80 protein-coding genes and 1 pseudogene are annotated in these 91,721 nt (G+C 40.8%); 44 read left to right on the top strand and 37 right to left on the bottom strand.

The window, feature by feature from the left end; genetic code table 11:
• Positions 1–510: 510 nt before the first annotated feature.
• From H5154_RS10385 to H5154_RS10405, 5 genes are all read left to right on the top strand, one after another.
• The gene (locus H5154_RS10385; protein ID WP_182718223.1) at positions 511–1,812 is read left to right on the top strand and encodes a PD-(D/E)XK nuclease family protein; all 1,302 of its coding nucleotides are present in this window, start codon (positions 511–513) and stop codon (positions 1,810–1,812) included.
• A gap of 553 nt (positions 1,813–2,365) precedes the next feature.
• Positions 2,366–2,686: a helix-turn-helix domain-containing protein gene (locus tag H5154_RS10390; protein WP_145242858.1), complete on the top strand. Its 321-nt coding sequence runs from the start codon at positions 2,366–2,368 to the stop codon at positions 2,684–2,686.
• Complete coding sequence (locus tag H5154_RS10395) at positions 2,670–2,957, top strand: HipA N-terminal domain-containing protein (RefSeq protein ID WP_259398490.1); 288 nt, start codon at positions 2,670–2,672, stop codon at positions 2,955–2,957. The genes H5154_RS10390 and H5154_RS10395 overlap by 17 nt, the downstream gene beginning before the upstream one ends.
• Before the next feature lie 226 nt (positions 2,958–3,183).
• Positions 3,184–3,648 carry a HipA domain-containing protein gene (locus H5154_RS10400; protein WP_259398491.1) on the top strand — a complete coding sequence of 155 codons (465 nt, stop codon included), beginning with the start codon at positions 3,184–3,186 and terminating at the stop codon, positions 3,646–3,648.
• 65 nt (positions 3,649–3,713) lie between these two features.
• Entirely contained in the window at positions 3,714–4,424 is a 711-nt protein-coding gene (locus H5154_RS10405) for a hypothetical protein (RefSeq protein ID WP_182718224.1), read from the top strand.
• Positions 4,425–4,504: 80 nt separating this feature from the next.
• Here H5154_RS10405 and H5154_RS10410 read toward each other — a convergent pair whose 3' ends face one another.
• The 4 genes from H5154_RS10410 to H5154_RS10425 all read right to left on the bottom strand — a co-directional run bounded on the left by H5154_RS10410 (position 4,505) and on the right by H5154_RS10425 (position 7,124).
• On the bottom strand, positions 4,505–5,338 hold the full coding sequence (locus H5154_RS10410; RefSeq protein ID WP_259398492.1) for an ABC transporter substrate-binding protein: 834 nt from the start codon (positions 5,336–5,338) through the stop codon (positions 4,505–4,507).
• Positions 5,339–5,710: 372 nt separating this feature from the next.
• Positions 5,711–6,082: a response regulator gene (locus H5154_RS10415; protein WP_145239878.1), complete on the bottom strand. Its 372-nt coding sequence runs from the start codon at positions 6,080–6,082 to the stop codon at positions 5,711–5,713.
• A gap of 53 nt (positions 6,083–6,135) precedes the next feature.
• Positions 6,136–6,678 (bottom strand): DUF6942 family protein, encoded by a 543-nt coding sequence (locus tag H5154_RS10420; RefSeq protein WP_182718226.1) that lies wholly within the window; start codon positions 6,676–6,678, stop codon positions 6,136–6,138.
• Complete coding sequence (locus H5154_RS10425) at positions 6,675–7,124, bottom strand: YaiI/YqxD family protein (RefSeq protein WP_145239874.1); 450 nt, start codon at positions 7,122–7,124, stop codon at positions 6,675–6,677. Before H5154_RS10425 ends, H5154_RS10420 begins: the two co-directional genes overlap by 4 nt.
• 123 nt (positions 7,125–7,247) lie before the next feature.
• On the opposite strand from H5154_RS10425, the gene H5154_RS10430 reads away from it, so the two are divergent.
• Positions 7,248–7,784 (top strand): lipocalin family protein, encoded by a 537-nt coding sequence (locus H5154_RS10430; protein WP_182718227.1) that lies wholly within the window; start codon positions 7,248–7,250, stop codon positions 7,782–7,784.
• Between the two features lie 300 nt (positions 7,785–8,084).
• On the opposite strand, the gene H5154_RS10435 is transcribed toward H5154_RS10430, so the two are convergent.
• Genes H5154_RS10435 through H5154_RS10445 form a run of 3 tightly spaced genes read right to left on the bottom strand, consistent with a single transcriptional unit; the run spans position 8,085 to position 10,368 of the window.
• Positions 8,085–8,420, bottom strand: coding sequence for a DUF3325 domain-containing protein (locus H5154_RS10435; RefSeq protein ID WP_149981968.1), 336 nt, complete (start codon positions 8,418–8,420; stop codon positions 8,085–8,087).
• Positions 8,420–10,027 (bottom strand): PepSY domain-containing protein, encoded by a 1,608-nt coding sequence (locus H5154_RS10440; RefSeq protein WP_182718228.1) that lies wholly within the window; start codon positions 10,025–10,027, stop codon positions 8,420–8,422. The genes H5154_RS10435 and H5154_RS10440 overlap by 1 nt, the downstream gene beginning before the upstream one ends.
• Positions 10,024–10,368: a hypothetical protein gene (locus tag H5154_RS10445; protein ID WP_182718229.1), complete on the bottom strand. Its 345-nt coding sequence runs from the start codon at positions 10,366–10,368 to the stop codon at positions 10,024–10,026. The genes H5154_RS10440 and H5154_RS10445 overlap by 4 nt, the downstream gene beginning before the upstream one ends.
• A gap of 259 nt (positions 10,369–10,627) precedes the next feature.
• Between H5154_RS10445 and H5154_RS10450 the strand changes: the two genes are divergently transcribed.
• From H5154_RS10450 to H5154_RS10465, 4 genes are read left to right on the top strand one after another with little or no spacing between them, the layout of a single operon-like run.
• A complete protein-coding gene (locus H5154_RS10450) occupies positions 10,628–10,990 on the top strand; it encodes a VOC family protein (RefSeq protein WP_182718230.1) in 363 nt (120 codons plus the stop codon).
• Between the two features lie 46 nt (positions 10,991–11,036).
• Positions 11,037–11,411 (top strand): VOC family protein, encoded by a 375-nt coding sequence (locus tag H5154_RS10455; protein WP_182718231.1) that lies wholly within the window; start codon positions 11,037–11,039, stop codon positions 11,409–11,411.
• The gene (locus tag H5154_RS10460) at positions 11,401–11,991 is read left to right on the top strand and encodes a uracil-DNA glycosylase family protein (RefSeq protein WP_182718232.1); all 591 of its coding nucleotides are present in this window, start codon (positions 11,401–11,403) and stop codon (positions 11,989–11,991) included. Before H5154_RS10455 ends, H5154_RS10460 begins: the two co-directional genes overlap by 11 nt.
• A 4-nt stretch (positions 11,992–11,995) precedes the next feature.
• Positions 11,996–12,751: a phytanoyl-CoA dioxygenase family protein gene (locus H5154_RS10465; protein ID WP_145239853.1), complete on the top strand. Its 756-nt coding sequence runs from the start codon at positions 11,996–11,998 to the stop codon at positions 12,749–12,751.
• 71 nt (positions 12,752–12,822) lie between these two features.
• On the opposite strand, the gene H5154_RS10470 is transcribed toward H5154_RS10465, so the two are convergent.
• Positions 12,823–16,884 (bottom strand): DEAD/DEAH box helicase, encoded by a 4,062-nt coding sequence (locus H5154_RS10470; protein WP_182718233.1) that lies wholly within the window; start codon positions 16,882–16,884, stop codon positions 12,823–12,825.
• Between the two features lie 104 nt (positions 16,885–16,988).
• Positions 16,989–17,549, bottom strand: a complete 561-nt coding sequence (locus H5154_RS10475; RefSeq protein WP_182718234.1) for a short-chain dehydrogenase — start codon at positions 17,547–17,549, stop codon at positions 16,989–16,991.
• 131 nt (positions 17,550–17,680) lie between these two features.
• Here H5154_RS10475 and arfB point away from each other — a divergent pair, with 131 nt between their 5' ends.
• On the top strand, positions 17,681–18,094 hold the full coding sequence (gene arfB, locus H5154_RS10480) for an alternative ribosome rescue aminoacyl-tRNA hydrolase ArfB (protein WP_145239847.1): 414 nt from the start codon (positions 17,681–17,683) through the stop codon (positions 18,092–18,094).
• Between the two features lies 1 nt (position 18,095).
• Here the strand turns inward: arfB and hemH are convergent, their stop codons facing one another.
• Together hemH and H5154_RS10490 are read right to left on the bottom strand one after the other, a co-directional pair.
• On the bottom strand, positions 18,096–19,115 hold the full coding sequence (gene hemH / locus H5154_RS10485) for a ferrochelatase (protein ID WP_145239845.1): 1,020 nt from the start codon (positions 19,113–19,115) through the stop codon (positions 18,096–18,098).
• A gap of 96 nt (positions 19,116–19,211) precedes the next feature.
• Positions 19,212–20,498: an HD domain-containing phosphohydrolase gene (locus H5154_RS10490; protein WP_182718281.1), complete on the bottom strand. Its 1,287-nt coding sequence runs from the start codon at positions 20,496–20,498 to the stop codon at positions 19,212–19,214.
• 162 nt (positions 20,499–20,660) lie between these two features.
• On the opposite strand from H5154_RS10490, the gene H5154_RS10495 reads away from it, so the two are divergent.
• The 8 genes from H5154_RS10495 to H5154_RS10530 all read left to right on the top strand — a co-directional run bounded on the left by H5154_RS10495 (position 20,661) and on the right by H5154_RS10530 (position 34,381).
• A complete protein-coding gene (locus H5154_RS10495) occupies positions 20,661–21,620 on the top strand; it encodes a sensor histidine kinase (protein ID WP_182718235.1) in 960 nt (319 codons plus the stop codon).
• Between the two features lie 109 nt (positions 21,621–21,729).
• On the top strand, positions 21,730–22,380 hold the full coding sequence (locus tag H5154_RS10500) for a hypothetical protein (RefSeq protein WP_182718236.1): 651 nt from the start codon (positions 21,730–21,732) through the stop codon (positions 22,378–22,380).
• 286 nt (positions 22,381–22,666) lie between these two features.
• Positions 22,667–25,204: a TonB-dependent siderophore receptor gene (locus tag H5154_RS10505; RefSeq protein WP_149981959.1), complete on the top strand. Its 2,538-nt coding sequence runs from the start codon at positions 22,667–22,669 to the stop codon at positions 25,202–25,204.
• Positions 25,205–25,313: 109 nt separating this feature from the next.
• Complete coding sequence (arfA, locus tag H5154_RS10510; protein ID WP_182718237.1) at positions 25,314–25,514, top strand: alternative ribosome rescue factor ArfA; 201 nt, start codon at positions 25,314–25,316, stop codon at positions 25,512–25,514.
• Positions 25,515–25,972: 458 nt separating this feature from the next.
• The gene (locus H5154_RS10515; RefSeq protein WP_182718238.1) at positions 25,973–29,143 is read left to right on the top strand and encodes a glycosyl hydrolase family 18 protein; all 3,171 of its coding nucleotides are present in this window, start codon (positions 25,973–25,975) and stop codon (positions 29,141–29,143) included.
• Between the two features lie 58 nt (positions 29,144–29,201).
• Positions 29,202–30,797: a lytic polysaccharide monooxygenase gene (locus H5154_RS10520; RefSeq protein WP_182718239.1), complete on the top strand. Its 1,596-nt coding sequence runs from the start codon at positions 29,202–29,204 to the stop codon at positions 30,795–30,797.
• A 67-nt stretch (positions 30,798–30,864) separates the two neighbouring features.
• Positions 30,865–33,495 (top strand): glycosyl hydrolase family 18 protein, encoded by a 2,631-nt coding sequence (locus tag H5154_RS10525; RefSeq protein ID WP_182718240.1) that lies wholly within the window; start codon positions 30,865–30,867, stop codon positions 33,493–33,495.
• Positions 33,496–33,670: 175 nt separating this feature from the next.
• Complete coding sequence (locus H5154_RS10530) at positions 33,671–34,381, top strand: ABC transporter substrate-binding protein (protein WP_182718241.1); 711 nt, start codon at positions 33,671–33,673, stop codon at positions 34,379–34,381.
• A gap of 23 nt (positions 34,382–34,404) precedes the next feature.
• On the opposite strand, the gene H5154_RS10535 is transcribed toward H5154_RS10530, so the two are convergent.
• Entirely contained in the window at positions 34,405–35,355 is a 951-nt protein-coding gene (locus tag H5154_RS10535) for a helix-turn-helix domain-containing protein (protein WP_182718242.1), read from the bottom strand.
• A 242-nt stretch (positions 35,356–35,597) separates the two neighbouring features.
• On the opposite strand from H5154_RS10535, the gene H5154_RS10540 reads away from it, so the two are divergent.
• The 3 genes from H5154_RS10540 to eat are packed head-to-tail and all read left to right on the top strand — an operon-like array spanning position 35,598 to position 39,319.
• Positions 35,598–37,004 (top strand): ethanolamine ammonia-lyase subunit EutB, encoded by a 1,407-nt coding sequence (locus H5154_RS10540; RefSeq protein ID WP_182718243.1) that lies wholly within the window; start codon positions 35,598–35,600, stop codon positions 37,002–37,004.
• Positions 37,001–37,870 (top strand): ethanolamine ammonia-lyase subunit EutC, encoded by an 870-nt coding sequence (eutC, locus tag H5154_RS10545; protein ID WP_182718244.1) that lies wholly within the window; start codon positions 37,001–37,003, stop codon positions 37,868–37,870. The genes H5154_RS10540 and eutC overlap by 4 nt, the downstream gene beginning before the upstream one ends.
• Positions 37,871–37,921: 51 nt before the next feature.
• The gene (gene eat / locus H5154_RS10550) at positions 37,922–39,319 is read left to right on the top strand and encodes an ethanolamine permease (protein ID WP_218939782.1); all 1,398 of its coding nucleotides are present in this window, start codon (positions 37,922–37,924) and stop codon (positions 39,317–39,319) included.
• Between the two features lie 52 nt (positions 39,320–39,371).
• Here eat and H5154_RS10555 read toward each other — a convergent pair whose 3' ends face one another.
• Positions 39,372–40,877 (bottom strand): DUF2235 domain-containing protein, encoded by a 1,506-nt coding sequence (locus H5154_RS10555; protein WP_182718245.1) that lies wholly within the window; start codon positions 40,875–40,877, stop codon positions 39,372–39,374.
• 299 nt (positions 40,878–41,176) lie between these two features.
• Between H5154_RS10555 and H5154_RS24170 the strand changes: the two genes are divergently transcribed.
• From H5154_RS24170 to H5154_RS10570, 3 genes are all read left to right on the top strand, one after another.
• Positions 41,177–41,602 carry a transporter substrate-binding domain-containing protein gene (locus H5154_RS24170; RefSeq protein WP_182718246.1) on the top strand — a complete coding sequence of 142 codons (426 nt, stop codon included), beginning with the start codon at positions 41,177–41,179 and terminating at the stop codon, positions 41,600–41,602.
• A 27-nt stretch (positions 41,603–41,629) separates the two neighbouring features.
• Positions 41,630–41,926: a transporter substrate-binding domain-containing protein gene (locus H5154_RS24175; RefSeq protein WP_182718247.1), complete on the top strand. Its 297-nt coding sequence runs from the start codon at positions 41,630–41,632 to the stop codon at positions 41,924–41,926.
• Between the two features lie 167 nt (positions 41,927–42,093).
• Complete coding sequence (locus H5154_RS10570; RefSeq protein ID WP_182718248.1) at positions 42,094–43,068, top strand: transposase; 975 nt, start codon at positions 42,094–42,096, stop codon at positions 43,066–43,068.
• A 404-nt stretch (positions 43,069–43,472) separates the two neighbouring features.
• Here the strand turns inward: H5154_RS10570 and H5154_RS10575 are convergent, their stop codons facing one another.
• Positions 43,473–44,777, bottom strand: a complete 1,305-nt coding sequence (locus H5154_RS10575) for an NAD(P)/FAD-dependent oxidoreductase (RefSeq protein WP_182718249.1) — start codon at positions 44,775–44,777, stop codon at positions 43,473–43,475.
• Positions 44,778–45,044: 267 nt separating this feature from the next.
• Between H5154_RS10575 and H5154_RS10580 the strand changes: the two genes are divergently transcribed.
• The 3 genes from H5154_RS10580 (at position 45,045) to H5154_RS10590 (ending at position 47,837) form a co-directional block, all read left to right on the top strand.
• A complete protein-coding gene (locus H5154_RS10580; RefSeq protein WP_182718250.1) occupies positions 45,045–46,994 on the top strand; it encodes an ATP-dependent DNA helicase RecQ in 1,950 nt (649 codons plus the stop codon).
• Between the two features lie 47 nt (positions 46,995–47,041).
• The gene (locus tag H5154_RS10585) at positions 47,042–47,368 is read left to right on the top strand and encodes a YkgJ family cysteine cluster protein (RefSeq protein ID WP_182718251.1); all 327 of its coding nucleotides are present in this window, start codon (positions 47,042–47,044) and stop codon (positions 47,366–47,368) included.
• An 88-nt stretch (positions 47,369–47,456) separates the two neighbouring features.
• Positions 47,457–47,837 (top strand): VanZ family protein, encoded by a 381-nt coding sequence (locus tag H5154_RS10590; RefSeq protein WP_089369064.1) that lies wholly within the window; start codon positions 47,457–47,459, stop codon positions 47,835–47,837.
• Between the two features lie 553 nt (positions 47,838–48,390).
• Here H5154_RS10590 and H5154_RS10595 read toward each other — a convergent pair.
• The 3 genes from H5154_RS10595 to H5154_RS10605 are packed head-to-tail and all read right to left on the bottom strand — an operon-like array spanning position 48,391 to position 51,878.
• Complete coding sequence (locus H5154_RS10595; RefSeq protein WP_182718252.1) at positions 48,391–49,755, bottom strand: TrkH family potassium uptake protein; 1,365 nt, start codon at positions 49,753–49,755, stop codon at positions 48,391–48,393.
• Between the two features lie 2 nt (positions 49,756–49,757).
• Entirely contained in the window at positions 49,758–50,411 is a 654-nt protein-coding gene (locus H5154_RS10600) for a TrkA family potassium uptake protein (RefSeq protein WP_182718253.1), read from the bottom strand.
• A gap of 12 nt (positions 50,412–50,423) precedes the next feature.
• On the bottom strand, positions 50,424–51,878 hold the full coding sequence (locus H5154_RS10605; protein WP_182718254.1) for a TrkH family potassium uptake protein: 1,455 nt from the start codon (positions 51,876–51,878) through the stop codon (positions 50,424–50,426).
• 205 nt (positions 51,879–52,083) lie between these two features.
• On the opposite strand from H5154_RS10605, the gene H5154_RS10610 reads away from it, so the two are divergent.
• Both H5154_RS10610 and H5154_RS10615 read left to right on the top strand, forming a co-directional pair.
• Positions 52,084–53,409 (top strand): DUF4118 domain-containing protein, encoded by a 1,326-nt coding sequence (locus tag H5154_RS10610; RefSeq protein WP_182718255.1) that lies wholly within the window; start codon positions 52,084–52,086, stop codon positions 53,407–53,409.
• A complete protein-coding gene (locus tag H5154_RS10615) occupies positions 53,402–54,070 on the top strand; it encodes a response regulator (protein ID WP_149981938.1) in 669 nt (222 codons plus the stop codon). The genes H5154_RS10610 and H5154_RS10615 overlap by 8 nt, the downstream gene beginning before the upstream one ends.
• Positions 54,071–54,086: 16 nt before the next feature.
• On the opposite strand, the gene H5154_RS10620 is transcribed toward H5154_RS10615, so the two are convergent.
• The 4 genes from H5154_RS10620 to H5154_RS10635 all read right to left on the bottom strand — a co-directional run bounded on the left by H5154_RS10620 (position 54,087) and on the right by H5154_RS10635 (position 59,264).
• A complete protein-coding gene (locus tag H5154_RS10620) occupies positions 54,087–55,709 on the bottom strand; it encodes a methyl-accepting chemotaxis protein (RefSeq protein WP_182718256.1) in 1,623 nt (540 codons plus the stop codon).
• Between the two features lie 271 nt (positions 55,710–55,980).
• Positions 55,981–56,598: a glutathione S-transferase family protein gene (locus H5154_RS10625; RefSeq protein ID WP_182718257.1), complete on the bottom strand. Its 618-nt coding sequence runs from the start codon at positions 56,596–56,598 to the stop codon at positions 55,981–55,983.
• A 41-nt stretch (positions 56,599–56,639) separates the two neighbouring features.
• Positions 56,640–57,671, bottom strand: a complete 1,032-nt coding sequence (locus H5154_RS10630; protein ID WP_182718258.1) for an NADP-dependent oxidoreductase — start codon at positions 57,669–57,671, stop codon at positions 56,640–56,642.
• Between the two features lie 465 nt (positions 57,672–58,136).
• Complete coding sequence (locus H5154_RS10635; protein WP_182718259.1) at positions 58,137–59,264, bottom strand: zinc-binding dehydrogenase; 1,128 nt, start codon at positions 59,262–59,264, stop codon at positions 58,137–58,139.
• Positions 59,265–59,514: 250 nt separating this feature from the next.
• On the opposite strand from H5154_RS10635, the gene H5154_RS10640 reads away from it, so the two are divergent.
• The 3 genes from H5154_RS10640 (at position 59,515) to H5154_RS10650 (ending at position 61,855) form a co-directional block, all read left to right on the top strand.
• Positions 59,515–60,423 carry a LysR family transcriptional regulator gene (locus tag H5154_RS10640; protein ID WP_182718260.1) on the top strand — a complete coding sequence of 303 codons (909 nt, stop codon included), beginning with the start codon at positions 59,515–59,517 and terminating at the stop codon, positions 60,421–60,423.
• A gap of 147 nt (positions 60,424–60,570) precedes the next feature.
• Positions 60,571–60,996 carry a hypothetical protein gene (locus H5154_RS10645; protein ID WP_149981933.1) on the top strand — a complete coding sequence of 142 codons (426 nt, stop codon included), beginning with the start codon at positions 60,571–60,573 and terminating at the stop codon, positions 60,994–60,996.
• A 13-nt stretch (positions 60,997–61,009) separates the two neighbouring features.
• Complete coding sequence (locus H5154_RS10650) at positions 61,010–61,855, top strand: SMP-30/gluconolactonase/LRE family protein (RefSeq protein ID WP_182718261.1); 846 nt, start codon at positions 61,010–61,012, stop codon at positions 61,853–61,855.
• Positions 61,856–62,210: 355 nt separating this feature from the next.
• Here the strand turns inward: H5154_RS10650 and H5154_RS10655 are convergent, their stop codons facing one another.
• Entirely contained in the window at positions 62,211–64,955 is a 2,745-nt protein-coding gene (locus H5154_RS10655; protein WP_182718262.1) for a TonB-dependent receptor domain-containing protein, read from the bottom strand.
• A 201-nt stretch (positions 64,956–65,156) separates the two neighbouring features.
• On the opposite strand from H5154_RS10655, the gene H5154_RS10660 reads away from it, so the two are divergent.
• A complete protein-coding gene (locus H5154_RS10660; protein ID WP_182718263.1) occupies positions 65,157–66,362 on the top strand; it encodes an anhydro-N-acetylmuramic acid kinase in 1,206 nt (401 codons plus the stop codon).
• Here the strand turns inward: H5154_RS10660 and H5154_RS10665 are convergent.
• Positions 66,359–66,853, bottom strand: coding sequence for a hypothetical protein (locus H5154_RS10665; protein WP_182718264.1), 495 nt, complete (start codon positions 66,851–66,853; stop codon positions 66,359–66,361). The two genes, H5154_RS10660 and H5154_RS10665, sit on opposite strands and share 4 nt — an antisense overlap.
• Before the next feature lie 302 nt (positions 66,854–67,155).
• Between H5154_RS10665 and H5154_RS10670 the strand changes: the two genes are divergently transcribed.
• From H5154_RS10670 to H5154_RS10685, 4 genes and pseudogenes are all read left to right on the top strand, one after another.
• Positions 67,156–67,632 (top strand): thioredoxin family protein, encoded by a 477-nt coding sequence (locus H5154_RS10670; protein ID WP_182718265.1) that lies wholly within the window; start codon positions 67,156–67,158, stop codon positions 67,630–67,632.
• Between the two features lie 4 nt (positions 67,633–67,636).
• Positions 67,637–68,101: a mechanosensitive ion channel family protein gene (locus tag H5154_RS10675; RefSeq protein ID WP_182718266.1), complete on the top strand. Its 465-nt coding sequence runs from the start codon at positions 67,637–67,639 to the stop codon at positions 68,099–68,101.
• Between the two features lie 71 nt (positions 68,102–68,172).
• Entirely contained in the window at positions 68,173–68,766 is a 594-nt protein-coding gene (locus H5154_RS10680; protein WP_182718267.1) for a DUF4202 domain-containing protein, read from the top strand.
• Positions 68,767–68,807: 41 nt separating this feature from the next.
• Positions 68,808–69,212 (top strand): annotated as a pseudogene (locus H5154_RS10685) (zf-TFIIB domain-containing protein); the annotation flags it as partial.
• A gap of 279 nt (positions 69,213–69,491) precedes the next feature.
• Here H5154_RS10685 and H5154_RS10690 read toward each other — a convergent pair.
• From H5154_RS10690 to ndk, 11 genes are all read right to left on the bottom strand, one after another.
• Positions 69,492–69,728 carry a hypothetical protein gene (locus H5154_RS10690; protein ID WP_182718269.1) on the bottom strand — a complete coding sequence of 79 codons (237 nt, stop codon included), beginning with the start codon at positions 69,726–69,728 and terminating at the stop codon, positions 69,492–69,494.
• Positions 69,729–69,834: 106 nt separating this feature from the next.
• Positions 69,835–70,215 (bottom strand): VOC family protein, encoded by a 381-nt coding sequence (locus tag H5154_RS10695; protein ID WP_182718270.1) that lies wholly within the window; start codon positions 70,213–70,215, stop codon positions 69,835–69,837.
• 164 nt (positions 70,216–70,379) lie between these two features.
• Positions 70,380–71,846: a ribosome biogenesis GTPase Der gene (gene der / locus H5154_RS10700; protein ID WP_145239710.1), complete on the bottom strand. Its 1,467-nt coding sequence runs from the start codon at positions 71,844–71,846 to the stop codon at positions 70,380–70,382.
• A 92-nt stretch (positions 71,847–71,938) separates the two neighbouring features.
• On the bottom strand, positions 71,939–73,117 hold the full coding sequence (gene bamB, locus H5154_RS10705) for an outer membrane protein assembly factor BamB (protein ID WP_149981919.1): 1,179 nt from the start codon (positions 73,115–73,117) through the stop codon (positions 71,939–71,941).
• Positions 73,118–73,126: 9 nt separating this feature from the next.
• Complete coding sequence (locus H5154_RS10710) at positions 73,127–73,747, bottom strand: tetratricopeptide repeat protein (protein ID WP_149981918.1); 621 nt, start codon at positions 73,745–73,747, stop codon at positions 73,127–73,129.
• Positions 73,748–73,763: 16 nt separating this feature from the next.
• Positions 73,764–75,044, bottom strand: coding sequence for a histidine--tRNA ligase (gene hisS / locus H5154_RS10715; protein WP_182718271.1), 1,281 nt, complete (start codon positions 75,042–75,044; stop codon positions 73,764–73,766).
• 136 nt (positions 75,045–75,180) lie between these two features.
• Positions 75,181–76,299, bottom strand: a complete 1,119-nt coding sequence (gene ispG, locus H5154_RS10720) for a flavodoxin-dependent (E)-4-hydroxy-3-methylbut-2-enyl-diphosphate synthase (RefSeq protein ID WP_145239699.1) — start codon at positions 76,297–76,299, stop codon at positions 75,181–75,183.
• A gap of 5 nt (positions 76,300–76,304) precedes the next feature.
• Positions 76,305–77,177, bottom strand: a complete 873-nt coding sequence (locus H5154_RS10725; protein WP_182718272.1) for a RodZ domain-containing protein — start codon at positions 77,175–77,177, stop codon at positions 76,305–76,307.
• Positions 77,174–79,135, bottom strand: coding sequence for a type IV pilus biogenesis/stability protein PilW (pilW, locus tag H5154_RS10730; RefSeq protein ID WP_182718273.1), 1,962 nt, complete (start codon positions 79,133–79,135; stop codon positions 77,174–77,176). The genes H5154_RS10725 and pilW overlap by 4 nt, the downstream gene beginning before the upstream one ends.
• A gap of 112 nt (positions 79,136–79,247) precedes the next feature.
• Positions 79,248–80,381 carry a bifunctional tRNA (adenosine(37)-C2)-methyltransferase TrmG/ribosomal RNA large subunit methyltransferase RlmN gene (locus H5154_RS10735; RefSeq protein ID WP_145239689.1) on the bottom strand — a complete coding sequence of 378 codons (1,134 nt, stop codon included), beginning with the start codon at positions 80,379–80,381 and terminating at the stop codon, positions 79,248–79,250.
• Between the two features lie 171 nt (positions 80,382–80,552).
• Positions 80,553–80,984: a nucleoside-diphosphate kinase gene (gene ndk / locus H5154_RS10740; protein WP_008111339.1), complete on the bottom strand. Its 432-nt coding sequence runs from the start codon at positions 80,982–80,984 to the stop codon at positions 80,553–80,555.
• 579 nt (positions 80,985–81,563) lie between these two features.
• Between ndk and H5154_RS10745 the strand changes: the two genes are divergently transcribed.
• Together H5154_RS10745 and yegQ are read left to right on the top strand one after the other, a co-directional pair.
• A complete protein-coding gene (locus H5154_RS10745) occupies positions 81,564–82,880 on the top strand; it encodes a PAS domain-containing methyl-accepting chemotaxis protein (protein WP_182718274.1) in 1,317 nt (438 codons plus the stop codon).
• 127 nt (positions 82,881–83,007) lie between these two features.
• Entirely contained in the window at positions 83,008–84,390 is a 1,383-nt protein-coding gene (gene yegQ, locus H5154_RS10750; RefSeq protein WP_182718275.1) for a tRNA 5-hydroxyuridine modification protein YegQ, read from the top strand.
• A gap of 128 nt (positions 84,391–84,518) precedes the next feature.
• On the opposite strand, the gene H5154_RS10755 is transcribed toward yegQ, so the two are convergent.
• From H5154_RS10755 to H5154_RS10765, 3 genes are all read right to left on the bottom strand, one after another.
• On the bottom strand, positions 84,519–85,298 hold the full coding sequence (locus tag H5154_RS10755; protein WP_182718276.1) for a hypothetical protein: 780 nt from the start codon (positions 85,296–85,298) through the stop codon (positions 84,519–84,521).
• Between the two features lie 657 nt (positions 85,299–85,955).
• Entirely contained in the window at positions 85,956–87,248 is a 1,293-nt protein-coding gene (locus H5154_RS10760) for a type II toxin-antitoxin system HipA family toxin (protein ID WP_182718277.1), read from the bottom strand.
• A complete protein-coding gene (locus tag H5154_RS10765) occupies positions 87,238–87,528 on the bottom strand; it encodes a helix-turn-helix transcriptional regulator (RefSeq protein ID WP_149981911.1) in 291 nt (96 codons plus the stop codon). Before H5154_RS10765 ends, H5154_RS10760 begins: the two co-directional genes overlap by 11 nt.
• Positions 87,529–87,758: 230 nt before the next feature.
• On the opposite strand from H5154_RS10765, the gene H5154_RS10770 reads away from it, so the two are divergent.
• The 4 genes from H5154_RS10770 to H5154_RS10785 all read left to right on the top strand — a co-directional run.
• Complete coding sequence (locus H5154_RS10770) at positions 87,759–88,004, top strand: YfhL family 4Fe-4S dicluster ferredoxin (RefSeq protein ID WP_182718278.1); 246 nt, start codon at positions 87,759–87,761, stop codon at positions 88,002–88,004.
• A gap of 202 nt (positions 88,005–88,206) precedes the next feature.
• Positions 88,207–89,922, top strand: coding sequence for a class I SAM-dependent DNA methyltransferase (locus H5154_RS10775; protein ID WP_182718279.1), 1,716 nt, complete (start codon positions 88,207–88,209; stop codon positions 89,920–89,922).
• The gene (locus H5154_RS10780) at positions 89,915–90,508 is read left to right on the top strand and encodes a DUF1016 N-terminal domain-containing protein (RefSeq protein ID WP_259398493.1); all 594 of its coding nucleotides are present in this window, start codon (positions 89,915–89,917) and stop codon (positions 90,506–90,508) included. Before H5154_RS10775 ends, H5154_RS10780 begins: the two co-directional genes overlap by 8 nt.
• On the top strand, positions 90,498–91,721 hold a 1,224-nt coding region (locus H5154_RS10785), incomplete at its 3' end, for an ATP-binding protein (RefSeq protein ID WP_182718280.1). The genes H5154_RS10780 and H5154_RS10785, both read left to right, overlap by 11 nt.

The following is a 91,721-nucleotide window of genomic DNA, read 5'->3' on the forward strand; positions in this document are numbered from 1 at the left end:
TAGGCGTGAAGGTGCAGCACCTGTATTTGCGGGGCTGAGACACATCGCATTTAATCAGCTAAAAGCAGAAACAAGCTTTAATAAAGGCATGCCCGCAAAACAGAAAAAAGCTATGCGCAGTACAGGTTACCTTGGAAAGGTATTGAAATCATAGGCTTTTTTCATACTCTTGCCCTGGGGTTTAGCTAAAGATAATGTTGATCGTGTTATTTAGTTTGTAATTAATGTGTTGCAAATAAAAGCGTGTAGTACTTTCAGTGCTGTTAATAACTAGTGTTAACGCTAAGGTTCTGGTTTATATATAAAAATATGAATTTACCTTGACTGGCCTCCCATAATGATTAAGTATGTGGTACTTAAGGATGGTTTTTATTAAGTCATATATAAGAAGCAGTTACAGGGAAGGCTTCGCTTACTCGTTACTATAAATTCTTCTGGACTGTCGCTGTTATATTGCACTTTAAAAAATAACGTCGCTTGATAATTTATAAGTAAAATAAGAGGTGAGAAGTGAGTGTAAATTTATTGGAAAAAACATTTAAACTATTATTGGATAAGGATTTTAAAGCTCTGTCTAGTCGAAGTGAAGAAACTTCAGTACTTGAGTTGATAAAGCTTGATGAAAATAAGAAGTCTGATATTTTGGCATGGCTTTTAGATCCCAATGGAGGCCATCAACAAGGCGATTACTTTTTAAAAGCACTACTTCACTATGTCTTTAATGTTGCTGATGATGAGCAGTTAGGAAATTTTTTAAGTACATTTGAGCTACTTTCTCATTCAACCTCTCAAGCTAAAGTTATTCGCGAATTCCCTATTAATGATGGCGCTGGACGGATTGACTTGCTTGTTTTAGATCCAAGTCAAAAGTTAGTTATTGTTATTGAGAGAAAAGACGGTAGTAAATTACAAAACCAACAATTAAAAAAATACGCTAGTTGGATAGAAACTAATTATGCTGATTGGAATAAAGTATATGTGTTATCGGATAGTCACTTTAAAAACCATGGTGACGAGTATGATAATCGATTTGTGAAAGTAGATGATACTTGGCTGTCAGATGCATTACTTGATTTATTTGGACGTAATTTATTAACCCAAAAACAAGAGCATCAATTAAGAGATGTTCATGACTTCATTTTTGGTGAGTGGGATGAGAAAAGAACTCTCTACTTTAAAAACTATAATAAGTTACTAAATACGGTATCAGCTAACCACTTCGAAACACTTCGCCTCCTAGAAAATCAGGAACTTACCTATAATAAAAAATCATACTCCCTCATTGAGCTAACTCCTCTAGAATATTTTGGGTATGTATTACCAAACGCGCATGCTTATGACGATTGGCAGCTAAAGCTTGCTGAGTTAATACAGCATAATCATAAGGTATTTAATGAGTTGCATGGCTTAAATGAGTTTAATCTCTTTAATGAAGCTGTAAGGAAACTATTCCCTAAACTGGGTGCTGATATTGATGATAGCAAGATGATATTAATGCTAACTAAGCATACTCCTAAGGAGGGGGATTATTGGCCTTATTACCTTGAAATCGAACGTGAGATAAATGAAGAAAATCAAGATATCTATACAGTATCGATTAATGCTAGCCGCTATTCGCCAGAAGAGTTTCATCATTTTGCTGAAAAGGTTGCTGATGCATATAAAATGAAAAGACAATCTAATTGGCGTTTTAAGCACGAAATTTTGCTGGAAAATATCGAAACTTTAGATTTAGACGCGGGAGATGATTCACTCTATCATGTGATTAAAGATTTTTATGATGTTGTAAAAGACTTTAAACTCAAAGCTTGAGGGGATTCTTAGTTTAAATGTAAGTTGTTAAAAAGCAGGTATCAAGTTTAGCCTGCTTTTTTACGGATTTTTGAAACTTGGTTAGGTTAGCCCTGAAGAGGTATCCCCCTAAAAGCTGCGTTTTCGCGTTAGCAAGCTTAACGCCTACGGTGCTAAAAGGAGCTAGGATTTGCTCGTAGCTCGTAGCTCGTAGCTCGAAGCCCGTCGCTCGAAGCACTTTTTATCTTCTCTATGTGGCGCCGCGCCTCGGTGAGCTCGGTGGTAAAATTGGTTTTAAAACAATCACAGGCAAGGTAAAGGCGCTAGGTTCTAGGGAAGTGACTAGGAGCTAGGATGTAACCGTAGCCCGTTTTTCAACTTACCAGTTTTACGCTATAAACTAGTCAATTAAAATTTACTTATGGGTTTTAATTTAATTACAAGTATTCATAAGTTAAATGCATTTTACTTATGGTCTTGTTGATTAATTATTTAGTCTAAAAGTAAAGTATCGTTGACTTTTTCTTAAGGTATTCTAGAATTGGTTGTATAAGTAAACTATAGTTGACCATAAATGAGCGATTCCTCCGTCAAAAAAACACTCGGAAGAGTTGTTAAGCGTACTGAAATGCCTGAGCTTTCTAAGCCATTTTCACCCATGCAGCTGGCTAAAGCCATTACTGCAAAGCGAACTGGTATGAAGCTGACATTAGTGGATGTATCACAAGCGCTTGCTATTTCTAAGCCTACGCTAATAAAAATAGAAAAAGGTGATGTAACTGTGCAACTGCATAATGTACTAAAAGTTATGGAGTATTTAGGGTTGTCGTTCAGCCTTGTCAGTGATGATATAGCTCATAGCAATGATGAGGTGAGCGATGAACAGTGGTACTAACACCAATCGTTTAGATGTGTTTATCGGTCAATCGCAAAAGGTGGCTGAGATAACGCTGGCAATAGGCTCTGAAAATGAGATTTCATTTACTTATGAGGCTAAATGGATCAACGAGGGTTTTGCAGTTTCACCACATTTGCCACTCAATGGCGATTTTGACTCTCGTGCAGTACGTAATTATTTGCAAAATTTATTACCTGAGGGGAAAGGCCTTGAAGAGATCATCAGTAGCACGACCATTTCTAAGAATACATACTCAAACTACCTCTAGATACGAGTTTCAGTTGGAATTAAAAGCGATTTAGGCAAGGCATTGATTGCAAGTAATAGTGGTTCTATTGTTAAAATCAATAACGCAGTATAAATTGCTTTTAAACCAACCCGCTGGGCGTTTCACAGGCACTTACTCTCAGCGTTGTTACTTCTTAAAAGGGACTGCCATTCTTGCAAAGTAACGCCTTGATATTAAGCTCCTGTGAAACGCTGAATTCTGCATCTTGAGGTGGTTTGAGTATACCCTTGGCTTAATTAAAGTGATTGGCGAGGAGACATCAGGTGCTTTATCGTTTAGAGCAAGTAATTGTGCAGTAAAGCAAACCTCCTTTCGTGAAGTAACGAATTACCAATTGAGTCAAAAGCTGAACCGTTTTAAGCAAGCGGGCGAGCCTATTACATTATGGGACGGGCGAACGAGGCTCTCTGTCGCTGGGGTTCAAGATAAGCTTAATTTACTCGAAATCGACGGCAGGCTGGGGTTTGGTGAAGGCGAATTATGTTCTAATAAAATATTTAAGTTTGAAACGGGCGCTGCGCCTTTCATTGCCGTAAATGAGTTATTTACTATGTTGCTGGCAAGAGGCGCAGGACTTGATGTGCCTGACGTTGAATTGCGTAGCTATGATGAAATGCGGGCCTTTGTTATCGATCGTTTTGATAGGCGAATGGTTGTCGGAAACTTCTAATTGAAAGTCTTGCTGCTAGCGTAAAAAATGCTACGCTATCCCTAATTTAACGACAGTGATTTATTATGATTAAAAGGATTTTATTGGCTATCTGCGTGATTTCAACCAATAGCACATTGGCCGCAGAGCAGTATTCGCAATCACGGTGTGATGCTATTAAAGCCGAGCGAGAAAAAGTTCAGGATAGAATGAGGGCAGGATATAAGGCAGCTGAAGGTGAGCGTTTACGCAGGCGCTCAACTGAGTTGTTTGAAATATTAGGTCGTCACTGCATAAGCCCAACTAATTGGAGGAGCCACAGTTCAGGTTCACGAACTTATACTCGCTCATCTGCGAATGATTTATTAACTAAAAAAGTTCATGACTCAACGGTCTATAGTAAAACATACGACAGTGATAGCAAGCGACTCGCGTGGAGTAGCTTTTACCAATATCCTGAGCGCTGCCGTGCTAAAGAAATGCAACAAACTGACTTTGTTTGGTGCAGTGAAAATCGAGCTGAGCAGCGTGCAAAATTTGAAGCCCAGTGGCAAGCACCAAGCAAAGCAAGCGTGAATGTTAAACAGCCAACGGTTGTTTTATCTCAACAAAACGCTACTGCAATAGCCACAATTACACATTCGATGACGCTAACCCCAGTGTCAAAAGCTGATACCCGTTTGAATACAGTTGCTTTGAAAAATGAAGGCTATAACTACAAAGTTTGGCAATTAGTGGCTGTTGGTTGCCTTGCCTTTATGGGAGTTTTTGGCGCTTACCGCTGGTTTAAAGATTAAGTGCAAACAAGTCGCTCTAAGTAAACGCCGGGTTAGGTTAGGCTTATTGTCACGTAAAGTATGAACTACGGGTTAACTCGTTACTGTAGTTTGGCTTGGGGCTGATAATCACCTTGCTCTAAACCTTTAAAGTAAGATTGGTAACGGCCGTTGTGCTTAAACTGTGATAAGTACTGATTAAAGGTGTTGAGCAGTTTTTCACTTTCGCTGTTATTTTTTGGAAATAGTAAGAAGCTTTTATTAATTAACAGGGGTTTGGGGTGGTGGCTAATAACATTAACAAGATCGGGCAGTTGGTGTTTGAGGGTAAAGTAGCCAACACTTTGCTCTTCAGCAAAGGCGTCGATACGCCCTAGTGCTAAACGGCGAAAGTTTTGCTCGGTATTACCTACCCGCGACATTTCAAAAGAGCCTTCGGCAAGGGCTTTATCAAACTCTGGGCCATAACTATAGCCAAGCCCACCACCGAGTAATAGGCCTTTTAAATCTGCAATATTTTGCCAATCAAAATGGCGCTGCTTTTGATAAAAAAACACAAATCGTTCACTGAGTACCGGTTCGCTATATAAGTAAGCAGTTGCTCTTTCGTCACTGAACATCCATACCGCAGTAGCGGCATATTTGTTATTTTCGGTATCGTGATATGCACGTGACCAAGGTAAAAATGTAAAGTTAACGGTAATGCCTGCTTCCGCAAATATATCGCGAATTAAATGCGCTACTACACCTTGGTAGGGCAGCGATTCACTGAGAAAAGGCGGCCATTCACCTGCGCTAAGTTGAATTGTCGTTGAGTCAATACTTTGCGCTGTTGGTACTGCTTTACTGGCGTTACTTACACACAACAGTAGTAACAGACTGGCGTTGCATATGTTGCGTAATCGTTTAGCTGTTCGCATTGTGTAATTTAGCATTTATGATCATGGTAAAAAAATCTGCATTGGTTATAAATTCCTCATTTATGATACTACAGTAGCGATCACGCAAAAGCGAATTAGTTAATAAACTTGTGTGCGGCTTATATGAGTTGTCTGATGAGTGAAACCTATCTGGTTGTGGTGTGAGGCGACGTTTAATTGAGTCCCATATCAAATTAGGGCAGTTAGAAGTTTACCCTAATTTTGAATATAACTGCCACTATAAATATTATTTAGTGGGCCCTAAGGAGCATTTTAATTGGCCAAAGGTAATCGCTTTTCAAGCTTGGTTATTATCTAGATTTCAGCAAGATGATGACGCACTTAAACAATGTTTAAAGTAACATTGCGTTGAGATTGACTAACTTTCTAACTTTCTAACTTCATAACTTTCTTTAACTGGCTATCTAACACATTTAAATTAAAAGGTTTTACAATAAAGCCTGACACTTTCGCGGCGATAATTTCTTTGATTGCTGTGGAGCTGTCTTCGCAGGTGATCATTAACACCGGGATTTCGGCTAACTCTTGGTCATCACGAATACGATTGAGTAAAGTTTTGCCATCCATTTTTGGCATATGCAAGTCGGTGATAACTAAATCATAGCCTTGGTTTTGTAATAAACTTAATGCTTGTATTCCATCAGTCGCTTCAACAATATCGTGATAATTTAGTTTTCTTAACATATTTATTAATACATGGCGCATCAAAGGCATATCGTCAACGACGAGGATTTTCATAAAGTTAAATTGTCCATAATATGCAAATTACCTTAAGGTTAGTTAACAAAGTCTTACTCTGCCACAAAACACTGGGCAACTAGCTGACTAAGTCGCGCTATTTTTATATTGCTAAGTTGGCGGTAATCAAAGTATGGACACACAATCAACTTGTTTACTTTATCGATAGCAAATTCTTCATCTAACCACTGTAATTGACACTTTAGGTGCCCTTGCTGAAGCAATGCTTTAGCATAGGTGCGTCCGGCAATAATATGCAAGGTATTATTGTTGTTTAAAACCGGAGGGCTAAAAAGTAAGGCTGTTTGACTATTAGGCTGTAGCAGTTGTTCATCACGATAGTGTTGCCAAGTCGGGGCGAGTTTGGCGAAGTGGTAATGCTCGCTAGGCAGTGCAAATAACACTTTAGCATATACATTAAATACTTTACGCCAGCCATTACCACAGGCTTGGTTGATGCTGGCAATTTGTCCATCCACACATGACGTCACTGTACTTAGGTTGGTGTACTGTGGCATCGGTGGTACATTCGCTATATACACAGCGACTGTAAAAGCTGGGTCACCAAAGCCTATATTACTTGCAGCCTTACTCATTTATTTTTAGCTAGAATGCGGTCTAGATTATTAGCAAAGTTTTGACGATCACTTTGGCTAAGCGGTGGCGGTCCGCCGTTCATTTCAACGCCACTTGAACGCATAGTATCCATAAAATCGCGCACATTTAGTAACGAGCGAATATTTTCACTGGTATACAGTTCGCCGCGAGGATTTAGCGCTTGGCCGCCATTATCGATTACTTCGGATGCTAGCGGAATATCACCGGTGATCACTAGATCATTGGCTGCAATACGTTTGACGATTTCGTCATCAGCCACATCAAACCCTGATGAGACCTGCAACCGGCTAATGTATTTTGAAGGCGGAATACGCATTGCATGATTAGCGACTAAAATTGTTTCAGTTTGCGTACGCTCTGCGGCACGAAACAAAATTTCTTTGATCACCACTGGACAGGCGTCAGCATCAACCCATATCTTCATTGTTAACTTCTAATAGTTAGTAAAAAAATGATCCTAACCTAAGGCTTTTAGAACAACTAGTATTAAGTGAACTTTTTATGCTTTACTGCGTTGGTGGCCTAATTAACTATCAAGGAATCAACGATGAAAAATCAATTATTTATCACTCTTACTCTGTTCGTCAGTAGTTTACTGCTTGGCTGTACTGGCATGCCCGATAAGGTTGCACCAGTGAGTCCTTTTTCCATCGAACAGTACCAAGGTAAGTGGTATGAAATAGCCCGATTAGATCACTCTTTTGAGCGTGGTTTAGATAATATAACAGCGGATTATACAATTAACGATGATGGCTCTGTAACTGTGCTAAACCGTGGTTTTAATAGCGAGGAAAACAAATGGAGTGAGGCTCAAGGTACTGCGAAATTTGTTGATAGCAATAATGTTGGTCATTTAAAAGTATCGTTTTTTGGTCCTTTTTACAGCTCTTATATTGTATTTAAGTTAGACCAACAAAATTACCAATATGCGTACGTATCTGGCTACAATAACGATTATTTGTGGCTATTATCGCGTACCCCCACTGTGAGTGAGCAACGCTTAGCTGACTTTAAAGTGCTTGCGCAGCAAAAAGGCTTTGATACTGACAACCTGATTATGGTTAAACAGAACAGTACACCATGACTGTAAATCCCCTTTACAGTGATAGAGAATAGCTATGTAGGGCGGCTTGTGTAACTTTGACTTTGCTACGACTACACAGTAATAGGTTTTATTTTTTTATATTAAAAAGTAATTACTAGGTAATAAATATGACACATTAGAGGGATATCATATTCCGCATAGATTGATTGGCAATAGCTTCAATCAAGCTATTTGTAACATGAGTATCCCCCTACTATTTATAACCAAATCATTTGGATATAGGCAAACTAAGTTAGTTTGCCTTTTTTTTTGCTCAGATCATATTTTTACTAACTAAGCTTAAAAAACTGTTAAAAACAGCCCACTGAGCATTACAACGGTGATATTTAAAGCACTCATTATTTTTACCCAAGATGCTTTGAAGCTATAAAAAATCATTAATATTAAGACACTTAGCGCCATATAACCACAAAATAGTAAAGCGCCGTAGCCGTTATGTTGTACAACACTCAGTACTAAGCTTAGTAAAATACTGATCCAAGCAGCGATCAAAAACTGTTTACTGAGTTTGTCGCTAGGGCGGGTTTTAAATACATCACGGTAATGATTAAATTTAGCCAAAGCAAAACAATTAAATGCCAGTAAACATAGGCTCAATTGCAGTAATTCATGCATTATGATTGCTCCTGTAACTTGGTTTTTGCTGAACGGCGCGCCCGTTGTTGCGGTGTTTTAGCCGGAGTGTGAGTTGGTATTTTTTTGGCCTGAATTACAAATAAGGCTGCAAATACTAAGCACATTAAATCAAAACTAAACAACGCCCATTGGCCGTTTAGCAAGTAGCTTATTAGATTGCCATTGGTGGTAAGAGCATTAATAACAGGCACGCTGATACAGGCGATACCGTTGATCCACGCGAGTAAAATCCACTGCGGCCTTGCGCGTTTAAATAGCGCAAACAAAGCAACAGCTAGCCAAGTCACAAAAAATGCAAGTATTTCTTTATCTGCGCGCTCAGGGGTTGTCATAGGCAGTAACCGGTTGGCAATAAAAAATGCGCAGGTTGCAAGTGGTAAGCCCATTAATGTGGCAAGGTTTAACCCTTCTACCAACTTTAAGCCAATTGTAGCGGGTTGGTCTTTTTTCATGCGTTCGCGAATACGCTTAGCCCACATAATACAGCCAGTTGCTATCATTACACAGCCAGCTACGCCGCATAAAAAGTATAACCAGCGTAATAATGGGTTAGCTAAACGGCCTGTGTGTAGGGCTGTTAGCGAGTCATAGAACACTTCAGTATTGGTTAATTGGGCAGCAGTTTTAGCTATTAAGCTGCCATCTACACCGTTAAATAATAAGGTGGGTGTTTGGTCGCGAACTAGGCTACCGGTGTCTGCACGGACTGTAATTGTGGCTGAGGCTTTATTTGGATCACGAATTGAAATTTGTGTTAAGTCAGCATCAGGCCAGTTAGTATAAACTTGATCTAAAATAGTATCGATGGCTATTAATGGAGCGCTATCTGGGCTAGTTTTGGTGCGCACATTAGTGGGTGACACATCGTTAAATAAACCACGAATACCATCTTCGTATGCGGTCATTGCTGGATAGGGGAATAACATAAATATTAGCGTGATTAGGCCTGTATAGGTGATCATAATATGAAAAGGTAACGCCAATACTGACGATAGATTATGACCATCTAACCAACTGCGGCTGCCTTTGTTGGCACGAAAGCTAAACATATCTTTAAAAATACGTTTGTGGATCACCACCCCAGATATCAGCGCTACCAACATAAATAAGCTCGCAAAGCAGACAATCCATCGGGCTGTGCGTACATCAATATAATGTAGGTCAAAATGCAGTCGGTAAAAAAAGTTACCACCTCTGGTGTCTCTTGTTTGTGCTATTTCGTCGCCTGTTTGTGGGTTGATATTGTGCTCTTGCCAACCACCAAAACGCTTCCCTTCAGGACGAGGCTTTTCATAAGCATAGTTAAGCTGCGGTTTTCGCTCTGTGGGCAAGTAAATTCCCCAACGCGTAGACTCCGGGCCTGCATTTTGTAGGTAATTAATACCACTGATGATTTGGCTACGCTGTTGCGCTACACGCTGTTCAGGCGCTTGTACATTGTGCAGTGCTGGTTGATTCCATAGCGTTATTTCGTCCCGAAAAAAACTCACCGTACCGGCAAAAAATATTAAATAGAGTAACCAGCATACTAATAATCCAACCCAAGTATGCATCCAGGTCATGGAGCGGAAAAAACTCTCTTTCATAGCCAATCCTTTAGTAATGATAAGATCAGAGCACACCCTGAAGTAGTTAGTAAAATAGTGATCCATATTTTAGATAGTGACTTAACTGCAAACACCCAAATAAACACGCAGCTGTACACTAAAATAGTCAGGCTGATACTAAGCAGTACAGCATCTGATTTTTTCAGCGGTAAAATAATACTCAGTAACGCGGTAAACACGGCAGTAAAGGTATAACCACCAACAATGGCGGCAAAAAAGCGTGAGATAACAGCAAAACGGTAAGCATGGGCTTGATAAGCTTGGCTTAATTTAGATCTTATAGAGAGTGTTTGGCTGTTTTTGACAGATTGAGCGTGCATGATGATCCCTCAAAGTCCCAAATGGGGGCGAATAAAGAGGGTATTATATATTCTAGATACAGAAAAGATAGTGATTCGTATTTTCTTTGTTGTTTGTTCGGGTGATAGCGCAATAATACTCAGTATATTTACTTAGTAAAATGATGATCTGCTTTTATCATTTGCTGTTTTAATTGAAAAGTTCGCAAATTTTTCAACTGCTTGTATGCTTAGTGATTGGAAGGCTATAAGCCGTTACATTAATTTTTTAGGGAGTACTATGTCAGCACACAAAAAACTTAATTATGTTGAATTTGCCGCAGCAGATTTAATCGCCACTAAGGCATTTTTTAGTGCGGTTTTTGATTGGCAGTTTATTGATTATGGCCCTGAATATACGTCATTTAGTGCTGATACTGCTGGGCTTGATGGCGGTTTTTATCAAGCACCACTTAGCTCATTAACGCAACATGGTGCAGCTTTGTTAGTATTTTATAGCGAGGATATTGCGCAAACACAGGCTAAAGTAGAGCAATATGGCGGGAGTATTATAAAACCAATTTTTGATTTTCCAGGGGGCTGCCGATTCCATTTTACCGAGCCCAGTGGCAATGAATTTGCAGTGTGGTCAGAACATAATTGAACGCAAAAATAGATCATAATTTTACTAACTCAAGGAAATGAATTGAATGACAGATTTGAGTTGCGAAGAAATTAAAGCATTTGTACCAGCAAAAGATTTTGCGCTTAGTTGTGCGTTTTATCAGCATATGGGCTTTCAAATCGCGTGGGAAACCCCAGATATGGCGTACTTTTACCACGGAGACTGTAGTTTTTTACTGCAAAATTTTTATAATCCAGAGCACGCTAAAAATTTTATGATGCACTTATTAGTTGCAGATGTGACAGCATGGCATGATAAATTAACAAGTGCAGGGTTGGCGCAAAAATATAATATAAAAATTACTGAGCCAAGCTTGCAAGCGTGGCAAATGATTGATTTTGTTATTTATGATCCAAGTGGTGTGCTGTGGCGAATAGGGCAAAGCAGTGATGATGGCTAGCACCTTGTTAAAGCAAGTTAGTCAATGCGTGATCTGTGAGCCTGAGCTGGCGCTTGGGGCACGTCCGGTGCTGCAATTTAATCCCAGTGCGCGTATTTTAATTGCAGGGCAAGCGCCGGGGCTTAAAGTACACCAAAGTGGCATTCCATTTGATGATGCCAGTGGTAAGCGGCTGCGCGAGTGGTTAGGGCTTAAGCCATGCGATTTTTATGATGCAACTAAGGTTGCTATTTTGCCGATGGGCTTTTGTTACCCAGGTAAAGGTAAGTCAGGCGATTTAGCGCCGCGTAAAGAATGCGCACCTGCATGGCGTTCCCAGTTTTTAGCGGCACTGCCCAATATTAAGTTAACCATAGTGCTGGGTAAATATGCCCAAGCGTACCATTTACCACACACAAAACATTTACCCCTCACTGAGTTAGTAAAATCATGGCGTGAGTATTGGCCAGATGTTTTGCCATTGCCACACCCGAGTCCGCGTAATAATATTTGGCTAACTAAAAACCCTTGGTTTGAGCGTGATGTGGTGCCACAGTTGGCGCAAACTATTCAAGCAATTTTGCAATGTGAGGATGATTAGTTTGATGATCAATACCCAATTTGAGCAGCATGGCTTTTTTCATGTAAAAGGTTTTTACACTGAACGTGAACTTGTGCATGAGCGCGAAGTGATCAATTGTTTTCATCAGCAATGGATCGCAGATAATCAACAGTTTTATCAAACCAAGGCGGTTAATAGTGCCTATTTAACTGCAAATACCTATTTAGATGAGGCCCAGCGCTTAGTATTATTTAAGTTTATTGCCAGCCATAAGTTAATGGCTCAAGTTGATTCGATACTTGAATCAGCGGCCTTTATGAATACCCAGTTGTTTTTTAACCCAGTTAATCCTGAGCAAGAAAATTATTGGCATCGTGATATGCAGTACCATTTAAGCTTGGCGGAGCAGCAAGCTGCGCTATCGGGTCCTGAAGTGATACATTGTCGGGTTGCGCTTGAGGATGAGCCAGGTATTGAGTTAGTACCAGGTACCCATCGACGTTGGGATACCCCTGATGAGCTGGCAACTCGGTTGGCGATTGATCACAACAACACCAGCGATGATTTAGCCACCGGCCATGTGATAGAAATGCAAGCAGGGGATTTATTAATTTTCTCGGCAAATATGATCCACCGTGGTTTATATGGTAAAGACCGCTTAGCGCTGGATATTCTTTTTGGTGAGCCACAGCCCCACGTACTGCATTTTGTTCAGGATATCTGTTTGCCTACTCCAGCGATGCTTTCGACATTAGAAGATGCCAGTGCTTTTGCGGTTACTTTGGCACACCAAGAATAACCGCGCTACATAGACCTGCCTAAAAACCACATGGGCTGCTGTAATAATCTCGAAAGATAAACAGGTCTGAGCTACATTTCGCTGTTACTTAACAGCGCCAGTAGTTGATCTTTAGACATTTGCCCAGCATCACCACTGCCGGCGAGTACTTTATCTGCGAGTGCTTGTTTATGTTCGTGCAATTGCAGGATTTTTTCTTCAATGGTATTTTGTGCTATCAGTCGGTACACAGTAACGGGGCGTGTTTGCCCTAGGCGATGCGCGCGATCTGATGCTTGTTGTTCAACCGCAGGATTCCACCACGGATCGAGATGCAGTACATAATCAGCCGCCGTTAAATTAAGCCCCGTGCCGCCTGCTTTTAAGCTGATCAAAAACAGTGGTGCATGACCTGCTTGAAATTTATCAACTTGTTGTTTGCGTTTGTTAGTACTCATGCTGCCGTCAAGATAACAATAATCGATGCCGCGTTTTTGTAAGCGCTTTTCAACCAGTTTTAACACATCGACAAATTGGCTGAAGATCAGCGCTTGGTGGTTGTTTTCTAGTAATTCTTCAATAATCGCTTCTGCAGTGTCGAGTTTACTAGATGGCAACTTACTATTTTCTAATAACAACTGCGGGGCAATACAAGCGCGGCGTAATTTAGTTAATGACGCCAAGATAGTAATGTATTGGCTATCTTCCTGATTTGCTTGTTCAAGTGCATTTAAACGGGTTGCTTCGTACAGTGCTTGCTCTTTTTCACTTAATGCGAAGGTTAAGTTTATTTCGGTTTTTTCTGGTAACTCGGTCAATACCGTTTGTTTGGTTCGACGCAGGATAAATGGAGCAATGAGGGTTTTCAGGGTATCGGCTTGTTGTTGGTTTTTATCGGCGTTACCAAAGCGCTTTTTAAATACTGGCAGGGTATGTAAAAAGCCTGGCATTAAAAAGTTAAACAAGCTCCACAGTTCACCTAAATGGTTTTCGATTGGTGTGCCTGATAGGGCAATTTTAAATTGACCATTGAGTGCAAATGCGGCTTTAGCTCTTAAACTCAAGGGGTTTTTAATTGCCTGTGCTTCGTCAAAGACAATATTAGCAAAAGAAAATTGCGCCAGTTGTTCACCAATTAGTGGCAGTAAACCATAACTGACGATCACTAAATCGTGTTTACCAGCCGTTGCCAGAATATCAGCGCATGCAGTGGCGTTTTCAATGATTTTTACATGCAAAGCCGGCGCGAATCGCTCGGTTTCAACTTGCCAGTTATGACACACAGATTTTGGCGCAACCACTACACTGGCACCTAAACTACTGCGCATTTGTAACACGGTTAAGGTTTGTAAGGTTTTACCCAGCCCCATGTCATCGGCTAAACAAGCATTGAGTCCCCAGTTGGCCAGTTGCATTAGCCATTTAACCCCGACTACTTGATAGTCTCGTAAAATATGGACTAAATGTGCAGGTAAGGTAGGGTCGATAGTTTGCTCAAATTTAGCTAAACGCGTTTTCCAGCTGTCACCAAATGTGACATCACCTAAGTCGGCAATGCTTTGGTGTAAAGGCAATGCACGCGCGTTGGCAATCCGTAGTTCATCACTTGGGTTGTGCTTATCAATATTTTGCATCCCTTCTAAGCGATTTAATAAGTTAGTTAAACGCTGATCCAATAATAATGAATTGCCTTCCGAAAACTCTAAAATGCTGCCACGGCGCGGGGCTTTAAGCAGGGTTTGTAATTCGTATATTTGGCCGCTAGGGAGTGAGATTTTACCACTGACGCTTAACCAATCGTTATCATCATTTAAGTTAAGAGAAAGGTGCTGGCTTTTGGCAACTCTCATGCCTTGGCTCGTTTCGTCCCAACTTAATACCAGAGACTGTGCTTTTTGCGCAGCTTCAAGTAACTCAATTGCTTGGCTAATATCTTCAGGTAAATAAAACTGCTGTTGAATTTGATTATGTTGCGGTGATTGCCGATCAGCAAATAATCCGGCCATATTTTTCAGTAAATTTCTAAACGCTTTTTGCTCTGCTTTTAAATCACGTTTAATAACAATGCTGTCGGTTTGATCATCATCAGTATGTGCGAGTGTCAAAGCACCAATGCCGGGCTCAACCCAAGGGCCATCTACGCCATTTGGCATGGCATAAAAGTTAATGTTGATACCTAATTGGGTAAGAGCGATCACTGCGGCAAATTCACACAAGCCTTGGCGTACGTTGTTGATATGAGCAAACTCGGTACGCTGGCTGCTAATATGATGCTCGTTAGCCAGTACTTGTAATGCGGCATTTAGTTGTGGCAGTTTTTCTTCGGTTAAATTATTGGGTTGTTGCTCAAATAATTGCAGTAATTTGAGCTGTTTGTCATCAATGGCGAATACTTGGTAACAATTAGCGTGACTGTGGATAAGTAAAAAGTCACAGTCCGGATCGCTGATACTCGGTTGCATTACCAGGCGATAGCAATCATTGCTGTCTTGTGCGATTTCAATGACAAACTCGCCTTTGATCAGCGTAAGTGGCTGTCCATTGTGATCTTCAAGCCCTTTAAACCCTATTAGTGCTTGTAATACCGCGGCCGTTGCGTGTATTTCGTGATAACCAAATCCGGCATGGTTATTTAGCACTTGTACTAAGTTATGATCGGCGCTGGTTAATGCATCTTGATACTGGTTATAAGCAAGTTCTTGGGCGTTTACTTTACGACCTTTGGTCCATTCGCCTTTGGCATTGAGTTGCTGTACTTTGGCTTGTATGAGCGGTAAATCTAGATGGGTTAAATCCAGTTGCCATACAATTCGTTGCTGCGCAGTGGGCGTATCAATTTGGCTAATATCATTAAGCCAACGCTGCCATTGTGGGACGCGGGTAAAGTGCTGTAATAAACCAGTATTGGGTAATGGTGTGTCATCGCTAAGCCAATTAACTAAGTGCTGGCATTGCTCAGCTAACCAGTGTTGATGCGCACTAATTGCGCTATTGAGCTGTTCTAACAGTTCAGTATCACCCCTTAGATGATTTACCTGTTCGTCTGTGGCGTTTTTAATAATTGCCAGTAATAAGCAAAATAATGGCGCTAATGCATTCGGGTTACCAAGTAGATGACTTAAGCTGTTGCTTAAACGATGGTTTTGATAGTTAGCTAAATCCTCTTCCAGCAAATAATCAATCGCTTGGCTTGGGTGGCTTAATTCCCCAAGATTTTTTTGATACCATTTTCGACAGGTATTTAGTTGTTTAATATCTGCAGCGGTTGCACTGATAAATAGGCATACAGTGTAAAGTAATCCGGTGATCTCGGTCGGATAGATGCCTTTGCCAAAGTTTTTTCTAAACGCTGTTAAAGCGCTTTTATACTGTATCAAAGCAATATCAATAAACTCACCCTTGATGGCATTGGTATTTGCTTCATAAAAAGTGGCTAAAACACGGTCTCTTTTATCATCTAACAATTCAGCAAAATTATCTTCTTGTAATAATATGGCTAAATTCTCATTCAGATAAATGCGTTTTCTCAGCTCTGTTGTTGGGAGCGCTTTGGCAATCAGAGTCGGCCATGCACGCTCACTGGTGAGGTTGAAAAATTGACCGCGGATAAAGTTATCCAAGCAAAGCTGTTGCCATTGCTCAGGAAGGCATTGCCACAGTTGCTCGCTGTATGGTGATTGCGCGAGCAAATTAACAAAAGCGCTATCAAGCTCAAGTGATAAATCACTAGGGAGCGGTTTTTTTCCGCTTTTTGCGCGGTCAAGATCATTAAATAGCAGGTGCAGAAAGTGCACGGCTTGATCGTGGTAATAATAGCTTTTTGTAGCTTCGGTTAAAAAAGCATGCAATAAAACTGGCTGATGTTTTATAGCATTAATAGCTACATAAGCAACTGCGCTAACTGATATACGAAAGTTTGGTCCGTAGGGGAGCTTCCAAATTAAATCTTTAGATTCGAGTTGTTTAGTGTATTTAGCGACTTCAGCTTGAGAAAACGAATAGCCATTTTTAATGTGACTATAAAGACGTTTAGTGAGCTGCTGGACAGAGTTCTCATAGCCATGCGATGAGCCACTTATTATCAGTGCAAGTAATACACACAGTTGTTTTTGGTCGTTATCAGTTGTGGCGGGCGAAAAAGTACTTAATGGCATAAAATCAATAATTAAAGTCGCTAATGATTGCAGCCAGTATAAGTTTCAGCTGGGGGAGTTACAACTATAAAAAAGCGACCCTAAGGTCGCTTTTTTATAAAAACCTATTGCACTCTGGCAAATAGTTTTTGTAGTTGCGGCATATATTCTTTAATTAGTTTTAAATTACTTTCGCTAACAACCGGCGCATCTGTATTAGCAGCATTAGCTGAGTTACCAAGTGTGCCCATCATTGAACTAGCGCTGTTATGCTTCGAGCCGCCCATACTTTGCAAACCGCCCATTAACTGATTTACTTTATCTTTGTTTTCTGGCGATAAATTACCTTTGATGTTTTCAAGGTAAGCCATCGAGACTTCAGAACCCACAGTAATTAGTTGTTCAGGCGTGAAACCATATTTATTGGTAAGGGCTGCAAACTCTTTGTATAAATCATTATCTTTGATTGTACCAAGGGCGCCTAATGCCATTGCCGTCGAGCCCCCTTCAGAGCCACCTAACATACTACCCAAATCCATGCTTTTTAATGAATCTTGATTTTGTGACCAATCAACAACCGCGGGTAATGCTTTCATATAACCTTGTAAATCTTTTTCTGTGATATCTGCCGCAAGGCTTGAAAAACTCATTGCTAACAAACTAAGAGATAAAATTATTTTTTTCATGTCGAGCACCTTTATTCAATTGTTAGTTGCATTAAAGACTATTAATTAGATAACCGCTATAAATTAAAGAGGGTTTTAGTCTGTTAACATCAGATGATATACTACATTTTTGCCTGATGTAGCTGAACCACATGTTAATTATTTCAAATACCGTAACAATCGATGAATGGGAAGTAGAGCTGTCAGCTATTCGTTCACAAGGAGCGGGTGGTCAAAATGTTAATAAAGTGGCCAGTGCGATCCACCTTCGCTTTGATATTAATCGCTCAAAGTTACCAGAGTTTTATAAAGAGCGGTTGTTGGCGTTCAATGATAGTCGAATCACTAAAGAAGGTGTGATTGTTCTCAAAGCACAAAGTCATCGAACTCAAGAGCTAAACAGGGAAGATGCGTTAAAGCGACTAAAACAGCTTATTTTATCAGCCACTAAGGTTGAACGTGCTCGTCGTGCTACTAAGCCAACACGTAATTCACAGCGCAGACGCATGGATAAGAAAACCAAACATGGTAATACCAAAGCGCTGCGCGGCAGTGTTAAAGTTTAATTTATAAGTTTGGTTTAAGCACCTCAAATAACGCGTTAATATGATCGTCTCTATCATTAAGCGCAGCTATATAACGGTATTTTTCACCGCCAGCTTGTTCAAAAATCTCTCGGTTTTCACCTTCTAATTCTTCAAGTGTCTCAAGGCAATCAGCGCTAAATGCAGGGCTGATAATAGCCACGTCTTTAATCCCTTCGCTTGGTAAGCTCTCAAGGGTTGCATCTGTGTAAGGTTTTAACCACTCAGCTTTACCAAAACGGCTTTGGAAAGTGGTGATCACTTTGTCTTTGTCTAGGCCTAGCTTTTCTACCACTAAACGGGTGGTTTGTTGGCACAGGCAGTGATAGGGATCGCCATTATCTAAAAACTGTTTAGGCATACCGTGGTACGAAAACACCATTTTTTGTGGCATACCGTGTTTTTCTAAATCTTCGCTAATGCTGTTAGCGAGTGACTCTAGGTAGGTTGGGTTTTTGTGATACCCATTTATAAAGTGAAGCTCTGGCACCCAGCGCCATTTTTTTAATACATTCGCCACGGCATCAAATGTTGAGCCTGTGGTTGGGCTTGAATATTGTGGGTAAAGTGGCAACACAATAATGCGGGTTAAGCCTTTATCTCTGAGCTCTTCAAGGCCCGCTTCGATTGATGGATTACCGTAGCGCATCGCCATAACCACTTCGGTATTGGTATAGCCATGCTGTTTTAATAAGGCATTTAATTTAAGGCTTTGCTGGCGTGTAATATGGGTCAGTGGCGAGCCATTTTCAGTCCAGATACTTTTATATAGTTTAGCTGAGCGTTTTGGGCGAATACGCAAAATGATGCCATGCAGGATGATCATCCACACAATACGCGGTATTTCTACGATACGAGGATCTGACAAAAACTCACGTAAGTAAATACGCAATGCACTTGCTGTTGGGGCATCGGGGCTGCCTAAGTTGGTCAGTAAAATCCCTGTTTTTTGATTAAAACGCTGATCATGAGGGTTATCGGTAACGGCTGAAAATCGCGACACGCAATGCTCCTAAAGCAAAATAGACGGTTATGGAATATATGCTATTAATATTAATAGCTTATTGTAACGAATGAAAGGGTAAATAGGATCACTGATTTACAATGATTTGATCATGATCCTAAATGGAGTCGGTTTTTTAGCTTCTAGTTGCTGTAACTTTTCAATGGATTTAGCACTAAATATATGCCCCTTTGGCAGCAACATAATCCCCGTGTGACTATGCAGTGCATGGCTAAGTACCATATTGATGGCTAGCTCTTTGGCCGTTATTATTTTCATCGAGCCTACTTTTGCTTGCTGCTTAATGCATTTAACTCGGCAAGCCTCCAAAGCTTGCACTAATTTAGGATGGTAAAAGTTACCGCTGTACATTTTTACTGTTTCGAGTGCATGTTGGTGCTTTTCTTCATCTTTTAAATTACTTTGTTCAAATGCATCCCAATAGTCACGAGAAAGCGCGAGTATCATTGCACTAAGAGGAATATCATTACCTTTTAATCCTTTAGGTAGGCCATTTCCGTTATAGCGTTCGTACTGGTGATAAATGGCGTCAGATACTTCATGCAGATGAGTCGCAGGCATTAACATCAATTGTGCTGTACTTGGATGCGTATAATAACTTTTGCGTTGCTGTTCATTAAGCGCATGCACGGGTTTTTCATAAAGTGCGGGATCCATTGCTAACAGCCCTATCTGAGCTAAGTAACCAGCCATTGCCGCCATTTCTATATTTTTGGGTGGTAGCTGCAACTGTTTTGCTATTTGCGTACAGGTATTGGCAATGTTCTGCGCTTTGGTGCCATCTAAATATGGATTGGCATTAATGAAGTTATAGAGCAACTCAACTGTTGAACTATGTTCGTGTTTTTCATGGGCGTTGGCAATTTCGAGTTTTTTAAGTACTTGTTTTATTTGTTTGGTTCTTTTTTCAACGCGCTGTTCAAGAGAGCTATTAAGTTCTTTGAGGACTTCATTATGGCGATTAATTTGTTGTTGGAGTTTCAGGTTTTGTTTTTTAAGTTGATATTTTTCAATACTGTCGGTGATGGAACGTAGTAATAAGTCATTTTGCCATGGTTTTTGGATATAGCCATGGATCTTGCCTTGATTAACAGCTGCTAAGGTGATTTCGATATCTGCATAACCAGTAAGTAAAATACGCTGAGTATCAGGTGCTAATTTTTGCGCTTGTTGAAAAAGTTCAGCGCCATTCATTTTTGGCATCCGCATATCGCTAATAATTACATCAAATTCATACTGTTTGATTAATTTTAGTGCATCTATAGGTGAATCACTGGTAAGTACCGTAAGTTGCTGCGTTTTGAACAGCCGCGATAAAGAACGTAGCACAATCTCATCATCGTCAACGCATAATACTTGCATGGTTGGTAGGTCTGCTGATTGACTCACGATTTTACCTATGGATAAACAATATTATTAACCATAGCCTGTCTGCTATAGTTTTTCTAATTAAACCGTGTCATTGGCATCAATTGTGCTAATTTTAATGACAAGATAATCGTTTTTAATTGCTGGTTAATTAAGATGGATGCGATAGATGAAGACTACAAGCAAGCTTATTTTCGTGAACGTACCGCGCGTATAAAGGCTGAGCAGCTGATTGAAGATAAAAGTCGCGTTTTATATGCACTAAATGAAGAGTTAATAAAAAAAGTAGCTGATCTTGAGTATCAACAGCAGTTATTTATTCAAGCAGAAAAAATGGCCACTTTAGGTACCTTATGTGCTGGGGTTGCCCATGAAATTAATAATCCCTTAGCTTATGCAATGAGCAATGTAGAAAGTTTGCAACAGAGCATGCATGGCTTTTGTGAGTTACTTGATTTAAACCAGCAATATTTAGCTAAGAGGATTAGTGAAACAAATTTTCAACAACAGTTAGCATCACTTAGTGAGCAGCAATCATTTGCTGAACTGCAGCAAGATATTCATCAACTAGTGGCTGATAGTGCTGAAGGCTTAAGGCGCATTAATCAAATCGTGGGCAATTTGCTTAATTTTGCGCGACCAACAACTAACAAGAAACAATTGGCTGATATGACAGATGCTGTGAAAAATGCGCTTAAATTGCTTAAAAATCAATTAAAAGGTTGTCAGTTAACCACATCAATAACGACATTGCCGCTGAGTTATTGTGATTTGGCAACCATCAATCAAATAATGGTTAACATACTTATTAATGCTTCACATAGTTGCGAAGCATTAATTGATAGACAAGCACATATTCACGTGCAAGTTGATAGCGACGACCAGCAAATAATTATTAGTGTTAATGACAATGGTTGTGGCATGAGTGAGCAAGTGCTTGCAAAAGTTTTTGATCCATTTTTTACTACTAAACCAGTTGGCAGGGGGACCGGTATGGGCATGCCATTAGTGTACACTATGGTTAATGATCATCAGGGAAAAATTGAAATTGAGAGCACCGTAAATATAGGTACATGTGTGCGATGTATATTTCCAGTGTTGAGTGAGCGACCTTAACTCAGGCAAAACCATTTAACCAGAGTTAGGTTAAGTAATAATTTGCTTTTAAATTAGCCAATTGTTGGTTAGTGTAGGTATGAATTTTATAATAACTTGAGGGTGAATAATGCTTAATGAAAAAAGTGAATTGGTTCTTAGGGATTATCTAAGTCAGCACCCTGAACTAAAAGTGGTGAGTTCTGACAGCGTGATTGGTTTTATCAGTGGGTTATTGGCGTGCTCGGAATTTTATGGCGAGTCAGAAATTGCCAATTATATTGCTGATAAAAATGACCCTATTTATACCCAATTAATGACAAGCTCAGCGGAGCATGACGCAATGATCACGCTGCTGGATAATGTGACCGAAGCTCAGGTAGCGCAGCAGCATATACTGGCAAGTATTTATCCTCATGGTAAAGATGCTAAAGCGCCGAGTGAGCAACTACAACAATGGTGTGTAGGCTATTTAGCTGCTTATATGGTGAATCAAGAAGTATGGCAGCATGACTTTAACTTTTTACTCAGTGCCGATAAACAGGTCGTTGAGAATCAGGCGGATGGACAGTTATTTATTGATAACTTTGAAGCGACGCTTAATTTACTAGCCACTTTTGCGATGTGGCCAGATTCGCTCAAAGAGCATCCAGAACCTGCGGTACTTAGTGAAGGCTTTGCGCTACTGTATACCGGATTAGATGAAAGTCTTACTGGCATTGCATCCATGGCATTGATGCTAGAAGATGAAAAACTGGCTTTGTGGGAAGAAGAAGGCTAGAAAACATAGTTTTAACAACCAGCATGATTTGAATAATCATGCTTTTTTTTGTTTAAAATTCAATCAAAAACATGAAATAGGAGAAAATTTAGCTAACTTTTGCATATATCGACCATTGTCGCAGTTAAATATGTTTCTTTTTATATGTGTATGTTGCTAGGATGTTTGCCAAAGCGCAATTTTGTAAATGACGCTTGATCACACTAATTATAACTTTTATTAATTTACCTGTTTACTACTGCAATTGAGTAAACAGGTGAAGAGTCAACAGGGTCGAACAACACACATGACAACACTTCGTTTAAATACATTGGCTATCGCCGTAGGACTTGCATTTAGCACCTCTTCAGTTATTGCTGAAGAAGCAACAGTTCAAGCAGAAAAAAATATAGAACAAATTTCCGTTTTAGGTTCACGGGTTTCTAACCGCACAGCAACTGAATCTTCGTCACCCATTGATTTAATTGACGCTGATGATTTAAACAAAGGTGGCTTTACCGAGCTTGGCCAAAGCTTACAAGCTACAGCGCCATCGTTTAATTTTTCGCGTACTCAAGTATCAGACGGCTCTGATTTATTCCGCCCAGCAACATTGCGCGGCTTACAGCCAGACCAAACGCTGGTTTTAGTAAACGGTAAGCGCCGTCATAATCAATCTATTTTTGGCCTTAATGGAACAGTTGGTGCAGGTGCTGCGGGTACCGATATGAATGCTATTCCACTGACTGCACTTAAAGGGGTTGAAGTATTACGTGATGGTGCAGCAGCGCAGTATGGCTCTGATGCTATTGCTGGGGTCATTAACTTATCACTGAATAACTCAACAGGTATAACAACTGGTTATGTACAATATAGTGAAACAGCTGAAGGTGATGGCGAGACTATTTCAGCGGGTTTAAATCGCGGTTTTGATTTGGGCACTGAAGGCGGTTTTATTAATTTATCTCTTGAGTATCGTGATGCCGATGGTACTAACCGTGCAGAGCGCGATACCGGTGGTTCGCTTGATGTAGAGCCAGGTACGTTATCTGACAACGTTCGTTGGGGCCAAGGTAATTCGGAAAGTGAATTTACCTCGTTATTTTATAATATGGCATTGCCAATGGGCGACGGTGAGCTTTACTCGTTTGGTGGTTACTCTGAGCGCACTGCACTGGGTAACGGCTTTTACCGTAACTTTAACGAAGCATCTAAAAATGTTACTCAAGTATACAGTGATGGTTTTTTACCGCGCATTTATAACGAAGCACAGGATATTTCTATTGCGCTAGGTTTTAAAGGTGATATTAATCCAGATTGGAATTACGATGTATCGGCAGTTTATGGTGAAAACCAATATGACTTTACATCACGCAATACATTAAACGCTTCTTACGCGGCGGAGTATTTATTTAATAATCCAACGGCAAGTGATGCTGAGATAGCAGCAAATGCAGGCCCAAGTGGTGGTTACTCAGGTGGTTTTAGGTTCGATCAAACAACAGTTAACCTTGACGTAAATGGCATTGTGGACATTGGTCGCGGCGAACCGCTCTATGTAACAATTGGTGCAGAGTATCGTAAAGAAAATTACCAGATAGTGCCTGGTGATGAAGCATCGTACGCATGTGGTTTAGCAAACATGGATACATCGTATCCATCAGTGAACGACCCTGAGCAATTTGCACAATGTGGCTTTCAAGCTTATAACGGTTTGCGTCCAGAAGCTGCAAATCAGAGTGATCGTAACAGCTACGCATTTTACGTAGATGTTGAAACTATGCTTACTGATGCATGGAACGTCAGTGGTGCACTTCGCTATGAAGATTTCTCTGATGCTGGAGATGACTTAATTGGTAAGTTAGCAACGCGTTATGAATTTAACGATGACTTTGCAGTACGTGGTGCGGTATCTACTGGCTTTAGGGCCCCTTCGCTGCAGCAAAGTGGCTATACAGCATTTACTACTAACTTAGGATCCGACGGCACGTTAACGCAATCATTTACTGCAAATACGGGCACTGCTTTCCCAAGTGCACTAGGTGTAGATAGCTTAAAGCTTGAGACATCGACAAACTACAGTGCTGGTTTTGTTTACGATGTAACAAGCGAACTTTCGTTAACGGTTGATTTTTACCGCGTAGAAATTGAAGACCGTATTACACTTGGCAGTTTATTAACGGCTGACGATGTATCGTTTAGCTCTGAGGCTGTTGCTGCTTTACAAGCAACCGGCGCTGTACAAGCTAACTACTTTTCAAACTCAGTTGATTCAACCACTCAAGGCGTTGATATAATTGCATCATATCGTACAGATGTAGAAGGCGGTAACTTTGGTGTTACTTTTGCGGGTAACTTAAACGATACTAAAATTGATGGTGTAAACGCAGCGGACGGCATTCCAGAATCGGTTGCATTTGATGATTTACAACGCAGCTTTTTTACCGACGGACAGCCTAGTGAACGAGCAACACTTACCTTTGACTACGAACGTGATGCATACACTTCAACAATTCGTTTTAATTACTTTGGCGAAACCGATGTAAAATATTTTGGTAACGATCATATACCATTACCGGGTGAGCTTTCGCCAACAGGTTCGTTTAAACCAACAAGTACGGTTGAATCTGCAGTGTTAGTTGATTTAAACGTGAGTTACCAAATTAACGATATGTTTGTGCTTTCGGTTGGTGCCGATAACGTATTTGATGAAACGCCAGATGAACTAGGCGATGACGAAGTACTAAACTTTATCACCAATGGCGCATTTAAATACCCTGTACGTGCATTGCCTTATGGCTTTGATGGCAGAAGTTATTACGCAAAAGTAAGCTTTAGTTTCTAAATTTATAGTTGTTTATTAAGCCCGCAAATAAGCGGGCTTTTTGATTTAAAATACTTGTATTTTTTTATATCAAGCATACAATCGCAAAACTTTTAAAGAGGAAAAATAAATGAGTAAACGTCGTTCTAAAGTGATTAAATCTACAACATCAGTAGATACAGGTCGGGGTGTTATTCGCGATAATGCATTAGCGGCATTAGTGACATCGAAAATTTTTAAACCACAAATTGTAGCTGCTAAAAAAGGCAAAGGCGCTTACAAACGCAACAAAAAACACGCAGGACAAGAGTCCTATTTAATCGCCGCTTAATGACGTTGTGATCAAATAGGGCTTTTATTTAAATGCTATTTTTTACAAAAAATAGCAAGCTCCGACATTTTTTTAAAAACCTCGCTTAGATAATTTTTTTCTAAGCGAGGTTTTTTGGTTATATAGTCTACCACCTTATTGTTTATATCTATTCCCACTCTCATTTACGTTTTCGTAAAACTTGCTAGAGCCCGCGAAGATACTCGCAAATAAAACTTAACCATAAATTAACCTTGTATTCATATTCTGTATGCGAAATTACCCTTTCTTTAAACGGGATGGCTCTAATTTAGTTCTAAATAATGATAAAAAATATATTTTATGGTCTTTTTTTATTAATAAAGTGGCTGTTTTATATACATCATATATCCAAATTAAGTTGACGTATGAGTTAACTGTGGTAGTTTTTAAACTGAGTTGTAAATTTAATGTTATATTTAACCCTGGGCGGAGGAGCTATGAGCTCACAAATGACAATAAAAAATGCTTTTAAGCTAAGTGCGGTATCGCTTAGTTTTGTAGGCTTAAGTACGCATGCAGCAGTTGACTGTAGTGTATTAACACAATGGCAAACGGGTCAAACTCACAGCGGTGGCAGCCAAGTACACGCACAAGATAATGCGTATGAGGCAAAATGGTGGACACAGTCAAATCCAGTTGAAAATGCTGGTGACTGGCAAGATTGGAAACTTTTGGGTTTGTGTGACAGCGCTGTCACAGAAAATCAGGCGCCAAATATTACAGTATTAACCCCCGCAAACAATTCTCAATTTGCTGATAAAGACAGCGTTGTCATGACTGCGCAAGCAACCGATGACGATGGCTCTGTGACAAAAGTTGAGTTTTTTGTTGATGGTGCATTAATCGCAACTGATAGTAGCGCACCGTTTAGTACTAATTGGCCTGCAGTTGTCGGCACACATCAAGTGAGTGCTGTGGCAACCGATGACGATGGCGCGCAATCTACGCAAGTGATCAATACGATCAGTGTTACTGAGATCGTGGAGCCGGTTAATCAAGCACCGGTGGCAACAATTAGTTTCAGCAGTTTACCAACAGAATTAACGGTTGGCTCACAAGTGGTGTTTGCGCTTGCTGGTACTGACAGTGATGGTCAAGTAACGGCACTTAACTTTGCGGTTAATGGTGCTGATGTTCACCAAGCAAGTACGGCATCAAGCAGTTATGCTTGGCAAGCAACAGCGCTTGGTCAGGCAACCTTTACGTTAACGGTAACTGATAACGAAGGCGCAACAGCCCAAGTAACAAAGCTGCTTACTGTTGTTGAAGAAAATACCGGACCAGTGACTGGAACTGATTGTCATCCGCAGGGGTTATATCAAACACCAGGTGTAAATACGCCGTATTGTACTGTGTATGATGCAGATGGTCGTGAGATAATGGGTGTTGATCATCCGCGTCGTGTAATTGGTTACTTTACCAGTTGGCGCAATGGCGCAAATGGCCAACCGAGCTATTTAGTAAATGATATTCCATGGGATAAGATAACTCATATCAACTATGCGTTTGCCCATGTTGATGCCAATAATAAAGTATCGATTGGCGATCCAAATGCTGCAGGTAATCCAGCTACAAATATGGAATGGCCAGGAGTGGTAGGTGCCGAAATGGACCCAAGCTTCTCGTATAAAGGTCACTTTAATCTTTTAAACAAATTCAAAAAACAACACCCACACGTTAAAACATTAGTATCTGTAGGTGGTTGGGCTGAAACGGGTGGTTTCTTTGATGAAACGGGCCGCGTTGAAAGTGGTGGTTTTTATACCATGACGACCAATGCAGATGGTTCAGTTAATCAAGCGGGTATTGATGCCTTTGCAAAAAGCTCAGTCGAGTTCATTGAAAAATATGGTTTTGATGGTGTTGATATTGATTATGAATACCCATCATCAATGAAAGATTCAGGTCATCCTGATGATTTCCCAATTTCAAATGCACGTCGTGCAGGTTTAAATGCATCTTACCAAGTACTAATGAAAAAGCTGCGCGAAGAGCTAGACCGTGCTGGTGAAAAAGCGGGTAAACATTATTTACTAACAATTGCATCGCCTTCTTCAGGTTATTTACTACGTGGTATGGAAACATTCCAAGCGGTTAAATACCTCGATTACGTTAACATCATGTCTTATGACCTTCACGGTGCATGGAACTCGCATGTTGGCCACAATGCGGCCTTGTTTGATACCGGTATTGATTCTGAACTAGCGCAATGGGGGGTTTACTCAACAGCTGAGTTTGAAGGGATTGGTTATTTAAATACTGATTGGGCGGTACGTTATTTTCGTGGTGCAGTATCGGCAGGACGTATCAATATTGGTATTCCTTACTACACCCGAGGTTTTAAAGATGTCAGCGGGGGTACTAATGGGCTGTGGGGGCAATCTGCACTACCTAATCAAGCTGATTGCGCAACAGGTACCGGCGTTGGTGAAAAGAACAAGTGTGGTAATGGCGCATTAGGCATTGATAATCTTTGGCATGATAAGAACGATGCAGGACAAGAAATGCCAGCAGGTTCTAACCCGTTGTGGCATGTTAAAAATCTTGAGAACGGCATTGTTGGTTCGTACTTAGGTGTGTATGGCTTAACACCAGAGACTGATGTTGATGATCAATTAACGGGTACTTATACACGTCACTATGACAGCGTTGCTGTTGCACCTTGGTTATGGAACTCAGAGAAAAAAGTATTCCTATCTATTGAAGATGAGCAGTCTATGGCAGCTAAAGTTGATTACGTAATTAACAATGGCCTTGGCGGTATCATGTTCTGGGAACTTGCTGGTGATTATGATTTTGACTCAGCAAAAGGTGAGTACTTCATGGGTTCTACCTTAACAACTTTGGCTTATGACAAGTTTAACCAAAGTGGTGTGGCGTACGACACTCATCTAGGTAATCCAAACTTTGTTGTACCAACTGAAGCGGTAGATGTAACGTTTGCAGCAAAAGACTTCCCAATTGGTGATGATAACTACCCAATTAGCCCAACATTTGCGTTCACTAATAACTCCAATATTGATCTAAGCGGTGCGAAAATTTCGTTTGATGTACCTGTATCAACATCGGCTATTTTTAAATCTAACTGGAACGCACAAGAAAAATTGGGCATGGCAGTTGAAGTAAATGGCTCAAATGCCGCAGGTAACAACATTGGTGGGTATGAAAATGAATTCCACCGTTTTTCAATCACTCTGAACAATGAATGGGGCGGTCAACCGAAAGACTTCAGTGGTGGCAAAACAGTCAATGCGCAAGTTATGTATTACATGCCAATTACCGGTCCTAGTAACTTTACTATAGAAAAAGATGGCAAAGTTTACGCGTTCAAATTTGAATTCCCACAATTGCCTGATGGGACTACCGGTGGCGGCGACACCACGGATCCTGGTAATGGTGGTGGCGATACATCTGGTATGTGTGAAGGTGTGGCTGTGAGCTCAATCCCTGTATATCCAAACTTCCCTCAAAAAGACTGGGCAGGCAATCCAAGCCATGCCGCAGGCGGTGACTTAATGGTTCATAACAGTGCCGTTTATAAAGCGAAGTGGTGGACAAGTTCTGAACCAGGAGCAACAGCTGACTGGACTAAAAGTTGTAGTCTGTAAGTAAATAATAGGGGCAAGTTTGCTTGTCCCAAAATTTCAGCTTTTCAAGGACAAAACAATGAAAGCTATTAAATTTAAAACTTTATCACTCTCGGCAGTGGCAAGCAGCGTATTACTAACAATTATGCCAGCGCAAGTGAACGCCCATGGTTATATGGATAGCCCAAAAGCGCGGCAAGCTTTTTGCCAAGCCGATGGTGGGTATTGGTGGCCAGAAGATGGCACTAATATTCCAAACCTTGCTTGTCGTGCCGCATTTTTAGAGTCGGGTACTGTGCAATTTGTACAAGATATTGAGTTTTCAGTTAATACACCGGACTACTTAAATCAAGCTGCGGTAGAGGCTAAGGTACCAAATGGGTCGTTATGTGCCGGTGGTGACAACGCAAAGCGTGGTATGGATTTACCTTCGCCGCATTGGCAACGCAGTGATGTGGTGCCTAATGCCAATGGTGAAATTCAAATTCGTTACTTAGCAGCAACGCCGCATAATCCCAGTTTTTGGCAGTTTTATTTAACTAAACCAAGCTTTAATGCAGCAACAGATGTATTGACGTGGGCTGACTTAGAGCTAGTTCAACAACATGAAAATATTGACGTTATCAAAGATACCGATGGAAAGCGTTATTACGAAATGAATGTTGCTATTCCACAAGGGCGCAGCGGCGATGCTATTTTATATAGCCGTTGGCAACGTATTGATGTGGTGGGGGAAGGTTTCTATAACTGTAGCGATATCAATATTGTGACAGACGCAGGGCCGACGGATCCGAGTGTTTGGTCAAGTGTTGGTTACTTTGTTCGTCAAGGACAAAGTGCCATTGCTGGTGACACTGTTTGGGCACGTTTATTTGATGAAAATGGCCAAGAGGTTATCAATCAGCAATTAAAAGTGACCGCTGCGAATCAAGCGAGTTGGCAGCAAGCACTGGCACAACAACTGAACTTAGATTATGCCCATTTAGTACAAATTGGCGTGCAAAATCAAGCCGGTGACGTGGTTTATAACAGTACTGATGTACTGACTAATCAAGTGTATAGCAGTAATGAAAATTACACTTATAGCTTAAGCGTGCAAAGCGCTCCCACTAATACTGCGCCAATTGTACATACGCCAGATGATTTAGTTGTCGATGAAAACACCAGCACAGCCTTACACCTTCATGCTTTTGATGATGAACAAACGCAATTGAGCTACAGCTGGTTAGTGCCAGCACCACTGAGCTTTACCGGTGGTGACGCAAACGTGGTGATTAGTGCGCCAGAGGTATCAACAAGCACAGATTATACCGTGTCAGTGTCGGTTTCGGATGGTCAATTAAGTACTCAAACTAGTTTTAAAGTCACCGTAAATGACAGCGTTATCACTGATCCTGATGTTGTAGCTTGGAGTAGTAGTGCAGTTTATCAAGCCGGTGACAAAGCCAGTTTTCAAGGAGTTGTTTATACCGCGAAATGGTGGAGTCAGGGTCAGCAACCTGATAGCTCTAATGCATGGCAAAGCGATTCACAATCGGATGTGAATAACGATTGGAATGCAAGTAAAGCCTATCAAAGTGGCGCTGAAGTAACCTATCAAGGACAGCGCTATAGCGCTAAGTGGTGGACTCAAGGTGATACACCTGGACAAGCCAATGTATGGACCAAACTTTAATAAGAAGCCTAAGTTTTGTAGTTCAAACTTATTAAATAATTAAATTAATAATGGATAAGAGAGAAATATGAATATTAAACAGTTAACAGCAGCCATTGGCGTTGCTCTATTTGCAAGTACAGCCTTTGCAGCACCGTCTACACCAAGTATTAATTGGGAACCGCAACAATATTCGTTTGTTGAAGTGAACTTAGAAGGTAACGGTTCTTATAAGCAACTTGTTACCCGTGTGGAGCAGGTGAGCATCAATATTCAATGGAGTGCATGGAGCGGTGACGGTGGTGACAGCTACAAAGTTTACTTTGATGATATGTTGGTAAATGAAGGCACACTTTCTGCAGGTTCTAAGAGCGGAACTATTTCTTTCCCTTATGACAAAGCTGGTCGCCATACATTGTATGTAGAACTATGCGAAGTCGGTACTACTTGCGCACGCAGTGCCGGTAAGCCAATCGTAATTGCAGATACCGACGGCGGGCACTTAGCGCCATTGCCGATGGATGTTGATCCTAATAATCGTGATATTGGTACCAAAGCAGGGTTAGTGACCGGTGCGTATTTTGTTGAGTGGGGTATTTACGGTCGTGATTATGATGTAACAAATATTCCAGCACAAAACTTAAGTCACATTTTATATGGCTTCATTCCAATTTGTGGTGAAAATGCATCACTAACTGGCAGTCCTAAACAAGCACTTGAAACAGCCTGTGCTGGCTCTGCTGATTATGAAGTGGTTATCCACGATCCATGGGCTGCTGTACAAAAAGCATTACCAGGTGTGGATGCAGCGGATCCAATCCGTGGTACGTATTCACAGTTAATGGCACTTAAGCAGCGTTACCCGGATCTTAAAATCTTACCATCAGTAGGTGGCTGGACGCTATCTGACCCATTTGGTGGTTTTACTAATAAAGCTAACCGCGACACATTTGTAGCATCAATGGAAGAGTTTTTAAGAACCTGGAAGTTTTACGATGGTGTTGATATTGACTGGGAATTTCCTGGTGGTGACGGCGCTAACCCAGATATTGGCGATCCGATAAATGATGGTCCTGCATATGTTGCGTTAATGCAAGAGCTGCGCGCTATGCTTGATAAGCTTGAAGCTGAAACAGGCCGTACTTATGAGCTTACGTCAGCAATTGGCGCTGGTTACGATAAAATTGAAGACGTTGACTACCAAGCCGCTAGCCAATACATGGATTATATCTTCGCTATGACTTATGACTTTTATGGGGCATGGAGTGGCGTAACTGGCCATCAAACTGCGCTTTATTGTGGTGAGCATATGAGCGTAGGGCAATGTAATGGTACGGGCGTAGATGAAAACGGTGAGCCACGTAAAGGCCCTGCTTATACAACAGATAACGCAGTACAGTTATTATTAGCACAAAATGTAAACTCGAAAAAAATTGTTGTTGGTACTGCTATGTATGGCCGTGGTTGGGAAGGTGTTTATCCAACAGGCACCACTATTGATGGTAACCCTATGACAGCAACAGGCTCCGGTCCATTAAAAGGCTCAACAGCACAAGGCGTGTGGGAAGATGGCGTTATTGATTATAAAGGCATCAAAACTCATATGATTGGTGCTGCAGGTACTGGTGTTAATGGCTTTGAAGTAGGCTACGATGACCAAGCGCAAGCGGCGTATGTGTGGAATCGCGCCACAGGTAAACTAATCACTTATGATAGCCGTGAGTCAGTGATAGCTAAAGGTGCTTATGTTAATCAATATAACTTAGGTGGGTTATTTGCATGGGAAATTGATGCAGATAATGGCGATATTCTCAATGCTATGCACGATGGCTTAGGCGGAGTTGTTACACCACCAAGTAATAAAAAACCAGTGTTATCAGTATCAAGCACTGTAACCGTGAACGCTGGCGAAAGTGTTTCTGTCAGTGCTTCAGCAACAGATGCCGATAATGATCCACTGACGTTTAGTTGGACTGCATCACCTGAGTTAACAGTATCTGGCAGTGCAACAAGCACATTGGCAATTACTGCACCTAACGTAACCCAAAACAGCCAGTTTACCGCAACCGTCAGTGTAACTGATGGCAAAGCAACGGTAAGCCAAAGTGTTTTGGTTAATGTCATCGCGCCAACAACTGGTGACAACACTGCACCGACAGTTGATGCGATTGCTGATATCACTATTGAAGAAGGCGCTTCTGCAGCAGTAACGGTTGTTGCCTCTGATCCGCAAAACGACGCACTGACTTATACATGGTATGTCCCTGCAGGTCTTACATTAGTTGGCAGTGGTGCCAGTGTTAATCTTACGGCCGGCGCAGTAGTAGCTGCAGATACAAACTTAACAGTATCTGTGGCAGTAAGTGACGGCCAAGTTGCTACCACTCAAAGCTTTACTGTAACGGTAACTAACACCGATACAACGCCTCCTACAGGTGATACGTGGGATGCCAGTAAGGTATATGTTGGTGGCGATACTGTTGTTTATAACGGCGTAACATACAAAGCTAAATGGTGGACTCAAGGTAATCGTCCCGACTTAGGTGGCGTTTGGGAAGCAATTACGCAACCAACAGATGATACAGGTGCTCTGATTTGGCAGTCATCAGCAACTTACAATAGCGGTGACCAAGTTTCTTATGGTGGTAACAAATACCAAGCGAAGTGGTGGACTCAAGGAAATGAGCCCGGCGTAGCAGACGTATGGAAATTACTTTAATTAGCCTATTAATCAAGCCTACTTTTAGGTAATAAATTAAAGTGTAATTTACTCACATAAAGCAGCTTTCGGGCTGCTTTTTTTGTATTTCGAGTCAGATGCACCATACTGTACAAAGCGTCTATAATTTTACTAGGCTGTAGTTATTAAATACATTTACTTATTTTTGATATTGTTGAGTCCAATTAGTAGCGGCTGCGAAAAAACTCTGCAAGTAGGGGTGGTGTTACCTTGGCCACCGTTTGTCTTTGATGGTGAGCAGGCTCTTACAGGAATAGATGTAGAGATCAGCCGTTTGGTGTTAACGCATGCTGGATTCTGTAGTCAGTTTGTGTCTTTACCGTCATCAAAGCGCGGTTTGGTCGAGCTTGAAAAAGGCCGCGTGGATATATTAACTGCTGCGAGTTTCAATCAACAACGTGCCCAATATAGTCACTTTTCAACCCCATATAGACGTGAGAAAATGCGGCTGTTCTGGTATGAAGATGCTAAGTACCTAACACACGATTTAGCCAGCCTGTTGGCGCAACAAAAAACCATAGCCGTAAATAATGGTGGTTATTATGGTAAAGAATTTGAGCAGCTAAGCAAAGTCACAAACAATAAAGATTTACTTGTACGAGTACCTTTGCTCAAGCACCGGCTATATATGTTAAAAGCTAAACGCGTCGATTTTATGATCGATGATGAAATATCTGGGTTATACCTCATAAGCCAAGAAAAAATCCCCGGTATTACACTGCATCCTTATGTTATTCATGATAATCCAATCCATTTTATGCTCAGTAAAAAAACGGTCACGATGGACAATGTGCGCTCAATTAATGCAGCGATCATTGATATGCAATCGAATATCAAGCAAATAATTGCCAGCTATACCTATTAATTAACTGGCTATAATTGATACCACTAAAGCTGCGCACGTTTTACTGTGTCTGAAGGGTTTTCACCAAATAGTTGTTTATAGTCTTTAGCAAACTGGCCCGGATGCCAAAAGCCCCAATTGGCGGCAATCATTGAAATGGGTTTATTTTGTTGCGGATCACTGAGTTCACGGCGTATTTGGTTAAGCCTGGTCATGCGTAAAAAACGCAGCGGATTGATGCCTAAAATACTTTCAAAGCTGTATTGTAAAGTCCGTCGACAAACGTAGGTAAACTCACATAATTGGGTGATAGTCACTATGTTGTCTGGGTGATCGTGAATAAATTCTTTCGCTTTATCAACAACGTTTTTACGGTGTTTATAACTTGGGGTTACTTTTTGCTGGGGGAGTTGTGATTGCAGTAAGTGCAGCACTAAATTTAATAAAATATCGTGTTGTAAAGCCGCACTTGCTCCACCGCCATTAGCATAAATGATTTGTTCAATGCATTCACGAGCACGTTGCAGTGTTTGTGGTGATGTTGTAATACGCGGTGATCCATGCTCACAAATGCCCTGAAGCGACAACCCTTGTTGCTGAGCAATTTGATGAAGGGTATCTTGATTGATCACCATGCCATAAATATTAAATTGCGCAGGGGTGATCAGCTCAAAGTTGCAATCACTTGGGCGGCACATTAATTGATTATCAGCGATGGTGAGACCGTTAATTTTACTGTTTAGTGCGTTTACCGGAATGCCAAGCCATAACGCATTTGGCCATACTTTACACTGTTGTCGTAATGCGCACTGGGTATACTCTTTAAACACTTGCAAACCATCATAAGCCACTTCATCAATACAGCCATAAAAGCGGCCATCACTGACTTGATCATATTTTTGTTGCCAGTTTGTTAGGTTTCCCGCCTGCTGGTCCACATCGGTTGTAGCTAAAGTGCACTTACTTGGTGCATTTGTCGGTAAATTATGTTGCATAGTTGCGTATTACACCTCAGGCTAATTATTACAAGTAAACAGTAGTTGTCCGATTTTTAATTTTAACTATATGATTTTTATTGTTTAAGTAACATTTGCCAAAACTTGATAGTTGCTTGGTACGCTATAAGCTACCTTAAAAGAATCGTTGTACTGTTTATTGCTTTATTGTTTTTTATTGTAGTAAAGGCAATAGCTGTGCCTATCCTTTTTAACACACATTTTGTCAGCAAGGTAAGTTTATGAGTAAATCGTATCGATACACGTTAGGAAGTAAAACCTACCAGTTTAACAATCTCGCACAGTTAATGGCTAAAGCGACCCCGCAGCGCTCTGGTGATAGCTTGGCAGGTGTTATTGCCAGTTCTGCCGAAGAGCGAGCCGTGGCACAAATGACGCTGGCAGAAGTCCCTTTAAAAACATTCTTGAACGATGCCTTGATCCCTTATGAAGACGATGAAATTACTCGGCTAATAATAGATGAACATGACACTAACGCATTTGCAGCAATCGCACATTTAACGGTAGGTGATTTTCGTAATTGGCTGCTGAGTGATCACGCAACAAGCCATGTTTTAGCGACAATCAGAGCGGGTATTACCCCCGAAATGGCTGCTGCTGTTAGTAAAATAATGCGTAATCAAGATCTGATCTTAGTTGCCAAAAAGTGCCATGTTACGACTGCATTTAGAAATACCATTGGCTTACCTGGCCACTTATCAACACGCTTACAGCCTAATCATCCAACAGATAATGTAAATGGCATTGCCGCGAGTATTTTAGATGGGCTGCTGTATGGCAGTGGCGATGCCGTAATTGGTATTAACCCCGCCACTGATAATGTTGCACAAGCGATTAAATTAATGCGGTTAATGGATGATGTGATTGAAAAATACCAGATCCCGACTCAAAGCTGTGTTCTCACGCATGTAACTAACACCATTGAATGTATTGAGGCCGGTGCGCCGGTTGACTTAGTGTTTCAGTCTATAGGGGGGACTGAGGCGACTAACTCAAGTTTTGGTTTTAATTTAAATACACTTGCTGAGGCGCAAGATGCAGCACAAAGTTTAAAACGCGGAACAGTAGGCAATAATGTGATGTATTTTGAAACGGGGCAGGGCAGCTCGCTATCAGCAAATGCCCACCATGGGCTTGATCAACAAACGTGTGAAACCCGTGCTTATGCCGTAGCGCGAAAATTCAAACCGTTACTGGTCAATACCGTAGTGGGTTTTATTGGCCCGGAATATCTATTTGATGGCAAAGAAATTACTCGAGCAGGGCTTGAAGACCATTTTTGTGCCAAATTACTGGGTGTGCCTATGGGCTGTGATGTGTGCTACACCAACCATGCTGAGGCAGATCAAAATGATATGGACAACTTACTGACCTTACTCGGTGTAGCGGGGTGTTCGTTTGTAATGGGGATCCCCGGATCTGACGATATTATGCTTAACTATCAAACCACCTCATTTCATGATGCTCTGTATGCAAGGCGGGTATTAGGTTTGCGTCCAGCACCTGAATTCGAACTTTGGCTGGCAAAAATGAACATTATGACAGATACCCAGCAGCATATTTTGTCTGACACGTTACCGTCACAATTTGCGCGTTCTTTGAAAGCTTTAGGTGGTGGACAGCCATGAAAAACTCATCTCCCAAAACGGCACAGCAAATACAGCAACAACATCAAGATAATGGCAAAGTGGTGCATAACCCATGGCGGCAACTACGCAGCTTTACCGATGCACGCATTGGTTTAGGGCGCGCTGGGATCAGTCTTCCGACGGCTGAAATGTTGGCGTTTCAACTCTCCCATGCGCAAGCACGAGATGCGGTTAATTTTCCATTGGATTTAGCTGCGTTAAGTGAACAGCTAGAGGATTTTTGCGCATCACCACTGCATTTACATAGTCAAGCCGTGGATCGCAATCATTATTTACAACGCCCTGATTTAGGTCGAAAACTAGATCAAGCATCGCGCGATCAGCTAAGCAACTATATGAGGAAAGCGGCTATAGCCACTGAGTTACACCATGATATCGCAATCGTTATTGTTGATGGTTTATCGTCTTTAGCAGTACAAAAAAATGCCCATCCTTTTCTTGTTCAGTTACTGACGATACTGCGTGAACAACCAGAGCCATGGCGTTTGGCACCGATCAGCTTAGTTGAGCAAGGTAGAGTGGCGATAGGCGACGACATAGGTGAGCTCCTTAATGCCAAGGTGGTGCTGGTATTAATTGGTGAACGGCCAGGGCTAAGTTCTCCAGATAGTTTAGGGCTGTATTTAACTTGGCAGCCAAAAACAGGGCTGAATGATGCTTGTCGTAATTGTATCTCTAATATTCGTCCTGCTGGGCTGTCATATCAGGATGCAGCACAACGAACTTTATATCTTTTACAAGAAGCGAAACGTTTAAACCTGTCAGGGGTGGGGTTAAAAGATCGCAGTCAAGACGATGTGATAGAGCATCAAACGCAAACAACAAACTTTTTACTATCAGAATAATCAACAACGAAAACATAATGTAATTACAACAATAAATAGCAGGAGAAGATAATGTCAGATAATAAAGAGTACCTTGCAAAAAGACAGTTAAAACGAGGCTCCGCGGGATGGATTTTATTGGCGGGATTAGGAGTGTCGTATGTTATTTCTGGGGATTTTGCGGGTTGGAACTTTGGTATTGCAGAAGCTGGTTGGGGCGGCTTTGCTGTCGCCACAGTATTAATGGCGGTGATGTATTTAACTTTGGTTTTGTCATTAGCAGAAATGTCGGCGGCCATTCCGGCATCGGGTGGTGGCTATAGTTTTGCGCGTCAGGCAATGGGCCCTGCTGGTGGTTATTTGACCGGCTTGGCCGTGTTAATCGAGTATGCATTAGCACCCGCTGCGATTGTTATTTTTATTGGCTCGGCGGTCGAAGCGCTACTGGGTTTTAATGGTCCTTGGGTGTATGCGCTGTTCTATATTGTGTTTATCAGTATTCATTTAGCGGGAGTGGGTGAAGCATTAAAAGTGATGATGGTGATAAGTGGCTTAGCGGTTTTTGCCATTATAGCCACTGCGATCGCATTATTTACACATTTTGATGTGTCGCGATTGTTTGATATTGCCATCACCGATGCTGCTGGAGCCTCCGAGTTTTTGCCCTTTGGTTGGTATGGCGTGTGGGCTGCATTGCCGTTTGCAATGTGGTTATTTTTAGCCGTTGAAGGCGTACCATTAGCGGCAGAAGAAGCCAAAGATCCAGCTAAAGACGTGCCAAAAGGAATTATAGGTGCAATGTTGTTTTTATTGTTTACTGCTTTGTTAGTCGTAGTATTGATCCCTGGTGCCGGTGGTGCCAGCGCAATGGGGTCTAGTGCCGTGCCGTTAGTTGATGCGCTAAACGTAACAGGGAATGCAAGCTTAGCAACACTCGTTAATATATTAGGTTTAGCGGGTTTAGTGGCGTCGTTTTTCTCGATTATCTATGGGTATAGTCGGTTAGTGTTTGCGCTCTCTAGAGCGGGCTACTTTCCAAAAAGTTTGTCGGTTACAACTTCACGAAAAGTGCCGGCACGTGCCTTAATTGTGCCGGGTATTTTTGGCTTCTTAGCATCATTAAGTGGTGAAGGTGATTTAATGCTGGCGATGGCCGTGGTAGGCGCTACGGTTTCGTATGCATTGATGGCATTGAGCCATATTTTACTGCGTATTAAACAGCCTGAACTCGCACGACCTTATAAAACGCCAGGTGGCATGATAACCTCAGCAATTGCGCTGGTCTTATCTTTGGTGGCTTTAACTGGGGTATACGCGTTTGATCCTCGTGCATTCTTGTTTACTGTGGTGCTATTTGTGATCGGAGCGATTTATTACTTTGCATACAGTAGTAAGCACTTAGTCGCACACAGTGCCGATGAAGAGTTTGCTATGTTGGCTGAAGCTGAAGCCGCTTTAAGTGCAAAATAGTGATAGTTTAATGTTACCAATAGGCCGTTAGCACGGCCTATTAATAATGCAATTAACCAAGGCGGGTCACGTTTATTTTTATACGCCCAGCATTAGCGCCATAAAAACGCACCAAATCATTTGCAAAAGGCGTAAATTCTCCTGAGTGAGTCATTTTAAATTCACCCCCATCGGCAATCTCAAAAGCATCATTATCGCTATGGGCAATAGCACCAATTAAGGCAAACCAGTTTGCATGTGGTAAACGACGAAAGGGTTCGAGCAATGCCATGGGGATCTCTTTTACACCCAACTGTAGGTTATCTCGGTGCCAACCTTGTGGCCCACATTTTACGCCATCGTCATACCAAAGTTGTTCTGGGTAAGGGCTAAAGCGATAAGTAGCTCCTTGTTCAAGCATTAGTCCTGTTGCATTGTATTGCTCTGCGGCATAAACCAACACATCTTGGCTTTGGCCAATTTGTAACACTGACATGTTTTGATTTTTTAAAGCTATATGGGCAGACAAACCGTTAAAACTAAACGTAGTTTGATCTGCATACAGCAGTTGATAACTAAGGTTTTTTAAAGACTCGGGACGATAACTGGTTAATTGATTGATACGTGTAGCAACACTGTGGTGGATAATGGGTAACAGCTTACTTTGTTCGTCATCAACCAGCACGGTACATTCACGATCAATCAGTTTAAATAAAGGATTAAACCAAAAATAATTCTGTTGATGGCTTAACGCGAGAGGATCTGGGGTGATGGTCATATCATCTTGGGCGATAAAACTGTTTTGATCCGCAGGAAATAACGATGAATACTCGATTGCTTGACTAGTTAAAAAGGATAAAGCCACAGGCAGTTCAAGTAACCACTCCATTGCAAAGCGTAAGCAAATATCCGCCAGCCCATCTCGATAATAGCCACCACCGATATCGGAATGTGCGCCTGCAAACCATATTTCATGTACATTGTTTTGATGATTTATAAGGGTAGGCTCAAAAGCTCGACGCTTTTCATCCAGTGCCACACAATGCAGAGCCTGATTTATGTTGGTCGCTAAAGTATGGTTTTCAAAAATAACATGCTCAGCGCCTCGGGTGGCCTTGGTGACTTTGGATAAACCAATGGATGCCACAGTATCAAATACGCATAAATAAACGTTATTATCTATGAGCGGCTCTAAGCACTTTGCAAAACGTCGTGCTAACGCAGCGCCGCGACTAAAGCCAGTGAGTAACAATGTATCGCCAGTTTTGTAGTAGCGCTTAAAATCATTTATAGCATGATTTAAAATACTGGCAACATCGTCATCGCGTGGTGCGAAAGATTGATTGAGGAATCGCTTTAAACGACTTCCTTGAGTTCCAATACCTTGGTAATAGAAGCTAAGTTGATTAGTAAAAGGAGTAACGGGCTCGTTATTTAATTGGCCACCCATTAATAAATGAAGTTTGAGAATATTCGAAATGCTTGCATCTTCCTTAAAATGCGCAGAGCTGAACTGCTCAGCATCACGTGGCTCACTACCTGTGCCATCAAAGTTGAAAATCAGCGTTTTCGCGGTCATAGCATCATTCCTTTATGTGGTTTTTTATAACTTACAGGTAAATTATTTAAATTTGAAGACAATCCACTCAAATATGCTATAAGGATTTTTTGTTATTAATTTTAGGCAATACTTTTTTATAGATTGAAAATAATATAGTCAAATGTAGTCTAAGCTTAAACAGTTGAAGCTCTGGTTTAGTAACAAAGTTCAAGTTGCCATTAAGCCTTAGGTTAAATAGTTAAGTTACGCAGATTTGCCTAGAGCAAATGTATTATTGTGTATCTTTAGATAGGCATGATAAAAGGTATCGTGTTGCTATGACTAAATTTTTTATTATTTTGCTGTTATGCATACAAAGTACTGCTGCGCTTTCTAATTCAATAACACAGCCTTTAGTAGGATCTCATAATGAATGGCCTCCCTACATATTTGCTGATGGAACGGGTATGACTACTGAGCTTGTACGTGCTGCATTTTTTAGCCAGAATATTGCATTCGATATTAAAATAGCGCCATTTAGTCGTGCAATGCGAATGTTAGAAAATAATGAAATAGATTTGATCCCTGCATTATGGTGGACAGAAAATCGTGCTAAAACAATTTTGTTCAGCCAGCCCTACTTTACTAATGAACTTAGCATAATTAGTAATACTAAGTCGCAGCTTGATTATCAAGGCCCTCACAGCCTAGAAAGCTTAACAATCAGTACAATCAGAGGTTATGGATATCATGAGTATTTATAGTCTATTGATAGGCTTACAATCGTTCCTTTGCTTAATGTCCATAGTTGTCTTGAGCATGTAAAAAAGCATCGCGCTGATATTGCTCTGGTTGATAAATATGCAGCATGGTTTGAAATGAAAAAAAATGGTTACTCAACAGAGCTAACAATTTGGCAACCAGCTTTAATTAAGCACCCTCTTCATATAGGGATCAGTAAAGAGCATCCCGATGCTGAATATATAATAACCTCCTTCAACAAAGGGCTAGAGCAAATAAAGCGCTCAGGTGAATATGATGAAATATTAGCCCGTTACGAACATCTAGCCTCAGCACAGCCAGAGTAACTAATAAAAAAAATAAAGACACCCACTTTAAAAAAAATAAAAACACCCACCTAATAAATGGCGATTGTAGTAATTCAAACTTAAATGACACCCATAATAATGACTATATTTGCAGTATTACCATGAGGAACTAGTATTTTATAAGGAACGTGATATCTGAGATATTTATGGCTACTGCAAGAAATCGACAAATCAGTTTAACGGACACTCGTTACTATCATTGTATATCACGATGTGTAAGACGTGCCTATTTGTGTGGTGTGGATGAATATACGGGTCAATGTTATGAACACCGCAGAAAATGGGTTGAAGATAAGCTAATGAGTTTGGCATCTCTCTTTTTTATAGATGTGTGCGCTTATGCAGTAATGAGTAATCATACTCATATTGTAGTGTACGTAGATAGTAAAAAGGCGGAAAGAGTAAATGATAGAGCAGTTGCAATTCGCTGGCATAAAGCCTTTAAAGGTTCTGAATTAACACGACGTTTTGCTAAAGGTGAAAAGCTAGCATCTTTTGAGATGAAAATAGTTACAGATAGTATTGCGCAATATCGTTCAAGGTTAATGGATATTAGCTGGTTCATGCGCTCTTTAAATGAATATATAGCGCGAAAAGCAAATAAAGAAGATGACTGTAAGGGGCGATTTTGGGAGGGACGGTTCAAATCCCAAGCGTTACTTGATGAAGCCGCATTATTAGCATGTATGGCGTATGTTGATTTAAACCCAGTTCGCGCAGGTATTGCTGACAAACCAGAAAATTCAGATTTCACGAGTGTCAAAAAGCGTATTATTTCGGTCGCAGCAGGGAAACAGCCCAAATCATTACAACATTTTTCAGGGATGGCAACACAGCATATGGTGAAAGGTTTACCTTTTGAGCTAACTTCCTACCTTTCTCTTGTTGATGCGACAGGGCGCTGTATTCGTCCTGATAAAATAGGTTATATAGCCGCCGATCTAACCCCTTTGCTTGAAAGGTTGCAAATAACCCCCGAAAACTGGTTGAAAGTTACCAGCAAATTTACCACCGTTTTTCACGGTGCTGTTGGAAGACCTGAGTCGTTAAATATGTTTTGTGAACATCAACACTTTAAGCGACGAACGAATCTAACGAATTGCGAAAAATTACTAGCGTGATAACGTAGCCAACCAATAATACATAACTTATTAATTCAGATTTTTTTGACGCCTAAAAATGCAAACGCCTGATATTTATCTGCCATTTGTATAAAAGTCCTTTTTGAAAATAACTACGGTTTTTAATTGTTTCGTTTATTGCCCTAACCTGGATGTTTGCAATTTCATTCTTATTTTGAATGGGTGTCATTGCAATTTTTAGATGGGTGTCTTTTTTATTTACCTTCAATCCATTGCTTTAAAATGTAAGTTTGCATTTTTTTAGATATATATGGATGGGTGTATGGATGGGTGTCAATTTTAATTTTAATGGGTATCATTATAATTTCTAGATGGGTGTCATTTTTTATTTTATTTCTAGGTGTGTAAGTGAAGCGGCGGCTCCACTTACTCTTGTTAGTTGCTTAATGTAATTTCATCTTTGGCCTAACGACCCGGAGCACTTTTTCGCTGATCCATAATGCAAAGGTTTTGGCGCTGCCGTGGATAGCGCGTTGATGCATGCGATAGAGCGAAATATACATAAAGCGGGCTATCTTGCCTTCAATAAAAAAGCTATTACTAGTGAGGTTGCCCATTAAGCTCCCCACGGTACTGTAGCGTGACAAATTGACGAGCGAACCATGATCGCTGTATTCAAAGCCAGTTAACGGCTGTTGGCGCAGTGTCGCAATTAGGTTTTTTTCAACACATTGTGCCATTTGATGGGCTGATTGCGCACGGGGCGGTACTAATTTGCCATCTTTTTGTGTAAACGCGCAACAGTCACCTAATACAAAAATGGTGTCATCGCTATTACTTTGCAAATAGTCGTTCACCATGATTTGGTTATTACGAGTTAGTTCAAAAATCCCGAGATCTTTTATAAAATCGGGGGCTTTTACACCCGCTGCCCATACCATAATGTCGGCATCGATCTGTTCATCATCTTTAGTGATGAATCCTTGATTTGTTGCCTGCTTTACTTGGGTGTTTTCTCGAACGTTAACACCAAGCTTTAGTAGCTCTCTTTTCGCTGAGTTTGCTATACGCTCTGGTAGGGCGGGTAAAATACGCGGGCCTGCTTCGATTAAGTGAATGTGTAAGCGCTTTGCCGACATATTTGTCAAACCATAAAGTTTTAATAAGTCAGAAACATGATACAGCTCAGCTGAGAGTTCAACGCCTGTTGCGCCACCGCCAACAATGGCAATATTTAATGCATGCTGTGGGTCGTCGTCTTGATGTAGCCGAGTAAAGTTATCGAGTAGCGCGTGCTGAAAGCGTTCCGCTTGTTGGTTTGAATCAAGATAAAAACAATGTTCTTTAATACCGGGTGTATTGAAGTCGTTACTGACGCTGCCGATGGCAATCACCAAGTAGTCATAATGAACGGTGCGTTGTGGTAAAATTTGATGGCCAAGTTCGTCATTAAAGGCACTGAGTGTGATGGTTTTATTAGCGTTATCAAGGTTGCAAAAAGTGCCAAGTTGAAAGTTATAATGATGTTTTGCTGCGTGTGCTGAGTAAACTACCCCATCTAAATCGGCATCTATAGAACCCGTTGCCACTTCGTGCAGCAAAGGTTTCCAAATATGGGTGCGATTTTTATCAATTAATAGAATGTCGGCGTGTTTTTTCTTCCCTAGTTTATGCCCTAATTGCGTTGCGAGCTCAAGGCCGCCGGCACCGCCACCGATGATCACGATTTTAGGATGTGTGGTTATCATTTCATTGCCCTCAAAAGAATTATACCTAAATGCTCTTATGATGATGAAACGTATAGAACACTTAGGTATTGAGCTGAACAAAAATGTTCAAAATACCTTTTCAAGCAACGCATTTATAATGCGCCTTTTCTCACGATTTGTCAGTAAAATTTAATAGGAACAAATAGATAAGCCAAGAAAATAAAGCAAAAAAAAGTTATCATGGCAAACATTGCATTTTCAAACTATGATTTCCTTTATTAGGGAATATGAATAAAGGGAAATATTATGAGCGGATCGATACTTTCTTCACTTGAGCAACACTTTGGGTTTAGTCAATTTCGCCAAGGTCAGCAGCAAACCATAGAGCAACTGCTAAATAACCAATCATCATTGGCAATTTTCCCCACTGGATCTGGTAAGTCATTGTGTTATCAGTTAACTGCATTGCATTTACCTAATCTAACGCTGGTTGTTTCGCCATTACTTGCGCTGATGAAAGACCAAATTGGTTTTTTAAATAACAAGGGAATTTATGCCGCAAGCCTTGATTCAAGCCAAACTACAGAGCAAAGCCACACTGTAATGAGCGATGTGCGTGCCGGTAAAGTGAAAATCTTAATGGTGTCGGTAGAACGCTTTAAAAACGAGCGATTTCGTGAATTTATTAATCAAGTGGCTATTTCAATGCTGGTGGTTGACGAAGCTCACTGTATTTCCGAATGGGGCCATAATTTTAGGCCTGATTATTTAAAACTGCCGCGCTATCGTGATGAGCTCAATATTCCCTTGGTATTATTATTAACGGCCACCGCCACTAAAAAAGTAAAGCGTGATATGAGTGAACGTTTTGCAATTACCCCAGAATGCATTGTACAAACTGGGTTTTATCGGGCTAATTTAGACTTATCGATACTCAGCGTGAAAAGCGCTGATAAAGCAAGTACATTGGCTAATATTGTGCGCGAGCAAACGGGCCCAGGGATTGTTTATGTGACCTTACAACATAGTGCAGAGCAAGTCGCTGAAGCGCTTAGCCGCCAGGGCTTACACGCTGTGGCTTATCATGCTGGGCTTGAAGATACCCTGCGTTATGGTATCCAAGATGATTTTATGGCGGGTAAAATTAATGTCGTAGTGGCCACGATTGCGTTTGGTATGGGGGTTGATAAATCAGATATCCGTTTTGTTATTCATTATGATTTACCAAAGTCGATTGAAAACTACAGCCAAGAAATTGGTCGTGCAGGGAGAGACGGACAACTATCGCTGTGTTTTACATTGGCTAATTTAGATGGCTTAAACACGGTTGAAAACTTTGTTTATGGCGATACCCCAGAGCTTAGCGGTATTGAGCATGTGATCAACGATATTCGCCAACACCAAAGCGATCACTCAAAAGAAAGTCAACAGTGGGAAATGCAAGAATACAGCCTTTCAAGTGATAGTAATATTCGCCAATTAGCGCTTAAAACCTTGTTAGTACAATTGGAAATGCAAGGTGCAATAACACCACTTTATGCTTATTACGCCGACTTTAAATATAAGTTTTTGGTTGATAAAGCCGCTTTACTTGGTCACTTTGATGCTGATAGACAAGCATTTTTACAGTTAATATTTAACCATACCCAGTTTAAAAAAATCTGGGGCACACTAAATTTTGACACGCTTACCCAAGCCGCTCAGGTGGATCGCAAACGCGTTGTTGCAGCGCTTGATTATTTAGCAGAGAAGAATTTAATAGCACTTGAAACAAAGCGAATCACCCAAGTCTATCAAGTACATAATGAGGTAATTAATAACCCTGAGCTGGCTAAGCAATTACACAGCTATTTTGTTGATAAAGAGCAAGCTGAAATTAAGCGTATTGCGGCACTTATTCGCTTTTTCGAGCTTAAAACATGTTTGAGCTATAACCTTGCTCGTTATTTTGACGACCATCAAGCGCCACAGCAATGCGGCCATTGCTCAGTATGTAGAGGCCAAGCTGTAACACTTGAATATTCACTCGCTCATAGCTTTGCTAACGATGCTGTAATTTATCAAAAGGTTGATGAGTTACTTAGTCACCTCGCCAGTAAAGGTATACATAATATAGGTATTGAAACCCAATGCCGCTTTTTAGCGGGAATGAGCGTACCGTTATTTGCGCGTAACAAAGTGCGTCAACTCAGTGGTTTTGGTTTGTGTGAGCAGCAGCGTTACAGCGAAATAAAAGCGAAACTACTGGCGCGTTAGTTTTGCTCGTGTATGCTAAGCGGCTAACATTATTTTAGTAAGCCGCTATGCCTCAAACCGTTATCCCCATCGACAATATAATTCCTATTGAAACAGTTACTAACGCCCCTGAGCCGGTTACCTGTGCTAACTGCCAAGCATGTTGTTGTCAGTTAGAAGTGCGTATTGTGACCGACACCGGTGTGCCATTTCATTATATTGAGTATGATAAATGGGGCAGCGAAGTGATGAAACGCGCCGATGATGGTTGGTGCCAAGCACTCGACCGCAATACCTTAATGTGTTCAATCTACGAAAACCGCCCGTTAGTATGCCGCGAATTTGAAATGGCATCGGACGAGTGCATCACCGAGCGTGACCTTGCAGGGATCTGATGGTTGCTTTAGCAGTAGAACACTAAGTGATTGAATCATAATCACTATTCGGCTATGGTTGGTAACTCAACAATAACATTAAACAATCATGCATAAAATAATCACTATTGTGTCAGTTACTTTTCTTAGCTTTATTATATGGGTCATATATCAAGCTAATACGGGGCAACATAGTATTTTCTTTGAGCTTGTTAGAAGTATCCCTTATGGCGATAAAGTAGGGCACTTTTGTTTATTTGGTTTGCTTACTCTAGGTGCTAATTTTGCGTTTAAGCTAAAATCATATTCAGTATTGTCATGCAATTTGTATATTGGTTCGAGCGTCGTGTTTCTATTCGTTTTATTGGAAGAGCTAAGCCAATACTTCATACCTAGCAGAACCTTAGACATCGCTGATCTACTTGCTGATGCTTTAGGTATCCTCACTTTTAGTTTGATAACCAAGCTGATAAATAAAGGTTCGCGATGACGAGTTTTGTTAGCTTACATTAGTTGATTACTGCAAATGAACAGCTTTTTCTCCTGCATAGCAAGCGCTGGTTTGAAGGTTTTTTTGTCGTTAGTTTATTAATGTATCGATAGTTAAATTTTATTCAATTCAATTCAGAACCATTAACCAACCTCATATTCGTTATGCAAGCTCTTAAATCATCATGGTTAATTTTTGGCTGTATTCCATAAATTAACAATGGGTGTCTTTGTTATTTTCCAATCAATTTTTAGTTTACACATTACGAAATTAAGATTGGTGTCTGTGTTATTATCTTTATGCAAGCTCTTAAACCATCATGGTTAATTTTTGGCTGTATTCCATAAATTAACAGTGGATGTCTTTGTTATTTTCCAATCAATTTTTAGTCTACATATTACGAAATTAAGATGGGTGTCTGCGTTATTATCTGTGTTTTTAACCTATGAAAATCGTCTGTTAGTATGTGGCGAATTTTAAATGGCATCAGGTGAGTAAACCACTGAGCGAGCATTAGCTGGGATTTAGTTTGAGATTCTCCCAGCTCTGCTATTTAGCCAATCGATAATTGTGCGCTTGGATACCTTAGTTTCCTACTGCGAGGACTCGCTAAAAAGTAGGCAATGGTTAAGGGACCAATCCTTCCCATAAACATTAAAAACATAATGATAAATTCGCCCAGCGGAGAAAGAGAAGCAGTTAAACCCCGCGACAATCCTACAGTGCCAAGTGCAGACACAGCCTCAAAGGCGACATCTAAAAAAGGCGCATCTTCAACAATCAGTAAAGTAAAAATAGCCAGCCATGTTATACCCGCTGAAACAAGGGTTAAAGCCAGTGCTTTATATACAGATTCTTTGTCGATTTCTCGGCGTAACACAGTAACGCCTTTATCGCGGCGTAAGTAGCTGTAAGTTGCTAAAATCAACACCACAAAAGTCACTACTTTTATACCACTTGCGGTACTGAGTGAGCCTCCACCAATAAACATTAACATCATTGTTAATGCGGTACTGGCATTTCTCAGCTCTTCTATAGCAATGGTATTAAATCCAGCCGTACGCGGTGTTACGGCTTGAAACCAAGCAGCTAGCCATTTACCGACTTCTGACAAGGGTTGCAGTGTTTTTGGATTGTCATATTCAATAACGTAAATCAGTACCAGCGCTACAATATTGATGATAACCGTGCTGATCAGCATTAACTTACTATAGGTGCTAAGGGCTGCCCAACGTTTTGATTTATAAACATCCATGAGTACGGTAAAACCTAGGCCACCGATAATAAACAAACCAGTAACGGTAAGATTGATCACAGGATCGTCAACATACTGCATTAGGCTGTTGGGGCTAAGCGCAAATCCCGCATTATTAAATGCACTAATGGTATAAAACAACGCATGGAAAAAGCTGGTTTGTAAGCCCAGCTCAGGGAGCCAGTACAGCGTTAAAATAACAACACCGAGTGACTCAACAATGATGGCAAAAAGCAACACTGATTTTGCCGTACTCAAAAGTGTTGATGTATCTGTTTGATTAAAAGCTGTTTTAGTTACTGTTTTTTGAATAAAGCCAACTTTGTTACCCAATGCCAGCAAGGTTACCACTGCAAATGTCATCAAACCCAAGCCACCAAGTTGAATTAATAGCGCGATCACCCCTTGGCCAAAAGGGGTAAATGCGGAGCCTGTGTCTACCACAACTAATCCGGTGACGGTTACCGCCGATGTTGCAGTAAAGGCACTTTGTATCCACGAAATAGGTTCATTGGTGGCAAAAGGCAGCTTTAATGCTAAAGCCCCTAGTGCGATTAATATCAAAAAGCTGCAGCATAAAATAAGCGGCGGTGCAGCATTGATTTTTTTATGCCCACTGACTTTGCGCTCAATAGGCGTTTTGAGAGGGTGCCATAAAACCATGGTTATAACAGCCTTGGAGCTAGATAGTTTAATTCGACTCGGCTACCTGATAGCAGTAAGGTGTCGTGGGTATGTAACTCAAAGTCGTCATCAAGCTTGACAAACGTTTGCTTGGCGCGCTTTACCAATAGAGGGTCTACAGTGCCTTTTATTTCTCTGAGTAGATGCCCTAGTTTTGTTTTATGTAGGTGAGCTTTTATACTTACTTCAACAACGTATAAGCCATTGCCTAATGAAATATAGTCGTTCACTATCGGGTAATTAAGCGCTTGTGCAACGCGCACTCCCATTTCTTCTTCTGGGTGAATAATACGCGAGACACCCAACTTTGATATAATCGTATGATGCGCTTTGGTGCTGGCTTTAACCCATATTTGTTTAACCGCTAAATTTTTTAGTGCTAAGGTACACAATATGCTGGACTGCATATCTTCACCGATCGCGACTAAGACCGCTTCACTATTTGCTAAATCGAGCTCCTTTAACGCCGCTTCATCTGTTGAATCGCATACCACTGTCTCTGATAAGTGCTCAACATACTTTTCGGCGAGTTTTGGGTTGCTATCAACGCCAGTCACTGTGTGTCCTAAATGGATCAACTCCAAGCTTGCTGCAATGCCAAAGCGGCCTAAACCGATAACTGTAAAATGTGCCATAGTATTCCTTCGTTATTTTTTCCAAAAGCTATGAGTAAAAAGTGTAAAAACAGTAAAATATTCTAACCGACCCACGATCATAGCGACCGAGAGTATCCAAATACCGGTGTCTGAAACGGGTTGAAAGTTAGCGCCAACTTCACCAAATCCAGGGCCAAGTACATTGACGCATGCAGCTACTGCAGTAAATGCGCTCCAAAAATCCAGACCCGTTGCCATAAGCAACATTGTAAACAGTAAGCTTGAACCAACAGCAAAGGTCATAAATGCCATAATTGCATGGCGTACATCTTCTTTAACGGGCGATCCTTGATACTTCAGTGTAAATATCGCTCTTGGGTGAAGCAGCTGTTTAATATTGTTATTAATCATTTTGCCAACAATAATGTTACGAATTATTTTATTTCCGCCAGCCGTTGAACCTGCACAACCACCAAGATAGCCGGCAATAACCAGTAAAAACCCAGCCTCAGCTGGCCAGTCAGTAAAGCTTGCTGCGCCATAACCGGTGCTGGTAATAAAAGAAATAATATGAAATGTAGAGAAACTAAATGCTTCAAGTACATTTGAGTAGCTGTCTTTAAGCAGTAGCATGGTGGTTAAAAGAACCGATAAAAGCACCACTATATAAATAAAATAACGCGTCTCTTCATCATGATAATAACTAGTAATGGCTCTTTTGTGCGCTACTTTGAAGTGCAAGGCAAAGTTAATCGCTCCTGCAAGCATAAATACATTAGCTATCCACAGCAGTAAGTGGCTGTGGTAATACCACATACTGGCATCATGGGTTGAAAAGCCCCCAGTTGAAACCGTGGTAAAGGCATGTGCAATCGCATCGTAAAAACTCATTCCGCCAGCATAATAGGCTAAAGTACAAAGTACGGTGATTGCTAAATAAACGCCCCATAAATAATGAGCGGTACTGGCAACGCGCGGAGTTAATTTTTCGTCTTTAATGGGGCCTGGTGTTTCTGCTTTTAATAATTTCATGCCACCAATATTCAACATAGGTAAAATAGCCACTACAAAAATTACAATGCCTAAACCGCCCATCCATTGTAAGAATTGTCGATACAATAAAAAGCTAGCAGGCATGTTATCGAGCCCGGATAACACCGTTGCGCCAGTGGTGGTTAAGGCGCTGATTGACTCAAATACCGCGTCGCTAAAGTTAACGCCAGTGACGACTAGAATAGGAATGGCGCCTAACACACCGGCTATAATCCACGTTACTGTGGCGTAAATAAGTGCATCTCTGAATGTTGCGGCGGTTAGATCAGTTTTACGTAAATTGATAAGTAGCACTAAAGCGACAGAGATCATCGTTGCGCCAGGAATAAGAAATGCGCTAATAACTCGGTCTTTAAAAATAAATAATGAAAGCGCTGCAAAGACCAGTTGTACCACTCCCATCCAAATAATAGGAAAGGCGAGTAGTCTTAAGGTGATTTTCCAATTTATCATCAATACGCCTTATCAAATACCTATAGCAGGTAACACGCAATCACTAAAGTTGAGTTGAATATACGGGATCAAATAGTAAAGTCAGCGCTGCACTGCAAAGCTTTATAAAGATTTTATAAATGAGATAAAAAACTTTATAAAAACTTTATAGAGGCAATATTGAAAAGGCAGTAACCTATGTAGTTAATTGTCAGAGGAATCGTTAATGAATCAAGTGCAGGGCAAACCAAGCAAATATAAAGCATTTTTTTTGGCGGTGATAATGCCGATCATTGTAGTTATGGCGATTTATCCGTTACGAGATTGGTTTTCGACCACCGACATTGTGATGTTACAGCTGTTATGGGTCGCCTGGGTTGCAGTTCGCAGTAACCGACGCGTTGCAGCCATTACCACCTTGGTCAGTGTAGCGTGTACCGATTGGTTTTATGTTACCCCGTATTTTACTTTTCATATTGAAAATATTGAGTATCTAGTTACTTTTATCGTGATGCTCATTGTGGGACTGATGATCAGCCAGTTAGCGGGCGAATTAAACACTAAGGTGCGAGATGTACAATTACACGCGAGTAATAGTCGAACACTGTATGAGCTGGCTAAAGGATTAAATAGTTTAGACGCACTGGATGAGCAAAAGCAGTACTTTCAGCAGCTTATTAGCGAGCATTTGGCCATTACTTGCCAATTTCAACAAATGCGTCAGCAAGTGGCAGGTGAATTTATGCTATTAAGTGATAAAGAGCAAAGTATGGGGGGGTTTGCTTTTGCAACGTTACTGTCTGAAGGACAAAGGAGCTTCGTAAATACCGCAATTTCATTGTTGTATCAGGTACATGAGAAAACCTTACTGAGGCAGCAGTCGGCGGCAATTTCAGTTCAAGCTGAACTCGAGCGTGCTAAAAATGCATTATTACGCAGTTTATCTCATGACTTGCGCACGCCACTGGCAACTATTATGGGCGCCTCAAGCATGTTGGCCGATGATGAGATCACACTCAGTGAAGCGATAATAAAAGAGCAGGCCGGTAATATTTATGAGCAAAGTAAAATTCTTAATCAGCATTTTGACAAGGTGATGGAGCTTAGCCGAGTAAATAAAATGGGCGAAAACCTGTGCTGGCAAACAATTAACTTGCAAGCTTTGCTAAGCGAAGCAAAAGCACGTAGGCAGCAGCAATTAGCGCATTTTGTGGTAACAACAAATATTGATGCCAATTCGAGCTGCCAAGGCGATGTGACACTGTTAGAAATAGCACTGGCAAATATGCTCGAAAATGCATGGCGTTATGGTGATGGTGAGGTGGTTGTTGAATTTACCCAAAGCCGTTACGAGTCAGCGGTGAGTTATCAATTACTATTGAGCAATAAATTAATTAGCAAGCCACAGGCAAGTGCTGATGAAGGTGTAGGGCTTGGCAGTGTAATTTGTGATGTGGTTGCTAAGTTTCATCAAGGCACATTTTCACTGACGATAGATAACGATACAGAAATGGCCTTGGCAAAATTAATCTGGATAAAAAATAATGACTAAAATCTTAATACTTGAAGATTCTCCGCCGTTGCAAAGCTTTTTAAAAACCTTACTGCAAGCCAGTGGCTATGAGCTGAGTATTTGTGATAAAGGGCTGGATGGTTTTGCACTTTTAAGTGAGCAAAGTTATGACCTTGTATTATTAGATTTAGGGCTTTTGGATATGGATGGTCAAGACTGGCTAGTGGAGTTTAGGCAATGGAGCCAGTTACCGGTATTAGTGCTTTCAGCTCGTGATGGTGAAGTGGAAAAAGTCACTGCGCTTGATAATGGGGCCAATGATTTCCTTACTAAACCTTTTAGCGCCAATGAACTATTAGCGCGTATTCGGGTGTTACTGCGTACTAATAATCAAGTCAGTTTTGCGTTGCAATGTGGCGACATTTGTATTGACCCAAATAAGCATATTGTGCGTGTTGGTGACAATGAGGTTAAGCTGACTAAAAAGGAATATGCAATCTTACTGTTATTATTTCAAAATAAAGATAAGGTACTGACTCATAATGCAATATTAAGCCATATATGGGGAGAGCAATATATAAATCGTCCTGAATATGTGCGTGTGCATGTAGCGCAGCTAAGGCAAAAATTAGAGGCAAATCCCGCAAGCCCAAAGTATTTACTTACTGAGCCTGCGGTAGGATATAGATTAGTAGATTAAAGTATTAAAGCGCTCTTTAGTTCACTTTGAAATAGCTAATGTACTGCTTCAGTGTTTTTGATAACTCAGCCAATGCGACTGCTTCTTGTGCATTGTTTTTTAAGGATAAACTGGTTTCCTTGGACATGTTAGCGATTTCCTCTACACCAGAACTAATTTCTGACACAGTGGCAACTTGCACTGATGTTGAGTCGACAATTTCAAGCACTTTTTCCAAGGAATCATTAGCTTGTTGTTGTATCTCTTGCAGTAGTTGATTGGCTTCATCCATCAATAATAAACCACTTTCTACTTGTGGTACTGTGGTTTCCATCGCAGTGACAGATGCTTGGGTATTATCTTGGATCTGTAAAATCATTTTCTCAATATCACCGGTCGCATCACCTGTACGTTGGGCGAGTTGCCTAACTTCATCAGCTACAACGGCAAAACCACGTCCAGATTCGCCTGCACGAGCGGCTTCAATAGCTGCATTTAGCGCTAGTAAGTTAGTTTGATCTGAAATACTACGTATCACACTTAATATATCACCAATGTTTTTAACATGATTTTGTAGTATGTTTACTTGTTTGACTGTTGCTTTCACTGTAGTTGATATGCCGCCAATTTCGGTTGCTACTTTTTGCACCGATTGACTACCTTGTTGTGATAATTGTGCGGTAATTTTTGAATTATCTTCAGTTTGTTTTACTGCACTGGCAACTGAGTGAATGCTATGGCTCATATTGGCTAAATTGGTGACGGCAGAGTTAGTTAGCGTAACTTGATTATCTGCGGCATAAAGTGCTTGTTGTGAGCCTGAGGCGACACTTGCTGAATGAGATGAAAGCTCTTGTGAAGAATCAATAATGCTATTGACGATAGCTTTCAATTCTTTTTGCATTACTTGAACTGATGCCATCATACTATTAGGGCTGCAGGAATTTATTTCAGTGGTTAAATCACCTTTAGCGATACGTGCAATTACTTCTGCTGCTTCTTGAGGTTCACCGCCTACTGCATTTTTAATTTTTGAACTAATAATATAGGCAATTACAGCGCCAATAATAACAGCCAGTGCAGTTAATGAAATCATCCATAGCTCAAATGAGCTGGTTATCTCACGTGTTTTATCCGTTAAATTATGATTTGTTTGTTCTTGCAGATTGATGAATTGATTAATGCTGTCCAACCATTCTACAAATGAGGGACGCGCATCGGTTAGTAATAGCATAGTTGCGTGCGTTATATTATTAGCACGTTTAGCGGCGATAATATTTTCCACTAAGGGGAGGGTATGCTCTTCTATCTTATCAATTTTTTTCATTAGGGAGCGCTCGTGATCAGTCATTTGATCAACCAAGCTCGCCATTTTTTCATGCGATATTTGGTAATTGTTATTGAGCTCATTTATTAAGCTAATCGTATCGCTTAAATCACTAGCATTTGTTAATAGCACCACATCCCGTATTGCTATTGCCCTATCATGTACTGCGCCCCTAAAATCAATAGCATAACGCTGCTTAACAGAATTTACATCGTTAATTTCAGTTATATTATTGTCAATTTGACTTACTTGAGATGTGCCAATAATGGTTAATGTGAGCATCATTAATAAGATCACTCCAAAACCAGTGGCGAGGCGCATATTTATGGTCATATGTTTTCCAGTATTATTTGGTGCGATTTTATATTGGCTGATTATAACTCAACGTAATTCGTTAAGTGGAATGACTTACAAAACGAATTTACTTTTCTAATAATCAGTTATGTATCAATAATGTTGAACAATTAATGTGCAGCAGTCAAGTTAATGAGCAACTGCACTTTTGAATTGTAAAGCTTAAAAAAATCTATCTCGATAGACCGAACCGGAATGAGTGCATCGCTTGGCTGTAAAACCACCTTAAACAGCCAAAACGAAAACTAACTTAGTCGTACTTTGCCTCTAACTCGTTAGCGGAATGAAATTTCTCGTGAGTTTGTAATTGCTCATCGTATTTAACGAGATTTTTAAAATGTGCTAGTTGACCTGCATTTTTAACAATTTCAACAATAAACGACATCATAAAATCAGCACCGGTTAGAGAGTCTCCCACTAAGTAACGTTTACCTTCTAAGCGGTCATTAAAGTAACTAATAACTTTGGCGGTTTCTGCATCGGCATAGCCTTCTAAAAATTGCGTTTTAGCGCCATCTTTTTTCACAAACATTTTTAATAATAGCGGTAAAATTGCTGAGCTTTCAGCGAAGTGCAGCCATTGCTGGTAGTCAATATAGTCTTTACTGTCACGGCTTGGCGCAAACTTACCGTTACCGTATTTACTGATCAAATAGTCGGTGATCGCACCTGATTCAGCAATGATTTGGCCATTGTCCTCAATGACTGGTGATTTGCCCAGTGGATGAATCGCTTTAAGCTCATCAGGAGCTAAAAAGGTTTCACTGTTGCGTTGATAAGCCACAATTTCGTAGTCAACGTCTAGCTCTTCGAGTAACCAAATAATACGTTTAGAGCGGGATTTATTTAAATGGTGTAACTTGATCATAGTTATCCTTAAAAGCGCAGCCGTTGCTGCGCAGGGTAAATTTAAAGCGGTTTATTTACTTGTACTACCGTTTTGCCAAAGTTCTTGCCGTCAATCATATCGTTAAACGCTGATACGGTATTTTCAAAACCTGTTACTAAATGTTCACGGTAATGAATTTTTCCTTCGCTAAGCCATTTTTGCATATCAGTGGCGAACTCATCATAACGATGGCCATAATCATCAAAGATAATAAAGCCTTGCATACGAATGCGCTTAGAGAGAATTTGACCCATTAGAGCCCCCATGCGATCAGGTCCTTGTGGTAACTCAGTCGCATTATATTGCGACACTAAACCACATAATGGTACGCGCGCAGCGGTGTTTAATAGTGGTAATACGGCATCGAAGACTTTTCCGCCCACATTTTCATAATAAACATCAATACCTGCATCACATGCGTCAGCTAACTGTTTGGCAAAGTCATCGCTGCGGTGGTCAATACAAGCATCAAAACCAAGCTTTTCGACTGCGTATTGGCATTTTTCATTGCCGCCTGCCACACCGACTACTTTACAACCTTTGAGTTTAGCAATTTGCCCAACAGTTGCACCTACTGGGCCTGTTGCTGCTGCAACCACCACGGTTTCACCTTCTTTCGGTGCACCAATATCAAGTAGCCCCATATAAGCGGTAAAGCCAGGCATACCCATAATACCTAATGCATACGATGGATTACTTGGCTCTTTGCCTAATGGCATTAATCCTTCGCCATTTGAAATCGCATATTCCTGCCAGCCTGTATAGGCTAGTACCCAATCGCCTTTTGCAAACTTGTCGTTATTTGATTGCTCAATTTGACATACGGTTGCGCCAACCATGACATCGCCAATCTCAACAGGGTCTGCATATGATTTTGCATCACTCATGCGGCCACGCATGTATGGGTCTAATGATAAATAAATAGTGCGTAGTAATACTTCACCTTGTTGTAGTTCAGGCATTTGTACGCTTTTAAATTCAAAGTTATCAAGCGTTGGCGCACCATGAGGACGAGACTTTAGAGTAAATTGTTTATTTGAAATAGCTTGCATAATTTTTTCCTTGTCTGATTAAAAGAAGGCTGCATAACGGCTGTAAATCTAAATGCTCAGTCGTTATAGTCTCTGCAGCGAATTAAATGCTTAACTAATGAAATTAGGGCTATGCTTGATAAATTCAACAGCCAGCCTAGATAAGTTTATCGCTATACGGAGAATCACTTTTGTAGCTGTGCAACAGCTACTCTGCTTACTGCTATTTGGCAGAATTTTTGTTTTTTCTTACAACTTTGAGAGCGCATGTTGAGTGGTTAACTTGGGTGTTTAACATTATGATAAACATTATTTAAGCTTTAAATCATTTGAAGGTAGTTATGAGCGCCACACAGTCAGCACATCTAAAACAAAGAGCTGCCTAACTCTTTTTTATTACGAGAATATAAAAAGCAGGCACCGCAATCAGTGTCTGCTCTTACATTTTAAACCCCCACAATTAAGAAGGGGGTTTTTTATGCTTAATTACGCTTGCGGTTTAATTAAGTATTTTTCACCTGTGGCATGTTTCGAGTAAGCCTCAATTGATTGTAATTGTAAGGCCTCTGGCAATGACACATCATGGGTGTAATTACTTGCAAAGGTTGTGGTAATTTCATCTGCAATACGTTTACGCATTGCAATTACTGTATTAGTACCAAGTTTGCCTAACGCATTGAATAGTAAGAACCCATTAACACCCCACGCAAAGCCAAAGTTGCGATTTAGCGTAATTGGGCCGCGGTTTAAGGCACCATAAATATAAACTTGCTTGAAAGTGTCAGAGCCATAAACGCTGTATTCTGTAATGTCACGAGTTGCAGCGACTTCCATACAGTTAAGAATGTCACTCGTTAGTTGGCCACCACCAATTGGATCAAACGCAATCGTTGCACCGGTTTCGATAATTGCGGCTGTTAAATCAGCAAGGAAAGTATCATTACTTGAGTTAACAACATACTTTGCCCCCATATCACGTAGTAACTTTTCTTGCTCTGGCTTACGTACAATATTGATTAAATCAACACCATCGGCAATACAAATTCGATTTAGGATTTGACCAAGATTAGAGGCCGCTGCGGCATGAATAATTGCTTTATGGCCTTCAGCACGCATTGTTTCAACCATTGCTAATGCAGTAAGTGGGTTAACAAAAGCCGACGCACCTTCTTTAGCCGTCGTTCCTTCTTTTAATTCTAAGCAGCTTTGCACATTTGCGCATATAAATTTGCGATACGTACCACCACCAATTACAGCAACAGTTTTACCCATTAATGCTTGTGCAGCTGGCGATGAGCCTGCGGCCAAAACCGTACCTGCGCCTTCATTGCCAACGGGTGTGGCTTTACCAACACGTGTTTTAAGTGATGGCATAAATTGAGCAGGAACATCAGCGGTAATAACTGGGTTTTGCTCAGTACCAGTTTGCTTTGCACTGGACATATCAGCGGCGCTGAATAAAACGCCTAAGTCAGATGGATTTAATGGCGTAGCCTCAATACGAATCACTACTTCATCGGCACCAGGTTGTGGCATATCGATATTTCTTAGGGCAAGCGTTAGTTTATTATCTTCACTGATAGTTGAAGTAAGTTGGATATTTTTATCTGTCATTATGTCCGCTCCTGAAAAATTTGTATGAATTTGTGCAAACGCTAAGTATTACTTAGCATTTACTACCTGAATGTGAGCTTTTATTTTTTGCAAAGCCGACGATGGCTAACAACGCTAGTAAATGAAATAAAAACACATACGTTTAAGCTGAATACATTATTACTTGTTTTAATCTGATTATATATAGGAGAAAATGCCAATAACTTTTGTCTTTAAGACAATAATGCTGCTCATTAGAAGGAGAATTTAGATGGATCAACTACGTGCAATACGATACTTCATTAAAGTTGTCGAAACGGGTAGCTTTACCAAAGCGGCGAGCACGTTTAATGTGCCGCCTTCTTCTTTATCAAGACGAGTGGTTGATTTAGAAAAAAGCTTAGGAGCAACGCTTTTAAAACGCACAACCCGGCTTGTGAAGCTGACAGAAGTGGGGCTAATTTACTATAACGACGTTCAGCAAATAGTAAACCAGTTAGAGCAAAGCCACGAAACTGTGCGCAGTTATCAAACAACACCAATGGGGCGCTTATCAATAAGTTCGATGGTAAGTTTTGGTGATAAAATATTACTACCGTTGTTAGATGAATTTAATGCGTTATACCCCGAAATTATACTCGATGTTAGCTTCAGTGATGAACTATCGACATTGGGCCGTGACGATGTTGATATTGCTATTCGCGGTGGTTATGCACCCAATGAGCGCGTGTTAGCCATAAAATTGATGGACAATGAGTTTATTCCTGTAGCGTCACCAGGTTATTTACAGCAGCACGGTGTGCCTAGTCATGCTATGGCGTTAAAGCATCACAATGGCCTTTATTTTAAAACGCCACTAGGGCCAACCCCTTGGCTATGCAAAGTAGATGAGCAATGGCATGACGTGTCAGGGCCTGCTGTGGTTATTTCGAATAACGGAGCATGGCTTAGTAAAAAAGCCTGTAATGGGGAGGGCATTTTAATGTCAACTCGCTGGGCACTTGCTCCATACCTTGAGTCGGGCGAGTTGCAAGAACTTAAGTTTGAACATCAGCTTGCGGTAACGCAAAACTCTAATATGGCTATTTATTTGTTATATCAAAAACAGCGATATTTAGTACCAAAAGTGAAAGCCGCCGTAGATTTTTTGGTACAAAAAATAAAGGTAGAAGCCGATTGAGCACAAAGTTATAGAGCTTTCTATTAGCGTCACAGCACTGTTAATAAAATCTTTTTAGTTATTAAAGAAATTGAAAAATTAAATGAGAAAGCACACAAGTTGTGTTAAAAATAACCTTTAGATAGATGTTGTTAGCGAGGGAATGAAATGAAAATACAACTGTTGGTTTTACTGCCACTGCTAGTCAGTGCTTTTGTGAGCGGTTTGGTAAAGGCAAATGATGAAGTATTGTCGGTCGATCAAGTTGCGTTACAGGGAATGCAGTTTAGTTTTGAAAATGATGCGAAAGTAAGGCCTAAAAACAGTGATTTCAGTGTGGTTAACTCTGTGCTGATGAGCAGTGAGCAAGGCCGGCGAGTCGCAGTGGTGACAATTCGTAATGACGCGTCAGGTTCACGCATTTTACAGGCTGAACATATTATGGCGTTATTTGCCGATGGCAGACGAATATCGCCTATGGCTCTGGCTGACAATATTAAACTAGACGATGGTGAGCAGCGCACATTAACGCTGTCGTTTGGCGAAGACAATTTCCCGATTTTGAGCATCTTCACCAGTAATAATTTAAATTAGGAATAATAATAAAATGAAAGCGATGATCTGTGGATTGAGCTGTGCAGCACTTTTTAGTGCCACCAGTATTGCGCAGCACAGTAAGGAGTTTGTGCCTGATAATGTGTTTACTCAAGGCGTTGAAGGACCTGTTTTTTATAAGCAGCATTTATACGCAGTTAATTTTGCTGATCAGGGCACCATTGGTAAGGTTGATAACAATGGTAAAGCCAGCTTATTTTTAAAGCTGCCAAATGACAGCGTTGGTAATGGTTTGCAATTTGATGGCCAAGGTAATCTCAATATTGCGGATTATGTAAATCATAATATTTTAAAAGTGCCTGCTAATAGTAAAAGCGTTGAGGTTTTTGCTCATAATAAAACCATGAATCAACCAAATGATATTGCCATAACTAAACGCGGTGTGTTGTTTGCCAGCGACCCTAATTGGGCTGATGCTACCGGCAAATTATGGCGTATAAATACAGATGGCAGTACTCAATTATTAGAAGAGAATATGGGCACCACCAATGGTGTGGCGGTTAATAACAGCAATAGTAAACTCTATGTAAACGAAAGCGTGCAGCGGATTATTTGGCAATATGATCTTGATAGTGAGCTAAACATCAGCAATAAGCAGCCGCTGATCACATTTGACGATCATGGTATGGACGGCATGCGTGTTGATAACCAAGGTAACCTGTATGTAGCCCGTTATGGCGCAGGTGTTATTTTAAAAATTAGTCCCGCAGGTAAGATATTGCAAACCTATACTTTAACAGGGCAGCATCCAACCAATGTGGCATTTAATGACCAGCAAACCAAGCTGTTTGTCACTATGCAAAAACGCGGTGCGATTGAAGTGATAAATGTGGAGTAAAACTGCGGACATTCTGTGGGAATTGACTTAGTTGTGATTGTTTAAAGACCCTAATTTGCACAAAGAGAAGTGAATGAGGGTAAATGAGACACCCAGAAATACGACGGGCAACGGATTAATCCTAGCACCTAGATACTTTTCTAGAACCTTTACCCATGTAGGTCGCTATTTATGGCGTCAATATTTTCCTCATCAGCGCAGCGTCTCATGACTTCTTTGTGAATAAGTTACTTAGAGTCCATCTGCAAGATGAGTAGCAAATGTTTTGATTCAACTAATCTAATATGAAAAGCGCACCGGGCAGGGTGCGCTTTAAGGGTTTAATCCTGTGTTGCTATGAGCAATTTGGGATTAACTAAAAACTCGGTGAGTAACGAACTGCAACGCCCACTGTACGGCCAATAACGCTGTAATCACTCACAGTATTAAAGTGGTTAGCGCCAATGTCAGGTGTTGGTGGTGCTTTGTCAAACAGGTTATCGATACCAAAGTTAACGGCGATAGTGTCGGTTGCTTGCCACGATGCAGCAAAGTCCATGTAGTCTTGTGCTGAAATTGTTTCTGTTCTATCTACAGCATAGTCTACTTCACCGATTCTGCGCCAGCCTAATTGGAAGTTCATGGTATCTAGCTGCCAATCAAACGTGGCGCGATGTTTATAATCGGCTTGTAAGATACTCGCAAAATCGCCTGAACACGCGCTACCGTAAGTGCCTTTACAATCAACTTCGGCTACGGTGCTATTATTTTGGCGAGTTTGTTTTGTTACAAAGTTACCTTGGTATGAGAGCCTAAAGCGACCGCCTAAATCCATTGGTGCATCAAATACATAGTTGGCTGCTAAATCGATACCAGCTTGTTCAATCGCTGCAAGGTTAAAGTCATTTACGATCGCGGTGCTAATAAAGCCTGTATTAGGATCGCGAAGTACTGCGCCACACAATGGGTTGTTCGGATTTGGATCGTCGATATAGCAGCTTTGTAATGCTGCAGCAGGTTGAATTTGACTTACCGCATCGGTTACACGAATGCTATAGTAATCAAGTGATAGGTCAAAGCCCTCAATGTAACTTGGAGTATAAACTACACCTAAAGTATCTGATTCTGCTTGCTCAGGCTTGATGTTCGGATTACCGCCGTAAGTATACTCGGCTGTTGTTGAGTCATACTCAGTGCCCACTGGCGGTGCGCCAAAAGCGGCACATTGCGCTGCGTCCCCCGTACCTAGCAAACATGGATCGCCATTAAAGCGACCAGCAAAGCGTGGTACAAATTGGTCACTATTTTGGTCAAATAAAGCTAATGATAACCCCGTGATCGGACTTGCGAATTCGCCTAAGTTTGGTGCTCTAAATGCAGTGAGCTTATTAGCACGAATACGAATGTCATCGTTAATTGCCCAGTTTATGCCAAGCTTATAAGTGTCTTCGGCTTCGGTGTTTGAATAATCAGAAATACGGTAAGCACCTTCAAAACTAAGTTCTTTTGCAAATGGCATATCAATTAAGATCGGCACTAAAATTTCTGCATAAAACTCACTACTGTCGAAGCTGGCGTCCATATCAAATGCGCTAACTGAGGCAAAGCTAGTGCCATTTCTAAATGCATCTCCCGGTGTTTGCTTGCCCGTTTCTTTGCGGTACTCATAACCAATTGCAAAATCGACATAACCGGCAGGTAATTCAAATAAGGCACTAGAATCGCCAGAGAGAGTTGCAGCAAATACACTTTGAGTACGTTCACGGGTGGTATATAACAGTGGATCGCTAAATTCATTTAGATCTAAATTAGGATCAAAAATATCGCTGCTATTGGCAATATTGCCAAAGCGACTATTGCCACTGTTATCATTTTTATAGCCATTGTTGTAAATTGTAGCGACTTCGTCAGTTTGACCGTATTGACCATAAATGTCGTAACGTAAATAATCGTTAATATCGCCTTTTAAACCCAGTTGAAATTGTAATGAATCACGCACGGCTTCAGTATGTTGAACGCCAAGGCCTAAATTACGCTCAACATTGACTAGCGCATTTCCATCAGCATCAAAGGTGAGTTGTTGGCGTAGTTCATCAGGAATATATTGGTTATCTTGTGTGAGGGTTACTTGTTCATTAACAAGAATAGGTGTTTGGCCGCTAGCACCAGCCCCATTAACGGTTACTTTTGAATACATAGCGCGGCCGTAAATGATTGCGCTGTCACTGGCATCTACATCAAATAATAACCCAGCAGAAAATCTATCCATTGGCTGAGTTAAATAACGGTCGCCGGTAAAGTCACTGGTTTGACGGTCGCTCACGACTTGCCCTGCATCATTAATCGCTAAACTGTTGCCGCTGGCAACATCGGTGTAAAACCCGCCGCTATTAATCATAGTTGCGCCATTATCTAAGGCATAATCACGTTCACCAGCAAGTAATTCTTTACGTTCAGAATAACCAAGGTAGCCAGTAATATGGCCACTACCATCAGCTATATCGCCACCAAAAATGGCTTCAAAATTAAGTTTTTCATTGCCACCATCAGCTGTTTCATAACTACTTGAAAACTCAGCGCCGGTAAAGTCATCATCAAGCACAAAGTTAACCACGCCAGCTACTGCATCGGCACCATAAACAGCAGCCGCACCGCCAGTTAAAACATCAACACGTTTGATCAAACCGGCAGGAATTGTATTGACGTCAACTGAGTTACGAAAACTAAATGGCACAGCGCGCGTACCGTCAATTAATACCAAAGTTCGGTTTTGACCAAGACCACGTAAATCAATAGTCGATGAGCCAAATGAGTCACCTACCGTTGCACCTGTACTATTAGCGCCCGCTGCGGCTTGTGGTAATTTTGCGGTAATATCTTCTACATTCACCGCGCGATCTAGGTGTATTTGTGCTTCGTCAACACTCACTACTGGGCTACTTGAAACTAATTCTGTTCGCTGAATTCGCGAGCCAGTAACCGTAATTACTTCAGGTTTTTTTTGCTGCACTTGTTGCTGTTCAGCGGCCAATAAAGCAGGGCTAGTAGTGGCAATAACTGCCAGTGCAATTGGTGATAGCAGGTGGAGTGGGCGCATTGAGTTAGGTTTGCAGTGTTTCATGGTCTGTTCCCGTGGTTATGTATTTTTTGCTATTATGAATTTTATCGTTGTCGGTACACTCAGTGTGTTGGTAAGTTTTAAAGCATTTTTAACGTATTTGCAATAATTATTCTTTCAATGTTTAAAGTTAAGGTATAAAGTATTCTTTAGTTTGAAGTGAATGTACATTCATTAGTATTTTGATTTTTAAGGGTAAAAAGAATGCATCAGCATATATTACAACTGTATAACAGTGCTAAAAAACAACAAAGATTAATAATTGGTCTGATGAGTGGGACTTCATTAGATGGGTTAGATGTTGCATTGTGCAAAGTCTCAGGGCATGGCATGGACACCCAAATTGATGTGTTAGCCTTTGACACCGTTGGTTATGATGATGACTATAAACAGAAAATAAAAACAGTATTTGCCAAGCGCGAATGTGATTTGGAGTTAGTTACTTTACTTCACCCTTGGGTGGGGCAATTACATGGCAAAATGGTATTGCAGTGTTTAGCTAAATGGAAAGTTGCTGCAGCTGATATTGATGTGATTGCAAGTCACGGGCAAACTATTTATCACTGCCCTAAAAGTCAGCATAGCCAGAGCGATTTTAATCATGGCACTTTGCAAATAGGTGATAGCGACCATTTAGCGGTTACGACAGGTATTACCACGATTGGCGATTTTAGACAAAAGCACATTGCAGCGGGCGGAGAAGGCGCACCACTTGCGGTATATGGCGACTATTTATTTTTTAGCAGCTTAACTGAAAATCGTATATTACTGAATATGGGTGGCATTGCTAACCTGACTTTTTTACCACAATCTGCTGATGCGAGCGCTGTATTTAGCTCTGATATTGGCCCAGGTAATACCATTATGGACGCTTATATACAGCGTTATTTTGCGCCGCTTCATTATGACAAAGATAGTTTAATTGCCAACCAAGGCCAGATAAATCAGCCGCTGTTGGATGAGTTATGCCAAGATGAATTTTTTAATTTAGACTTTCCTAAGACGACAGGCCCTGAAGTTTTCAATTTGGCTTATTTACACCAAGCACAAACGACAACCAACACCCTACAGCTAAGCCACGAAGATGTGATGGCAACACTAAATCGATTTTCGGCGATGATGATTGCACAGGCTATTAATCAATGCAGTGAAAAATTAGCCGATGTTACAGTTTATGCCAGTGGCGGGGGAATACATAATCCACTGTTGATGAAGCATATTTTATCTTTGTGCCCACAGTTACATGAGATTAAAAATACCCATGCTCTAGGTATCGACCCAGATGCGAAAGAAGCAGTTTTGTTTGCGATTTTAGCGAACGAATGTTTAGCGGGTGGCCAGCAACGTTTTGGTAATCAAGCGCAGGGCATACCCACCATTACTATGGGTAAAGTCAGCTTTGCGGATTAAAATAATGATAAAAATGAACTACTAAAACTTGTCATATATTGGCGCAGTGAATGACTTTTAGAAACTAGAGCCGGCTCGTATTGTGGTATATAACCTGCGCCATATTCCTTGATTGCGACATCAAATTCAGCACTGTCTTTGAGGGTGGCATGTAAACCATGCAACATTAATTGCAGCACATATTCGTCGCTTTCATCACTGAGAGTTATTTTTTCAAGTGTCAGCGTTACCGTACCGGCTTCTATATCGCTCAGACGCAGTGTGTATTGCATAAAGTAACGTGCATCACGCGCTGCTATATGTGTTGCACTTAACGAAACAGTGTCGCCTTCATGCGCATCTTCTGGTAATACACAAAGCAATGTAATTTCATGCTGCGCGTTTGCATTTAGATGCAGCGTATCGTACTCCATAGTATGTGCCATGGCAGCTGATAGCGGATCTTCAAAAGATTGCAGTGCAAAGTTCAAGCGCACTAAAGGAGTGGTCATTGAAGTCAGTCGTCTTTTCTAGGTTAATTAAATCGAATGGAAATTATCCTATAGTTTAATTGCAGATTTATGACTAATTGAACGTATTTTCATCATTTTTAACTTGGCGTGCTAAAACAATGCAGCAGCAGTTGTTTATAGGTAATATCAAGCTTATAAATTTTATAATAATAAATTTAAAATCCATTTTTAAATGTTTACTTAATAGCAGCAAGATTGGCTGATTTACAAATGGGTAATAGCACTCGCAATAAACTGTGATTTGGGTATAGTCAACTTAATATAAATAGCTGAGAATTATCATGTTTAAACGAATAGCGCTCTTTTTATCAGTATGTTTAGTGCCGCTACTGTCTTTTGCTGTAGATAATAAGCCGTTTGTAGGGCAGATAAGTGCAGCTGATTTACTTAACGATTATCAGCAATTTTCCAGTGAATATAATAACTTTGTGCCAACTGTTGCCGAAACACAAGCCATGCAAACACTCAAAGGTAAAGATATTTTGGTGTTATTTGGCACTTGGTGTCACGATAGTCAGCGTGAAGTACCACGGTTACTTAAATTACTTGATAGCTCCAAGGTGGCATTGGCCAGCTTAAAGTTGGTCGCTGTCGGTTATGATAAACGCGATCCTGAAGGGATTGCAGCACGCTACCAATTAAAGTATTCACCAACGATTATAGTATTAACAGCAGGCAAAGAGCTTGGGCGGTTAGTTGAAAAACCAAAGGCGTCTATTGCTTCAGATTTAAGTCAATTTAATCCAGTAACAGAGTAAAAGTATGAGGGATCAAATTATTGCTGCTATTTTGGTATTTGTTGGCTGTATTGTTTTAAGTTTAGTTTTTCACTTGGCACTGAAGAAGGTTGAACGTCGTTTTGATGGCCATGCCGCGGAATCGTTTCGTTTAATTTCAAACTCACAAAAAGCGATTTTGATTTTTATTGGCACTATATTAGCGCTCTCTAAGCTTGATTTTGATGTAACTGGTTTAGTCGCTGGCTTGGGTTTAACAGGGTTTGCGTTAGGGTTTGCGCTTAAAGATGCAATTTCAAATCTCGTTGCAGGGATAATGGTTGTGCTTTATAGACCTATTAAGTTGGGTGATAACATCGAGGTCGCGAGCTGTAAAGGTGTCGTGGTCGATTTAAACCTCAGATATATTACTTTACAGACCGATGGCTGTCGTCATTTAGTTCCCAATTCATTGATGCTCAGTAATAAAGTAACAATAAATAACTCGTAATATTTTCAACTAGCTAATTACAAATGAGCTGATTAAAATAGCCTATAAATCTAAGAGTGATGACTAAACTAATGTTTGAGCAAGTAATCGCGTTAATTGATGAAGCAAATAGTCAGGATCCAAATCAAGAACACTATGCAGGTAAAGTGTGGCCTAAAGAGCGTTTATATTCAGAGCGTATGACGCAGATGTTAAACCGTTTTAAACCTGATGCTGATGAGCTAATGCATATTGCTGTGAGAGCACAGCACATAAAGCGTTGGTGTTCGCCGCGAAGTCACTTTCCAATGGATAAACAAGGCTATCATCAGTGGCGCAGTGCGTTGTATATTTTTCATGCCAGTACTGTGGTTGAATTAATGCAGCAAGTTGGTTGTTCTGATGTTGATCAGCAACGAGTATATGCAGCGGTTGCGAAAAAACAAATCAAGCGAAATCCTGATAGTCAATTGGTGGAAGATATCGCAAGTTTAGTGTTTATTGAGTATTACATGTTGGCATTTGTGCAAACAAAACCAGACTACGATGAGCAAAAGTGGATTGGGATTTTGCAACGTACATGGCAAAAAATGTCTAATGAGGCACATGACTTTGTGTTGGCGGGTAATATTACTTTACCAGCGCCGTTAGTACCGCTAATTGAAAAGGCGCTTGCACCGAGTTAATATCTCACTGCGATGAGTAATAAAATGCAAAGGAACTGGATATGCGCTGCCCAAGGACAAATATAGAACTCACTAAACTAATGGTCGGGGGGATCGAGGTTTTCTCATCCGCCAATGGTGGGGTATTTTTTGATAATCGCCAGATTTTTAATTTTAGTGATCCATCTTTAAAAAGAGCGCTGGTGCTTGCTGAGCACTTGGCTGCTTTACCTGACACAGACGTTGATTTAACGGCACGAATTAATTGCCCTAAGTGCCCGAGTGTCGTGATGATGCGGCGCTTTTTTACACCTCTTCATGTGGTCGAAATTGATGAGTGCCCAAGTTGTGCGGGTATTTGGCTAGATCCAAAAGAACTTAATAAAATTCACGACAATCACTTAACAGCGAAAGAAAAACAATTACTAGTGAACCAGCAAGCCAATAATCATGGTTTTATACCAATCGTGTTAAGTTACTGACCAATTATAGCGACAGATAAATGGAGTGATAACAAGGCGTAAATTTTGACATGTAGTTGTTCTACTTGAAAAAATTATAACGCAGTTAGCGCTTTATTTAGCTCGCTAGAATGGTTAAATATTTAAGTCGATTGGTATTATACATTTTGAAATACCGACTAATCGATTTAGCCAGCGAGGTATTAAGAAAAACCACAACAAAAATACCGAGAGTTTAGTTGAAATCGCTTTAGCTTCGTTTTTGGACTAACTCTGCAGAGCAACTTAGTCTTGGTTAAGTTGCTGTTTTACGTTTTGTACTTTCGCTAAAATTTGCTTATCAACAACCACAGGCAATACCAATTCTATATTTTCTAATGTGGCGATGACTTGTGTTTTCAACTGTGTCTGCTGTTCAATTTGCATAACTTTAAGTGTTTCAGCGGTTTGTAATTTTACTTGTTCAGTCACTAGCGCTTCAGTTGGGCTTAGTAGCATCAATGTTAGTAGTAATGTATTCATATTAATCTCCTTATTTAAATTACCGCTAAGATAAGGAAATTAGATGACAGTTACGTGTGGCTTATATTGCTACAAAGTTAAACTTTAATGCTGTTTTGATGAAGAGCTAGGCTTGTACTAAGCAGATCAAAGTACCTTCAATGGCTCTTACGTAGGCATAATATTGAGTTCCTCTACAGCTAGGGGGGCAAAGAGGCTCTGCGCCAGCAAGCACCGCTTTATCGTAACTTTCACTGAGATTAGTACAGCTAAAGCGCAGCTCAAAACCTAGCGCTGGTTGCTTTGGGTGAGCGCGGATATAACCTTGTTTAAAATGGGCTTGAGCATACGGGTGATTCGCAAAAGCAATTTTTACATCGCCAGTAGCAAGCTCTCCATATTCGGCATCATCGCTGAGGGCATGAGTGGCAAAACCAAACGCTTGAAAATAAAAGTCTAAGGTTTCTTCAACGTTATCAACATAGATAACCTGATTGATTAATTCCATTGATGACTCTATTTAAGTTTACATCTTTTAAATAAAGCACAGTTTCCTGAGATTTGCGACATCAGGTAAAACTAAACACTTAAATTTGTTTATAAAAAAACCTTGTAAGGGTGTGCCCAACAAGGTTCAATTTTTCAGCTTTCAGCTTTCAGCTTTCAGCTATATCATTTATTGCGGTTTTCTTTACTAAATGCGCGGATCTTACGTTTTTGCGAAAGAGTCACTTTATTAGTACGTCCTGCAAATGGGTTGTCACCTTCTCTAAACTCGATTTTGATAGGCGTGCCCATAATTTTTAATGCTTTACGGTAGTAATTCATTAAGTAGCGTTTATAGCTATCTGGTAAATCATGTACTTGGTTACCGTGAATTACGATACGTGGTGGGTTATAACCCCCCGCATGCGCGTATTTTAGCTTAACACGACGGCCACGAACCAGTGGCGGCTGGTGATCAGCTTGTGCCATATCCATGATACGGCGCAGCATAGCAGTGCTAATACGCTTAGTTGCTGATTCATAAGCTTCGTCAATTGACTCAAACAAATGACCAACACCTGTACCATGTAAAGCTGAGATAAAGTGTAAGCGTGCAAAGTCAATAAAGCCTAAGCGACGGTCAAGCTCCGATTTAATACGATCTTTCACGTAATCATCAAGGCCATCCCATTTATTCACAGCAATAACCAGTGAGCGGCCAGAATTTAAGGCAAAACCAAGTAAGCTTAAATCTTGATCCGAAATGCCAGCGCGGGCATCTACAACCAATAGCACCACGTTACAATCTTCGATTGCTTGGAGGGTTTTGATCACTGAGAATTTCTCAACCACATCGCTGACTTTTTTGCGTTTACGTACACCAGCGGTGTCGATCAACACGTATTCTTTTTCGTTACGAGTCATTGGAATATAAATAGAATCGCGGGTTGTGCCCGGCATATCATAAACAATAACGCGTTCTTCACCTAATATACGGTTAGTCAGTGTTGACTTACCTACGTTAGGACGACCGATAATAGCAAGTTTTACTGGCTTATCTGCAAATGCTTCATGCGCTGTAGAATCTTCATCATCTTCAGAATATAAATCGATTAACTCGTCGTCATCGCCTTTACCATCATCATTTTGCGCACTCAGCTCTGCAAGCAAAGGCTGTAAGGTGTGTTCAAGTAACAAGGTAATACCACGGCCATGAGCGGCTGCAATATGGTGTACTTCGCCCAGCGACAATTGGTAGAACTCAGCACAGTTTGAGTCAGCATCAATACCATCAGTTTTATTGGCAACAACAAAGCTTTTCTTTTCTTGTTTACGTAAATGGTTGGCAATAGCTTGATCAGCTACTGTCATACCTACACGTGCATCAACTAAGAATAATACGATGTCGGCTTCTTCAATCGCCAGTAGCGATTGATCAGCCATTTCGATTTCGATGCCTTCTTCAGAGCCATCAATACCGCCCGTGTCTACCACGATAAATTCATAGCCATCGTAATTAGCTTGGCCATATTTTCGATCTCGCGTTAAGCCTGGAAAATCGGCAACGAGTGCATCACGCGTACGTGTTAAACGGTTAAATAATGTGGATTTGCCCACATTGGGTCGCCCAACTAGAGCGATCACGGGAAGCATAAACTACCTCTTAAAAAAACAACAAAAGGCTTCGCATAGCGAAGCCTTAAAAAAATAAATTAACTATTAATAACTTATAGTTATTTAGCAAATTAGTCCGGTATTTTTACCGCACTAACTTCACCATCTCGGGTGTATAAAATCAGTTTGTCGTCAGCAACAATTGGCTCAATAAAAAAGCCTGAACTGTCGAAGTCTTCACGCGATACAAGCTCGCCTGATTCTTTATTTAGCCAATGTAGATTACCTTCTTGGTCACCTATGGCTAAGTAATTTCCTGCTACCGCAGGCCCTGTTAAGTACCAACCACGAAGGGCTGGCTGACTCCAGCGTTCAATGCCAGAGGTTTTATCTAATCCATAAACAACACCATTACTGTCTACTACGTAAATAGTTTGGGTGTCCATGGCAATGTCACGGTAACTGCTGTATTCGCGTTTCCAGACAACATTACCAGAGCGAATATCTACAGCTGCTAAGTTACCATTATAAGCAATAGCATACGCATAAGGACCACTGATCAGAGGTTGTGTATCAACATCGACTAAACGTTCGAATTCTGATGCGCCTTTTGGTGTAGCAATTTCAGCACTCCACGCAGAGTAACCACTGTCAGAGATAAGTACGCTTAACTTGCCTGTTTCAAGGCCAACTAATACACCGCCGTTAGCAACGGTCGGAGAGCTTTGCCCACGTAGTGTTAATGCGGGGACTTCTTGCTCATGGCTCCAACGCTCTTCACCGGTATCTGGGTGAAGGGCTAATAATTTACCTGAGCCTAGGTTAACATATATAAGGCCATCACCGGCAGCTGGTTTTGCTAACACTTCACCGGGTACTTTTTTGCGCCAAACAACATCACCCGTTTCACGGTCAAGGGCAACTAAATAACCATGCTCGGAGCCGATAAAAATTTTACCATAAGCTTGTAAAATACCACCGGATAATTTTGCACTAATGTCGCTTTGCCATGGCCAAAAGGTCAAATTTTCGCGAACATCAGTCTCCCAAAGAGTATTACCGTTTTCAAGCGATAGCGCTTCGACTTTACCAGCACGGTTAGCTACAAAAACACGGTCTTTATATACCGCCGGTGTTAGCCGAGAAAAGTAATGTTCAACACCGTCACCAATGCTTTCTTGCCAAATTACTTTGGTTTCAAACTGATTAACGATTTCAGGCAACACCAGTTCGTCTTCGTCATCGCTTGATGAACAACCGACTAAGGTTGCCATGCATAGCGCTATGGTTGCCGCTGTTAATTTTTTCATGGTAACCCCTTACGCCGTTGGGCTAGTTACTGCTAAGTCATCAAGTTTGATTTGCAATAATGGGTTATTCTCCAGACCGCCCGCATCAGCAGCAGTCTGATAAGCACTGCGAGCTTGATTTGCATCGCCTTGAGCTGTGTATATATCACCTTTAAGCTCAGCGACTGTTGCAGTGAATGAATCTGCAAGTTTAGCGTTAAGCGTTGTTAAAGCTTGGTCGTATTGCTGCTGTGCTATTTGCACGCGAGCTAAACGGGTGGTCGCCGTTGCTTTTAAATCTGCATTGGTAACATTAGTCATTATCCAGCTGAGTTTTTCACTGGCTACATCAAGTTGACCTTTTTCTACGGCTTCTTTAGCAGCAACAAAGGCTGCAAGTGCGCTGTAGTTAGTATCTTTGTGCTCTGCGATAAATGTATCTGCAGAACCTAATACCTCACCACCTTCAACCAGCTGAGTATATGCATCAGAGGCACTTTCAGCAGTTGTAATTTGATTTTGGTTATATGCTTTCCAGCCATACAGGCCACCTAAACCAAGCACTACACCTAGCGCCAGTGATACACCATTTTCACGAAAAAAACGTTTGATCGCTTCAGCTTGTTGTTCTTCTGTTGAATAAATATCCATTACTACCTCGTCTTTTTTAGCTGTTTATTAGCTCAGCTAAAAGCGTTTTAATTTGTTCTAATTCTAAGGTGACCTGTTCTTTACGCTCACGTAAATACTTAACTGTCACTACGCCTTGTTCTAATTCATCTTCGCCGATAATCAGTGCAACGAGTGCATCGCTTTTATCTGCGCGTTTAAGTTGTTTCTTAAAGTTACCGCCACCGGCATGGACCATGATACGTAAGCCAGGTACTTCAGCACGTAATTTAGCTGCGATAATAGGGGCTTGAATGCTGGCTTTGTCACCCATCGCTGCCAAATATACATCAGCGTTGCGACGAATGTCACCAACACATTCCAATGCTTGTAACATTAACACTAAACGTTCCAGACCCATAGCAAAGCCCACAGCTGGCGTTGCTTTGCCACCTAATTGCTCAACTAAGCCATCATAGCGGCCACCTGCACATACAGTACCTTGTGAGCCGAGGCTATCTGTAACCCACTCAAAAACAGTACGGTTATAGTAATCAAGGCCACGAACTAACTTTTCATTAACCGTGTATATGACGCCTGCGGCGTCTAAACGTTCACATAAATTTTCAAAATGTTCTTTTGATTCAGCATCTAAGTGTTCAGACAGTTTTGGTGCATCAACTAAAACCGCTTGTACATCAGGGTTTTTGCTATCTAGCACGCGCAGTGGGTTGCTGTACATACGACGTTTTGAGTCTTCGTCTAGTGCATCAATATGTTGCTCAAGATAAGCCACAAGTGCATCACGGTATTGCGCGCGAGCTTCGTTTGAACCTAAAGAATTAAGCTCTAAACGAACATGTTCGCTGATGCCAAATTGTTGCCATAATTGCGCCGTCAGTAAAATCACTTCAGCGTCAATATCAGCACTGGCAACACCAAAGGTTTCTAAACCAAATTGGTGAAACTGACGATAGCGACCTTTTTGCGGACGTTCATGACGAAACATTGGGCCCATATACCAAAGGCGTTGCTCTTGGTTATACAGTAAGCCGTTTTGATTACCAGCACGTACACATACAGCTGTACCTTCAGGACGAAGTGTTAAGCTGTCGCCATTATTGTCGGCAAAGGTGTACATTTCTTTTTCAACGATATCGGTGACTTCACCAATTGAGCGTTTAAAAAGATCGGTTGATTCTACAATTGGAAAACGAATTTCTTGATAACCGAACGATGCTACTGTCTCGCGTAAGATGTTTTCTACTTTCTGCCAAACTTGGGTATCGCCCGGCAGACAATCGTTCATTCCACGTATTGCCTGAATTTGTTTTGCCACTGCTAAATCCTAAAAACTGTTTTTTGCGTAATAAAAGATGACTACACAACAAGAATGCTAAAAATTGACCCGTCATTATAGCGTTCTAGCTATAAAGGTAAACGGCAAACGGCTTTGTTTGCCGACTATATTGTATTTATTCGACGATTTTGATGTCGATAGGGGTCTGTTTTTCTTTTTGTGCGATAAAGTCGCGTACATAGCCTTCGAGTTGATCAACAATATTGTTGTTATCAATTCGGGCTTTTTGACGTTCGCCATTAATATAAAGGCCCGAGCGACGGTTTGCACCAGCTAAGCCAATATCACTCACTAACGCTTCGCCAGGGCCATTGACCACACAACCAATAACCGATACTGATACCGGTTCGATGATATCTTCCAAACGCTCTTCAAGTTGGTTCATGGTACTAACCACATCAAACTCTTGACGTGAACAGCTCGGACAGGCAATAAAGTTAATCCCGCGAGAGCGAATGCGCAGTGATTTTAAAATATCAAAACCGACTTTGATCTCTTGTACTGGATCAGCCGCCAACGATACTCGCAGCGTATCGCCGATACCTTCGGCAAGTAACATACCTAAGCCTACAGCTGATTTCACTGAGCCTGAACGCATACCGCCTGCTTCTGTGATCCCTAAGTGCAGAGGTTGGTCAATTTCTTTAGCAAGTAAGCGATATGCTCCCACAGCTAAAAACACATCAGAAGCTTTTACTGATATTTTAAATTGATCAAAATCTAAACGGCGCAAAATATTTACATGGCGCATGGCTGATTCAAGTAACGCTTCAGGCGTTGGTTCGCCGTACTTTTCTTGTAAATCACGCTCTAATGAGCCGCCATTAACACCAATACGAATTGGAATGTTGTGCTCACGGGCAGCATCGACTACCGCGCGAATACGTTCTTCACTGCCAATGTTGCCAGGATTAATACGTAAACAATCAACACCATACTTTGCGACTTGCAAAGCAATACGATAATCAAAGTGAATATCTGCAACCAGTGGAATGGTGACTTGTTCTTTTATGCTTCTAAATGCTTCGGCGGCGTCCATAGTCGGCACGGAAACACGCACTATATCGGCGCCGGCATCTTGAATAGCTTGAATTTGTGCAACAGTTGCATCAACATCCATGGTATCGGTGTTGGTCATTGATTGCACGGCAATAGGGGCGCCATCACCGATCGGTACGTTACCCACGTTGATGCGGGTAGATTTTCTGCGTTTAATGGGAGATTCTGAAAACATAGTGACTACTCTGTTAACGGTAAATTAAATTTGGCTAAACGATTTTTTGGGAAACTGGAAATATCAATCTTTTCACCGTCAAGAGTGATATCAACAGCTTGATGCTTACCAAGCACGATAGAAAAAGGCAGATGACCTGATAAAGTCATATCATAACCCGCTTTTTTAACACCAAACGCCACTTTATCACCTTTGCCGTCATGAATTTCAACCCAACTTTCTTCATTGAAATGCATAACTATGGTGCCAAGGCCATCATTTTGTGGCTCGCTTGACGCTTCGCTCTGGGCAACGTCTAGTTCGGTGGTATCGGCTTGTTGCTCCATAATTTGCGCCGCAGTGGGGTCATCAATCGATTCATCAGGGCCCGCTTGTTCTAACAGACTGTTCGACGCCACGTCAGGCTCTGCTTGTGCGACTGCAACAGTCTCTTTGGCAAAGCTATTTAAAGATTGCGTTACAACTTGTTCGTCAAGAGGGGTTGAATTTTGCCACCACCATAATGCGGATGAACCAATAACAATTGCCAGAATAACGTAACTTACCAGCATCAACCGACTATCATGAGCTTCTTTTTCTGTTCGTCTAGAAAAGCTTTGCATATTGGTTTTTTTAACGGTTTCCTGTGGTTCAGGGAACAGCGCTAAAACGGCCGCAGTATCTAAATTAAAGGCGCGACAATAACTTTTTGCATAACCTTTAACAAAGGTAGCAGGGCCGATTAATTGGTGTTCGTCATTCTCAAGACGTTGTAATTGCAACACCGATAATTTTAAATTTTTTGCCAACTCTTCTAAGCTGACATTCGCTTGCTCGCGGCTACTTTTTAAAGTTTGGCCAAGAGTGAGCGTTGTTGATTCTGTATTTTCATCATTCATAATGAGTATGATTCAGGGTCCACTAGTAACAGTCTATGCCCAGGTTTAAGTGCAACATCCGGGCTTAATTTATTCCATCGCATTAACTGATCAATTAACAAGCGACGCTTGGTGGCAATACTATACAAAGTATCACCGACGTTAATTTCGTAATAAATGTTGGGATCGTTAAGATAAATTTTCGTCCCATTGACCACCCGATCAGATTCTTTCAGACCATTCCATTGGAGTAATTTCTGTAGTTTAACATTGTATCGTACTGAAATGCTAAATAGGTTTTCACCATCTTGCAAAACATGGTAAGGCGTCGTTAATTGTGGGATCCGCGAATTTAGCAACGGTGCGTGAGTATTTTGTTGCGGATCTTGAAAACGGATCTCAGGTGTAGAGCTATATCCTGACTCTGCGAAGACGGCGGCGTTGCGTTTTGGCTGGTAAAAAACCACCTTTTCTTCATCCGTTAATTCATCACTAAATTGTGCTCGGCTTGGGGTTGAAGCCTGGTTGTTATTTGCAACTGCTTGGCTATCCGTGGGCGCACCAAAAGAAACAATTGTTACACCATCTTGTGCTTTGTTGCTGCGAGCAAGCGTTTGGGTCGGCGTTGCGGCAGTCGCTGTGGGCGCTGTTGCTAAATGCACAGTTGGTATTGCTAATGCTTTAGCAACTGCCTCCTCAGAGGCTAATGATGCAATGTCCGTCGCTTGAGTTGAAGTTACAGCTGGATTGTTTGGTGTTTGTGCGACCACCAGAGCAGACATTACTGCCACAGGATCATTATTGTTTGCTGGGGCACTGAGCTGTACAGCAGAAGTATCAACGTTTGTTTGCACTGGCGTTGTTATTGCTGTGGTACTTAAAGCCGCCAAAATACCACTCGTATCGACAGGTGTTGATACTGTTGCTTGGCTTTGCTGGCTACTTTGTGATGCGGTGCTTTGCGTTGGCGCAACCGGTGAGGTTAGCAACGCGGCAGTTAATTCATTGCTGCTTGCATTGTTATTTTTAACGGCCATTGTTGGCGTTGTGATACTTTGCGCCGACGTACTAGTTGCTGGCGCTTTTTTCTTTTTTACAATGCGTATTTTGGGTGCCGAGATCACCTCTCCCGCAGGGCTATTTGCTTGTAGCTCATCTAATTTTGCTTGGCGGTATTGCGAGCGCAGTATTTCAAACTCACTACGTTTGATTTTTTGCTCGCGAATGATCCCCGCTTCACTTGAGGTTGGGTAGGTTTGCAATATCATAGCCGCAGTGGTTTCGGCTTTTTCAATGTGGCCCATGCGCTGCTCAACTAAATAGCTTAATAGCAATGAGCGAGACGATACTTGACCACTATTCTCATAACGCTCGAGTATTTCTTTTGCTCTATGTAAATCACTTTTAGCGTAATACAAAGCGGCTAAACTGATCAGTGATGAGGCACGCATTGAACTGTGATTAATGGCCGATTTGAAATATTTTTCAGCGTTATCAAAATCATCAAACTCAATGGCGCACAGAGCTAAATTTTCATAACTTTCTGCTACTCGTATATAACTTGGGATGGCAATGGCTTTGAGTAGTTGTTCTGTGGCGCGGTCGTACTCGTCAATACCGCATAAAAATACCCCGTAGTTATTTCGGGTATTAGGATCATTGGGATCAATTTTTATTGCTTTTTGATAGGCTTTATCGGCTTGTACGTTTTCGCCGACTTGTTGGTAATAATAAGCAAATGAATAATGGACTTCAGGAAGATCAGGTGAGAAAGACGCGGCGCGTTCGAGGTTATACTTTGCTTGCGAGCTATTACCAGTGCTTAAATATTCTAATGCTAAGGCTATTCGGGTACGTGCTGCGCCGGTATTATTGATTTTATTTTCAACGACTGGTTTGTCATTGCCATCATAACTATTTTCAGTTACACACCCTGTTAAAGCGAGTGCACTGATAGTTAAAGCAAGTAAAGATCGCATTACTTCATCTCTTTATTATTGTCCATGCACCTATATTACCGAAAAGCCCTTATCTTGCATCATTTATTTAAAAATAAAGCAGCGCTAAGGGCTTTTGATTCACGACAACAGATTATGCTTGGTGGATATTAACCGCAATCGCATTATCGTCGCGCATTTTCTTTTTCGCTAAACGTTTTGTACGGTCAACTACATCACCAACTAACTGGCCGCAGGCTGCATCAATATCATCACCGCGAGTACGACGCACAATACAGGTAATACCTGCTGCTTGTAGCACTTTTGAAAAGCGGTCAATACGGCTGTTACTAGAGCGTGTATATTCGTTACCCGGGAATGGGTTAAACGGGATAAGGTTCACTTTAGATGGTGTGCCTTTGAGTGTTTTAACTAATTCATGGGCTTGATCTGTGCTGTCGTTAATACCATTTAGCATCACATACTCAATGGTCACATCTTTATTGGCTTTAGAGCCATCAATGTAACGACGACACGCCGCTAAAAACTCTTCAATTGGGTATTTTTTATTGATTGGCACTAAAATATCACGTAATGCGTTATCAGGTGCGTGTAGAGAAATAGCCAATGCAACGTCGATTTTTTCTTTCAATAAATCAAGTGCAGGCACCACACCAGAGGTACTTAAAGTAACGCGGCGTTTAGATAAACCAAAACCCCAATCGTCCATCATTAATTCCATTGCCGGAACTACGTTTTTAAGATTAAGCAATGGCTCGCCCATGCCCATCATAACGACGTTGGTGACCGGACGCTTTTCACTGTTGCCATCAAGACCTATGTCTTTGGCCACACGCCAAACTTGGCCGATAATTTCAGATACTTTTAAGTTACGGTTAAACCCTTGCTGCGCTGTTGAGCAAAATGTACATTCAAGCGCACAACCAACTTGCGATGATACACACAAGGTGGCACGTTCTTTTTCTGGGATCCACACCGCTTCAACTTCTTGGCCGCCTTCAAGTATCAGCGCGTACTTGATTGTACCATCACTGGCTTGTTGGCGTACGGTGATCTCAGGCGCGACAATTTCACATTCCGCTTTAAGTTTTTCTTTCAGCTTTTTGTTAACGTTGCTCATTTCGTCAAAGTTATCAACGCCAAAATGATAAATCCATTTCATCACCTGATCGCCACGGAATGGCTTTTCACCGAACGATACAAATAACTCGCGCATTGCATCTCGGTTTAAATCTAATAAGTTAATCTTTTTTTGCTCAGTGGTCATGAAACAACCTTAATCAGTGACGGTGGTGATAAAAATTTACAAAGGCGAATTGTACACAATTCACTCACTTTAATCATTAAGTAAAACATCATAAATTAGATAATTAATACTTTAACTAATGACTAAAAAAGGGCTCGAAAGCCCTTTTTACTTTTGCTTAGCGCATTCGAATTAACGAGTACGTGGGCAAAGCTCTTCGTCTGCGAAGAAGTACGCGATTTCGCGAGCAGCAGATTCAACAGCGTCTGAACCGTGAACAGCATTTTCGTCGATGCTATCAGCGTAGTCAGCACGTAAAGTACCAGCTAGTGCTTCAGCAGGGTTAGTAGCACCCATGATTTCGCGGTTTTTAAGAACAGCGTTTTCGCCTTCAAGAACTGTAACCATTACTGGACCAGATGTCATGAAAGATACTAAAGCACCAAAGAAAGGACGCTCGCTGTGTTCTGCGTAGAAACCTTCCGCTTTCTCTTGTGAAAGGTGAACCATTTTAGCTGCAACGATTTTAAGGCCAGCAGTTTCGAAACGGTTGTAGATAGCGCCGATGTGGTTTTTAGCAACTGCATCAGGTTTTACGATTGAGAAAGTACGCTCTAAAGCCATCTTTATGCTCCAATAATTTTTAAGTAAAAGTGTGAATATTAACGGGCGCGAATTATACGCGTTTTAGTAGGCAATGCCTAGTTTTATTAAAAACTAGCTTGATGACAATTGTGCGATTTTTAAATGTTAGGCAATCACCACGCATAGAAAAGCATGATGCTGTGAATTAATTAATGATCTAACATTGCATGGGACTACGTATTACTTAATTTAGCTAATAATAAGTTGAAATATTTTTCGAAGGTTATTTTTAGTACAAAATGGTGCTCAGTGACTATAACGTTTAGGCCCTTATCTGTAACTGCACTATTAAAAATTACCTTAAATTTTATTAACCTTATGTTTTAATTATTTATTTTAAAATTATTGATAGGCGCTTTTGTATCATTCGAGCTTTTGCCATTTAAACTGCTATAAGATGCACAATAGAAAATCCACTTTTAGCTTAAAATGATTATTTTAGTTAAATTCTACTAAATTTGGGGACTTGGTTTACACTCAAGTTATAACCATGAAATAAATTAAAGGTTTTAATATCTTCGTGCTTCATTTCATCCATTTCATTGATAGTAGGTTGCTATGTTTTTTAATAACACTATAAAAAGTGAGAATGCTAAATTAAAAAGTCAGCTTTTTGTGCAGAATCAAGTAAGAAAAAGCTTAGACGAAGAAATGCTAGTTTTAATCATTGATAAGACTGGGCTTATTTCATCGCAAAATAAAAACTTTGCAAACGAGCTTGGTTACCCTGATCAGCAACTGATTGGAAAAAAGTTACTAGATTTTGTGCCAAGTAACGCCAGACAGACAGGGCATTTTAAAAGCTTAAAAAAAGCATTAGAGAAGCATGAACACTGGGCTGGTGCATTGCAGTTTGTTCATGTTAATGGTGAACAAGACTGGCTAAGAAGTATTTTACAGCCGATCATTGATGAGCAAGGTAAGCTAGTTGAGTTTACTCTGCATTCTAATGTGTTAACGCGTACGATTGAAACCTCTCGTGAGCATCAAGATTTAATTAAAGCATTACATCGTGCCATGGCCGTTATTGAATTTGATACTAATGGCATTGTATTGACAGCAAACGAAAACTTTTTGGCGGGAATGGGCTATTCACTTAAAGAGATTGTTGGCCAACATCATCGTATTTTTTGTGAACCAGAAGAGGCTAATTCACCAGAATATGAAGCCTTTTGGAAACAGCTCAAAAGAGGCGAATACGTTTCAAGCCGTTTTAAACGCATAGACAGTTATGGGCGAGTGGTTTGGCTTGAAGCTTCTTATAACCCAATTTTCAATGAGCAAAACGAACTGTATAAAGTGGTTAAATTCGCTACTGTTATTACTGAGCAAGTTGAGCGGGAGCTCGCAATCGCAGAGGCGGCAGATATTGCCTATAGCACTTCAACTGAAACTGACCACCTTGCAGATCAAGGTGCTGCTGTCATTGAGCAAGCGGTTAAAGTAATGAATGAGCTGGCGGTGCAAATGTCGCAAGCAGGGGATGAAATATCAGCATTGGATAAACAATCACAGTTAATTGCCAGCATAGTGCAAAGTATTAGCAGCATTGCTGATCAAACTAATTTGCTAGCCTTAAATGCGGCGATTGAAGCAGCAAGAGCTGGTGAGCAAGGGCGAGGTTTTGCGGTAGTCGCCGATGAAGTGCGTCAATTAGCATCTCGAACCAGTAAAGCCACAGAAGAAATTGTTGAAGTGGTACAAAAAAATCAAAGCTTAACGCAGTCAAGCGTAAAAGCCATTAAGCAAGGTGAAGATAAAGCACAAGAAGGGTTAGAGCTGTCAAACGAGTCTGGCATTGTGATGAGCAATATTAAAAAAGGTGCCCAGCAAGTCGTTGATGCAGTGAGCCAGTTTGCCAATCAATTAAAGTGAGTTTTATGATTTCGATCAAAACATCTTAATTTAACGTACCATATACTGCCGCGCTTTATTACTTGATCTGATTTTCAGGTTATTTTCATGCCACTGGCTTGATCCCAGTTTTATGTATGGAGCGCGCATGTCGTCAATTATTACCTCGTTTACCCCAGAGTTACTTTCACCAGCTGGCAGTTTAAAAAACATGCGTTATGCCTTTGCTTATGGGGCTGATGCGGTGTATGCCGGACAACCTCGTTATAGCTTGCGAGTACGTAATAATGAATTTGATCTGGAAACGTTAAAAATAGGCATTGATGAAGCGCATGCGCTGAATAAAAAGTTTTATGTGGTATCAAACATTGCCCCGCACAATGCCAAAGTGAAATCGTATTTACGCGACATTGAACCAGTAATTGCGATGGGGCCAGATGCGCTGATCATGTCAGATCCGGGTTTAATCATGTTAGTGCGTGAAAAATGGCCTGATATGGCTATTCATTTATCAGTACAAGCAAACGCTGTAAATTATGCCAGTGTACAGTTTTGGGCTAAACAAGGCATAGAGCGGGTGATTTTATCCCGCGAGCTATCACTTGAAGAAATAAGTGAAATTCGCACGCTTTGCCCAGCAACCGAGCTAGAGGTATTTGTACATGGCGCATTATGTATGGCGTATTCTGGCCGTTGTTTGTTATCAGGCTATATAAACAAACGCGATCCAAACCAAGGCACCTGTACCAATGCATGTCGCTGGGAATACGATGTAAAACCGGGCGTTGAAAACGAAACCGGTGAAATGGTGCACAAATTTGATCCTCAGCAGGTTATTCCTACTCTTGGCGACGGCGCACCAAGTAATGATATTGTTATGCTTGAAGAGCAAGGCCGCCCGGGTGAATACATGCCAGCGTTTGAAGACGAACACGGCACTTATATCATGAACTCAAAAGATTTACGCGCCGTGCAATACGTAGAGCAGCTTACAAAAATGGGCGTGCATAGCTTAAAAATAGAAGGCCGGACTAAATCGTTTTATTATGTTGCGCGTACAGCACAGGTTTATCGTAAAGCAATCGACGATGCCGCAGCAGGAAAACCATTCGACGCTGATTTATTTAAAACATTAGAAAACCTAGCCCATCGCGGTTACACCGAAGGCTTTTTAAAGCGCCACGCCCATCAAGATTATCAAAACTACGAATACGGCCATTCGGTATCGACTAAGCAGCAATTTGTCGGCGAAGTATTAGGGCGAAATAGCAATGGCTTGGTAGAGATTGATGTTAAAAACAAATTTTGTGTGGGTCATTCATTAGAGCTAATGACTCCAAAAGGTAATATTAGCTTTACCCTTGAATGCATGGAAAACAAAAAAGGCGAGGCAATTACCGATGCCAAAGGCTCAGGGCATATAGTAAAAATTCCACTGCCCGACAATATCGATTTAGAACACGCCATATTAATGCGCAACCTAGATGAAAACCAAGACACCCGCAATCCGTTTAAACAAATCGCGGGTTAGCTTGTAGTTAACAACAGGTGTTAATGCTTTCAACACCTTTAATTATCTATCATCCAAGTTTTGGGTTGATTATTACCTATAAAAAGTGATGCCGAAAAACAAAGCCGCGGTATCACTTTCAATAGACATTAGCGTAATTGAAAGTGCTGGAAAACAGCTTGTCTAACTTCAATATACTCAATGTGGCCATTACTAGGTACGATCATATCTTGAAATTCATACTGGTATCCGTTGAAATTAACAAAGACATCACAGGTATAAAAAGGCGTACCCTGTGCGCCAGATTTACTGACAGGAACCACACGTTGATGATCGCTGGTTGTGAAATTTTCGCGATCAATACGCCCATACGAAAACCCCTGTGATGATTCAAACCAAGTAAATGCAACAATTGAAAGAATTACGGGCATACACAAGTAAGCGTGCTTTATAAGCCTTTCCCTATATTTATAGGCCAAATTTGGTAGCATAATCATATTAATAACAATTAATGCCGCAGATAAATAAACGCCAAAAATGAGGAGTAAACGAGTATCAGCCATTGCGATCACCATAAATGGAAATAAAGCGATAACGATTAAGATAATGGCATAACTAAGGCGGGTTTTAGGGTTGCTTGCAAATAATGCTAATAACACCATTCCTATAAAAATATAAGCAAGGAACAAACAAAGTGGTAAGCCCAGTATTGAAACGCTAACATATATTTTCTGCATGCGGGTAAAGTCCAGCATCGGTATATTTACAACCGTTACAGCAATAACGTAAGCAATTAAATAAACCATTAAACTTATTTTAAAGTTGTTAAAGACTTTGCCAATAAGCCAGTTGATTGACTTGGTAATGTAGCAAATAGGCGATAGCATATTTAAGTCATCTTTAACTTCTATTAACTTTTCTTTACTCATTTAGCTCCAATCATCATATGTATTTTTTAAGTTATTGACTCCATTAGTATTATAAGATAGTTGCGTAAAAATAGTAATCAGAAAAAGTTGCCCTTAAAATACACGTCGTTACTTAATTTAGTTCCTTAGGTTTATTCTTAACCCCAAAACCAGCACTTCAGTAGGTGATTATCACTAATTAGACCTTTTCTGTAAAAAATATTTATATTAATTATTTAACTGTTTTTTAGTTAAGCCGTGCAGGAAACTTGAGTCGATAGGAACTCTATAACTGCATGGCAAATTCTGGAATTACTGAAGAAGATGTAATTCGTTGTAGATAATCGAGATTAGTTAACCCAATAAATTGGGGCGTTAAATGCAGGGCAAGCTTACTGTCGAAAACAGCAAAGAACTGGGTAATACAAAGGGTCGTAAAGTAAAATTTATCATAATAGTTATAATCACTTTTTTAAGAGGTTGTTAAAACTAGCATTACACGGACTAACTCTCTATGACCAGATTTTTGATAGCTATTACGATATTTGTTTTTGATTATTAAAATTGCATTGCCTGCGATTCAATTCCCACCTACAACTGCTACAGATATTAAGAAGATAAAACCATGAAATTACAAAAGCAGATAATTGATTTGTAAGTGCTATTAGCTGAATACAATTAGCGACCAGTTAAATGCTTATTCATGGCGTACGTATTATCAAGCTGTTGCTCTATTAAGTTAATCGTTTGCTTATTTACGCCGAGTGCTTTAGCTGTGTCTTTAAAGTTGAAAATAATCTCTGCTATTTCAGATATGATCACTTGTACCTGCTTCCAATTTGCATAACCAGCTGCAGAGGCCAGCTTTTGAATCGCTTTTAGTGGTGGGTTTTTTCCAAATCCGGCAAATGAAGTCGCATGCTCGTTAAAAGGATCAGGACTAAAAGTTACATCATAAAAAGGCGCTAAATCCCACTCACCTGAATCTTCTTGTAAAAAAGCCCAGTTTTTACTGTGGTCATCTTGATTACAGCTAAATAAATTAAACATAGCTCGACGAAATTGTAACTGCCCTGCAGCAGGTGATTTGCATAAAACACGGCTCGCTTTAATTAAATCCTCATAATCTAATGAAGGTGTGCGAAAATCAGCATCCAGTAAGCCACATGCACTATGCATATGTTTGCAGCCCATTTTATCACCCATTAATTTAAACCTATCGAATCGCTTTAAGGCGAGCCATTGCTTTGCACCGGTTCCTTCTGGGGCGGGTACCAGTAATCTCTGAGGTGGGTTTAATCCCGTTTGTTCAGCCAAATCCAAATACACAGCTTCACATAACCCTTCCTCATGTCCTAAAGCGAGGTTTTTGGATGTGAACTTTATTAACCAAGCATCATCGCCCGATTTAGGCTTTGTTCTACATTCTTGTATATTATTGTCAGGAAAATAAATTTGAGCCTTAGGTCGTGCACCGCCGGAACTGCCAGCAGCTACTAACGCAGAAAGTACTTCTTCTGTTTGCCCGTCAAATATTGCTTGAGCTTGTTGACCTAATGTAGCAAGGCCAGCCTCATTGTCATTTGTGCCATCATAATGAGTTTCAGGTGTAAACGATAATGCGCCCATAGCCGAATGGCCAACAAAAGATAAGCGGTCCATAGCGGTAACAAAGTTAGGCATTATATTATTTTGTCTGAATACGCGGTCCTGTAGTAGTAACCCCCACCCATCAGGTAAACAATCAGAAAAGACCCCATGCAACCCGTTGTGTGGGTTTTTAGGTGCTAACTGAACCTCTCTATTAAAGGCGAGTGAGAATGGCGAAAGGTTACCGTATGTCTCTAAATAGCCCTGATCGTATTGAAAGTAAACACCTTGCCTATTTTGAGCAAGTACACCCACCATTAACTCTGTTGAGTCTGACAGCGTACGTTTTACTTCTAGCTTATCTATGGGTTTAAAGGCCATTGTTTAACACCTGATCAATAGACGTTGGCGCATTTTTATTTTGAGCTGGCACTTTTGTTAAGTCATATAAACGAGTTAAGTCGTCGAGTGTTTGCCACAAAAGCAATAGCTGTCTGAATGAAATAAGCCCTGTAACCTCAAACTTTTTTATTGTAGAAGCAGGTACTGTGCTTTTTTTAGCTAACGCCTCGCGTGACATTTTTGCTTTTTTGCGACATTCTTTTAGATGCTCAGCAAAGGCTTGCTGCACATCACCTTCGCTTAATAATAGATAATTAATAATAGCACCTCACGAACTTGATTGGACATTACTATAGCCAAAATTGCTTTTTTATGAGCTTAATGGATATTATAGTATCCATTTTTTAGTTGTAAAGTGAATGGTTGAATGCGGATTACCTAATATGATTTTTATTGATTGAGATCAACAAGAAAACGCGGAATAAAATGCATAATTTACGGCTGCAAATTTATGCTAGAAGTACTAGCTCTAATAAATGAGGTTAGAGAGTGGCTTTACTAATTAACAGCAAATGCATTAACTGCGACATGTGCGATCCAGAATGCCCTAACGAAGCCATTTATATGGGCGCTAAAATCTACCAAATCGACCCTGCAAAGTGCACCGAATGCGTAGGCCATTACGACAAACCCACCTGCGTCAGTGTATGCCCGATAGATTGTATAAAGCCCGATCCCGCTCATCGTGAAAGTATAGATGAACTGGCGGAGAAGTATGTAAGGTTGATGGGTTAGTTTGTTGATTGGTTTTTTATGTTTCATCGGGTTACGAGGCTAAAGTTGCGACACTGTCGCAACAATTAAACTGCTCGCATATTGCGTATTGTTATCGATAAAAACCTCCTCATATATTTTATAATTAACACTCAAAAAAGCACGACCTTTGCGGTATGATAAGCTAATAATTTATATTGATATTCTTGCAAAGAGAGACCACATGGACGCTGCATCAAAAAAGCCTGCAACAAAAAAAGCCGCAAAAAAAACACAAGTCGGGTTTGAAGAGTCCCTTTGGGATGCCGCCAATAAACTGCGCGGAAGTGTTGAATCAGCCGAATATAAGCACATTGTTTTAAGCTTAATCTTTCTTAAATTTATTAGTGACAAGTTTGAAGGGCGTAAAAAAGCCATTGCCAGCGAATACGGTGACGAATACATCGACATGGTCGACTTTTACGCGATGGATAACGTATTTTACCTCCCAGAAGACGCACGCTGGTCGCATATTCAAATCAACGCCAAGCAAGGCGATATAGCCGTTAAAATAGATACCGCCCTGCACGCGGTTGAAAAAAACAATAAATCACTCGCGGGCGCATTGCCCGACAACTACTTTTCACGTTTAGGGCTTGATGCCAGTAAGCTCTCAGCGCTTATCGATACCATTAATAATATCGACACCATTGCCAACCAAAACGAAAAAACAGAAGAAGACCTCGTTGGCCGTGTTTACGAATACTTTTTAGGTAAATTTGCCGCATCTGAAGGCAAAGGCGGGGGCGAGTTCTATACGCCAAAATCAATTGTTACCCTAATTGCCGATATGATTGAACCATTCGAAGGCAAAATTTACGACCCCTGTTGTGGCTCGGGCGGTATGTTTGTGCAATCGCTTAAGTTTATTAATAGCCACAACGGTAATCAAAAAAATGTGTCTATTTATGGGCAAGAGTACACTAACACCACCTATAAATTGGCAAAAATGAACCTAGCCGTGCGCGGTATTTCGGGCAACTTAGGTGATGTAGCAGGCGACACCTTTTTTAAAGACCAACACCCCGACCTAAAAGCCGATTACATTATGGCAAACCCACCGTTTAACCAAAAACAGTGGCGCGCCGATAACGAGCTAGTCGACGATGCCCGTTGGGCAGGTTATCCAACACCGCCTACCGGTAATGCTAACTATGCGTGGATCCTGCATATGATCTCAAAATTGAGCGAGCATGGCACCGCAGGTTTTGTATTGGCTAATGGTTCAATGAGTTCAAACACCAGTGGCGAGGGCGATATTCGCCAAAAAATAATCGAAAATGATTTAGTCGATTGTATGATAGCCCTACCAGGGCAGCTGTTTTACACCACGCAAATTCCAGTGTGTTTGTGGTTTATAAGTAAAGATAAACGCGGTAATAACGAAAAAGGCATTCTAAAACGCCGTGACCGCCAAGGCGAAACGCTATTTATAGACGCTCGCGAAATAGGCTCTATGGTAAACCGTACTTTAAAAGAGCTCACCAACGACGACATAGCTAAAATTACACAAACCTACCACCTTTGGCGCGGCGAAGAGCTTGCCACACAAAACGCGGAGCGAGAAAGCGCAAGTAAAGAGCAAAGCGCAGATAAAGAGCAAAGCACAAATAAAGAGCAAAAGTACCAAGATATCGCCGGTTACTGTAAATCAGCCTCTCTTGCCGATATAAAAGCAAACGACTACGTACTGACTCCAGGGCGCTATGTCGGCGCTGCTGACATAGCAGACGATGGCATTCCGTTCGAAACTAAAATGAGCGAGCTGAGCCAAACGCTTTACAGCCAAATGAACCAAGCCGATGAACTTGATAAAGCGATTCGTAAAAATTTACAGGCCTTAGGCTATGGCGAAGAACGTTTTGCTGAAAAGCGCGATAGTGAAGAACGTAATGACTAACAGTAAAGAGCACCCATCGACTCAAAACGAGCACTTATTAGTTGATATTCGCCGCATTGTTGAGCAAGCCCGTGGGCAAGTTAAACAAACCGTAAATACCGCCATGCTACAAGCGTATTGGCAAATAGGGCGCTTAATTGTAGAAGATGAACAAGGCGGAGAAACACGCGCAGCTTACGGTAAAGCAACCTTAAAGCGGCTATCGCAGCAACTCACCACTGACTACGGTAAGGAGTTTGACATAACCAACCTGCGTAATATGCGCCGCTTTTATCTCGCCTTTGAAAAACGAGACGCAGTGCGTCTCGAATTAAGCTGGACGCATTATCGCACCCTATTACGGGTTGATAATTCAACTGCACGCAGTTGGTATAGAGATGAAGCCATTTTACAAAACTGGTCGGCGCGCGCGTTAGAACGCCAAATTGGTACACTTTACTACGAACGTTTACTCTCAAGTAAAAACAAACAACCCGTAGAGCAAAGTATTATAAATACCCTACAACAGTTTTTATTAGAGCTTTGTAAAGTGATCCCCAAAATCGTGGAAACGCAGAATCATGGAGAGCGATGCAATGGAAAATAAACACCCTTTATTGCTTGAAATAGAAAAAGGTGAAAGCAAAAATTTAGAATTTAAAGTGCAATTGCCAACCAGTAAAGAGTGGGTTAAAAGCATTATCTCGTTTGCCAACTCTGCGGGTGGAAAGCTGGTTATAGGCGTTTCTGATAATAGAACACTGATAGGCTTGCAACATTTTGACCTATTTGAATTAATGGATAAAATTAGCTCAACAATGCATGAACTGGTTGCACCTACGCTATTACCTAATATTTATATAGAGAATATTAACGGGATTGAGTTATTAGTGATAGAAGTGCAGCGCGGAGCATTACTCCCTTATTATTTAAAGAGTAAAGGCAAAGAGCTGGGTTGTTATCAACGTATTGGTGCGACTAATCGCGTAGTCAGTCAGGCGCAAGTGGTAGAGCTTGAACGTCAGCGTAACCATATTAGCTTTGACTCACTTATTAATTATGAAGTGGATTTATCAACCCTTGATTTAACGCCACTTCAACAACGTTTTGCAGCGCATGGTAAACCATTAACGCCAGAAAAGTTATTAAGTTTAAAACTAGTCAAAAACGATAATAATACGCTTTACCCCACACATGGCTTGCTGATCTTATTAGGCTTTTATGAGCATGTAGAAATAAAATGTAGCCGATTTAAAGGCAACACAATGTCTATCTTTTTAGATAAAAAAGAGTACACGGGTGATCTTTTTCAGCAAATAGAAAACGCAGAGCTATTTATAAAAAACCATCTTCATTTACGCGCAGAGGTACTGGGGTTGCAACGTACTGATACCTTTGAGATCCCATTTCCTGCAATTCGAGAAGCATTACTCAATGCAGTGATGCATCGAGATTACAGCAATTTTGGACGAGATATAAAAATAGGTATCTACGATGATATTGTAAATATTGTTTCTCCGGGCGGTTTACCACATGGATTAACTATGCATGATGCGCTAAAAGGGCGCTCTGAAATCCGCAATACGGTGATTGCAAGAGTGTTTAAGGAGCTGGACTTAGTTGAGCAATGGGGCAGCGGTATACAAAGAATAAAAGAGTATTGCACCAAGGCGAACACCGGTTTACCTGTGTTCTCTGAGTCAGGCGATTTTATCGATTGGGAATTCCCAAGAAAAACACACCAGAGTAATGAAGTATTAGCAATAAATGATGGAATAAATGATGGAATAAATGATGGAATAAGTGATGGAATAAGTGAT

Source organism: Pseudoalteromonas sp. SR44-5 (genome assembly GCF_014163675.1).
Classification (GTDB): Bacteria; Pseudomonadota; Gammaproteobacteria; order Enterobacterales; family Alteromonadaceae; genus Pseudoalteromonas; species Pseudoalteromonas rhizosphaerae.

What these genes read in the sequence shown, in the direction of transcription:
- H5154_RS10390 (WP_145242858.1), top strand. Translation starts at nt 2,366, where the DNA reads ATGAGCGATTCCTCCGTCAAAAAAACACTCGGAAGAGTTGTTAAGCGT.
- H5154_RS10395 (WP_259398490.1), top strand. Translation starts at nt 2,670, where the DNA reads ATGAACAGTGGTACTAACACCAATCGTTTAGATGTGTTTATCGGTCAA.
- H5154_RS10405 (WP_182718224.1), top strand. Translation starts at nt 3,714, where the DNA reads ATGATTAAAAGGATTTTATTGGCTATCTGCGTGATTTCAACCAATAGC.
- H5154_RS10410 (WP_259398492.1), bottom strand. Translation starts at nt 5,338, where the DNA reads ATGCTAAATTACACAATGCGAACAGCTAAACGATTACGCAACATATGC.
- H5154_RS10415 (WP_145239878.1), bottom strand. Translation starts at nt 6,082, where the DNA reads ATGAAAATCCTCGTCGTTGACGATATGCCTTTGATGCGCCATGTATTA.
- H5154_RS10420 (WP_182718226.1), bottom strand. Translation starts at nt 6,678, where the DNA reads ATGAGTAAGGCTGCAAGTAATATAGGCTTTGGTGACCCAGCTTTTACA.
- H5154_RS10425 (WP_145239874.1), bottom strand. Translation starts at nt 7,124, where the DNA reads ATGAAGATATGGGTTGATGCTGACGCCTGTCCAGTGGTGATCAAAGAA.
- H5154_RS10430 (WP_182718227.1), top strand. Translation starts at nt 7,248, where the DNA reads ATGAAAAATCAATTATTTATCACTCTTACTCTGTTCGTCAGTAGTTTA.
- H5154_RS10435 (WP_149981968.1), bottom strand. Translation starts at nt 8,420, where the DNA reads ATGCATGAATTACTGCAATTGAGCCTATGTTTACTGGCATTTAATTGT.
- H5154_RS10440 (WP_182718228.1), bottom strand. Translation starts at nt 10,027, where the DNA reads ATGAAAGAGAGTTTTTTCCGCTCCATGACCTGGATGCATACTTGGGTT.
- H5154_RS10445 (WP_182718229.1), bottom strand. Translation starts at nt 10,368, where the DNA reads ATGCACGCTCAATCTGTCAAAAACAGCCAAACACTCTCTATAAGATCT.
- H5154_RS10450 (WP_182718230.1), top strand. Translation starts at nt 10,628, where the DNA reads ATGTCAGCACACAAAAAACTTAATTATGTTGAATTTGCCGCAGCAGAT.
- H5154_RS10455 (WP_182718231.1), top strand. Translation starts at nt 11,037, where the DNA reads ATGACAGATTTGAGTTGCGAAGAAATTAAAGCATTTGTACCAGCAAAA.
- H5154_RS10460 (WP_182718232.1), top strand. Translation starts at nt 11,401, where the DNA reads ATGATGGCTAGCACCTTGTTAAAGCAAGTTAGTCAATGCGTGATCTGT.
- H5154_RS10465 (WP_145239853.1), top strand. Translation starts at nt 11,996, where the DNA reads ATGATCAATACCCAATTTGAGCAGCATGGCTTTTTTCATGTAAAAGGT.
- H5154_RS10470 (WP_182718233.1), bottom strand. Translation starts at nt 16,884, where the DNA reads ATGCCATTAAGTACTTTTTCGCCCGCCACAACTGATAACGACCAAAAA.
- H5154_RS10475 (WP_182718234.1), bottom strand. Translation starts at nt 17,549, where the DNA reads ATGAAAAAAATAATTTTATCTCTTAGTTTGTTAGCAATGAGTTTTTCA.
- arfB (WP_145239847.1), top strand. Translation starts at nt 17,681, where the DNA reads ATGTTAATTATTTCAAATACCGTAACAATCGATGAATGGGAAGTAGAG.
- H5154_RS10490 (WP_182718281.1), bottom strand. Translation starts at nt 20,498, where the DNA reads ATGCAAGTATTATGCGTTGACGATGATGAGATTGTGCTACGTTCTTTA.
- H5154_RS10495 (WP_182718235.1), top strand. Translation starts at nt 20,661, where the DNA reads ATGGATGCGATAGATGAAGACTACAAGCAAGCTTATTTTCGTGAACGT.
- H5154_RS10500 (WP_182718236.1), top strand. Translation starts at nt 21,730, where the DNA reads ATGCTTAATGAAAAAAGTGAATTGGTTCTTAGGGATTATCTAAGTCAG.
- H5154_RS10505 (WP_149981959.1), top strand. Translation starts at nt 22,667, where the DNA reads ATGACAACACTTCGTTTAAATACATTGGCTATCGCCGTAGGACTTGCA.
- arfA (WP_182718237.1), top strand. Translation starts at nt 25,314, where the DNA reads ATGAGTAAACGTCGTTCTAAAGTGATTAAATCTACAACATCAGTAGAT.
- H5154_RS10515 (WP_182718238.1), top strand. Translation starts at nt 25,973, where the DNA reads ATGAGCTCACAAATGACAATAAAAAATGCTTTTAAGCTAAGTGCGGTA.
- H5154_RS10520 (WP_182718239.1), top strand. Translation starts at nt 29,202, where the DNA reads ATGAAAGCTATTAAATTTAAAACTTTATCACTCTCGGCAGTGGCAAGC.
- H5154_RS10525 (WP_182718240.1), top strand. Translation starts at nt 30,865, where the DNA reads ATGAATATTAAACAGTTAACAGCAGCCATTGGCGTTGCTCTATTTGCA.
- H5154_RS10535 (WP_182718242.1), bottom strand. Translation starts at nt 35,355, where the DNA reads ATGCAACATAATTTACCGACAAATGCACCAAGTAAGTGCACTTTAGCT.
- H5154_RS10540 (WP_182718243.1), top strand. Translation starts at nt 35,598, where the DNA reads ATGAGTAAATCGTATCGATACACGTTAGGAAGTAAAACCTACCAGTTT.
- eutC (WP_182718244.1), top strand. Translation starts at nt 37,001, where the DNA reads ATGAAAAACTCATCTCCCAAAACGGCACAGCAAATACAGCAACAACAT.
- eat (WP_218939782.1), top strand. Translation starts at nt 37,922, where the DNA reads ATGTCAGATAATAAAGAGTACCTTGCAAAAAGACAGTTAAAACGAGGC.
- H5154_RS10555 (WP_182718245.1), bottom strand. Translation starts at nt 40,877, where the DNA reads ATGACCGCGAAAACGCTGATTTTCAACTTTGATGGCACAGGTAGTGAG.
- H5154_RS24170 (WP_182718246.1), top strand. Translation starts at nt 41,177, where the DNA reads ATGACTAAATTTTTTATTATTTTGCTGTTATGCATACAAAGTACTGCT.
- H5154_RS10570 (WP_182718248.1), top strand. Translation starts at nt 42,094, where the DNA reads ATGGCTACTGCAAGAAATCGACAAATCAGTTTAACGGACACTCGTTAC.
- H5154_RS10575 (WP_182718249.1), bottom strand. Translation starts at nt 44,777, where the DNA reads ATGATAACCACACATCCTAAAATCGTGATCATCGGTGGCGGTGCCGGC.
- H5154_RS10580 (WP_182718250.1), top strand. Translation starts at nt 45,045, where the DNA reads ATGAGCGGATCGATACTTTCTTCACTTGAGCAACACTTTGGGTTTAGT.
- H5154_RS10585 (WP_182718251.1), top strand. Translation starts at nt 47,042, where the DNA reads ATGCCTCAAACCGTTATCCCCATCGACAATATAATTCCTATTGAAACA.
- H5154_RS10590 (WP_089369064.1), top strand. Translation starts at nt 47,457, where the DNA reads ATGCATAAAATAATCACTATTGTGTCAGTTACTTTTCTTAGCTTTATT.
- H5154_RS10595 (WP_182718252.1), bottom strand. Translation starts at nt 49,755, where the DNA reads ATGGTTTTATGGCACCCTCTCAAAACGCCTATTGAGCGCAAAGTCAGT.
- H5154_RS10600 (WP_182718253.1), bottom strand. Translation starts at nt 50,411, where the DNA reads ATGGCACATTTTACAGTTATCGGTTTAGGCCGCTTTGGCATTGCAGCA.
- H5154_RS10605 (WP_182718254.1), bottom strand. Translation starts at nt 51,878, where the DNA reads ATGATAAATTGGAAAATCACCTTAAGACTACTCGCCTTTCCTATTATT.
- H5154_RS10610 (WP_182718255.1), top strand. Translation starts at nt 52,084, where the DNA reads ATGAATCAAGTGCAGGGCAAACCAAGCAAATATAAAGCATTTTTTTTG.
- H5154_RS10615 (WP_149981938.1), top strand. Translation starts at nt 53,402, where the DNA reads ATGACTAAAATCTTAATACTTGAAGATTCTCCGCCGTTGCAAAGCTTT.
- H5154_RS10620 (WP_182718256.1), bottom strand. Translation starts at nt 55,709, where the DNA reads ATGACCATAAATATGCGCCTCGCCACTGGTTTTGGAGTGATCTTATTA.
- H5154_RS10625 (WP_182718257.1), bottom strand. Translation starts at nt 56,598, where the DNA reads ATGATCAAGTTACACCATTTAAATAAATCCCGCTCTAAACGTATTATT.
- H5154_RS10630 (WP_182718258.1), bottom strand. Translation starts at nt 57,671, where the DNA reads ATGCAAGCTATTTCAAATAAACAATTTACTCTAAAGTCTCGTCCTCAT.
- H5154_RS10635 (WP_182718259.1), bottom strand. Translation starts at nt 59,264, where the DNA reads ATGACAGATAAAAATATCCAACTTACTTCAACTATCAGTGAAGATAAT.
- H5154_RS10640 (WP_182718260.1), top strand. Translation starts at nt 59,515, where the DNA reads ATGGATCAACTACGTGCAATACGATACTTCATTAAAGTTGTCGAAACG.
- H5154_RS10645 (WP_149981933.1), top strand. Translation starts at nt 60,571, where the DNA reads ATGAAAATACAACTGTTGGTTTTACTGCCACTGCTAGTCAGTGCTTTT.
- H5154_RS10650 (WP_182718261.1), top strand. Translation starts at nt 61,010, where the DNA reads ATGAAAGCGATGATCTGTGGATTGAGCTGTGCAGCACTTTTTAGTGCC.
- H5154_RS10655 (WP_182718262.1), bottom strand. Translation starts at nt 64,955, where the DNA reads ATGAAACACTGCAAACCTAACTCAATGCGCCCACTCCACCTGCTATCA.
- H5154_RS10660 (WP_182718263.1), top strand. Translation starts at nt 65,157, where the DNA reads ATGCATCAGCATATATTACAACTGTATAACAGTGCTAAAAAACAACAA.
- H5154_RS10665 (WP_182718264.1), bottom strand. Translation starts at nt 66,853, where the DNA reads ATGACCACTCCTTTAGTGCGCTTGAACTTTGCACTGCAATCTTTTGAA.
- H5154_RS10670 (WP_182718265.1), top strand. Translation starts at nt 67,156, where the DNA reads ATGTTTAAACGAATAGCGCTCTTTTTATCAGTATGTTTAGTGCCGCTA.
- H5154_RS10675 (WP_182718266.1), top strand. Translation starts at nt 67,637, where the DNA reads ATGAGGGATCAAATTATTGCTGCTATTTTGGTATTTGTTGGCTGTATT.
- H5154_RS10680 (WP_182718267.1), top strand. Translation starts at nt 68,173, where the DNA reads ATGTTTGAGCAAGTAATCGCGTTAATTGATGAAGCAAATAGTCAGGAT.
- H5154_RS10690 (WP_182718269.1), bottom strand. Translation starts at nt 69,728, where the DNA reads ATGAATACATTACTACTAACATTGATGCTACTAAGCCCAACTGAAGCG.
- H5154_RS10695 (WP_182718270.1), bottom strand. Translation starts at nt 70,215, where the DNA reads ATGGAATTAATCAATCAGGTTATCTATGTTGATAACGTTGAAGAAACC.
- der (WP_145239710.1), bottom strand. Translation starts at nt 71,846, where the DNA reads ATGCTTCCCGTGATCGCTCTAGTTGGGCGACCCAATGTGGGCAAATCC.
- bamB (WP_149981919.1), bottom strand. Translation starts at nt 73,117, where the DNA reads ATGAAAAAATTAACAGCGGCAACCATAGCGCTATGCATGGCAACCTTA.
- H5154_RS10710 (WP_149981918.1), bottom strand. Translation starts at nt 73,747, where the DNA reads ATGGATATTTATTCAACAGAAGAACAACAAGCTGAAGCGATCAAACGT.
- ispG (WP_145239699.1), bottom strand. Translation starts at nt 76,299, where the DNA reads ATGTTTTCAGAATCTCCCATTAAACGCAGAAAATCTACCCGCATCAAC.
- H5154_RS10725 (WP_182718272.1), bottom strand. Translation starts at nt 77,177, where the DNA reads ATGAATGATGAAAATACAGAATCAACAACGCTCACTCTTGGCCAAACT.
- pilW (WP_182718273.1), bottom strand. Translation starts at nt 79,135, where the DNA reads ATGCGATCTTTACTTGCTTTAACTATCAGTGCACTCGCTTTAACAGGG.
- H5154_RS10735 (WP_145239689.1), bottom strand. Translation starts at nt 80,381, where the DNA reads ATGACCACTGAGCAAAAAAAGATTAACTTATTAGATTTAAACCGAGAT.
- ndk (WP_008111339.1), bottom strand. Translation starts at nt 80,984, where the DNA reads ATGGCTTTAGAGCGTACTTTCTCAATCGTAAAACCTGATGCAGTTGCT.
- H5154_RS10745 (WP_182718274.1), top strand. Translation starts at nt 81,564, where the DNA reads ATGTTTTTTAATAACACTATAAAAAGTGAGAATGCTAAATTAAAAAGT.
- yegQ (WP_182718275.1), top strand. Translation starts at nt 83,008, where the DNA reads ATGTCGTCAATTATTACCTCGTTTACCCCAGAGTTACTTTCACCAGCT.
- H5154_RS10755 (WP_182718276.1), bottom strand. Translation starts at nt 85,298, where the DNA reads ATGAGTAAAGAAAAGTTAATAGAAGTTAAAGATGACTTAAATATGCTA.
- H5154_RS10760 (WP_182718277.1), bottom strand. Translation starts at nt 87,248, where the DNA reads ATGGCCTTTAAACCCATAGATAAGCTAGAAGTAAAACGTACGCTGTCA.
- H5154_RS10775 (WP_182718279.1), top strand. Translation starts at nt 88,207, where the DNA reads ATGGACGCTGCATCAAAAAAGCCTGCAACAAAAAAAGCCGCAAAAAAA.
- H5154_RS10780 (WP_259398493.1), top strand. Translation starts at nt 89,915, where the DNA reads ATGACTAACAGTAAAGAGCACCCATCGACTCAAAACGAGCACTTATTA.